This window comes from Bacillus cereus group sp. N31 (assembly GCF_016483245.1).
Lineage (GTDB): Bacteria > Bacillota > Bacilli > Bacillales > Bacillaceae_G > Bacillus_A > Bacillus_A toyonensis.
The window spans coordinates 57672-173014 of the sequence record NZ_JAEHCH010000005.1 but is presented as its reverse complement, the minus strand read 5'-3'; the positions used below and the strand labels follow the sequence as shown (position 1 = coordinate 173014).

Sequence of the window (115343 nt, the reverse complement as noted above, 5' to 3'; positions counted from 1 at the left end):
AGTGCTAACACATTTTAGTATAATTGTGTTAGCACTTTTTTTTAGGAGTCATACATGAAAAAAATTATAGGTATTACCGGTATAATTTTGTTTGTATATTATGCTTTGCACAGTACACCATCTATGGCTGTACGAACTGCATTATTTTTTGAAGGGCATCCAAGTGTTGCGTTTTCTGGCGGGGTGACGAAAGAAAAAGATGTGAAAAAAGAAGCGATTCCAGATGAGTACCAAACTTTATATGGTAATGAAGAAGAAAAATCAGAGCACTATTTCTTTCCGCATGTAAGGGCGCACGGATCAGGAATTGATATGTTAAGTGCGTGTGTGAAAAAAGAGTGGTTTTTCTATAAAGTGAAACTTTAATCAGTGGGGGTTTTGTTCATCCCCCACTGATTATTAGTTGAACCAATCGGGCGTTTACGGGCAGTTGATCTCCCACCTAACTTCTTTTCCCCGTCTGAATTTTGAGGTGGGAGTTTTACTGCCCGTTAATGCGGGATAAAGCAGAGCTCGGGTGTTATTGAACATAGGAGGATGAATGATGTCAACTTATAACAAGTTAGTAAGAGACCGTGTTCCAGAGAAAATATTAATGTCTGGAAAAACATATACAGCACAAAAATTAACAGGCCAAGCATACATACAAGCTTTAGCGAAAATTGGAACGGAAGAAGTTCGTGAATTTGCTTCTATGAAAGAGCGTGAACATGCGTTAGATTCTCTTGCGGATGCACTGGAAGTGATTATGTCATTAGCGCGTGCAGAAGGAGCAACAATTGAAGATGTAGAACGCCTTCGTAAGCAAAAAAAAGAAGAGCACGGTGGATTTGAAAGAGGGATTTATTTATTAGATGTTTCAGAAGAATAGTTTTATAGGAAAAGCATAGCGTTACTCACTAACGCTATGCTTTTTTGCTGCAATGAAGCTAATAATGAAGAAGATAGCCGTTAATCCCCAGCCGATTGTAATAGAAGTAGTAGTATGAACGGCATAAGAAACTTGTAAACAAAGTAATGATGCTAAAAACCAAATGAGTGCAATGTGTATATATTTTTTTGATATATTCATATTTTGTAGCTCCTTTTTACATACTAAAGAGAATTTTACTATAATTTAGAAAATTAGACTATATAAGTAGAGGTTTCATAGCAAATTTTGTATACTGAATAATAGAGAAAATGAGGAGGAAACGACAATGGCACATCATAAGAAAGAAACGATGGAACTCATTAAGGAGCTTGTCTCTATTCCGAGTCCATCGGGAAATACGGCGAAAATTATTAATTTCATTGAAAACTATGTGAGTGAGTGGAACGTAGAGACGAAGCGTAATAATAAAGGCGCTCTTATTTTAACGGTAAAAGGGAAAAATGATGATCAACATCGTTTATTAACTGCTCATGTTGATACGTTAGGTGCGATGGTAAAAGAAATTAAATCTGACGGTCGTCTTCGTTTATCTATGATTGGCGGATTTCGCTGGAACTCTGTAGAAGGGGAATATTGCGAAATTGAAACGTCAAGCGGTAAGGCGTATACAGGAACGATTTTAATGCATCAAACATCTGTACACGTATATAAAAATGCAGGTGAAGCGAAACGTGATGAGCAAAACATTGAAGTGCGTATTGATGAGCGTGTTTCTTCTGCGAATGAAGTACGCGAATTAGGAATTGAAGTAGGAGACTTCGTTTCATTTGATCCACGCGTTCAAATTACAGAGAGTGGATACATAAAATCACGTCATTTAGATGATAAAGTAAGCGTAGCAATTCTATTAAAATTAATTAAAAGATTGCAAGATGAAAATGTAACATTACCATATACGACGCATTTCTTAATTTCTAATAATGAAGAGATTGGATACGGTGGAAACTCTAACATTCCAGAAGAAACTGTAGAATATTTAGCAGTTGATATGGGAGCGTTAGGTGATGGACAAACATCTGATGAATATACAGTATCTATTTGCGCAAAAGATTCTAGTGGTCCATACCATTATGCATTGCGTAAACATTTAGTTGAACTTGCGAAAGCGAACAATATTGAATATAAAGTAGATATTTACCCGTACTACGGATCTGACGCATCAGCTGCGATTCACGCTGGATTTGATGTGAAACATGCATTAATTGGAGCCGGTATTGATTCTTCTCACGCTTTTGAACGTACGCATGAGAGTTCCATTGCACATACAGAATCATTAGTATATGCGTATGTAATGTCTAATTTAATTGAAGACTAATTTCATAGAAAATAAAGCGGGCTGATTAAAAATAATATTTTTAATCAGCTTTTCATTTAGGGGGGACAAGATGAAGAAATTATTGATGGGTAGTATCGTTGTAAGTTTAGCGTTAAGTGGATGTGCTCAAGAAGGTTCAGATGAAAAAGTAGTGACGAAGGTAGAGGATACCCAGGGGAATAAAAAAGAGAGTAGAAAAATACAAGGTTCACAAATAAATCCACAAGTGCAAAGTCGCTACACTGTTTTAATGAATTCTACTGAGGGAGAAGCGTATACTTTGCATGTTTTTTCGAATAATGAACAACATGAAACGCAAAAAGAACCTTGGGTTGGTGCACAAGAAGGGGATCAAATATATAAAGGTGAATATCAGCTTGCCTTACAATCTACAAGCGCGACATTATATTTGCAAGAGGCGAAAATTGGAGAGTTTGTATTTAATACGTCTAGAAAAAATGGATTTGTAAGTAAAGGTACACCAGATTTTTTCATAGCACTGCAACGTGAGTCTTCTAATTTTTCAACAGTGAAAGCTTTTTACATTCATAAAGGGAAAGTGCTCGAAGTGAAAATTGATGAAGATGATTTTGGTATTACAGGAACTTGTTTTAAAGCTTTAGATAAAGGGAAGTTTCTTATTGGGAATTATGATAATGGAGAAGGAATGTGGTATTTTTCAACTTTCCAAACCGATCTTGAAACGGGAAAAGCGAAACGGGTTGATCAGAAAAAGCTTCCTTTGGAGGAAGGGAATGTATATGTTAAGGACAATTTCAAATGATACATTAGGAGAAGCAATTTATGGTGGTATGCTAGATTACTAGGAAGAACAAGCTCAGAATGTATCTTCTTTCTGTTAATAAAAATAAAGAGATTGCCAATAGGCAGTCTCTTTTATTTGCGAAAGGATTTAGAAAGGTTTCTCTTTATTTCCGGCATATGATATCATTTAATTTTATATACAAAAATATTCGAGTAATTGTGATCATAACAATTTTAAACGATAAAGGATGATAATAGATTGAGTAATCATAGTAAAACACCTGCATGTATATATACGTATGCGTTTCGCGAAGAGGAGCGTGCTTTATGTTACTTGGAAATGCGCTCGTTCTTTGGGATGGAGTCTCACGTTAATATTTTGAAAAGTGAAGTCAAGATTGCTCCGAGTAGAAGTCCGTTTATTAAAGAGCGCGTTGAGGTTATGTATGAAGGGGACGACTTAGAAAGCATTTTAGAACAAGTGGAACAAATTGATTTAGCGGGAGCGACATTCAAAGTTATCTTCGTTAAAATCAATGATCTTGGTAAAGAAAATAAAATTGAATATGGGGAAAGACGCCTTATTGAACGAGACCTCGGTATGCATATTGAAGGAGAAGCAGACGTTCGTAATCCAGAGCGCGTATTCGGGATTGTTCCTCTTGGAGGACGTTGGTACTTCGGGCACTATGTAGAAAGTGATCCAGTTTGGTATCATCACATAAAAAAACCGCATAGCTATTCGACATCACTGAGCACACGTGTTGCTAGAGCTGTCGCAAATATCGCTGTACCAAACCCAGATGGAGTACGAGCAATTGACCCGTGCTGTGGCATTGGAACAGTAGTAGTAGAAGCACTTTCTATGGGGATTAACATCGTTGGTAGAGATATAAATCCACTTGTAGTTCTTGGAACGAGAAAAAACATCGCACATTTCGGGTTTGAAGGAACAGTAACAAAAGGCCCAATTGAAGAAATTACTGAGAACTACGACGTCGCAATTATCGATATGCCATACGACCTATTTACGCACGCAACACCAGAAGATCAACTCTCGATTCTTTCAAGTGCGCGCCGTATCGCAAAAAAGGTAGTCGTTGTCACGATGGAAACAATGGACGACATGATTCATGAAGCGGGATTTGAAATTACAGACCGCTGTATCACAAGAAAAGGATCATTTTCTAGACAAATTCTTGTTTGTGAATAAAAAAGGTCACCCGTTAGGGTGGCCTTTTTGGTTTGTATGAATGTGTGATTGGTTGGTGGAATGGGGAGATGATTTGTCGATAAGTCGATATTCCATGTTGAACCGCTAATATATTTCGAGAATCAATCGATATTAGATTCCTCTTCTTTCGTTTTCTCTTGTTGTGCGATTAATAAATTGCGTAACACGTGTCCGCGGTAACTTTCTAGTTTTCGTCCTTCATGATAGCGGACACCTAATTTTTTAAGTTCAGCTACGTACCAGCCTTTTGTTCCGTAATACATGAGACCACTTCCTTTTTTCTTTTGAACAGTATATGTGCCTGGGCGAGAGAATTTTCTTTATTTATTCATGAAATTCACGAAAGTGAACATTGAATATTCAGTTTATTTACATTATGATTAATTTATTATCGGATAACAGTGAGTAGCCTCGCTGTAAGCCCGGATTTATGTTTGAAAATGAAGAGAGTAGCTTTTTTCCACTTGAGCTTCTTTAGCAGGAGAGGGATAAGGGGAGTAAATAAAATTCAATGCAGCTGTATACAATGCTTTTCTGGCTTTTAACATAGTAACGGAGGGTGAAATATGCGCAAAGGAACTTTTTTCATGGCTGGACATTCGAGACTTCCGAAAGGGATGGCGGTTCGCAGTATGTACGAAACGTTAACAATTACAATTGAAGCAGATCATAAATATCACGTTATTATTGAAGCGTCATGTACGCTTGCAACAGAGCACGGGAGAGGCTTCGTCGCCCAAATTTTAAGAGGACATAGTTTACGAGATGGTATTGAAGAAATTGTGCAAGATATTACAGATCATTATCAAGGAAAAGCGCAAAATGCTATCGTCAGTGCGGTCAAAGATTTGCATCGCCAATATGTAAGTTATTTAAATGATGAAAAGCCCGTGGAAGAGTACGAGGAAACAAATTTATAATCAATGTCTAGTTTATAACGATAAATGAGAGCCAGTTGTATTTCCTTTAAAGAGATACGACTGGCTTATTTTATTTGGGAGTAAGTAAGATGAATAAGTGAAAAGCAATTCAAGTTGTAAAACAAGAAGCGAAAAAAGGGGATTTGTAAAATGTGTAAAGTATGTCGAGGAAATAATAAAAAATGAATTGACAGTTAGAATATTTAGAATTATTATTTAATTAATAAGATCCATTCGAGAAATTAGCCTTCTCTAAATTCGATCTTATTTTCCTGTTTTACACATATTTTCATATGAACTGTCTATTATTATTGTACTTTAAGAGATTAAAGACACTCGTAATGATAAGCCAGTTGTACGTTTCTACGATTTTCTATCGTGGTGCGTATGACTGGCTTTTTGCTGTTAGGGCAGTAAGACCGAATCTCGGCATAAGAAGATAAGGATAACTGTCTGTAAAAAGCGTCAATACGTTCTTCATATTTCGTTTAGGGAGGAATTGAAATGTCGATTATTACAGAACAAAGTACGAAGATGAAGTTTGCAAAAAAATATGAGGGTTATGAAATTATTCCTCATCCGGAGCATAAACGTTTATATCATATTATGTTAAATCAGCAATTGCTTAAGCAGTTTTTTGAAGAGGTAAAAGAGCATTCAGAGCAGTCATTACAATACATTCCGTATTCACGGTTTAATCTTGCCGATGGAATGAGAAAGATTTTTGGGCAATCATTTATGGATAATATTCGCGGCATTATTCATGACCGTGAAACGGGCGGATTTACAATTGGGGTGCAAGGTGAAACGGCAGATCCAGCAGATTACGTGAAATTTGCAACAGCATTAACACATTTAATTGGGGCACCAAACTTCGATGCAATGACAGGAACGTATTATGCAAGATTTAATGTGACAGATACGGATAGTAGTGATTCTTACCTTCGTCAAGCGTACCGATTGTTTACACTTCATACGGACGGTACATTCGTTGATGAACCGACAGATTGGCTTCTTATGATGAAAATGGAAGAGCAAAATGCAGTAGGAGGAGAATCTCGTTTACTACATTTAGACGATTGGGAAGATCTTCAAAAATTTAGAAACCATTCACTCGCATCTGTTAAAATTACGTATAAAGCACCACCAAGTAAAAATGCGCAAGAAATCGTCTATCGTGAAACGTTTTTTGATATAAATAACGCACCATGTATTTGCTTTATTGATCAGTTCGCTTATCCAGATAATATTGAACAAGCAAACTATCTGAAAGACTTATCATACTCAGTTGAAAACTCACGGGCAACACATGCATTAAAATTACCAGTTGGTGACTTAGTTCTTTTAAACAATTTATTTTGGATGCACGGAAGAGCTGCATTTGAGAAAAATAAAGATTTATATAGAGAACTTATGCGTCAGCGCGGTTGTTTTTCTAAATAATATGTGCGGCGGGTCTTTCGAATAGACCTGCCTTTTATCCCGCTATTTGCCGGGCAGTAAAACTCCCACCTTAAAATTCGGCTGAAGCAAAGAAGTTAGGTGGAAGATTAACTGCCCGTAAACGCCCGATTGGTGAAGACTAATAATCAGTGGGGATGGACGAAACCCCACTGATTAAAGTTTCACTTTATACGATTAAGGGGGAATTAGAGTGTATGACTTTATAATTATTGGCGGAGGAATTGTTGGTCTATCAACTGGAATGGCTTTAACAAAAAAATTCCCTCGTGCGAAAGTCGCGATCATTGAAAAAGAAAAGGAACTTGCACACCATCAAACTGGACATAATAGCGGAGTAATTCATTCGGGCATTTATTATAAACCAGGGAGTTATAAAGCAAAGTTTGCCAAAGAAGGAAATGCAGCTATGGTTCAATTTTGTAAAGAAAATGACATCGCTTATGACATGTGCGGAAAAGTAATTGTCGCTACAGAAAGAGAAGAACTTCCTCTTTTACATAACTTATATGAAAGAGGCTTACAAAACGATTTACACATTTCAAAAATAGATAAGGAAGAATTAGCTGAAATTGAACCTCATGTAAAGGGACTAGGCGCAATTCGTGTGCCTTCTTGCGGGATTGCTGAGTATAAAGGAGTAAGCTATGCATTTGCCCGTTTAATTCAGGAAAGCGGCGGAGAAATACATTTAGGAACAGCCGCAGAGCGTATTACTGAGAAAAAAGATGCTGTAACAATTGAGACGAATAAAGGCACATTTAAAACGAAATTTCTCATTAACTGCGCTGGCTTACATAGTGATCGTATTGCGAAAAAGACAGGTATACTAACTGATATGAAAATTGTTCCGTTTCGTGGTGAATATTACGAACTTGTCCCAGATAAACGCCATCTCGTCAAACATTTAATTTATCCAGTTCCAAACCCAGAATTCCCGTTTTTAGGCGTTCATTTCACAAGAATGATAAACGGAGAAGTACATGCAGGACCAAACGCAGTAGTAAGCTTCAAGCGCGAAGGTTATACGAAAACGGACTTTGATATGAAAGACTTCATGGAAACAATGACATACACAGGCTTTTGGAAAATGGCGATGCCAAATATGAAAGAAGGCATAAAAGAGATGGTGCGCTCATTTAGTAAACAATCATTTTTAAAAAGCTTACAGCGCCTCATACCAGAACTAACAGAGAAAGATATCGTGCCAACACATGCAGGGGTAAGGGCGCAAGCTATTTTATCAAACGGAAATATGGTTGATGACTTCTGCATTATCCCAGGCATTAATTCTCTACATATTTGTAACGCACCATCTCCAGCTGCAACGGCAAGTATAAAGATTGGTGAGGAAATTGCTAAGCAAGTGCCGGATGTGGTGGCGGTGAGGGTTTGATGGGTCCCACTGTGGGGGTGAAATACATTTACGCTATTTCACTACTAAAAAAACAATTGGGTTTAATTTGATTTTTAACAATAAAAAATTAAATCTATTAGATAAGAAGTCATTGTGATAATACTTTGTCAAAATGGCTTCCTTCTTTATGTCGTCACATATGAGTTTGTTAATTATTTTTATGGAAATTCATTTCAAAAATCAATATCTATTTAACGATTTTTTTGCTTAATATTTTGAAAATTTGGTATAAAACCGACGCTAAATAACCTTTTTATGTTAAAATAAGGAATAAAATTGAAATCAAGGAGGTGCTATGTTCAAAATGATACAATTTATCGGGAAAATGTTTCATGGGGTGGATACTCAATATTTGGTGAAATCATATATTATTTCAATAGCTGTATCTGGGTTTTTACTATATATAAATGAGCTTTCATCTGCACAGACAATATATGTTTTATTGGCTGGATTTTTATTTCCTTTTGCAACAATTATTTGGGATGACTTGATAAATACACTTATGGGTGGTCATTTTATAATTTTACCATTACTATTTATGTTGATGTGGAAGGCGTTTAAGATTTTAATACTTTATATGCTTAGTCCGCTTATTGCTCCTTTCGGAATGCTATATGTATATATTGCAAATGGGTACTATCGTAAAGGGGAATAGCTAAATAGTAGAAAGTAATCAAATTTTTTAAGGCAATTGTATAATACTTTATAAATTGAGAGTCCGTTTTGATCAAATTTTTTCAAGATGGACTCTTTTTATTTCGAACAAAATGTGAGTCTATGAAATGTTTTAATTAAACTGTATTTAAAATATACACCCCCAACGTTTTTTTTTCGGGTTTTTGTTTTGGTACGTGTGCTTGAACCTTAATAATAACCCACTGTCTACTGTATAAAAAAGTAGACAGTAGTGTATGTTTTTTTGAAAAATGTATACAGATTTATACTCTATCCGTTGGCATGATACTTGCATTAAAAATGGTATCAACATATAGGGGAGAGATAGAAATGAAGGTTAGCAAAATATACACAACTATTGATGCGCACGTAGCTGGGGAACCGCTTCGAATTATTACGGGCGGCGTGCCAGAGATAAAGGGAGAAACGCAACTAGAAAGACGCGCATACTGTATGGAACATTTGGATCACCTTCGTGAAATTCTTATGTATGAACCGAGAGGGCATCACGGGATGTATGGTTGTATCGTTACACCGCCTGCAAGTGCTCACGCTGATTTTGGTGTTTTATTTATGCACAATGAAGGCTGGAGTACGATGTGCGGCCACGGCATTATTGCTGTTATTACAGTAGGAATTGAAACAGGTATGTTTGAAGTGACTGGTGAAAAGCAAAAATTCATTATTGATAGCCCTGCCGGGGAAGTTATTGCGTACGCAAAGTTTAACGGGAGTGAAGTAGAGTCAGTATCATTTGAAAATGTTCCTTCGTTTGTATATAAAAAAGACGTTCCTATCAAAATAGATAACTATGAATTTCAAGTAGATATCGCGTTTGGTGGAGCCTTTTATGCTGTAGTGGATAGTAAAGAATTTGGTTTGAAAGTCGATTTCAAAGACTTACCTGCTATTCAAACGTGGGGCAGAAAAATTAAACATGATATTGAAAGTCAAATGGAAGTAAAACATCCATTGGAAGAAGGTTTAAAAGGAATATACGGTGTTATTTTCTCAGATGAACCGAAAGAAAAAGATGCTACTTTACGAAATGTAACAATCTTTGCTGACGGGCAAGTAGATCGTTCTCCTTGCGGCACAGGAACTTCTGCGAGACTCGCAACTCTTTTTGAAAAAGGTGCCTTACAAAAGGGAGAAACTTTTATCCACGAATGTATCACAGATGGTCATTTTGTGGGAGAAGTATTATCTGTAACAGAGGTAGCTCAATATGAAGCAATCGTTCCGAAAGTAACCGGGCAGGCGTTTATTACAGGATTTCATCAGTTTGTATTAGATCCGAGAGATGATTTGAATCGGGGATTTTTGTTAGGATAGAAGGAGGAGGTGGAAAGATATGCTAGTCATAAGCGCAAACGAACAAAGAAACTTAGTAAATATGAACGAAGTCATTGCATACGCGGCGCTTGCTTTACAAGAATTTTCCGCAGAAAGAACAATCACACCAATACGTACTTCATTACCATTTGCAAGCGAACAAAATACGGCATTAATTATGCCTTCAGTAGCGGAAGGACTTGAGGCACTCGGCTTAAAAGTAGTAACAGTCGCCCCGCAGAACAAAAAGATAGGAAAGAAAACGATAAACGGGATTGTAATGCTATCAGACTTTCAAACGGGAGAACCACTCGCACTTTTAGAAGGATCGTACTTAACGATGATCCGAACAGGTGCCTTATCCGGAGTAGCAACAAAACATTTAGCTCGTCATAACGCAAAAACTTTATGTATTATTGGAACTGGTGAACAGGCGAAAGGAATTGCAGAAGCAGTATTAGCGGTTAGAAATATCGAAAAGGTCATTTTATACAATCGAACGGAAGAAAAAGCGTATGCATTCGCGCAACATATACAAACGACATTCGGCAAACCTGCTTACGTTTATAGAAATCCAAATGAAGCGATAAGCGAAGTAGACATCATCGTCACAACAACAAATGCATCCACACCAGTCTTCTCAGAAAAACTACAAAAAGGTGTCCACATAAACGCCGTCGGTTCATTCAGACTGAGCATGCAAGAACTACCATCTCACGCCATCGCGAACGCAAACAAAGTAGTAGTCGAATCAAAAGAAGCAGCATTAGAAGAAACGGGCGATCTTCAAGTGCCAATAAAAGAAGGTTTATTTAAAGCTAGCGACATACACGCCGAACTTGGTCAAATTATAAGCGGTGAAAAAGCTGGTAGAGAGAATGAGGAAGAGATTACTATTTTCAAATCAGTTGGCTTGGCCGTAGTAGATATTATCGTTGCGAAGTATTTGTATGAGAAAGCGGTGGAGCGTGGGATAGGGAATAGGATTGAGTTTTGAGGCTGCCTTTTGGTGGTCTTTTTTTGTTTATAATGCGTGTACACGTATCAAATGCAAAAGCTAGGGTTAAAGGACGTTCACAAGCAGTTGTCGAGCTTCTTTGCATGGGAGAGCTCGAATTATAAGAAAGCAGCCGACTTTTATACAAAGAGTCGGCTGTTTTTTGTTTCATGCTCTATATGAACGATAGTAATGTCTCGTACATAAATAGGTAGTGAGGAAGGGATATGTTTAAAGTGTTTCAAAGTTCAATTGAAGAAATTATTGTTCATCCTGAGGGGGAAGATTGATATAACATACACAGAAGTGATGGTTGAATGTCTTTGTATGGTTTATATAAAAAGTCATCAAGCTTGACTATTATTTGTTATAGTTAATATAAAAAGAGGTTAAGGATATGAAGTGGATAATTTCAGCAAACCCGAAAAAATATGACGTAGTAAGTGCTTTTAATCAATATGATTATATTGATTGGAGCCAAAGTGCAAATCACGAAGTTGGGGATGTTATTTACATTTACTGTTCGGCTTTTATAGGGAAAATAAAATTTAAGTGTATTGTGGAAGATGTGAATATACCATGGGGGAAAATTAACGGTGATGATGGGTTTTGGATAGATAAAGAAGATTATCAAAAGGCAAAAACAAAAAAATTTATGCGCTTGTATTTACAACAACAGATTGAGTCTGATGACTTAGCTTTTGAAAAGTTAAGGGAAAACGGATTGTTAGGTAATATTCAAGGTCCAATGAAATTAGAGTCAAAAGTCGATTTACTAAGCTATATTGAACGGTGCTTTAATGAAGATTGTTCAAAATCAGTTTATCCAGATGAAGTGCCAGAACAATTATCTATTATGGAAGGACATCGAAAAACAGTAATCGTTAATCAGTACGAGCGTAGTGCTGTAGCAAGAAGGAAATGTATTGAACACCATGGTTGTTATTGTCATGTTTGTCATATAGATTTTGAAAAACAATACGGTTCTTTAGGCAAGGGATTCATTCATGTTCATCATAAAATACCACTTAGTGAAATAGGGAATGAGTATGAGGTGGATTATGTGAATGATTTGATACCAGTTTGTCCTAATTGCCATGCTATGCTTCATAGAAAAAGTATGAATGGTTCCTTTTTAACGCCTGAAGAATTGAAAGTGTTAATTAATAAGTAATTTAAGCTGGGGGAATTGTAGATGTTATTTGAAGGGGAAGTAATTGAGTTTGTATGTAATTATTTAGCTGAGCATGATTTTGAAATCATCCAAAAATTAAGTACGAAAGAACAAGGTGATGATATCGTTGCGTTGAAATCAGGGATGAAGTTAATAATTGAAGCGAAGGGTGAATCAAGTTCTAACAAGAATTCGAATCGTTATGGGCAACCATTTAATTATAGTCAAGTAAAGACGCATGTTGGGGTAGCCGTGTATAAAATATTGGAGATTTTAACAAGGGAGATGAATGATGGTAATGCTGTGGTTGTTGGGATAGCATTACCAAATAATGAAAATCATAGAAAATGTGTTACTAAAATCTCGTTAGCCATTAAACCGTTAAATATAGTTTTGTTTTGGGTTAATGAAGATGGAAGTGTTGATATTGAAGGGAATTTAATTTGATATTAGAGAACGACTAGATTAGATACTGAATAATTTTTTTGTATAAGAAAGCAGCCGATTTTTATGCAAAGAGTTGGCTGTTTTTTATTTATTTAATACTCTAAAGAGATACATCTTAAAGAATATAAGATATTTATGTTCAAAACGCTTTGGTAATCAGGATTTCCTGGTTGTATATGTAAAAAACATACTAGTATCTAATTAGAGAAATGAATTTGGAAAATAGATTAATTTTAATTAGACAGGGATAATTATGGGATATTCAATACAATAAAGAAGTTATTTTCTATGCTCAGATCAGTTTATTATGGGTTAAATTAATAAATTTAAAACTTTCTACATATACGAAAAAGTTTGACAATACATACTGGTAGTGGTAATTTAAAACTTATAAGAAAACTCGGGATTAATTCCGAGTTTTCTTATGGGTATAAACAGTTCGAGGGGGCCGAAAGATGAAACGGAAGTTATTTGCATTACCATTTGTCCTAATACTACTTATTGCATTAGCGGCTTGTTCTGGGGAAAAAGATTCTTTGAAGCAAGCGGGCACTAGTAAGTCAGGGAATCCGAAAGATGGAGGGACGTTAACGATTGGTGTTAGCGATAATCCAGATACGATGAATCCGCTTTATGCGAACGATCGTGTGTCATTAACTGTGCAGCAAGCTTTATATGCGCCGCTATATCACATGGAAGACGGTAAGAAAAAGTTTGTTCTTGCTGAGAGCTTTACGCCTTCAGAAGATCAATTAACGTGGACGTTGAAATTAAAAGATAATTTAAAATGGCATGATGGTAAGAAAATTACATCAGACGATATAGCATTTACATTCCAATCTATTTTAGATGAGAAGCAAAATAGCTCAAGTCGTGAAAATTTTATTTTTAAAGGAAAACCGCTTGAGGTGAAAAAAGTAGATGAGTTAACGACTCAATTTGTTTTACCGCAAGTAAGTGCATCTTTCGAAGGTGTAATGAATGATTTCTTCCCAATTCCGAAACATGTATTTGAAGGGGAAGCAGATTTAGCGAAGAGTACGAAAAACTTACAGCCTGTTGGATCAGGTCCGTTTAAGTTTAAAGAGTATAAATCAGATGAGTACGTTGCATTAGATCGATTCGATGATTATGTAGGTGGTAAAGCTAAATTAGACTCTATCGTATACCGCGTTGTAAAAGACCGTAATACAGCAAATGTTTCACTGCAAAATGGTCAAATCAACATGAAGATGATTGAGCCGCAAGACTTTAAGAAATTAGATAGCACTGGGAACTTCTCAATGGTGACATTCCCTGAAGGTAGATTATTCTACTTATCTTATAACATGAATACAGATTTGATGAAGAAAAAAGAAGTGCGCCAAGCAATTGCGCATGCGTTAGATAAGAAAGAAATGATTAACTCAGCGTTCGTTTCAGGTGAATTTGCAGAACCAGCAAATTCAATCTTAACGCCAGACGCTATGTATTATGCGAAAGATATTAAAGACTATAAGTATGATAAAAAAGAAGCGAAAGATTTATTAGCAAAAGCTGGCGTGAAAGATAAAGAAAAAGTACGAGTTATGTATGTAACGAATAATAAAATTATGGAAAGCTTAGCGTTATATACACAACAAAAATTACAAGAAGTTGGCTTACAAGTTGAACTAAATGCATTAGATGCTAGTGCGGCAAGTGAAAAAGGCTTAGATAAAGAGAATAAAGAATATGACATTACATTTGGTGGTTACATTATGGGACCTGAGCCAGATTCATATAAGAGTTTATTCTTAAGTAATGCAGAATACAATTATGCACGTTATAAAAATGCTGACTTCGATAAGTTATGGGAAGAAGCTGCAGTTGAAACTGATAAAACAAAACGCGCAGAACTATACCATAAAATTCAAGAGACAGCTAGAGAAGACGTACCTTATCTACCAATCGCTTATCCGAAAGCAGTTATTGCAGTAGATAAAAAGTTTGATGGATTGAAAGAAGCGAAAGCAATTCCTGTCACAATGTTTGAAGATCTATCTAAGATTTATGAAGTGAAATAAGAAACAGTAAAGAAGCTGGTGGAAATCAGCTTCTTTATCCCGCTTTAACGGGCAGTAAGACTCCCGCCTCAAAACTCGATGAATGCGAGGAAGTAGGGCGGGAGTCGTCGGATTGTCCGTTAAAGCCTAATTGGTGCAGGCTGATTAAAGTTTCGCTTTATCCTGAGGGGGGAAGTTTGTGTATAAAGTAATTGCAAAGAGGCTTTTAAATGCAATTCCACTTTTATTTGTTATTTCTATTATTTCTTTTCTATTAATAAAATTAGCGCCAGGGGATCCGGTTCGAAACTTTGTCACGCCGAATATGAGTCCAATTGACGTGGAGCGTATTCGCAAAAGTTTAGGACTAGATCAACCCATTTACGTGCAGTATTTTTTATGGTTGAAAAACATTTTAACAGGAAACTTTGGTTACTCACTTCAAAATCATCGTCCTGTTTTGGAACTTATCACAGAAAGATTACCTGCAACAATTGGGTTAATGGGATCATCTTTACTCGTCTCATTCGTAATCGCAATACCACTTGGATTATTTACAGGTGTGAAAAAGAATTCATACTTTGACCGCATTATAAACTTTATTTCATACGTTGGTATTTCTATGCCGGTTTTCTGGTTTGCACTACTATTAGTCTACTTATTCTCTTTAAAATTGAACCTACTTCCGAGTATGGGTATGCGCACCGTAGGTAAAGATTCTGTCTGGGATATTGTGCAACACGGCGTTTTACCTTGCATGGTGCTAGCGTTCCAAAACGTATCTGTTTATATGAGATATATTCGTTCAAGTACGATTCAGCAATTAGAAGAAGAATATGTACAAATTCAATATGCGTACGGCGCTTCAAAGAAAACAGTGTTATTTAATCACGTGCTTCGAAATGTATTAATACCGATCATTACAATTTTCGGATTATCGATTCCAAGTTTAGTAGGCGGAGCGTTTATTACGGAGACAGTATTCTCATGGCCAGGACTTGGTTCACTTGGGGTAAATGCTATTTTTAGATTTGATTATCCGATTATCATGGCAATTACATTACTATCATCATTCATGTTAATTCTCGGTAACTTAATTGCTGATATTTTATATGGCGTAGTAGATCCGCGCATTCGCATGAGGGGGTGATTTGGAATGAATAATAGGAGATTTCAAACGATAAAAAGTAGTTTTACAAAAAATAAGTTTGTAGTAATGGGAGTTATTATACTTTCGGTTTTAACGATCGCATCAATTTTTGCATTCGTATCGCCATACGATCCTAGTAAAATGTCGATTCCAGATCGTTTACAAGAACCGAGTTTAAGTCATCCTTTCGGAACGGATGATTATGGAAGGGATTACTTAACGAGGGCGTTATATGGCGGACGCGTTTCACTTGCGGTCGGTTTCCTTGCGATGGTTGTTTCTATTACAATCGGCACTGCAGTTGGAACAATTAGCGGATATTTTGGCGGAAAGTTAGACAACTTTTTAATGCGAGTTGTTGAAGTACTTATGTCAATTCCATCATTCTTTTTAATGCTACTATTAAATGCGTATTTAAAACCAGGAATTACGACGTTAGTTCTTATTATTGGATTACTAACGTGGATGGACACTGCGCGTATCGTAAGGGCAGAAACGTTATCTGTAAAAGAGCGAGAGTACGTTTTATACGCAAAAGTATCAGGACAAAAATCACTCATGATAATTGTAAGACATATCATTCCTAACATTTTATCAACCATTATAATCGCCGCGACATTAACTATTGCGACATCGATTTTAATGGAATCATCACTTAGCTTCTTAGGTTTAGGTATTAGAGAACCAGATTCTTCTTGGGGCAGCATGCTAAACAATGCGCAAGGATATATTGGTGAAGCTTGGTATTTAACACTCTTCCCAGGATTTCTTATCCTTTTAACGGTACTTAGTTTTAACGTAATTGGTGAAGCGCTTAAGAAAGCTTTCGCGCCAAAAGGAGCTGGACATGAAAACTAACGTGTTAAGTGAAAGGAGTGAGAAACGTGTCTGAAAAACTACTAGAAGTGAAAAATTTAAAGACTTCTTTTTTCATAGAAAGTGGCGAAGTTGAAGCAGTTCGCGGCGTTACATTCCGCTTAAATAAAGGAGAAGTAGTCGGTATCGTTGGGGAGTCTGGAAGCGGAAAGAGTGTAATGGCGAAGTCCGTTATGTCTCTCGTTACGTCGCCAGGGAAAGTGAAAGAAGGAGAGATTCTTTTTCATAATGAAAACATCCTTTCTAAATCTGAAAAAGAATTGCGTTCTATTCGAGGAAATCAAATTTCACTTATCTCTCAAGATCCAATGTCGGCGCTAAATCCAGTCGTGAAAATTGGGAAGCAAATGACGGAAGTAATTATACGACATCAAAAAGTGAAAAAGAAAGAAGCAGAGCAGATCGCGATCAACTTGTTAAAACAAGTCGGTCTTTCTTCACCAGAAGAAAGGGTAAAACAATATCCGCATGAACTAAGCGGCGGAATGAAACAGCGGGTGATGATCGCAATGGCGATGTCTTGTAACCCAGGCCTTCTCATTGCGGACGAACCGACGACAGCGCTTGATGTAACGATACAAGCACAAATACTAGATTTAATGAAAAACTTAAAAAACGAAACGAATATGGCGTTACTTCTTATTACGCATGACTTAGGAATAGTAGCACAAAACTGTGCACGCGTTATCGTTATGTATGGCGGACTTATTATGGAAGAAGGACCTGTACTTGATATTTTCCAATCGCCGAATCATCCATATACGAAAGGGCTATTAAACTCCTTGCCGAAAATATCGAACGGCGTAAAAGAGAGGCTCGCGCCAATTCAAGGTGTAACGCCAAACTTACTACATCCGCCGAAAGGTTGCCCATTCGCAGAGCGTTGTCCGCATAAGATGGACATTTGTGAAACAGAACGTCCGCCATATTTTGAAATCGGGAACGAAAGACGCTCTATGTGCTGGTTAAACGATGAAAAAGTAGGTGTTTCCCATGCGTGAAGAAAACTTAATTGAAGTACGGAACTTAAAAAAGTATTTTCCTATTAAAAAAGGACTATTCGGCAGAAAAACAGAGCAATTAAAAGCAGTCAATGACCTTAGCTTCACAATTAAAAAGGGTGAAACATTCGGATTAGTAGGAGAATCTGGCTGCGGAAAATCAACGACAGGAAGAAGTATCATTCGTTTACACGATGTTACTTCAGGCAACGTTTTATTCGATGGAAAAGATATCGCAAGCTTAAAGGAAAGTGAACTAAAAGAATATCGAAAACGAATGCAAATCATTTTCCAAGATCCATACGCGTCATTAAACCCGGCAATGAACGTGTTCCAAATTATTAGCGAACCGATGAACATTCACGGCTCTTACACAGCCGAAGAAAGAAAAGAAATCATTCTAGACCTACTCAAAAAAGTTGGCCTAAAAGAAGAACACCTATATCGCTACCCGCACGAATTTAGCGGAGGCCAAAGACAGCGAATTAGCATCGCGCGCGCACTATCTGTAAAACCGGACTTCATCCTATGTGACGAACCAATCTCAGCACTCGACGTCTCAGTTCAAGCACAAGTCGTAAACATGCTGCAAGACATCCAAGAAGAAACAGGCGTCACATACTTATTCATCGCACATGACCTATCTATGGTAAGACACATATCAGACCGAATCGGAGTCATGTACTTAGGAAACATAGTAGAAATTGCCGACAGCGAAGACCTATACACAAAACCGGCACATCCATACACACAAGCACTACTCTCATCCATGCCAGAACCAGACCCAACAAACGCAGGAAAAGAACGAATCATCCTAGAGGGTGAAGTTCCAAGCCCGCTCAATTCACCATCCGGCTGCAAATTCAGAACGCGCTGCAAATTCGCCACTGAAAAATGCGCGCAGGAAGTACCGAAGATGGTCGAGATTGCGAAGGGGCATGAGGTGGCTTGTCATTTGTTTTAGAGGGAGAGCACTAGGGGGGACCTGGTGCTTTTTTCTTTTGTGGTGGGGTGTGGGATTGGTTGTAGACTAATGGTCAGTGATTGTTTATAGTTGCATTTCCTGTTATATAATTTTCCTTATTTTTCAACTATAATTGTAATGATATGTTAGATTGTATATTTTATCCTTAATATATTTAATGGAAGGGGGACTCTCTATGAAATTGCTTCGTTCATTTCTCATTTTGACTCTTGTTGTATTGTTAAGCGCATGTAATACAGCAACAAAAGTCACAAAGGTTCAAAAAAATGGCGAAATGACTTTAACAATTGGTTCTTTGCAGGGGTATTACGATGTACAAACGCTTAAAGCTGAAAAAGGAAATGTGGAAATTCCTTATGAGGTAGCAGTTGAAGAAGGTACGATTTTATTGCAAGTCACAAAAGATGATAAGGTCATTTATGAAGAAGAAGTCACTTCTCAAAAAGAAGGTTTGCTTTCTTTTGAAGCGCCAAAACCCGGGTCATATGATTTAATTGTACGCGTGAAGGGTGAAGAAGAGAAAGCGAAAGGGATTCAAATACATACGAAGCTATGAAAAAACGGCAAGCGGAGTATACTCGCTTGCCGTTTCCATTTCCAGTTGGTTCTGGCATAACAAATGCTCATCAATTTTAAAAAGTAAACGTAAAGTAATTCTAAAATATACAATATTTCACTTTCGGCGATGTAATCTCTAATAAAAGATTCAATAAATTTCATAATATAAATAATTAATTCTAATCATTAAAAATCCTACTTTTTCTTACTTTAATTGTTTCTAAAATATAAAGAAGAATACCTAAACCAAATATTTTTTCAGCATTAGAAATATTATTACCTAATTTAATAATCGGTACATTTAAGCCAAATCTTTCACTCCATTCTAAAGGCATATATCCCCTCTTGCAGTTTATTAATATACGATCATCCATTGTATGAAAAGACGTTTCGAAAAAATCAAATTCCACTTCTATCTCAGAAATTTTTATCTCTTTTTCATTCATCAAAGAACCACGTACCATTCCAAATCCTTGTATCATATTTTCTTTAAACATACCTACACAATTATAATTCGAATCATAAATAGCCCAATCATAATTTTCAACTTCACTTTGAAAATATGCAAGAATTTCTCCATCACTTGCTTCCAATCCAAAAACTTCTTTATTTTTTAAAATAGGTAATGTTGAAGAAATCATCTTTGTTCCTGCTACATATCTTCCATCAGGAGTATATAAACCTAAATGTTTATTATTGCCGGGTAATTCTAACAAAACATAAGTATCAATATCCCAAAATGTTAAATCATTTTTAACTATATTTTTTTCTAGTAAATTTCCTTTTCTTAATTGCCAAAATCCAATACTAAAAAATACAAGAGAAGCTATAATAATTAAGATTACTGGTCCCCAATTAATATTACCCCAAGTATTATACATACCAATTAATCCATAAAGAAAAAGCCCAGTTCCAATTAAACACTTAAACTTCCCCTTTTTTTTATAATACTCAAATAATTCCACGCAAACACCTCTATCAGTTGGTCTTAATATTTCAATTATCCTTCAAATAGGGGTCACATTACCGAAAGTTAAAAATTGTATGCTAAGGGTGTAAAAACCTATTATAGCAGGTTTTATAGAGCATATAAGTCTATGTTGATGCTACCCCAATATAGACGTTATATTTGCCTTTATAATAAAAGAGGACGTGGAGTAACTTGATTATTCTTAATCATTCGACAAGATGCAACAATTTAAGATAGTATTTTTTGCTATGATAAGTAAGGAATTTACATATCGTGTTATTGGGGGATAAAAAGAGATGTTGAAAAAATTTACTACATGTATTTTAGGTGGCGCTTTAGTATTCAATTTATCTGGTTGCGGCAATACATCCGACAAAACTTCTTCAGAATCTAAAGAAACCAATTCTAAACAAGAAGAAAAGAAAGTGCAAACAACTGATGAGGCGAAAACGAAAGAGAATACAAAGCAGAAAAATACAGAACAAACAAAAGAGAAATCAAAAATAAAAGAAAAAGAGTATGCTGTAAACAAGGATTTTCATACGCCTAAATTTGATGTAACTGTAAAAAGAGTTGTAGAAAGAGATAAGGTTGGTAAAGAAAGTATAGGATTCCAAAAACCTGAAGATGGACATGTCTTTATTGTTGTAGAAGCAGAAGGGGAAAATATCACAAACGAACCGATGAAATTAGCCGTTTTACCATCAGTGGATTTAGTGGATGAAAATGATAATGCTTACCAAAGTGATGTGTTGGCAGCTAGTAGTTATGCGGTTGAAAAAGGCGAGACCTCTACTATTACTAAGGGATTAAAACCAGGGGAGGTAATGAGAGAAAGTAAAGTTTACGTGATTAATAAAGAAAAATTTGATACAGGAAAATGGTATGTAGTTGTTAACAATGAGTATAAGGAGCAAATTAAATAGTGTTTATTTATGAAGAGGAGATGGCTCCTCTTTTTTTGTTATAAGTTAACACAGAATTTCGTTATGAGGGACTACCTTTTGGTGGTCTTTTTTGCATAAAATCTTGTAAAGCAAGAAAAAGTAGAATATTAATATTCTAATATTCAATAGAAAGATAAAATATTTAAAAGTTCAAAATAATACATTATAATATATTTAGTAAAATTAACCAAAATATATTTTGCTTATTATGTATTAAAGGGGAAATGAAAATGGCTGGACAAATTCGTATGTCACCAGAGGAGCTTAAATCGAAAGCGGCTCGATATGGACAAGGTGCAAATCAAATTGAGGACATTTTAAGTCAACTACAAAACTTACAAAATGAATTAAGAGGAGAATGGGAAGGTCGTGCTTTCGAAGGTTTTGATCAACAGTTCAATCAATTAAAGCCAAAAGTACAAAACTTCGCACAGCTATTACAAGAAATTAATACGCAGCTTAATAAAACTGCAGAGGCTGTTGCTTCTCATGATGAAGAATTATCACGTAATTTCGGTTTGAAATAAAAATTGTCATACTCTATATAACAAGCATTTCAAATGAGCCATACAGCTTATATTGTATGGCTCATTTGATTGCATGCCTAGCGAGTGATATTGATAGGGATATATATTTAATGAGATTTCTTTGATGCGTTTGGAAAACTTATAGAAAGGGTTTGAAAGAATGGGACAATTTCAAAGTAATTTACAAACAGCAACGCAAATTGCTACGAAAATGGGATCAGCCTCTGATAGGATTCAAAGTGCAACCAGTCGTTCTATAACAAAGGCGACGCGTACAACACTATCTGTTAATTCCAAAGCACAAGAAGCGAATCAACAAATGTTAGATTTTACGAAACAATTTTCCACTGCCTTTCAACAAGCGGTCGATAATATTCATTCAGTAGCCCAAGAATTTGAGAGAATGGATAACGAACTTCACAATACTTTTCGCTAATGTGACAACCTACGTAAAGTAAAATAGTAGGAGGAATATGATGAGTCAAGATATTGAAAAACAAATTAATCAAGTAAATCAAAAGTTACGAAGTGTATTTGAAGAACAGGACCGAAATCAATCTGCGATTCAAGCTCAAGAACAAGCGGAAGCAGATTTTTATGAATGTAGAAGTCGAAATCGTCGTTTGTTTGATCGAATTTTAGGAACTTGGCATGGTGATAGAGAAATGTCTCAGTTTTTTATGAATACGTATCAAGATGCACAACATATTGAACGAAAAGTCACATTTGAATTGGAAAACAAAAAAGAAACGTTGCTTAAAGAAAGACGAGACCTTAATGATTTAGAAAACGCCCTTTCCTATCAACAACAACAATTAGCAAGGGAGGTCAATGCATGAGTTTAAATATGTATTTGGGAGAAGTACGAAGCCAAACTCAAAGCATGAATGCTGTATGTACCGCTACCATTCAAGGTATGGAACAAGCCATTCAGTCGATTGACGCTTTTGCAATTGATACTGTTCTACAAGGACAAACTTATAGCAGTGCAAAAGCATTTTTTGTACAAACCTTTCGTCCTTTAGCGCAAGGAATTATTTACTTATGTGAAGAGCTAATCCGTCAGAATAATGCCTTTCCAAGTCAATTTCAATCACAAGTAGCTCAGGCAGATGTTATTGAACAAGAAGTGTTAGAACAAATTCGAGAAATTGACCGAATGAAAACAAGTATGGAAGCTGTCAATCAAGCTATGCCAATGCCGGGTATGGATGCTATGGTAAATCTTTTTATTGTTATGAGGCAAAAACTACAAGAAAAGCTGGATCATTTGTATCAATTCAATCAGACCTCTAGTAATAATTATAGTACAGCACTTCAATTAGCAGCTAGTATTGCTGCAGGTCTTGCGGAAGTTCAAAGTGGGAAAGGGTTTAGTGTTGTCAGCGGTACATTTAGTACACAAGGATTGAATATGGATTGGACGGGGCCTATTCAAACAATTACAGAAGATAAAGCTCGTAAAGTTGATAATTTGATTAAAGAAAGAACAAAGCATGAAAGGTTAAAAAAGGATTCTGAAAAAGTGGATAATAATAAATTTTCTACTAAATTAAATAGTATTGTCAATAAAACTAGTAGTTCGGATAATCATAGTGTGTTTAAAAATTCTGGTGGATTAGGTGTAGAACCAGATAAAAAAAGTGGTGCTTTTGCGCAAGCTTTTAAATATGAAACGGATATACAGCTTCCTAAAGATATGGATACTTTTTCTAATGATTTAACATCTTTTAATAAAATTGGTGGAGAGGTTAAAGGAGCTGTTGTAGATGCTGGATTTAAAGTTGAAGATTTTACTATACATGAGCAATTGCTTAGAGCTGAAGTTAAAGCACAGTTTGGTGGGGGAATTGGTGGAGAAGCCAAGGCTGGGGTAACTTTTAATGATCTTGGTGTAGATCATGATTTTGGAAAGGCTCATATAAAAGTAGGAAATGCTGAAGCTGGTTTTGAGGCTAAAGATGGTCATATTGGTATTGGTGCGAAAGCAGATTTAGTTAAAGGTGAAGCAGAACTTAAAGTTCCTATTCCTTTTATTGATTGGAAAGTAGTTGTTGGTGGAGAGGCAGCTTATGGTAGTATTGGTGGAGAGGCTAAATTTGGATTAATGAATGAAATTGATGTTGGTCTTGGAATAGGTCTAGGAGTAAAGTTTGGAGTAGAAAAGGATTAAATAGTTTTATTTAATTAATGTTAGGAGGATAAAGTTTGTTTTCTTTAGATGTATTTAAGAAGATTTTATTGATTTTTTGTGCTATTGCTGTTCCATCTAGTTTGTTAGCTATATGGTTTGGAGCAGATGCTACGTTTAATGAAAAAATTGTTTTATCTGTTGTATTTTGTTTAGTAATGCCATTATCTATTTTTATATTTTATAAGATTGTTTCATTTTTTTTTAAGAAATCTCATTCTTCAAAGAAATATTAATTTTTTACAATTTAGTTAGGAGGAACTTTTAATTATGGAAGATAGATATATGCCAAATTTATTTATTGGAGAAGATTTATTGCCAATTGGTTCTGTGGTTCTTGTTGAAGGAATTAATCAACCTCTTATGATTTACGGTAGAAAACAGGGACAAGTGAATGAAAATAAAATGTGGGATTACGTGTCTTGTCCATATCCTCATGGGAATTTGTCTAAAGAATACAATGTATTTTTTAATCATAATCAAATTGCTAGTTTATTTTTTAAAGGTTTTGAAACAGTCGAAGAGTTAGAGTTAAGAAATAAACTATCAAAATTTTAGTGAAAAGGTAGATTAATTATATGTTTTCAGGATTTCAATGGTTTCCTAAAAAATGGGGGAAAAGAAAAGTTTCAGAACAGTTTCATCAATCAAAGTTTGCTGATGAAGGTAAAGGTATTTTGATTACTATTTATGCTATAGATTTGTATTTTATATCTATTCCTTTAAAGATAAAAAAATATAATTAGTTTTAATCATAAATATATTCTTTATTTGAAGGTTGGGGGGGAGTACCCCTAAAATTTCAATATATTTTAGGTTCATGAGTACTTACTGGGGATATTATTAGAAATGTGTATTGAATTAAATACAAAGTGTATCTAGTATATTGTCTTTTTCTTCCTTGTTGATACCAATATATTTCAGTGTAATTTATAGAGTGCTATGATTGAGTATTTCTTGTAACATAGCGACATCTTTTGTTTATAGAACCAATAGCCGAAGCTTTTGCGCATGGTGTGAGTCCCAATAGATTCGATACCAGCAAAATCTCCGGCTTTTTGAAATTTTTGATAAGTCTAGATCTTATTAATGGGTTGATCTTCTTTTCGAGAAGGGAATAATATTTCACAGAAGGTGTAAAATGGGATGTTGATTTAGATGGTGATGGTGAAGATGATAGTATTAAGGATATGGTGAAAACGGGTGCGAAAAAAACTTGGTCAACAGTAACGGGGTGGTTTAATTAACATGAAAAAAAATACAGATTTTAATAAAAAAGTTTTTGAATATTATATGGCTCTTTATGCTGTAAATGATATAAGATCAACTATAATTACTCTTGTCATTGGGATAGCAGATATATTTGTGCTTTTACCTGCTTTTGCGAATCCTGTTCAACCGATATATATGTATATAATAGTTCCACCAGTTGCTTTTTTAAATGTATGGGCAATATGGATTGTTATAAATCCTAGGAAGCGGCAATTACAATACACTCTATTTCGTGGGGTATTTGGCATCGTATGTTCAGTAGGATTATTAGTTATAACCCAAAAGTTTGCATATGGAATGTTAGGATTACAAACTCCCATCTATTTTGTTTTTTCGGTTGGTTTGTATATTTTTGCTTTGAATTATTATTATAAAAATCATATTAAAAAACTTCAGGAACCAATCAAAAAATCAAAATCATCGAAAAAAAACTCTGGTTTTGGAGTAGTGGCTTTTGTAGGATTGGGTCAACTCATTGCTAATATCAGTCTTGGTTTTGCAACACAAAAGATGGTAGCAATTGTATTAATGTGTGTATACTCCATGCTTTCGTTTATGTTGTTTCATTTCATTATGGAACTCCATAGGTATTATTATTTAAGGAAGCATATAGAAGGTGGAGGTAGAACACATGAAGCCTTTTAAAGAGGTTTATTGAATGTTAAGTATTGTGATTTATGGAAGGAAACAAAAACTTATGCTTAAAGAACCTGTGATGTATGACTATATTGGCTGTTTTTATCCAGAAGGAGGAAAGCTGATATGCAAGCATTTAAAGTTGGAAAACTAGTCACATTCGTTGCAATTATAATACTTCTTGTAGTTGCTATTTTATCTCCTTACAACTTATTTAAAAAGATTTATTTTATTATTGGTGTTCTTATTATTGGCGCAATTTCACTTGGTGCAAATAAATTCTTTGAACTGGTACACAGTAAATTTAATAAGAAATGATATTACTTATGTGATAGAGGAATTCAAAATATGAATAAATCATTAAGGATTTAGAGGGGAATTTCCACAATATGATTTTACCGGATTACGTGGAACTAAATTAGTCCATCACCATATTGGTGGTGGTCAAGCTGTTGGTGTTCCGCTGCCACTACATCCTGGTTTTGGAGGGATTCATAACGCAGAAAAAGCGATTGGAGCATGGGGGAAAAGATGCAGGATATGTAGAAATGCTTCAGAAATTTATTGAACATCATACATTAGGCGGTAAATAAAAAAATGAAAAATTGTTTTGCTAAAATAATTAGAGAGTGGCAAGATTGTAATAATTCATTGCCAAAATCTTCATGGATAGAAGAAGCAGAGGCTTTTATCTATGAAGGAGAACCAGATATAGAGGGGGACGTATTCTGGAAACCTTTAGAAAAAAATATAATTCATGATTTTTCTAATATAGAAAAAGATTTTGGGATACAATTACATAATTCAATTAAAGAATATTATAATTCTTATTGGTTTTTAAACCTAGGAGGTAATTATTTAGGTTATGATTTTGAATTAAATCCTGTTATACCAGGAATTGAACTGCATGATTTCTAGGTATCTTTACAAAGATACCAAGGCGCACATGATAATCAACTGAATAATATTCCTATTGGTATGGAATTTAATGGTCTCTTGGTAGTTGTAGATAATGAAAATGGACAAGTAAAATTAGAAGATTATGAAAGCGGAAGCTTCGAAGTAATCTGTGATAGTTTAGCAGAATTAATTTTAAATCTTTCATAATCAGGAACCTGGTCGAATACAACTTGTAGATTATCAGATACATCACGATACTGGTCATACAGGTGGATATAAAATTTTGGGAAAAGATAGGGAGTTTTATAATTATGAACAACACTACATGGATTAATGTAAGTGAGAAAAAAGTTACAGATGAACAAATTGAACAATTAGAAGAGTACTTTGGTATTAAATTTCCTAATGATTTTATTGAGTGTGTAAAGAAATATGATGGTGGCTATCCTACTCCAGATACATTCAATATTCCTAATCAGGATGAAGATTCACTTAATAATCTTTTAACCTTAGACTCTGAGAGAAAAATTTCTATGCTGCAAACATATAATAGTATAAAAGATAGATTGGTAGATAAAGTATATCCTTTTGCTAGAGACCCGTTTGGTAACCTTCTATGCTTTGATTACCGAAATAATCCTCAGTCACCAACAGTCGTATTTTGGGACCATGAGGAAGAAGAAATGGAAGAATCAATCTATCCTGTTTGTTCATCTTTTGCAGAATTACTTGATAGCTTATATGAGTTTGAAGACGAGGACGAATAATTAATTATGAGTAACAAAAGTAAGACTTATGTGAATTACGCATAAGTCTTTTTAATATTATCCCCAAGTTAAGAAGATTGAGGGGGAAAATTCTCATGAATCTAGGGGAGCTAGTTTAAAAGAAATTAAAAGACAATTAAATATATCTAGATTTCAACACCCGATTAGTCAAAAAATGGTACCATTAACAGATAGTAATGGTAAAAGGATATTAAATGATAATAAACAGCCTATTATGACTCGAGAATTTACATATGAAGTAAAAGGTCAATCAAGATCATTCAGAGGGTCATAAGTTTGGAGAAGGTGGAGTTGGAGATCAGCCACCGCATCATAATGTAAGACCTGAATACAATACACGAACAGGACAGGTAGATCGTATGGAGGATCATTATTATTTTGAGAAGAGAAATAAAAAATAGGAAGTATAAAAATGATTGATCAATTTAAATTTTTAAATCCACAAGCGTTAATTAGTATTTTTGGGAAAATACCAAAGTTTGAAGAATCAGAGTTATTAGATGTGCGTCTTAAAAGAGATGGTCCTACTTTAGTTATTCAATTGATGACAAAGGAAAATGTTGAAAACAAGCCAAAACGATGGGATAAGTGGGATGTAATTTATGTAGAGATATCTTTCTTTACTATTCATAATTTAACAATAAAAGGTTTAGGGACAGAAAATATAATTGATTATTTTGAAATAAATACGATAGAAGAAGGTTTATTAAGAATTAAGTGTAAGAATCAAATGTTAGTTGAGTGCTCGTTTGAATGGGCGAAGGTAGAAGGAGTAACCCCAGGCTTAATAGGATTACCGTAATTTTGATGGGAAGTAGATAGTTAATTTTTATAATATTCATATTTTAATGTTTTGGGGTTAAATAAGGAATGTATAAAGGACATTTGAAACGTTGATAGTGTTGCAAACATATGAAGCGGAAATTACTAAAATTAAGATACCTAATTATATACCTGTATTAGGTGATTATGATATAAGTTCCAAAGGTGAGATTGTAATAGGTGGGTATGGTTATAGATTCCGCAGGAGTTTCATTTAAATTTGAGAAGGAATCGAGATAATAGAATGCGAAAATTTTCAAAAATATTTATATGTGTTAGTGCGTTAATAATGATTATACTGGGCATGATTGCACATGATACATGGAAGGATAGGATTTATTTTTCTTTAGCTGTACTTTTTGTTACCGTACTTTCTTTACTATGGAATATAGTTGCTCATAATATTATGGATAAATTTAGAAAAAAGGAGAATAAATAGCTATGAAACTTTTACCGATTGGAACAGTAGCAGGGTGGTTTAATTAACATGAAAAAAAATATGGATTTTAATAAGAAAGCTTTTGCACATTATATGGCTCTTTATCCTGTAAATGAAATAAGGGTCCACGTAATTGGTCTTGTCCTTTTGGGGGCAGATGTGTTTGTTCTTTTGCCTGCTTTTGCGAATCCTTTTCGATTACTCTATGTATATATAGTAACTCCTCCAGTTATTTTTTTAAATTTGTGGGCGATATGGATTGCTATCAATCCTCGGAAACGACAATTACAATACACTCTATTTCGAGGAGTATATGGCACCATATGTTCAGTCGGATTATTGGTTATAACTCAAAAATATGCTTATGAAGTGTTACAATTACAAACTCCCATCTATTTTATTCTTTCATTTGGTTTGTATGGTTTTGCTTTGTATCTTTTTTATAAAAATCATATTGAAAAACTTCAGGAACCAAGAAAAGAATCAAAGTCGTCGAAAGGAACTGGTGGTGTAAAAGTAGCAGCTATTGCAGCGGGATCGGGGCAGTTAATTGCTAATATAATTCTTAGCATTGCAACACAACAGATGGGGGCAATTGTATTTATGTGTGCATGCACAGTGATTTCGTTTGTTTTGTTTTATATGATTATAGAACTCCATAAGTATTATTATTTACGGAAGCATATAGAAGATGGAGGGAAAATACGTATAGGATTTTAAAGAGAATTTGTTGAATTTCAAGTATATAATTGCATTCTTCTTATGGAAGCCATTCACGAGACTTATAGCAATAAAAGATGTATAAGTGGAAGATTATATTCTAGTAAAACATCTGAAGGAATGGAAATTAGGTTTGTTCTTATTAATGATAAGATTATAACTGTTTATCCAATGTATTAAAGAATATGAGGTACTCAAAAATGAAAGTAACTACTCAGCCCACAGTTAAAAATGCAAGACAATATAGAGGTAATTGCTAAGAAGCACTCCCCTAAGTTTCAGATGAAATTAAATGATTGAATATTTATATTTAAATAATCGACTATTTATGCTTTAATATTTCTATGTACATAACTGGGATAATTAGGGATTTATATTTAATATGTTTTAAGAAAGGGGAATGTTTTTTTATATGGAAACTCCAGAAAATCAATTTAAACGTGCACTTAATCCTTGGTTCTCCATTTGGACAAAACCACGTGATACAATGAAAGAAATTTTTATATCCAAACCTAAGAATGTGTTTTTACTCATTTTATTAGGCTCATTCGTACAGACTTTAGATCGAGCATCTTCTAAAAATGTGGCGGATTCAATAAGTAGTCCATTTTCAATAATCTCAATAGTTATATTCGGTACCTTCGTTGTTTTCTTAACTTATTATTTTTTGCTACCAGCGTTATTTAATTGGGTGGCAAAAAAACTTGGTGGACAAGGTACCTTTGAAAAAACACGTTACTCAGTTGCCTATTCTTATATCCCTTATGTTTATTCTCTTATACTAGTTTGGGTGCCTTCATTTTTCTTGTTTGGGATAGAAAACTTTACGAGTGAGACACCGAAAATGGATAGTAGCATAACTTTAACGATTTTGTTTATTATTTTTGCCATAATTGATGTAGTTATTGGGATTTGGACTATCATTATTTCCTTAAAATGTTTAGGAGAAGCACACCAATTTTCAGCATGGAAAGCATTATTAACAATAATAGTGTCCTTTATGATTATCATTCTTCCTTTGGTAATAATAGTATTTCTTATAGTAGGGGTTACAATCCTTTAATAATTTATTTGCTTCTTATGAACTTAGAAATTTAATTGAGGTTTGGGGACAAGCACAAAATAAGAGGAAAGAAATATATGCTATTAAAAAAAATCCAGAAGATCCGGTTTATCAGTTCTTAGCAGCAACATTTCATCAAGATACATTTTACGAAGAAGCACTCCAAGAGTTACTTGAAGAAGAAAGTACGGAATATTTACAAGACGCTATTATTTTTCTAACTGAATTTATTCAAAGTGATTATAGTGATAAAGAAAAAAATGAGTACATACAGTTTTCTACAGATGGGATATATTTTGAAGGATTAGAAATAACACCATTAGAATGGCTTGAACAAACAGTTAAAACGCTAAAACAAGCATTAAAAAACACTTAATAAAAAAATTGACCGCCCGTAATAGGCGGTCTTTATGTTGGTTCTGGGCAAGTTATCGGAGGGATTGTAGAAGGATTCAATTCACTAGATGATACAGTAACAAAAGAAAATATTAAGTATGCTATAGGTCATCCCTTAGAGACAGCATATACCATGTATAATACTTTTTCTGATTCATTTGTGAATGATTTTTGGCATGGTGATGCAGAAAGTCGTGCAAAATGGGGAACAAGTACTTTTATGGAAGTTGGGATAGGATGGATTGGGGATAAAGGGATAGGCAGAGTAGGGAAAATAACTACACTCGGTGAAGGCGCGAATCTAGCAAAATTCTCAGAAGGTATCTCTTCCGTTTCGAATCAAATACCATTGAAAGACCAATTTGCTTTTGCTGGTGGAACTACTTTAAAATCCAATATTACAGGTAATACTTTTACACAAGCTAAAGATACTTTTTTATTCTTCGATAAATTCAAAGCACACCCTAATTCTGTTTTCTTGAATAATAAAGCTGTTGAACATCTTTTTCATGGAAACTTTAATAGAAATAGAGAACCTGGTGGGTACCATCATGAGAGTATGATGGGAGGCGGAAAAATAAAACCTGGAACTGAGTCACCACCTAATCGTTTTGGTGTATATACTGCTGAAATCGAAGTTAATGGGGTTCTAAAGGAATCACCATCGACCTTTTTCCAAAAACATTGGGATAGAACTAAAGTAATGGAAGCCATTCATGAGGCTTTTAATAATAAAAGACATCGACATGGCAATGTATATTCTGGTAAGACTTCTGAGGGAATGGAAATTAGATTTGTTCTTATTAATGATAAAATTATAACTGTTTATCCAAAGTACTAAAGATGGTGAGGTACCAAAAATGAAATATGATTATAAAATAACAAAATATGAAGATGTAGATTCTTTAAAAATAGAATTGCCTAAAGAAATAGAAATTGTAGCCACATTTTTAGAAGATGATATCCAAGGGATTCCCATTAAATGGTGGTTACAACAAATCGATGAAGTATTAAACAATATAAAAGAATATAATGAATTTCAAGGTAATCTATGTGCAGTTCAAGTGAAAAAAGAAGAAACTCAGCTAGTCGATTTATATTCTAATCATAATCCTAATATATGTAAAATAGAAACAACTGAACTTAGAGATTTAATTGAGATATGGGGACAAGCACAAAAAAAATGTATAAAAATAACAATTTAAAAAATAATTTTTATAAAAACATTTAAATTAAGACTCTTCTTAAGTGTGGGCTAGATAGCTCACGCTTTTTATTTCGGGTGACTATAACATTTATTTTTAAAATTTATAATCATACTATTTGTTGCGAACAAACTTTCAAAGAATCTATTGGTGCTACAGCTAATTGAAGGCGTATTAACAATTTGAGAGTAGTTATTGATAAGAATGGAAATGTAATAGCTGTGTTCCTAAAGAATAAGAAAAGTTTAACATGAGTTTATTTTTTTTATTCGGGGAATATGGGCGTAATTGGTTATCGAAAAAAAATTCAGGAGAATAAAATTATGAAAAAAATAAACCATGAATTATTTGGTGAAATTGTTCACGATTTATATTGGAGCGGACAACAAAAGATAACTATTTTTGGGCAGGAAAAAATAGTTTCTTTAACTATTGATGGAGAAGAAGATGATTTAATTCCTAAAATTCAAGAAGAAGCATATAGGAAGTTCATTACTGATATAAACAAACTTACAAAAGAAGCTGAACAAGCAATATTTGAGTATTATAAAGAAGAATATATGGAATATAGAGATATGGTAGGTGATGAATCTGCTGAATCTGCTGATAAAATAGCGCCGATTATAACAACTATTCAAAAACTAGGAAAATTGGTGGAACCTGTTGGGTTAATTATATTACCAGATTTTGAAGATGGAATTAGAAGAGTTGGATTAATATTCAATTGTACCTGGGAAGAGGACGGTGTCGGGGTAAAATTTGAAAATGAACAAGTTGTAGAAGTTGGTTATCAAGATATCGTTATTTAAACTTCAAATTAATGTAATACTAAGAATCCTATTAGATAAAGGGGATTCTTAGTATTACTTCACACGTACATAAGCTTTATTTGCTGTTACATAGTATGTTTTTCTGTTGCTATTTTGTACTTAAATATAATCCCAGTTCCAACCTTTACCATCTAACCAGCCAGTAAAGTCATCTGAAAAAGAAAGAAAAGATTGTCCATCTTTTTAATTAGGGGTACAGCCAATGTACTAACATAAAATCCATGCTAAGGATTATTTGTAAAGTAACAATACTGTACATTTTTGTTACTTTGTAATCTGATAATGGAAAAAAATACAGACTTTAATCTAAAATTACATGTATTTCAGCTGAAGCCTAATGAGATGTTTTTTTGATTATTTACCTTCTATTTCCTTGTTTACAACGCGTTGAATGTATACTTTTCTTGCTAACTTTGAGGATATCAGGGGAATTGGGATGAAGTCAATATTTTTACAGATTCGAATGTAAACTAATAATAAAAAGTTTGCTTTCAAATTAGAAAAGGTTAGTCCCTCACTTCACTCCAGCTAAAAACCTCACACCCAAAAACAAAGGGGAACTCAATTGTTCAAACTCATATAAAGTTTCAATCTTGTCTAAGCATCCATTAGGATATACAATTGATCCTCTATTTTTCTTTACATAATCTCCAGATACAGTCCATATCAACTATAGATTCTTGTCTTATGCTAAATGTAATCAAAAAGCAAGTAGATAAAGATAATGACTAAAACATTAACTCTAGATACTTTTTTGATGAATATTAAAAATAAACAGGAGGTAATGAAAAATGATTAAAACGTTATTAGCAGGGGCACTTTTAAGTACAGGATTGGTAGCGGGAGGTGCAGTAGGTGCAGATGATGCGAAAATGGACAATTTAAAGTCAAATGAAAATAGTTCAAATCAAGTGATTACACAGAGTGCAGATGGAACAACGTCTTTCTCACAAAACTTTGATTTACCTAAAGATGCAGTGCCAGCAACTCCTAAAGGAGACGCAAAAACTGTTGAAAGAACAGAAGGTACAGGTTCTCAAGAAGGAAAAATGGTACCAACAAAAGAAGGTACAGATTCTCAACCTGGATTTGAAATGGGAGCCCCTGAAAAACTAGAACATGCAAAAACTGTTGAAAGAACAGAGGGTACAGACTCTCAAGAAGGAAAAATGGTACCAGCAAAAGAAGGAAATTAAATAATATATAGTTATAACGAAGAGCATCCAAAAAGTGATGCTCTTTTTATATTATAGGAATTAACTGGTTTTACTCAATATAGAACTGTAGCGGGAATTCAAGCTAGAATATGGGTTACTGTCTCTTCAAATCATGGTGTTGGAAGCACTAATTTTGGTAGTAACGTTACAACATAAACATTTTATTAGAGATTTTTTAAATTTACATACACTCTAGGTAAACTACATATCAACTTCAGATACTTGTTTTATGATACAAGTAATCAAACAAAAGGAGGGCAATACAAAATGATTACAACAGTATTAACAGGGCACTCTTTTAAGTACAGGAAATTATTAACAGGTGGAGAAAATGTTGAAGATGTACAGACAGATCAACATATTCCATATGAACAAAATGAATTGCAGCAAACTCTAGAAAAGTACGATGCGAAGAAGTTTGAGTTATAAAAAGAAAATAGATAAATATAGTGAAAATAGATAAATTAACAAGAGAAAAGTATTTTGTGTATATAACAGGTGATTTTCATTTGGATATAGGACTTGAATCAAACTTTTATACTAAAATATATATAGCAAAAAGGAGGGAGTACATTGCACAAAATTATTTATGGAATATTAATTTTAATGTATACTTTGTATTCATTTTTTGTAAGTGATGGAAGTGAAGTAAGATTTATTATGGTGTTAACTATAGCACTTATCTTTTCTGTGGTTTTAGAAAAAGGAAATGCAAACAAAACGACTGATTAAGGGTCTTTTTGTTTGCATTTTTTAGTTGGCTATTAAAGTCCAGATGTTTTAGGGATAGCACCAAATCGCCATCACCTTAAGAAAATAGAACCACCCCAGAACGTAAAAATGAGCTTTTTATTACAAGTTAGCACTACATTTCGTTTTTGGGACACTATTAAATTTCTAGTTGATAAAAACACCAGCCTAAAATAGAAAACTTTTAACCTATTATCCTTTATTCCGTAGCTTTTAAGGTATTTAATACGACTTTGGTTGCGTCTGCAATAAGTTTATCATCGTATTTAGCATCCTCTTTATCATGATTAGAAAGTATAGCAAGAACAATCGGTTTTTTATTTGGTGGCCAAATAATTGCGATATCATTTCTTGTTCCGTAAGATCCCGCGCCTGTTTTATCAGCTACTTCCCATCCTTTTGGTACGCCAGCACGAATCAAATTATCTCCAGTTGTATTTCTCTTCATCCAATCTACTAATAGCTCACGTTTTTCTATTGGAAGTGCAGTTCCTAATGTAAATGATTGGAGTGTCTTAGCTATCGCTTCTGGTGTACTGGTATCATGTGTTTCTCCTGGATGCACTTCATTTAATTCAGGTTCAAATCGTTCTGAAGTAGTAACAGTATCTCCCATTTCTCTCAAGATTTTTTCAAATTCAGAGGGACCTCCTAACTGTTTAAGAATTAAATTATGTGCTGTGCTGTCACTATATCGAACTGAAGCATCTGCAAGTTCTTTTAACGTCATTCCTGTATCAACATGCTTTTCAGTAATTGGGTTATAATTAGAAAGATCTTCATGAGTATACGTAATTCTTTGATCAAGAGCTTCTAATGAGTTCTTGCGTAAAAGAGCGCCCGCAGCTAATGATTTAGATGTAGATGCAAACGCAAAACGATCATCTGAATGATAAGCAATCGTTTGATTCGTACCTGTGTCCAGTGCATAAATACCAAGCTTAGCATCATATTCTTTTTCAAGTTTAGCAAAAGATTGATTTCCTGTATTTTCTTGTTTAATTTGATTAGCTTGATTCGTTTGTTTAGGTGGTTCAGATTGAGCATTACTATTGGAACAGCCTATAAGTGATACACATGAAAGTAATACTACAGGTACAATCTTTTTGTAATGTAAAATGTTATGGAACTTGTTTAAAACGAACATAAATTTTCAACCTCTTTCAAGAATATATGGATTTTGTCTAGGTATTCTAAATACCGATGCAATTAAAGATGACATAAGGTAACAATACTACTGCAGCTGAAATTTCACAGGTTAAATGACATCCAAAACGTTTATCCCGCTATTTGCCGGGCAGTAAGACCCCCGCTGATTAAAGTTTCACTTTATATGATTGATAAGTCACAGTTTGCGTTATTTCTTTTTTGTTTCCACTTGTAATGGTTCACCTGTGAAAGTATTACAATACATGTTTTTTACTTTTGGGAATAATAAGTCCTTTCATTTTTTTGTAATACATAAAAATAGATGTCAAACGGGATATGTTGTATCCAATCTGGACAACTCATATTAGAAATACACTTATTAGACACTCTAAGTAATAAATTTGTTCCACTTTAAGATGAGGAAGAATTTGGGGTTTTTAAAATAACAATGGAACTACGTGTTTTTTCGTCATACAAAAACCTCTACATATAAGTAGAGGTTTTTAAATTGCATATTAGTGAATTATGCTTTTTTAGATAAACGAAGATAATAGAATACATAATTTTAACTAGACTTATTATTAACTAATGTATCCCCACCAAGCTCCGCCTCAATCTGCGAAGTCTTCGATGACTCATCCATACGCCAATACGTGATAAAGCTGATTGCGATACATCCGGCTACGTAGAAGTAGAATAGTGATTCCATTCCGATACTCTTTAGCCATAATGCGATGAATTCTGCTGTTCCACCGAATATCGCAACTGTTAACGCATACGGTAAACCTACGCCAAGTGCGCGAATTTCAGTTGGGAAGAGTTCTGCTTTTACAATTGCGTTAATCGATGTGTAACCAGTAACGATAATGAGGCCGACCATCATGAGTAAGAATGCTACCATTGGTTCTGTCGTTTTTTCCATGAAGAAGAAGATTGGTGCTGTTAGTAATGTTCCGAGAATACCGAAAGCCATTAATAGTGGGCGGCGTCCAATTTTATCGGATAGTAGCCCCGCAATTGGCTGAAGTACAACGAAAATAAGTAGTGCGGCAAAGTTAATCCAGCTTACAACTTCTTTCGGAAGACCGACTGTGTTTACCATGAACTTTTGTAAATATGTTGTGTACGTGTAGAATGCGACAGTGCCTCCTAATGTTAGGCCGACTACTGTTAATACTGCTTTCGGGTGTTTCATAAGCGCGCGAACGGTTCCTGCGCTTTCGCGTTTTTGTGATTTTATGTTTGCAAATTGCTCCGATTCATCCATCGTGCGGCGAAGCCATAATACAGCTACTGCGCCCATCGCTCCAATAATGAATGGAATGCGCCAGCCCCAAGCTTTCATATCTGGTTCGCTTAGTAATTGCTGAAGAACAATTTGAACGCCTAACGCAACCATCTGCCCAGCAACGAGCGTGACATACTGGAAACTTGAATAAAAGCCGCGGCGACCACTACTAGCCATTTCAGATAAATATGTGGCAGAAGTTCCGTACTCTCCGCCGAGTGATAATCCTTGTAGTAAACGGGCAAGAACTAAAATAATTGGCGCCATAATACCGATGCTTTCGTAACTAGGGGTACAGGCGATAATTAAAGAACCACCGGCCATAACCGTAATGGAAAGCGTTAATGCTGCCCGGCGTCCGTGCCGATCTGCATAGCGGCCCATTAATAAACTTCCGATAGGGCGCATTAAAAATCCAACTGCGAAAATAGCCGCTGTGTTCAGTAACTGACTCGTTGGATCGCCTTTAGGAAAGAACTCTGCTGAAAAGTAAACAGCGAAAGCAGAGTAAACGTACCAGTCATACCATTCAATTAAATTGCCGACTGAACCTTTGAAAATATTGCCCGCGACTCGTTTTGAGTTTGCTTGAGCCATAATCATTCCTCCTCTTGCTTATAAATAAAAGGTATATATGAAAGCGCGTTCATTGTAGTTGAATTGTACTATCTGTAGAATAAAATCTCAATATTATGACAATTTTATTCTTTTTGTACTTTATGTACATGGAGAGTTTTAATAGTTGCTTCATTATTCGTTTTGTCATAATAATAGAAAAAGGAGATTGATAGTTTAGAATATTTTATCAAAGGATATGAAGCATGAAGAAATCACGCAAAGTGTCATTACAAACGAAAATAGTAAGCCTAATTATCGCGTTAATTTTATTTGTCGTTCTCCTGTTAGCGGGAATATTTGTTTACATTCAGTCCGTTGATACGAAGCGTCAAGTGGAGCAGTTAGCACTGCAAACTGCGAAGTCGCTCTCTTTTATGCCAGCTATAAAAGATGCTTTTCAAAATAATGAGCATAAAAGTACGATCCAATCTATTGCGGAACAAGTTCGTGAGCAAGCTGGTGCAGATTATGTCATTATAGAAGATCGCTTTGGGGTGATGTATTCCCATTCTAATTCGGAGTTAATTGGCACAAAGAGTAACAATCCATATAACTATGAAGTACTCACTTTTGGTGGCTATTATACGCTTGAAGGAAATGGCGAAAGTGGTCCTGCTTTAATGGCGAAAGCACCCATTATTGTTCATAACGGAGACTATGATCAAGTAGTTGGTGTTGTGACAGTAGAGTTTTTAATAAAAGGTATTCAATCTAACATACTGAGCAGAACGAAAGAAATTATACTCTTTTCCTTAGCTGTATTGCTAGCCGGCATTGTTGGTGGCATTCTTTTAGCACGTAGCATTCGGAAAGATACACTCGGTTTAGAGCCGAATGAAATCGCAGCGCTATACCGGGAACGCAGCGCGATATTACTATCTATAAAAGAAGGAATTATTGCTATCGATCAAAACGGTTTTATTACGATGATGAACACGTCGGCAGAAGAAATGTTACATGTAAATGGTGATTATATGCAGCAACAAATTTCGAAGATTTTACCAGAATTTAATATGGAACGAGTGTTAGAAAACGATCAAGAAATCGCGTTTCAAGATAAGGTGTTTATTTTAAATAGGACACCGATACTTGAAAATAATAATACGGTAGGCGTTGTATGTAGTTTTAGAGATAAAACAGAACTGCAAAACTTAGTGAATACAATATCTGAGGTAAGAAAGTATTCCGAGGACTTACGTGCTCAAACGCATGAATTTACAAATAAACTTTTCGTCTTATCAGGATTACTTCAGTTAGGGCACTACAAAGAAGCGATTGAATTTATTCAGCAAGAATCTAATATTCATCAAAGCCAAAATCATATTTTATTCCATCAAATTCACGATGCGAAAGTACAAGCTATTTTATTAGGAAAAATCGGAACAGCGTCTGAGAAGAAAATTGATTTTCATATTGAAGGAGATAGTGCGCTTCATCCGTTACCAGATCATATAAAAGTTTCGCACCTTATTACGATACTTGGAAACATAATCGACAATGCGTTTGATGCGGTGAGTGAGCAAGAGGAAAAGAATGTTTCCTTCTTTGTTACGGATATTGGGCACGACATTGTGTTTGAAGTAATAGATAGTGGAGCAGGGATACCGGCAGAAAAAATTACGACCATTTTTCAAAAAGGATTTTCAACGAAAGGAAATAATCGTGGTTACGGGCTAGCAAATGTAAAAGAAATGGTAGATCTACTAGGGGGAACAATTGAAATTCAAAACGAGAAAAATGGGGGAGCTATTTTTACAATTTACCTTCCGAAAACATTGAGAGAAAGTACATGACAAACAGGGGGATGGGCATATGTTGAAGGTTGCAATTGCAGAAGATGATTTCCGCGTCGCGCAAATTCAGGAAGAGTTTTTATTAAAAATAAAGGACGTAAAAGTGATTGGGAAAGCATTGAACGCGAAAGAAACGATGGAACTACTACAAATGGAAGAAATCGATTTGCTTCTATTAGATAATTATTTACCAGACGGAATCGGAACAGACTTATTACCGAAAATTCATGCTGACTTTCCAAACGTTGACGTCATTATGGTTACTGCGGCAAATGAAAACCATATGTTAGAAAAAGCAATTCGAAACGGCGTAAGCAACTATCTTATAAAACCGGTCACGTTAGAAAAATTCGTTCGCACAATTGAAGACTATAAAAGAAAGAAGCAACTATTACATAGTAACAATGAAGTGAATCAAGCACTTATCGATAACTTCTTCGGCATTTCGCAAACACAAGACATAAAAAACTTACCGACAGGTGTGGATCCGTTAACACTGCAAAAAGTGAAAGGGATTATAAAAGGATTCGAAGAGGGCATTACAATAGAAGAAATGGGCGAACAAATGGGAGCCTCCCGAACAACCGCAAGAAGATACTTAGAATACTTAGTAGCGACAAACGAATGCACAGTAGAGTACACATACGGCATTATCGGACGACCAGAGCGAAAATATCGCATAGGACGAGGGCTATGAAAAAGCGATTATTACTATGTATATGGATCATGACAGGAGTAATAGCTGGTTGCTCTTCGGAAAAATCCCATACGAATAAAGTGAACATCGACAAAGTTGAAATCGTTGCGCCAAACGTTCAAGGAGCAGGATGGGACTTAACAGCACGAGCGATGCAAAAAACACTAACAGAAGAAAAAATCTTCACAAAACCAATTACTGTCACAAACAAAGTAGGCGGCAGCGGTGACGTCGGATGGAAATATACGAAACAAAAAGGCGGTCACGTACTGGCGATTAACTCAAGCTTACTCATAACAAACAACCTACTAGGCCACAGTAAACTAACATATAAAGACTTCACACCGCTCGCGACACTAGCATCGGACTGGGAAGTCGTTGTCGTATCAAAAGAATCAAACATAGAAACTGCAAAACAACTAATGGAACAACTAAAACAAGACAAGAAAAACTTCAAAATCGGCGTTGCACCAGGCCTAGGAAACGACGATCACCTATCCTTCGTACAAGTAAGCAAAGCATTCGGCATAAACCCTGCCGAACTACAATTCTTCGTCTACGAAAACAAAGGAAAAATCATAAACGCCCTAACGAACAAACAAATCAGCGCCGCAACCATGACCCTATCCGAAGCCGAAAAACAATACAAATCCGGCAAAATAAAAATATTAGCCGTATCCGCACCAAAACGCCTAGACCGACTACCAGAAATCCCAACATGGAAAGAACAAGGAATCAACGTCATCTTCCAGCACTGGAAAGGAATTATGGGCCCGAAAGATATGACGGAGGAAGAGGTTGCTTATTGGGATGGTGTTATTAAGAGGATGGTGGAGAGTGAGAGTTGGAAGGGGATTTTGAGGGAGAGGGGTTGGGAGAGTTTTTATAAGGGGAGTGGGGAGAGTAGGTTGTTGTTGGAGCAATGTGATTTTAGGTATGAGGAAATGCTGAAAAAAGAGACTTAAGAGGGAAGTATTCAATCGGGCTTTATTTTTGTAGTTACTTCTATATAATATAAAAGAGATGAGAGTGTTAGGCTAATGACATTAAAAGGGCTGGATAGGGTTAGATAAAATCTAGCTTACTGATTAAAAATATATTAGTCGTTAAAAGATATACAAGGCATTTTTCAGTCTATAAAGTGTGGAAACATAAAGTATAGAGTTTCTGTGAGATTTAAGGAGGACATAATGAAAAAAAATATTTATGTTGTTGGAGCAGTAATTGTCCAAGATGAGAAAATTTTATGTGCACAAAGAGGACCATCTAAATCGCTACCTCTTATGTGGGAATTTCCAGGTGGGAAAATAGAAGAGGGAGAAACACCTCAAGAGGCGTTAAAGCGTGAAATTGATGAAGAAATGCATTGTAGCGTGCAGATTGGTGAGCAAATTGATTATACAGCCTATGAGTATGATTTTGGTATTGTTCATTTGAAGACTTTTTATTGTAAGCTTGTTGAAGGAAGTCCGGTTCTAACTGAGCACGTAGCAATTAAATGGTTATATCCGAATGAACTATCAGCTTTAGAGTGGGCACCTGCGGATATTCCAACTATTGAGAAATTATCAAAAGAATCGATTGTAAAGTAATTTGATAAAAAACTATTCGTTTTATACGGATAGTTTTTTATATTGTAATAAATTTGCACTTTAAATCAGTGAGTAATACAATTAGTATAAAAATTTGTCATAAATGGTGATCATATGGAGAATTTCATTCAAAAGTTAGAAGGGTCTTTATATAAAGGATTTATTAATCAAAAACATAATCATCCTGGAATATATAAACCTAAATTATTAGTAAACAATACGAAGAAAAATGAAAATGTTTTAAGCTCGTTGTTGGAAGAACTTGAAAATAGCACAGCTTTTATTTTCTCGGTGGCTTTTATTACGGAAAGTGGGCTAGCGACTTTAAAATCACATTTCCTTGATCTTAAGCAAAAAGGGGTTAAAGGACGTATATTAACATCTACATTCTTAAATTTTAATACACCAAAAGTGTTTAGAGAGTTAATGAAACTTGAAAATGTAGAAGTGAGATTAACAAACTTATCTGGTTTTCATTCAAAGGGATACATATTTGATAACAAAACACATTGTTCATTAATTGTCGGTAGTTCAAATCTGACTGCACATGCTTTGAAGGTAAACTATGAATGGAACGTCAAGTTAACATCGCATGAAGATGGAGAGATTGTTCAACATTTTAAAAATCAATTTGAAGAAGTCTGGGAGCATTCTCAAGTATTAACTGAAGAGTTGATTGCAAATTACGAAACAATATATGAACAAGTTGCAGAAAATAAATTGCTAGATCGAGTTATAGAATTACCGGGTCAATATCATAATGCAATTGAAGAAGCGTTGAAAATTACTCCAAATAAAATGCAACAAGCTGCGTTAAAAGAAATACAAGCTATTCGAGACGCTGGAAAAGAAAAAGGATTAGTTATCTCTGCAACAGGAACGGGTAAGACATATCTTTCAGCATTTGATGTTAGAAATTTTGCACCTAAACGGATGCTGTTTATTGTTCACCGAGAGCAAATATTAAATAAAGCAAAATCAGATTTTCAAAAGGTTCTTGGCGGAGCCCATGAGGATTTTGGGATTTTATCAGGATCAAATAAGCAAGTGCATGCTAAATATTTATTTGCGACGATCCAAACTATTTCAAAAGAGGCCACTTTACACCAATTTGATCCTGAGCTATTCGATTATATTTTAATAGATGAAGTTCATAAAGCTGGTGCTAGTTCTTATCATAGGGTTATTGATTATTTTAAACCGAAATTTTTAATGGGAATGACTGCTACACCTGAACGTACAGACAACTTTAATATTTATGAGCTATTTGACTACAATATTGCTTATGAAATTCGTTTGCAAGAAGCACTTGAAGAAGATATGCTTTGTCCTTTTCATTATTTTGGAGTTACTGATTTTGAATATAATGGTGAAAAGATAGATGACACAACTGCTTTATCTAAACTTGTTACGGAAGAGCGAGTGGATCATGTAGTTGAAAAAGTAAAATACTATGGTTATTCTGGTGAGAAAGTAACAGGATTAATGTTTTGCAGCCGAAAAGATGAGGCAGAACAATTATCATATGCCTTAAATAATAGAGGTTTTCGCACATTTGCATTAACCGGCGATCATTCCCAAGAGGAAAGAGAACTGCGGGTGAATCAATTAGAAAATGGCATACTGGATTATATTTTAACAGTAGATATTTTTAATGAAGGAATTGATATTCCAAGTGTTAATCAAGTTGTCATGTTAAGACAAACTCAATCAAGTATTATCTTTATACAGCAGCTGGGGCGTGGACTTCGAAAACACGATTCGAAAGATTTTGTTACGATTATTGATTTTATTGGAAACTATAAAAATAACTATTTAATTCCAATCGCTCTTTCAGGAGATAGATCACAAAATAAAGATAATATACGTAGATATACAAATGATACGAGTTATATTAAAGGTATTTCAACAGTTAACTTTGAAGAGATAGCGAAAAAGCAAATTTTTAAAGCGATTAATAATAGTAATTTAACAGCAATGAAAGTATTGAAGGAAGCCTTTGCTGAGTTGAAAAATAGAATAGGAAGAACTCCATATCTATATGACTTTATAGTAAACCATTCTATTGATCCAGTTGTACTTGCAGAAGGATATTCGAACTATTATCAGTTCTTATTGAAAATGAAAGAAGATGTCCCTGCATTAACAGAGTACGAAAATAAAGTTTTAACAATGTTTTCATTGGAAGTATTGAATGGAAAACGTAAAAACGAAATTGTTTTATTAGAATTGTTACTAAAGCAAGAAAAAGTTGATAAAGATGAGTATATAAAACAACTTGAAAAATCTAATTGCTTAACAGATGATGACACTATTACTTCTGTGCAACGAATTTTTGAATTAGAATTTTTCTTGCAAAACAGCCAAAAGAAATATGGAGAAAAGCCAATTCTCTCTTTACAGGCCGATAAGACGTATATGTTTAATGATTCTATCCGAAAAAGCTTAGAACAAAATGAATACTTTAAGCGTATGGTTATGGACATTATTAAAAGTGCAAGGGAAAAGAGCAAAAACTATGAGTGTGATAGTAACCTTACTGTATATAAAAAATACTCAAGAAAAGATGTTTGTAAACTTTTAAATTGGCATAATGATGAGAGCTCAACTATGTATGGTTATAAGACAAAGTACTATACTTGTCCAATATTTATCACATACCATAAAAATGATGAGGTAGAATCCAGTGTGGACTACGGTGATGAATTCCTTAATCAAGATGTTCTTAAATGGTATACAAGAAGTAATAGAACATTAAAATCAAAGGAAGTTCAAACAATTATTGATGCTAAAGAAAATAATATTGATGTCCATATTTTTGTGAAAAAAGATGATGACGAGGGAAGTGACTTTTACTATTTAGGAAAAGCGAGACCTGATAAAGCAAGTGTAGAACAAACTGAAATGCAAGATAAAAATGGAAAAGAACTACCTGTTGTTACGATGAATATGATTATGGAGAAATCGATGGATAATAAGCTTTATGATTATTTAAAGGATGGTAATGTTTTGTAGGTGGATTAAGTATTTAATGCCAGCATGTCCTTACAATGATTAAGAAGTAGTATTGGTAGAAAAGATGAGGCTGTATCAAAATGACATTGGAGTATGCTTTTGATATGGCCTTCTTTATTGGGGGGTAATGTGTTTTTTGCTGGTTTTCATGCGTCCATTTCAGTGGTGTGAGCAGAATGTAGTGAATCTTCTCCTGTTAAGAGGTAGTGTGTGCAGGATGTTTAGATTTGGATTGATTATGAGAGTCGGCTTGTTAGTATTCGGAGAGATAGACGGGGAAAGAAGTTTCTTTAAAGTTGGTCGTTATGGATTTTTTAATGTTTTTATAACCTTGGAAATTGATAAAATAGAAGATAACGATATTTGTATTATGAAAGAGGAGAGAGAATAATGAAAAACGTTTATGAAAAAATTATGGAATTCCGCGATCAAAGGAATTGGAAACAATATCATGATGAAAAAGACTTGGCAATTTCGATTTCATTAGAAGCAAATGAGCTTTTGGAAAACTTTCAATGGAAAAGTAGTGAAGAAGCATTAGCTACCTCTCGTCAAAATATAAAAGAGGAGATGGCTGATGTATTTATATATTTAATTCAAATGGCAGATAAAATGGATGTGAATTTAGAAGAAGAGGTTATTCGAAAGCTAGAGAAAAACGCAAAGAAATACCCTGTATCACAAGAAAGAGAAGGGGATATTAAATGATTATATATAACGAGACATCCAAAGATTTTTTGGAGCATATTCGTGATAAACAGATTGGATATGTCTTGAAAAATAATTTGTTAAATAAAATGAATAAAGTTGTTTCGGATAGTGAAATAAGATCCTGGGAGAGGTCTTTGCCGCAAATGGCAAAATTACTCCGTGATGTGGAATTAAAGGATGATACACATGTACTGTTAGAGTATAAACTGCCTTCTACAGAGAAAAGAATCGATTTTCTTATTACTGGTCAGGATGAAACAGGAACAGATAATGCATTGATTGTTGAACTGAAACAGTGGGAAAAAGCAATAACTGCTGAGGGCGATGGAATTGTAAAAACGTTCTTAGGAGGGCGTGAGCGCGAAACAGTTCACCCTTCATATCAAGCGTCATCGTATAAAAGATTTCTCCAAAATTTTAATGAATCTTTATACGATGAGTCAGCTATTAGTTTGCATTCCTGTGCATACTTACACAATTATATTATGGATCGAGATGAGGAACCTTTATTAGATAATAGATACGAAAGGTATCTTCAGGAGTCCCCAATATATTTTCAATTTGACGATAGGGTTTTAGCTGAAAACATAAGCAAACTAGTCTCTAATGGGAATGGTGGGGAAATTGCTGCAGCCATTGAAACAGGGAGAATTCATCCTTCAAAAAAGCTTGTAGAAAGAGCTAAGTCTTTAATTGAAGGGAATGAGGAATTTATCTTATTAGATGAGCAAAAGGTTGCTTATGAAAAAATTGTTAATATGTATGATCAAATGAAAACAAAAAAAGATCAAAAGCAAGTGATTTTGATAAAAGGTGGTCCAGGTACCGGAAAATCAGTGATTGGATTACATGTGATGAGTCACATGCTAAAGGAAGAGGCTTATGTAGAATATATTACGCCGAATCAGGCCTTTAGGGAAGTTTTACGAAAAAAAATGATTGGTACATCAGGATTTGTAGAATTAAGGGATTTATTTAAAGGATCTGCTTCTTATGTTGATACGCCAGAAAATTATTTTGATGTATTGATTTGTGATGAAGCACATCGTTTAAAAGAACATGGACATATGAAAAAGAAAATCGTGGGGGAAAATCAAGCTACACAAATCATGCGATCTTCTAAAATAAGTGTTTTCTTTATCGATGACTCCCAAAAGATATCGAAAAAAGATATTGGAAGTGTAGCTCTATTGACAGAAGAAGCAGCAAAATTTGAAGCTGAAGTTCATGTTGTAGAATTGGATTCACAATACCGTTGTTCGGGATCAGGTAATTATATTGAATGGCTAGACAGTATTTTTGGTGATGAAAATAATAATGTAGTACTTGAAGGAGATTTTGATTTTAAAGTTATATCTGATCCCCATATATTAAGAGAAGAGATTGTTAAAAAAAGAGGTGGGAGGTTATTAGCAGGTTACGCTTGGGAATGGACTAAAAATACTAAGGGAAAAGAATTGGCACATGATGTTGTAATTAAAGAACATAACTTCACTCTACCATGGAATGATCTGAATCGAATTGATTGGGCTATACATCCAGATTGTGCAGATCAAATTGGATGCATACATACAGTACAAGGCTTAGAAATGGACTATGTTGGTGTCATAATTGGTAATGATTTGGGATATGACAAAGAAAATGGCACTCTAATTATTAGAAGAGATGAATTTAAAGATAAAGGGGCAAAACCAGCTAAACCGAAGAAAGGCCGAATAGATCCGTTAATTACTCTTGTTAAAAATACATATAAGACTCTTATGACACGTGGAATGAAAGGTTGTTATGTGTATTGTTGTGATAGAGAGCTAGAAAAGTTTTTAGTAGATTGTATTAGTAGATATAGCAATGAGAAATAACCTATATTAGTGAATGAGGGACATCTACCAATCAGTATTAAAGTGAAAAACTGTTTAACTTACCATTAATATTAAGTCGTTAGTTGCTACTGGATATGTGAGTGATGAAAAAGTAAGTTAGAATCATTTTTGCTCCTTTTTGAGATGGATGATCTATTTGAAAAGTTATAGTACGATCTTAATGAAAAATGACTGAACATACTGTGCATGGATAGCATAACAAGTATCGGTTATTAGTAAAGGAAAAGAATAAGCGAGATATTTTCCAATTAAAACTGGATATTTTTGTTGATAATGGGTCTAGCCCAATCATAATAGATACGAAATGGAAGTCATTAATGAATGGAAATCGTTCAGAGGTTAGACAGGAAGATTTGTTTCAAATATACATATGCTTAACAGGATATAATCGTATACAAACAGCGGTTTTATTATATACACAATGGGCTATAATAAACAAATTGAATTTGGGTATATTACATGCAGAGGAAGAGAAGAAACTGAAAGTATATGCGGTTCCATTAAGGAGTAAGAGTCAAGTAGTTGAAGATCTCTCTCAAATTCTTCAGGTCAATGGATTTGAGAATAAATATTTAATACTTACGAGAGTGTATGAGTTGGTAAGACAAAAGGAGGTTTCCATTATTGGAAACCTCCTTGATGACTGTTAGGGGATTTGTAATGTTTTGATTACCTCCTTTAAGCATATTACGTATACCTTATCTTGTCCTTCTGTCAATAGGTGTGTCACGCCATAATAATCCCTCTGATTTATTTGAGCTGGAACTGTTATATCAATTAATCCTATACCTTCACTTTTATGCTTTTCTCCGATTTTCCAACAAATCAACCACTTTATATCTTGTAGCCTTTTGTATCCACTTCTTATGTCTCTCACAAGACCATCTGTTGTATATTTAAACTCAAAAAAACAACGGGTTGGAGATTTAACAATGCCATTCTTGAATTTATCAGCTGAAACACCTAAGATATTCCTAGTAGAATAATAATTCTCTTCTTGTTCTTTGATAAAGAATCTCCCCACTCCGTCGTATGTTCTAGAAATATGTGTCGAATATATTTGGTATCCTTTAATAATATTAAGGCCCATTAAGTTGAAAAATAAAGCAATAACATCTTGTTCTTCTTGTGGCTCTTTAATAAAGGATAAGTTTTTAATGTCCAAGCTCTTTGAGCCTAAAGCTCGATCCTTGATCTCTTCAAGCTCAGATTCTTGGTTTTCGTCGAAAGGTCCGGGGCTAGGTCGCAATGAATCAATATTATTGGTAAAAGTACCATGCACACCATTAGCGAAGAAATTTGCAAAAGCCTCAATATCTTCATTAAGGCTTTTTCTTCCAATATCACCCTTAAGGTTCTTCATATTTAATAGTATGAAGAAGCGGTTAAAGTCTCCAGTTCTAAAGGTAAAGTCAATTCTTTTGTTTTCACCAATTTTTTGGCTTTTTGTTGAAAAAGTTATGCCATGTTTTAAATAGCCATCTAATTCTTCGCCCCAAATCTCGTGATTCCTCTCTTCCCAAAAGTCAGATCCATAAGTGAATGCTACGTATATCTCAGGTTTATGTTTATTAAGAATGTTTGATAACTTAGTTTTCTTATTCTGTCTCATATACCTAGAGTTTTCCATGCGTGAAGAGACTATGTAACTAACTTCATCATAGCTAAAATGTTTCCATGAAATATTCATATCTCTTTGTGAATCTTTCAATTTTCCTGCTGTCCTAACTAGGGTATCGAGATTGATTGCCGATTCTGTGGTTAAATGAGGATAGAGATACCCAGTTTCGATTAATTTTTTATCGATTCCCTCTTCGGTAATTACAGTTAGTTCGGCTCTTAAAGATTTAAAAAAGGAATCTTCAGTATTATCGATGTAACCTAAAGCAGTATGTAGCCGTAAGATTGCTTCCCATTGATTGCAATTATTTCCATGATCCTTTAATTTGCTAATATTAGTGTTGTCAGAGAACTTGATTCTTATAACGGTACCATGTTCAACATTGTATATTTCTTGGTGTGGTTCATGAGGTTTAACAACTGGCATTGGTAATAATTCAATCTCTTTATTACACCAATCTAAAGCATTTTCTAGTATACCAGATGTGATTTCCCCAGTTTCTCGTGATTTACTGGTTACATGAATCATATTACATCCATATGATAAGAAAGTAGCACCCACTCCTTTTTCCCCTCTTTGACGAATACTTTCATCGTTATCAATAATAGACTTGATTGTCGCATAAGGGGTAAAGAAGTATTTTTGGATGACTTCTTTAGACATTCCTAAGCCATTATCAATAACTGTTAAAGAATTGTCCTTAAGGTTTATAATTATCCGTACGGTTGGTACATAATCAATGCTGCTTTCGTGTTGTATTAAAGAATAAAAAAGTTTTTCACAGATATCAACTGCATTTTGTATACATTCATATGGGTGATCGAACTGATGATGATAGCTACCTATTATTTCCTTCACAGTATTGCGCATAACTTCAGCGTTATATTGTTTTGTTAGAGAAAACTCGTCAGTTAAATTCAAAGGATTAAATGGTTTAGTAATCGAGTTCATTTTAAGCCTCCTGGCTATTTTTTATAGGTATTTTGGCTTTTATTACAAATGTTGTCTATGTTAAATAACAAGCACTTAAATTCACTACTTATAAATTTAATCAATAAAAAGAGCATGTTTATTCAAATGAAAAAAGTGCTATTAACTAAACCGACTGAATATTGGAATCTCTTTAAACAAGTTTGTTCAAAAAATTATTATTTCAAACTATCTTGTTAGTAAATAAAAATTATTAGCTATAAGAGAGGTATTATTTAAATCGTGGTTGTTGTAAAGTAAGCTGTTTAATACATATGCCGTATAAATGATACCAAAGGGGATAAACATCAATACATTAATGTTTGATTGGCAGAGGTTGGGGCGATGGTGCTCTCCATGTCCCTCAAAACTGTAAATTAAAGCGTACATAACTAAAGGAAACGTTTATTAGCATATTTTAGAGCATTAAATTCCGGTTACATAAACGATCATAAACGCCAATTAAACACAATTTTTATAACAATGTCCCTGAAAAGATCGAACTTATGCCTCTCTATTAAGGTGGAAATCTGATTTTATCTATATTAGTGATACTAATTTATTTCTATATATATTTCTTGCACCTCCCCCAACGTCACCCCCTAACCTAAAGAAGACAAATCAAAAGGAGGGACAAAACCATTCATGAAAACCACTACAAAAGAAAAAAGAAACACCATCATCATGCTACTACTCTCAGCCGCAATAGGAATCTTTTCACCACTACTCATGTACATCACACTGGCACGTAAAAATGAAATATACAAATACCATTGCCGAAAAGCATTCAATTTTCATTTGTTAATCTTTCTTCTATTTAATATTAGTTCGCGTATTAGTGATGTTTTGTTTTGGATTGTGTTTGCCTTTGAGGTCATTCAAGTAATCGTTATTGCGTGGAAAGTAATACGCGATGAACCATATCGTTATTTCATTCGAATTCCTTTATTTAAAGAAGATAAGTATGTAGTGGAAGGAGAATAGATGATGAAACAAGAAGTGGAGATAAGGGGAAAGCGAATTTTTATTATGATTGCCGTGTTGTTTATTGCGATTTATATTGTTTTACGAAAAAGAAAGTATGAGTACTTTTATGATGGTATTAGTGAGTATGAAAATCGTTATAGAGGGAATGTTCCTTTTGTATTGCTTGCTGTAGGTTTGTTTCAATATTGTAGGCAGAATGAGATGAGTTTTTCTCATATGTTTCAATATGTGCAAGAGAAGTTATCGGAGTAGGTGATGGTATGGCGTGGATGATTAGTGAGTTTGCAGGTGTTGGGGATGTTACGGTGCGGACGCTTCGTTATTATGACAAGATTAATTTATTAAAGCCGAGCGATTATACTGAGGGCGGGCATCGGTTATATACGAAAGATGATTTGTATGTGCTGCAGCAAATTCAATCGTTTAAACATCTCGGTTTTTCGCTTGGGGAAATTCAAAATATTATATTGCAGCGTGATATTGAGACTGAAGAATTTTTAAGACAAATAGATTTTCAAAGAGAATTGCTTTTGGCGGAGCAAGAAAGAATTGCGAAGGTGCTTTCGCATATGGATGAGATGACGAAGAAGTTTCAAAAGGAAGAACGAGTGGATGTCGCGTTATTTTCTTCATTTCTTCAAACTTTTATATGGGAGAAAGAAAATAAAGAATGGTTAGAGGAACATTTTTTAAAAGAGAGTGTTCAGGCTTTTTATAACAATAAGGAATTAAAAGAAGAGCTTGATCAGCGTTTTATGGATGTGATAGGGAAGTTGAAAAAGTATAAGGAAGAAGAGAAGGATCCGAGTCATCAAGATGTTCAAGTTACCTTGAATGAATTTTTCAATGTAATAGAAGAAGTAACGAACTATCTTGATATACCTCAAAGTGATATAGAGGATATAATCCAAAAAATAAATCTTCCACTGTCCGAATTCCCAGCCCTCTTCACAACCGAAGAAGAAAACTATATAAAAGAAGCAATGAAGCAGTTTAACGCCTAGTTAAACTGCTTTTCCATTATAATAGAAGAAAAACCAAACGGAGGGAAAATCCCATGCCAACCTACAACAAACTAATCCGAAATAAAATCCCGCAAATAATAAAATCCAACGGAAACACACCCACAACAAGAATCCTACCTGAAGACGAATACATAAAAGAACTCTGCAAGAAAACACAAGAAGAACTAACCGAATATCTAGAAGCAGACACAAAAGAACATAAACTCGAAGAACTATCCGACCTACTAGAACTCATAAACGCCCTAGCCGAACACGAAGGCACAACACTAGAAGAAATCAACAATATCCGTAAAAAGAAAGCAGAAGAACGAGGTGGCTTTTCAGATCGAGTGTTTCTAATCGAAGTAACCGATAACTAGCCCCTCCTAAGCCCCTTACAAGCCCCTACCAAGTAATAAATCACTAAGAAAAAACATAACAAAACAAAAACACCAACAAACACCGTAGTAGGAGTCGAAAAAAATTTTGAAATAACACGCCAAAAACCCGGCCCTCCTTCCTATATATAGTACAAAGAGGAAATCTTCATTTTTGAATTAGGACGGGAGGAATTGGGATGGCGGTGTATCGTACTGTGCAGGTGAATTTTTGGCAGGATGATTTTGTTTTGGATTTGACGCCGGAGGAGCGGTATTTTTATGTGTATTTGTTAACTTGTTCGAAGACGACGCAGTGTGGGATTTTTCCTTTTCCGAAGCGGTTAGCGGAGATGGAGACGGGTTATAATCGGGAGACTGTTGATAAACTTGTGCAGCGCTTCATTGATTATGGGAAGATTCTTTATGATGCGGATACCCGAGAGTTATTCGTTTTAAATTGGCTTCGTTATAATCCGGTGACGAATACGAATGTGGAGAAGTGCGTGCTTCGTGAGCTGAAGGGTGTGAAGAATAAGGAGTTTGTACATATGTTTCTTCAGAAGTGTGTAGAGGAGGAGCTGAATGTTCCGATGCTTTTAGCGCATTTCGGTATGCCGAGTGATTTGGCTGTGGATGATGTTGAGCCAGTTTGTGAGGAGACAGAGGCGGAAGAAGAGGTTATAGAGGAAGAAACGGGAAGTCGTGTGTTTTCCTTTTATGAGCAGCATTTCGGTAGTTTGTCTCCTCATACTGTAGAGGAACTGAGTGCGTGGATGGAAGATTTGTCAGAGGAGCTTGTGCTAAAGGCCCTTCAAATTGCGTTTGAGAATAATAAGCGGACGGTTGCTTATGTGAAGGGAATTTTGAGAGGGTGGCACGGGAAGGGATTTACGAAAGTATGTGAGGTTGAAGCGGATACGGCGAGCTTTCGGAAGAAGGATTCGTCTGTTAGTACGGGGGAGACGGAGGAGTTTTTGGCGAGGTGTGAGGAGTGGGAGAAGAATGCGCCGTCTGAGGAAGAGTTGCAGCGCTTTTTAGCGGAGCGCGGGTGGCGTCCATGAGTATTCAAAATGTGGAGGCGGAAAAGACGGTGTTAGGTTCTCTATTACTTGATGGAGAGCTTATTAAGGAGTGCCGTTTGACGGAGCAGTATTTTTCTCTGTCAGTGCACAAGTCTATATTTCAGTTAATGCGGAAAATGGAAGAAGAGGGGCAACCGATTGATCTTGTGACGTTCATTTCTAGGGTGGATCCGAAGTTTTTAGAGGGGATCGGGGGAATGGAGTATTTTGTAGGGTTAATGGATGGTGTGCCTACAACTGCCAACTTCTCTTATTATGAGGGGCTTGTTCGAGGTGCCTGGAAAATGTATCAGGCGGGTGTTCTCGGGCACAAGATGGGAGAGCGTCTTATTGCGGAGAAGAACGAAAAAATTATTGGTGAGACGATTACAGCACTTTGTGAGTTAGAGGAAAAGGACTGTGTATGTGAGTTTGATTTGAAGGATGCGTTAGTTGATTTATATGAAGAGCTTCATCAAGATGCGAAAGAGATTACTGGTATTGAGACTGGTTATACATCGCTAAATAAAATGACGTGCGGATTGCAGGAAGGTGATTTTGTCGTCCTTGGTGCGCGTCCTTCTATGGGGAAAACTGCGTTTGCGCTAAATGTTGGACTGCATGCGGCGAAGTCTGGAGTGGCGGTCGGATTGTTTTCATTAGAGATGGGTAGTAAGCAATTGTTAAAAAGGATGGCGTCTTGCGTAGCTGAAGTGTCAGGAGGTAGGCTGAAAAATCCGAAGCATCGTTTTGCGATAGAGGACTGGGAAAAGGTGAGTAAGGCATTTGCGGAGATTGGTGAATTACCATTTGAGATTTACGATAACGCGGGCATTTCGGTGCAAGATATTTGGATGCAAACGCGTAAGCTAAAGAGGAAGCACGGTGATAAGAAGGCTTTAGTTATTGTAGATTACTTGCAGCTTATTACGGGTGATCCGAAGCATAAGGGCAATCGATTTCAAGAGATTAGTGAAATTTCTCGTAAGCTTAAGGTATTAGCACGTGAATTAAATGTTTGTGTAGTAGCATTATCGCAATTGTCTCGTTCGGTAGAAGCACGTCAAGATAAGCGACCTCTTTTATCTGATTTAAGAGAGACAGGACAAATTGAGCAAGATGCAGATGTCATTATGCTTATGTATCGTGAAGATTATTATGATAAGGAAACGACACAGAAAGAGATGACGGAGATTCATGTGGCGAAGCACCGGAATGGGCCTGTGGGGAGTTTTAAGCTGCGGTTTTTGAAGGAGTTTGGAAGGTTTGTGGAGGGAGAATAGTTGAAAGACTTGGGTATGAATTTGCAAATAAAGCATAAGTTTTTCATTCCATTAACTTATGCTTTATTCTTTGATTCTTTTAATATATTTCTTATTTTCCCATAAAGAAGGATTTTCTCTCTGCCGTGATCCATTGCTGCAAATCATCTTGGCTACGTCGGACAAGTCGATTCACTAAAACGTCATGCCATACATAATCCTCTAATAAGTATATATGAACGGGGTCATCTGTATAAAAAGCAATATTACGCTCTTCAATTGATGGTCCATAAATCATCTCTTTAGAATCTATCGATAAAATAAACCAATGTTCTGTAGACAGAGTTTCTGTATAAGGTGTGATACGATGAGCTTCTAGATTTTTAATTGGATTTTCAACATGTAGGGTAATACCTTGTACTGAAACTTTATCGGCTACCTCAGATAGTTCCTCTTTTAACGCTTCATACATCTCATCCCACATTGAAATGACAATACGTTGTTCTGCTTTTTTTATTAATGTCTGACAATAGCTAATGATTGTTTTTTTGTCTTTTAAAGTAATTACTCGATTATCCGTTTTTTCCTCGGAAGTTTCGAGTTTTTTTAATGAGTCACTGATTCCTTCATAAGTAGACTGCCATTCAGATTGAGCTTTCTGTAAAAAGATTTCAACAGGTAGAGGTGAATAGCGAGTGGTGTCATTTATTTCTTCCTTCATGACAATTCCTTTTTCTACAAGGTTACTTAAAATCTCATAAATTCGTGCTCTTGGGACACCTGAATCTTTACTCACTTGGTAGGCTGTGACAGGCCCCTGTTTAACAAGAGATACATAAGATTTAGCTTCATATTCATTAAAACCCATTTTTTTAAGCTGTTGCACTATGTAGTCCACTTTTTTCGTCCTCCGATGTTTGCTGTTATATTTTAACGTTACAATAACTCTTTACATTTAGCAAATCGGTAGTTGCTATTACAATAGTGACTAAAGGGGAGGCTACTAGTATGGATTTGTATTTAGACCCATCTATATTAATTATTTTGATTGTTTTTGGGTTTGTGGCTGCATTTATTGATTCAGTTGTAGGTGGTGGTGGATTGATTGCCTTACCAGCTTTATTATTTACAGGGCTGAATCCAGCAAGTGCAGTAGCCACGAATAAATTAGCATCAACAATGGGGAGTGCAACTAGTAATATTGTGTTTTATCGTTCTGGTAATCTTGATTTGAAATCGGCATTAAAATTATTTCCAATCACTTTCATAGGCTCTATAGTAGGTGCATGGACTGTTCATTTAATGAACCCAGAAGTACTGAAGCCATTGATGCTGGTAATGCTTGGTGCAGTCGCTATTTATACAATATTTAAAAAGGATTGGGGTAGTATTTCTACTCATAAGAAATTATCTGGTCGACACGTCATTATTTTTACCTTTTTTATTTTTGCTATTGGTTTTTATGATGGATTTCTAGGGCCTGGCACAGGTTCGTTTTTAATGTTCGCTCTTTTATTTATTGGGTATGATTTTTTAAAAGCAGCAGGTAATGCGAAGTTTCTTAATTTAGGAAGTAATGTTGGTGCATTGTTAATATTTATGTATGTAGGGCAAGTAAACTATGCGTATGGTTTTATAATGGGGATTGCTCAAATTGCTGGAGGAGTCGTTGGCTCCAAGTTTGCTATAAAAAAAGGAAGCGGGTATGTTCGTGCTCTTTTCATTACAGTAACTTGTTTATTGTTAGCGAAAAATCTGTATGACTATGTGCAGTAAGTAATGTAGAAAAGGTTAACTATGCAGGCTACATAAATATAATAATTCCTTGTAACATTTTTTAGATGCTACCTTATTCGAAGGTAGCATCTAAAAAAATAAGGTAAGAGGGTGAAAATAATACAAACGAATATTTTCGGGGGTATGTGTATGTACTTTAGCGAAATAACTATTCCATATTTTTCTTATAATTAGGCCGCAACAATCCCTTAAAATCCACCTCAGCAATCAACACACTCACTAATATAAGTGTCGCGCCTAAGTATCCTTTCCCAGTAAGTGTTTCACCGGTGAAAACGAAAGCGAAGCCTGCGGAAAAGACAGGTTCTAATGAGAAGATAAGTCCGGTATGTGTAGGCGTCGTGTATTGCTGGGCGATAACTTGCACGATGAAAGCGACTGCGGTGCAAAAGATGCTTAAGGCTAGGATGATTAGCCATGAGTTGGTTGTGCTAGGCAGTTTTGGCGTTTCGATAATGAATGAAAAAATAAGACTAAATAGGCCGACGAAGCCGAGTTGTATGACTCCAAGTGCAATGGAGTTCACATGTTTTGTTACGCTGCCAGTGATGATGACGTGAATCGCATAAAATAAGGCAGACAGTATGCAAAATATATCGCCGTTACCGATCTTGAATTCGCTCGTTAATGTTAATAAGCCGATTCCTATTATCGTTAAAATGATTCCTACTATCACTTTCTTTTCTGGAATGTGTTTTAAAAATATAGCTGATAGTATCGGAATGAAAATGACTGTGAGACATAGTAAGAAACCAGCATTAGAAACGCTCGTATACTTTGTGCCGAAAGTCGCGAAAATGTAAACGATAAATAAGACTGAAGCGAGTATGAATGCATATTTTACAGTTTTAAAATCGATTTTGAATAAATGTTTGTAAAATATTAAACCTGATAAAAGAAAGGCAATAATAAATCGTAATGCGATTAAATTGTATTCTTCTATGCCTTCGAGTCCAACCTTTGTAAGTAAGATGGATGCACCCCAGAAGAATGTAACTAGTAGTAGCCCTAAATCCGCTTTTAATTGTAGTTTCATTTCTATTCCCTCGTTATGTATAAAATTTAAAATCCCATACCCCTATCCCCATTCTTCATTTTAATATTAATTCTGAATATTTGTAACTTAAATTTATCGACGTTTTATTCCATCAAAAAAAAGGCTGTTTATAAAACAGCCTCTATGTATCTGAAAATCCGAACCTTGACTAAAGATTACGTACAATCTCCAAACCTTTTCTTGTTAGATTGATTCCTGCTCTACCTCTTTTTATTTGCAAATATCCTTTCATTTTCAGGAAGTTCAATCGGTGTCTAACCTGTGCCTCAGTTAATTTCATTTCGACTTCTTGGCTCTTTTCAGAAATAATTCTTCTTCCGATTGTTTTTCCTTTTTCTTCATAATTCATGATGAGGGTAAGGATGAAAAGTGATTCTTGATCAAGAGCGTTTGGACTTGTAGAAAAGGGTGTTATACTCTCGCCCTGGTCACTATCTGTTTTCTGATGTGGAGGCTTTTGAAAATAATGTTGATTAGGCAAATCATTTTTTGTTATTTGGTTTCCGGTACGGACAGCAAGCATATAATCTATCGTATTTTTAAGTTCTCGTACATTTCCGTACCATGGATATCCTTGAAGTTCTTCAATTAATTCTTGTTCAATTTTGACTTTAGGGCCCGATAGTGCAACAAAATGTTTAGCCAATAATTCAATGTCATTTCGGCGCGCCCTTAATTCAGGAAGGTGTATAAAGAGTACTTTAAGCCTATGGTATAAGTCCTCTCTAAACACATTTTCTTGAATCATTTTTAGTAGATCCTTATTGGTTGCTGCAATAATCCTTACGTCTATCGGGATAATTTGGCTTCCGCCAACGCGCATAATCTCTTTTTCTTGCAATACTCGAAGGAGTCGTGCTTGGAGTTTCAGGCTAATATCTCCAATCTCATCTAAAAAAATAGTGCCGCCATTTGCTTGTTCAAATAGTCCCATTTTTCCGCCCTTTTTTGCTCCGGTAAACGCTCCGTCTTCATAACCAAATAATTCACTCTCGACTAAATCGTCCGATAAAGCACTGAAGTTAACAGCAAGGAAAGGACCGCTATTTCGCTGGGAAGCGTTATGAATAGCACTTGCAAACAACTCTTTTCCGGTACCACTTTCACCCTCAATTAATACAGTTAAATCCGTCTTAGCTAACCTTTTGGCAATTTGTTTCGTGTCTTGGATAGTAGAGCTAATGCCAACAATATTATGAAAATTGTATTTTGCTACATAACCTTTTTTGACAAATTCTTTTCTCAATTTACGTTCAAATCCGATGGTCTTAAGGGCATTTCTAAAAGTAACAATAATCGATTGATCATTTATATGTAGACGTTCCACTATTACATCCAAGCCGTTTACAACAAATATCCCGCTTTCTTGTTGCTTATTTGAAAGGATGAAGTTTACTAAATCAATATTATCAATAATGGCATCAATCGGATGACCAATAGCGTTTTTACTTTTTATTTTCAGCATGCTTTCCAGAAATTCATTAAAGACAACAATTCTTCCTTCATAATCAATAGCTAGTATGCCATCACCAACACCATCAATAACTTGATGAAGTTGTCGATGAGCTTTAGCTAAATTCTTTGTTAAATCTACTATTTTTCGATAGTATCTCTCAGAAACGTGGTTACCTGATTCCTCCATTAAATGAAATCGATCTAGGATGGACATGATTGTAGTAATATCTATTAATCTATGGCCAATATTAATTACTTTTTCTACAAAGTCAGGGATAATTTCAAGTTCGCCAGGTGTGATTGCAAGCTTGATCATTTGTATATTCGTTTTTCCAGGATAGTATGGAAAATATTCAATGTGGTTTAGCCCTAATTGACGCATCGTTTCAATTGATTCGTATACTGTTTCATGATTATCATTCACATATAGAGCTTGTGTTCCTTCTGGTAAAAATAAAAGCTGATCCACGTTTTCGTAATTTAATGTTCGTTTTGCTATTATTACTTCGCAGTTTTCCCCAATAAATTCTTTCACCGTTTCTATCGTAAATGTATTCGGTAACACAATTAATGTAGAATGAAATACTTTTGGAATACTTTCTTCTACAGAAAAACTTTCGATATCTATGAGGTCACCTACCATCTCCGTTAGTTGTTGATGTAGGGCTTTTCGTGTTTCTTTTAGAACGGTGATCAATACAATGTGGTTGTTTTCAAATTTGTTCATAGAACACCTCTTTAGTTGAATGTAATTGGTCTAAAGTTGGTTATTAATTGGCTGTTATGTAACCAATTAATAACCAATTATAATACATTTCAACAAAGTAAACACCGATTAAACGACAAAATATTTAAAAATATGTAAATAATCACTTAAATTTCAATGTTGGCACGATATTTGCTTATATCAATGGTGTGTAAAGAAATAATGAAATGAGTAGAGTCATAATTTACATATTTAATTCTTTACCACTTGTTAGAAAAGGGAGGTTAAGAGGATACAATTTCAACAGAGAAAGACAACGAAACCATTTAAATTATGAGGTGAGAGAAAATGAAACCACTAATTGGTGTTACTGGGTATTATGTTGATCATAGTGAAATAGGGAAGGAGGGCTTGCGAGGGCTACCAGGTCAAGATATGGCTCTCTTTTCTTATGACTACATCCGTTCCCTTCAAAGGGCAGGTGCAACGGTTGTTCTACTTCCAATTGAGGAAGTTGATCAAATTGAGTCCACACTTAATCAATTAGATGGATTGTTATTGGCTGGTGGCGCGGACATCAATCCAATTTATTACGGTGATACTCCAAAATCGTATATAGGTACTGTAGAGGAAGAACGAGATAATTTTGAATTAAATCTGGCAAAGCAAGCTTTAGAAAAAGATATTCCTATTCTAGGAATTTGCCGAGGATTACAGGTGTTAAATGTTGCAGCTGGTGGATCTCTTTATCAAGACTTAGAGCACGAGATGGGGCCAGAATATTTCCATGTTCGAGAACAGTTCCGTAAATGGCAAGGCTCTCATTCCGTAGATCTTTTGGAAGAGGGAAAAATTTATGAGGCTATTGGCCAAAAATCTTTAATGGTTAATTCTTTTCACCATCAAGCAGTGAAAACATTAGGGAAAGATTTTGAGGCGAGCGCATGGTCCTTTGATGGTGTAATAGAGGCTATTGAATCGAAGGCTCATCGTTATGTAGCAGCGGTTCAATGGCATCCAGAAATGATGTCGGAAAAGGATGCTCTACAGCAGCGTTTATTTAACCAATTTGTAAATGAAATTAGTAAAAAGGTAGTTAAATCCTAGCGTGTTATAAATAAAAGAATTGATGGATAGCTTGGTACGTCATGGTAGTGGGGAAACCAGACTGCCGGCTGCTTGTAAAAGTAATAATCATTGGGGGATGAACGAATCCCCAATGATTAAAGTTTCACTTTATCCCGCATTAACGGGCAGTAAGACCCCCACCTCAAAATTCAGCGGAAGCAAAGAAGTTAGGTAGGGGATCAACTGCCCGTAAAAGCCCGATTGGTTCAACTAATAATCATTGGGGGGGAAGATACAACCCCAATGATTAAAGTTTCACTTTATTGCAAAGGGGATTGGTATATGAGTCAAGTATCAGAAAAGGCAGTTTCATTCGAGCCAGAAGAAAAAAAGGAAAAAAAAGAATGGAAAATAAACGTATTTGCAATGCTACTTGTCTTGTTAGTAATTGCGGCTGTGATTACACATATATTGCCGGCCGGAAAATATGAACAGATTGAAAAAAATGGGTATACAACAGTAGATCCAAATTCATTTAAATGGATTGAATCAACGCCACTTGGATTTTTTGATACAGTAAAATCTATTCCTACAGGGATGGTAGAAGCTGCTAATATTATCTTTTTTATTCTTATTATCGGAGGGTTTTTTGGTGTATTAAAGGCATCTGGTACGGTTGAGGCTCTTGTTTCAACGATGGCAAAAAAACTTGCTAACCGTGAAAAGTTAATGATTCCTATTATCATGCTGTTCTTTGCACTTGGCGGGTCATTAATGGGAATGGCTGAGGAAGCTTTAGTGTATGTACCTCTATTCATCCCGCTAGCTCTTGCGGTTGGATTTGATACGATAACAGGAACCGCGATGGTACTAGTAGGAGCGTCCGTTGGATTTACAACGGCAATTATGAATCCGTTTACAGTTGGGCTTGCGCAAGGGATAGCGGGTCTTCCTATGTATTCGGGGATGGGATTTCGCCTCATTTTATTCGTAGTCATATATGTAATTGCTGTTACATTCGTCTATCGTCATGCTATGAAAGTAAAGAGGGATCCTGCAAGCGGAATTTACGGAAAATTCGATACAAATGAGCAAGACAGCCTATTAACAGCGAAAGTAGAGTTAACAAAAAGACATAAATGGATATTAACGGCCTTTTTAATCAATTATATTATTCTTGTATTTGGTGTTATTAAGTACGAGTGGTATATAAAAGAAATTGCAGCCTTATTTATTATTTTAACTATAATCATTGCAATCCTCGGCAAGATATCTCTTGATGATACTGTAGAATCTTTTACACAAGGATCGGCATCTTTAATCGGGGGAGCTTTAATCATTGGTGTATCACGCGCTATTTTAGTTGTATTGAATCAAGGGCATATTATAGACCCGCTACTGTATCAAGTATCGGAAGGAATGGAACATATTTCTCCTTTTTTAAGTGTTGTTGGAATGTACAACTTCCAAGTAGCGATTCATTTTATTTTAGCATCAGGTAGTGGCCATGCGATGTTGACAATGCCTATCATGGCACCACTTGCAGATTTATTGGACATTACACGCCAAACAGCAGTATTATCTTTCTCATTCGCCGATGGTATTGGAAATATTATTTTTCCAACAGGTGGTACGCTAATGGCTGGATTAGCAATTGCAGGAATTTCATGGACAAGGTGGGCAAGGTGGATTCTTCCTTTAATTCTAATTGAATACTCAATCGGTTTAATAGCAGTTATAATTGCTCATCTTATTGGTTATGGTCCATCTTAATAAAGACTATAAATATAAAATTGAAGAGACTCGGTATGTAGTATGTACAAAAAAACACCTATTTCATATAGGCGTTTTTTATATGGTGAAGTTATTCTTTTTCAAACTGAAAAATATCTCGGTTAATAAGTTGGTGGAGATACCTATCCATCTCAGCAGCAGAAACGCTTCTTTCATTTTTAAACCACCATGCGCTTAATGAGGTGATTGCCCCTGAATAAAATTCAATGATTAAATCATTTGGCATCGTATGATTTTTGCAAAGTTGATTTAACGCTTCTATTTCTTGTTTTCTCGTTTCGTGACTTAAATACTGTGTCCGGCTAATAAATTGTGCATCAGACATTTGCGTCTCTAATATTTTACCGATTTCTTCATGATGTAGAAATTGTTCCATTACTTGAAATGGTTTACTTAATCGATCTGAAACCGGTATTCCCGCAATCATCTTGCTGTATCGTTTAAATCCAAAGGCTAATAAAGCATCTTTATCTTCAAAGTGTTTATAAAAGGTTGTTCGGTGTACCATCGCGCGGTCACATATTTGGTTAATCGTGATGGTACTATATTTCTGTTTTGATTGCGTCATTAATTCAAATAAGGAATCCCACAGTAATTTATGTGTACGTCTAATACGTAAATCAAGTTGTTTTTCATTATCATTCATCTACAATTCTCCTTTTTTGTAGATTAAATATACAGTGGCTGAAAATTGATTCTCCCTTTTTAATCTACATATGTATATTATATTACATGTGTTCGTGTTTATATAAAGCTTTTTAAGTAAGAAACAGGAGGAGAATTTGTAAATGAATATGACAACTAAGAGCCCTGCAAGTGGCAAAGTTGATACTTCTAATATAAAACATACCCCCATTTTAATTGCATTACTTCTAGGGGCAATGGTTGCATTATTAAACGAAACGTTACTTGGTAATGCATTAACGGTATTAATGAAAGAATTTGACGTAACAGCTTCAACGATTCAATGGCTTTCTACAGCTTACATGTTGGTGGTTGGGGTTTTAGTCCCAATTACAGCATTACTTCAGCAATGGCTTACAACGAGAAAAATGTTCTTAATCGCTATGGTAACATTTTTAGTAGGTACATTAATTGCGGGATTCGCACCGACATTTTCTGTTTTATTAGTAGGCCGTATCGTCCAAGCTGTAGCGACCGGGTTAATTTCACCGTTACTAATGAATACGATTTTAATTATTTGTCCACCTGAAAAACGTGGTGCCACAATGGGATTAATCGCACTTGTGATGATGTCTGCTCCGGCAATTGGTCCTACATTATCTGGAGTAATCGTTGACTCACTGAATTGGCGCTGGTTATTCTATATCGTTATTCCTATCGTAATCATCTCAATTATGATTGGGATGAAGTACATTCAAAATGTTTCAGAGATAACAAGGCCAAAAGTAGATTATCCATCTATCCTTTTATCAACATTAGGATTTGGTGGGCTTGTGTATAGCTTTAGTGCATCGGGTGATTTAGGATGGTCCGATGCGAAAGTGTATGGCACTTTAATTGTTGGGCTTATCTCATTATGTATTTTTGTCGTTCGACAATTGAAAATTGAGAATCCAATTTTAGAATTACGAGCATTTAAAGTCCCGATGTTTACATTATCAGTTGGATTAATCGTCATTGTGATGATGTCGTTATTTTCAACGATGACTTTATTACCGATGTTCCTGCAAACAGTTTTACTCGTTACAGCCTTTAAATCAGGAATCATCATGCTTCCAGGAAGTATTATTAGCGCCATAATGGGACCAATCGCAGGTAAACTATTTGATAAATTTAGTCCGAAAGTTATTATCGTTCCTGGCATTGTGTTAGTAGGGATTGCAATGTTCTTATTTAAAGGTATTACTCCTGATACATCAATGCCACAAATTATTATTATGCATAGCGTATTAATGGTTGGACTCATGTTTGTCATGACAGCACAAACATACGGCTTAAATCAATTAACACCAGATCTATATCCGCACGGAACAGCGTTGTTTAATACGTTACAGCAAGTAGCTGGCGCAATTGGTACAGCTATATTTATATCGAAAATGTCTTCAGGAACAACTAAGTATATGGAAAGCTCTGCAAACCCAATGGACCCAGTGGAGAAGTTAAACGGTTTAACGTCAGGGTTCCAAGGTGCATTTGCACTTGGATTAATCTTTATTGTTGTTGCTTTTATCGTATCGCTATTCTTAAAAGAAGAGAAAAAGGGAGTAGAAGTAAAGGGGGTTTTACAGAACGAAAATTAAGTTTTATATAAAAAGACATCTTTACGATTAAAGATGTCTTTTTATATTTCTTTCGTAATAATAGTTCAAACAGCCGAGGGAAATGTGGTGTATGTATTGTCTGTTTTTTAGTAAGAAGAACTATTGAGAATAACGATGTAAAGCTTTACTAATAACTAAAAGTCCAATAATGAGGGAAAGTGTTCTTATAATAAGCTCTGCAACTAATAAGTCACCCATCGTTTTAGTGACATCATACATAGTCCCTGTAATGAGAATAGGTGCGATCATAATGGTAATTCCAATTACTATTTGAAGAAGTAAATTCACATTTTTACTCAAGATAATCACCTCTAAAAATATTATAAAACAAAATATTTAATTTTCTGTATTATATATTTATTATACTGTGTCGAATTAAGATTATGGTAATGTTTCTAAAGTAAAAAAGAGGTGTCACATAGTTATAAGGTGACACCTCTTTGTAGCTAGTAGAAATTAAAGATGCTTCAATAATATAGCGATCTGGGGCATCACCGATGTAGTTAAAGGGGTAACAAGTTGTTAATGTTAGTTTCTCTTTTTTTACAATGACAGTTCGATCTTCTGCATCTGTTATCCAATGGGTGTTAACCTTACATTTCCTCCGTAACATCATACCGCAACAATTGCCCCTGATCATAAAACTTCTCAAAAATAAGGCCCATTACATAGAAGAATACTAAACCGAAGCAAATGTGAATAAGTGTGAAAGTAGCTCCAAATGAAGAAAATTCATATACGATAATTGGTAATTTTGCAGTTGTCCAAACGCCTAAGAAAAATACGATGTATTTAATGCTAGCCCCTTTTTTCAAAAGTAATGCGGCGATTGGAAAGGCGACGTAGAGGGGGCCAGCTGCAATTCCGCCTAATAATAGAGAGAATAAGATACCATATATGCCCGATTTTTCGCCCATATATTTCATTAACGTTTCTTTCTTCACCCATTGATCAAGTAATCCTACAAATAGTAGGACAGGAGGAAGGAGAAACAGCATATCTAAAATGCTATTCCCTGTTAATTGTAATGCGCTCCATCCTAAAGATTGATTTATAAAAGTTAATACAAAGAGCCCCAGTAGTAAGATGAAAAAGAAGCGATATCTTTTTAGTTCTTTCATACCATCACCACCCAAATGATATAGGAGAATAGGAGGGACATGAGTAATGCAGATGCATTACGTGCGTAAGCAAAGCTTCGTCCGAATATCTTTTGTTCCATCGGTAATGTTGTAAGCCCTACTGACATGAGTGTAGACATAAGTGCCGCAACTTGAGGAAGACCTGCACCATGTTGAACTAATGTATTTCCAAGAGGGAATACGACAAAGCTTGGGATGAGTGCCACAGAACCGAGGATTGCAGAATAAATAATACCTAACAATCCAGACTGCTCTCCAATGATGGAAGAGGTGAAGGACGGCGTTAATACGGAAAGTGATAAGCCAACGAAAAGCATGATGGAGAGCATGGCAGGTAGAAGATTGCGAAACATTTTCCATGACTTCATTAGAGCTTCTTTCGTTTTATTACGATCTTTCATAAAAGAAATTCCCGTAAGGACAATGGCTAAAGTGTAAAGGATCATACCGTTAATCATGATCGGATTCCTTTAAGTCTTTATATTTGTCTAGGAAAAAGGATAAGTTCTGCATTTTTTCTTCAATATCCATTTGAAAATCTGCTAATTGTTCCTTTCCAGCAGGCGTAATTTTGTACATCTTTCTCGGTTTATCTTGATGAGCTGTACTTACATAAGATTCAATTGCACCTTCGTTTTCTAATTTCTTTAGTGTGCGGTATAGGATGGCACTATCGATTGGATTGACCGGAAGTTCTTCTTCACACTTTTGCAATAGTTGCCCGCCATAGTGATCCCTCTCGGCTAGAAATAATAAAAGGAATGCCCCTGTATGTCTTCCTGTATGTTTCATAAATAGACCTCCTAAAATAGATTATGTTACTGTTAATAACAGTATACTGTTGTTAACAGTATATGGTGAATGAAATGCTATGTCAATTTTAAAATGTGCAATTTTTGAGAGGGAAAATAACAATAAATATGAAACAAACAATACAATGGGGGTGCACTTCATTGTGAAAGTAGCCTTTAGTGCTGGGAAATTACTATATGAAGTAATATGTATGTAGAACATAAAAAAAGACACTCTCAAGAGTGCCTCTCCTTAGCAGCCGAATCCGCCGCCCCAACAGCTAGCTCCAACGATGATTAATAAAATAAAGAGTACAACAAGTAGGGCGAATCCGCCGCCGAAACCACAGCCACCACCACAACTACCGCCATAACCCATATTAACTCCTCCTTCCGTAATGGATTTAATTCACTTTATGTTTTTACGGATAAACTTGAGCAGGTCCTTTTGAAAAATAAAAGTACTTGGGATTTTATCCCGCATTAACGTGCAATAAAACTCCCGCCCGAAAATCCGGCTGGAGCAAAGGAGTTAGGTGGGATTCGGGCTGATTAAAGTTTCACTGTATAAGAGTTGACGAATTTATTTTTGTCACCGGTATTTCGTCGTTTACATATTGTATTTTATTCTGTGTATTGGGAGAAGGAGGATCTTTATGGCTAATTCTGAGATGATTTTACGCTTACTTACAGATTTAAAGATTGAACAGCAAGCTTTAAGAGAACAGCTGGAGAAAATGCAAACAGCTTTGACTATTCTTGAAGAAAAACCAAATACTCCTGAAGAAAAATCAACTATTCTTGAAGAAAAACCAGCTGTTACAAAGCAAAGAGCGTATTCTGGACGCCCAACATCTTTTCGTGATTGGAGAGCATCGACTCAAAAGAATTCATAAAAATATAAGAAAAGAAGACACCCATTAAGGTGTCTTCTTTTCCTTGTACAATCCAAATGCGATTAGAAGGTATATCCATATTGCTTTAAAACTAAGAAGAAAATAACAATTATCGACTCCAGTTTTAGTATAGCATGTAATAATAAATAATTTTATGTAATATTACATATATATAGATTAAAGAATGTTTATTCGTATATATTTTAGTTGTCTGTTATTTCTTTTAATTCATTTACTTATATTATTTTTTGAGCGCTCCAGTAATGGGGCCTTTTTTTTAGTTATTATTCATGCAGTTCGATTGCTTTACATTGAAATTTTTATGGTAGTTTTATTAAGAAATAGATTCATATCTTTTAGGGCAGAAATGAGAACTACTCAAATGCGGAATGATATACTTGAGTGGTTTTGTGTATGTAATATTATTTATAAAAGTTTACAACAATATAAATATATGACCTTTTACTTTTCTCCTATATCATATATGATATAGTCTGGGACGCCACTGCACTTATGTATATTTAGGAGAACTAGAATGAATAGGAATGATTACACTCAAAGGTTACTATTTAACGAACCTATTGTTTGAATATAAATCTAGTGTATTGAATATTTGGAAGATAGAATGTATAAAACAAGAGAGAAGTTAATTTTACTAATGCATTGTAGTAAGTTTCCGAAAAATCTGTTCTTTAATTTTGGTGGTATCAGATGCATGAAATGAATGTTCTATTTCATAAATCTGGAAGTGAAAAAATCATGTATAGGGGAGGAAGGTATTACTACTAATCTAGTAAAATATACCGTAATAACTATGACAAGAAATCTAGGAAAATACGTAATTACTTTAACAACAGGACTAACTTTATTATCAACTGTGCCATTAACAACTTTAGCAGAAGAGAGTGTTAATCAACCGAATCAATTGTCAATTGCAGACGGAGAAAAAGACGCACATGTTCATGGTGATATAGAGACCGTTAAAGAAGCTAAGACAGGAAAAGTCACGGAAGCGGAAGCTTTAAAAAATATTGAAAATGCGTTTAAAGATGTAGATGGTAAAGGAGATGGAAGCTCTCGCTCTATGCAACCCAAAATGCGTAGTTCTAACCGTATAGGGTATTCAGCAGCAGATCCATCAGCAACGAAGAAAAGTGGAACAATTAGTGGAATTCCGTTTGTAGAGTGGATTATACCAGCTGGTAACACAGATATTCGACCTGCAAACCCAATGAAAGCAAAGTATATTACGATTCATGAAACAGCAAATACGGCACCGGGTGCGAATGCTGAGAGTCATGCAAAGTATTTATACAATCAAGCAACAAGCGGTACTGTTAGAACTGCTTCTTGGCATTTTACTGTAGATGATAAAGAAATTTATCAGCATCTACCAACAAATGAAAATGGCTGGCATGCAGGTGATGGTGGTACAGGTACAGGAAACAGAGAATCAATCGGTATTGAGATAGCGGTTAATCAAGATGGCGACTACAATAAAGCGGTAGAAAACGCGAAAAAATTAGTAGCGCATTTAATGAAACAAGAAGGAATCAGCGCGAGTAATTTACGACGCCATGAACAATGGAGTGGAAAGAAGTGCCCTGATATTATTATCACAAGGGGGACTTGGAATTCATTTGTAGAAGGCGCTAATGGATATCTGAATGGGGGTACTGGAACGAATCCTCCGTTAGTAGACGAAAAAGAAGATGTAGATGGTAACGAAACAAACCCAGCTGAGCCAAATATTGAGTTAGAAATCACTGGTACAAGCGTGAATGTTCGTAGTGGTGCAGGAGTGAATTATGGAGTTGTCCGCATTGCTAAGAAGGGTGAAAAATACAAAGTGTTATCTATTAAAGATGGCTGGTATGAAATCAAGAAAGGTGAGTGGGTGAAATACGATCCAAGCTGGAGTAAGCTCACTAACAATGCTCAAGATAAAGACCCTAATACAACAAAAGAAGGTTGGGTATTTAAAAATAACAATTGGTATTATACAAACAGTGATGGCAAAATGGCTACTGGTTGGAAAAATGTTGGTGGTGCATGGTATTACTTAAATAGTAGTGGTGCAATGGTAACGGGTTGGCAATCAATCGGTGGTAAATGGTACTACTTAAATAGTAGTGGTGCAATGTTAACGGGTTGGCAATCAATCGGTGGTAAATGGTACTACTTAAATGGTGAAGGTGCAATGTTAACGGGCTGGCAATCAATCGGTGGTAAATGGTACTACTTAAATGGTGAAGGTGCAATGTTAACAGGTTGGCAATCAATCGGCGGTAAATGGTACTACTTAAATGGTGAAGGTGCAATGTTAACAGGCTGGCAATCAATTGGTGGTAACAAATACTATTTTGACCAATCGGGTAGTTGGATTGAAGGAAAACTCTAAATAAGTATAGTTTGATATATTTTGTGTATAAAAGAGATAACTTCTATGAAAAAATAATGAATAGAATGTAAATAAAAAAGACACTGTAAAGTGTCTTTTTTATTTAAGTTATGCGCATTGCTTAATAAGACGCTAGTTCCTCAGTCTGACTATGAGTAACTATGTAGGGTGATTTAATTATAACATTTTAACCAGTAATGGGTCTATATGGAATTTTATCGATAATTTTGTTTGATTATTCAGAATGATACATGTGGTAAAATATATATATTACCTATAGTAATTGTAAAATATAATGATGTATATAACTAGCCTTGTAATGAATTTCTATTATATTTAAGATTGAAATATAATAGAAAAGTACAAAGAAGGGGCTGTGGAATATGGGCGCTTGGGGAGCTGGGTTATTTGATGATGATACAACTTGTGATGTGAAAGAACAGTTTATTGAGTACTTAGAAGAAGATAATAGTGTAGAAGAAGCAACTAAGCTCATTTTAGAAGAGTATTTAGATGAGTTTGATATAGATGAAGATTTAGAGGTTATGTCTTTAGTATATATTGGTCTTGCGGCAATACAATTGGAGAAAGGGTGTCTTCAGGATGAGGTTCGCAACAATGCGATTGCATTAATTGAGCGAGGGGCTGATCTTGAGCTTTGGGAAGAAGCTGATGCAGAAGATTATGAAGAGAGAAAGAAAGTTTTAAATACATTAAAACAACAGCTGATAAACTATTAGTATATCGAAAAAGGAAAAATACTTTTTGAAATGATTAGTCTTTGTTTTCTCTTGTAAAAAAATGTTCAATAATTTATCATTGCAAACGCTTACTTGTTGTGTATAATAAAAGTAAGTTAATAAGTAAAAGGATTGTTACTGTTCGGCAGGCAAAACCTAAATTGATCTAGAGGCTACGGGTGTAGTGTAGCTTTTGGAATCAGTTTAGGTTTTTTTATTACCTTTTGTGACTTTAAGAAGAAGAAGGCGGAACAATATGAGAATCCATAAAATCTTAAATAACAATGTTGTTTGTACGATGAAGGATAATGAGACAGAAGTTGTACTTATGGGCAGAGGTTTGGGGTTTCAGAAAAAAGTAGGCGATGCGATTGATGAATCTAAGATAGAAAAGACCTTTGTACTAGAAACAAGAGAATTATCAGAGAAATTCGCTAGGTTACTAACTGAAATTCCTGTAGAAAATTTAGAGATTACAGAGAGAATTATTCAGTTTGCTAAGACAGTTTTGCCGGGGACTTTAAGTGATTATATTTATCTTACATTAACGGATCACTTAAGTTTCGCCTTAACTAGGCATAAAGAAGGAATGGATCTGAAAAATACTTTGCTTTGGGAGATTAAGAGATTTTATCAGAAAGAGTTTGAAATTGGTCTACAAGCTTTGAACATAATTGAAGAGAAGACTGGCTTTAGACTTTCTGAAGATGAAGCAGGGTCAATTGCCTTGCATTTCGTGAATGCACAGCAAGGAGAGCCGGCAATGCAGCAAACGGTGGCGATGACAAAAATCGTCCAAGATATTTTAAATGTTGTAAAGTACCACTATAAGATGAACTTAGATGAAAATTCATTTAATTATAGTCGGTTCGTAACGCATTTACGATACTTTGCCCAGCGTTTAATGCAGAAGGAATTGCATTCGGCAGAGGATGATTTTTTATACGAGCAAGTGAAAAGTAAGTATGAAGAGGCATATTGTTGTACAGAAAAAATTGAAGCATACTTACAAAAAGCACATAATAGTCATCTTTCAAAAGATGAAAAAGTGTATGTAACGTTGCACATTCATCGTGTAACGAAACGCAATGAATTATGTAATTGAATAAACAGGATTGTTACTGTTTGGCAGGCAAAACCTAAATTGACTTGTAATGGAGTGATTCGTATGTATCACGTCGTTACGGTTAGTTTAGGTTTTTTCTTTTATCCCACCTCAAAATTCGGCTGAGGCCAAGAAGTTATGTGGGAGTCGGGCTGCCGTAAATGCCCGATTGGTGAAGGCTAGTAATCAGTGGGGGATGAATACCCCCACTGATTACAGTTTCACTTTATAAAAATGATAAATGGGATGATTGTAGGGAGGAGAAATAACTATGAAGTATGAAAAGTTAGCAAAGGACATACTGAAACATGTTGGCGGGAGAGAAAATATAAATAGCGTTGTACATTGTATAACTCGCTTACGATTTCAGTTAAAAGATGAGGGGAAAGCAAATACAGAAGTACTGAAAAGCATGGAAGATGTTGTGACTGTTATGAAAAGCGGCGGACAATATCAAGTTGTAATTGGTAACCATGTATCTGATGTGTATAAAGCGCTTATTGCTGCTGGAGGGTTTCAAGAAACAGAGGAAGAAAATGCGAGTGAGAAGAAAAAGAGTAGTCTTATAGATATTCTTTCTAGCATTTTCACCCCCATTTTAGGAGTACTAGCTGCAACTGGGATGATTAAAGGATTTAATGCACTATTTGTAGCGCTAGGCTGGTTAAGTACGCAGTCAGGAACGTATCAAATATTAAATGCAGTTGGCGATTCATTATTTTATTTCTTCCCAATCTTCTTAGGATATACAGCAAGTAAGAAATTTGGAGGATCACCATTCATTGGTATGGCAATTGGGGGAGCGTTAGTGTATCCGGCTCTATCCGGTTTAAAAGCAAGTGAGCCATTATATACGCTATTTGCAGGAACGATGTTTGAATCACCAATTCATATTACGTTTTTAGGAATTCCAGTTATTTTAATGAACTATGCATCATCTGTTATTCCAATTATTCTTGCTACTTATTTTGGAGCGAAAGTAGAAAAGTCTTTAAAGAAAGTCATTCCAGATGTTGTGAAAACATTTGTACTACCATTCTTAACGTTACTAATCGTTGTACCAGTTACATTTCTTGTTATTGGTCCGATTGCGACGTGGGCAGGTCAATTTTTAGGACAGGCTACACTTTGGGTTTATCATTTAAGTCCATTAGTAGCAGGGATAGTACTTGGTGCTTTCTGGCAAGTGCTCGTTATTTTCGGACTTCATTGGGGAATTGTCCCGATTGGCTATAACAATTTAGCAGTGCACGGTATTGATCCTATATTAGCGCTTATATTCGCTACTTCATTTGCTCAAATTGGGGCTGTTCTTGGAGTTTGGATGAAAACGAAAGATCGGAAATTAAAAACACTTAGTATTCCAGCTTTTATTTCGGGTATTTTCGGTGTTACAGAGCCGGCGATTTATGGTGTTACACTTCCTCTTAAAAAACCGTTTATTATGAGTTGTATTGCGGGAGGAATTGGCGGCGGAATACTTGGCGTATTCGGTACGCAAGCTTATATGACAGGTGGACTTGGTATATTTGCGCTTCCAACATTCATTAGTCCGAAAGAAGGGATTACAGCTGGATTTTGGGGCGCGATTATTGCGATGGTTGTCTCTTTAATAGTAGGTTTTGTTCTTACTTATTTATTTGGTTTTACTAAAAAGAAAGATTCTACAGAATCAGCTGAAACAATTGATAAAATTGCTGCATCAAACGATGATGAAGCAATTCTGAGTCCATTTCATGGCGCCGTTATGCCACTTCAAAATATTGACGATGCTGCATTTGCATCAGGTGCGTTAGGTGAAGGGGTTGCGATTGAGCCTTCAGAAGGAAAGTTGTTTTCACCAGTTTCAGGTACGATTTCTGCACTTTTCCCGACGAATCATGCAGTAGGAATTACGGCGGATTCAGGTGCTGAAATTTTAATCCATATTGGAATGGATACTGTGAAATTAAATGGCGAATTTTTCTCCTCTCATATTGAACAAGGAGCGAGAGTAGAAAAAGGGCAATTACTTATTGAGTTTAATATAGCTGAAATTCAAAAGGCGGGTTATGTTGTGACAACACCAGTTGTTGTTACAAATTATAATAAATATAGTATTAAAAAAACTGAAGTAGAAAAGATTCAAGCTGGAGATTCCTTACTAGAGTTAGGAGTTAAATAGTAGTTACATTTCATACAGGTTCACACGAAGAAAGGTATTCTTTAAAACTTACAATGCCTTTCCTCGTTAATTCTTATATAAAGGAGTTTTTCTATATGTCTAAAGTTATTTTTCCTAAAGGATTTTTATGGGGTGGAGCAATCGCAGCCAATCAAGTTGAAGGAGCATATTTAGAAGATGGAAAAGGATTGACGGTAGTTGATCTATTGCCAACTGGTGAAAAACGTTGGGATATTATGAAGGGGAATATTCATTCCTTTACACCGGCAGAAGGGGAGTTTTATCCATCACACGAAGCGATTGATTTTTATCATCGTTATAAAGAAGATATCGCGCTGTTTGCAGAAATGGGATTTAAAGCGCTACGTGTATCTATCGCTTGGACACGTATTTTCCCAAATGGTGAAGATGAAAAGCCGAATGAAGCAGGATTACAGTTTTATGATAATTTATTTGATGAACTGTTAAAGCAGGGCATTGAACCAGTCGTTACGATGGCTCATTTTGATGTTCCTATTCATTTAGTAGAAAAGTATGGAAGCTGGAGAAGTAGAAAACTTGTCACTTTCTTTGAGACGTATGCAAAAACGATTTTTAATAGATATAAAGATAAAGTGAAATATTGGATGACATTTAACGAAATTAATATGCTTTTACATTTACCTTTCATGGGTGCAGGGCTAGCATTTAAAGAAGGTGAGAACAAAAAACAAATTCAGTATCAAGCAGCGCATCACCAACTTGTCGCAAGCGCGTTAGCTGTAAAAGCGTGTCATGAAATGATTCCAGACGCAAAAATCGGTTGTATGCTTGCTGCTGGTGCAACGTATCCATACACATGTAATCCAGACGATGTTTTTCGTGCGATGGAACAAGACCGTGAATCATTCTTCTTCATTGATGTACAAGCAAGAGGACAATATCCTGGATACGCAAAGCGCTTCTTTAAAGATAACAATGTAACAATTGAAATGGAAAAAGAAGACGAGGAGATTTTAAAAGAGCATACAGTTGATTATATTGGATTTAGCTACTATTCAAGCCGAGCAACAAGTACAGATCCAGAAGTGTTAAAAAGCATAACGAGCGGGAATGTATTCGGTTCTGTTGAAAATCCATATTTGGAAAAATCAGAGTGGGGATGGACGATTGATCCGAAAGGCTTCCGTATTACAGCGAACCAACTTTACGATCGTTACCAAAAACCTTTATTTGTTGTTGAAAATGGTCTCGGTGCAATCGATCAATTAAATGGTGAAGACGAAGTGAATGATGAAGACCGTATTGATTACCTAGAGAAGCATATGATCGAAATGTCAGAAGCAATTCAAGATGGAGTAGATATTATCGGGTATACAAGCTGGGGCCCAATTGACCTTGTAAGTGCTTCTACTGGAGAAATGAAAAAACGTTACGGATATATATATGTTGATAAAGATAATGAAGGAAAAGGTTCATTAAAAAGATCGAAGAAGAAAAGCTTCGATTGGTATAAAGAAGTAATTGCGACGAATGGTAAGAGTTTGGAGTCTTAAGTATGGAAAGGAGACATCTTAAATGATGTCTTCTTTTTTCATTGTAAATAAAGGATAGAGCTATATTTCCCTTTACACGAACATAACGGTATACTATAGTTAAGTTAAGTGAACTTAACTATGTAACGGAACGAAATAACAGCATGGAGGAAGAATGCTATGACGAGAACGTATAAAGAAATAATTAATGAAATGAACCGAGCCTATAATGAATTCTACATTTTACTATTTCAGGAGCTAAAAGATGAGTACGGTCTTACAGGACAGCAAGAGAGCATGCTATTTCATATTAATTTAAATGAAAATACGACAGCGAATCACATTGCGACTACTTTTAATATATCGAAAAGTGCTGTGAGCCAAGTTTTATCGAAATTGGAAAAACAGAAGATGATTTCGAAACAAGTAAACCCTATTAATAAACGGGAGTATTTCCTTACACTTGGTCCAAACGGTAGTAAGTATATAGAGCGGTTGTCTGATTTAGATGATGTATTAATTGAGAAGTACTTTTCTAAAATCGATATACATGCTTTAGAGCAAATGACCGATACGTTAACGAAAATAAATAAAGTTATATTAGAAGAAAAACAGAAGGATCTTGATTCTAATGAGTAAGAACTTAGATGAAGCAATTAGTAGAAAGGAGGAGAAGCATGTTATGAGTTACATACCAAATATGATTACGATAGCAAATTTTGTATGTGGGCTTTTGGCTATTTACGCTGTTTTCGTTCACGATATTTATTTAGGAGCAGTTTTTATTATTACAGGTATGTTATTTGATTTTTTTGATGGTATGGTCGCTCGGAAACTTGATGCTGTTTCGGAAATTGGCGGAGAGTTGGACTCGTTTGCGGATTTAGTTACCTTTGGTGTGGCACCGTCTATTCTTGCATATAGTGTCGCATTGAAAGAATTACAGTCTATCGGGATGATATGTGCGCTTGCTTACAGTATTTGTGGCATGCTTCGGCTTGCGAGATTTAACACGCAGCAAAGCAAACTCCCGACATTTATCGGAATGCCAATACCATTCGCGGCAATGTGTCTCCTCATTTTATGCTTTTTGAATAATCCAGTTTCCGTGGCGTTTGGCACATGCGTACTCGCTTATTTAATGGTGAGCAAAATCAAATTCCCTCATTTTAAAAAAGATATATCGGAAAGCTTGAAGTCCGAAAGATGGGACTAATGAGAAAGGTAAGGAGCATTGCATGATTCGTATGGCATTAAGATCATTTAACATACAAATGTATTGTTTGCTAGGGGTGATGGTATTAGGATGGCTTATGACACCTTTTTCAGCCCAGTTTGTAGGGGGGGGCATTGGCCTTTTAGTGAGTATGTATTGCGCCTGGATTTTAGGAAGGCGTATTGAAAAGTTCGGAGACAGCATTGTGAAAAAAGAAAAAGCGCCGATGCTTGGAATGATAAATCGGTTTGCAGCCGCAATACTCGGCGCGATTATTATGTATGAAATTGAACATCATGATTTCATGTGGACATTTGCTGCTGGAATTATGGTTGGGTATTTCTTAATTATTATTAATTTAGGATATTACAGCATGAAAGATGTGAAGGAATAAAGAGTTGTGTGAATCACTAATTTGGATGACTTACATGTATAAACGTAAAAGCTTTCCTTTATGGAGAGCTTTTTTATTATAAAGAAAAGACACCCTGAGGTGCCTTTCTCCGACTTGAACCATTTTCATTTAATACGAATCTATCCGTATTACCCCTTTGTTATAAATGTAAACACACCCTATAAAACAGAATCGTTTATATACACCAGATTGTTAGTTCATAAAATAAAAGAGATTTGAGATCAGTATCGGAGTAACGCCACATCCCCTATAATGATTGATATGTTACGCCTGTCAAAAGAATCTGCTTTATAGAACATGTCCACAATTTATATTTTACTATATTTAATATTCATTAAGTGTATTTTTTCACTAATATGTATAATTACATAAAGTTTACGGGGAAAAGAGAGTATACTTTAATATTGTGTAATAAAGATAAAGGCCACCTACGGAAATAGGGGGCCTTTTAACGTAAAAAGAAAAGACACCCATATATGAGTGTCTTTTCCGATAGTTTTTTAGCAGAAGCAAGAAGCTCCAACGATGATTAATAAAATAAATAATACAACTAATAAAGCAAAGCCTCCAGAAAATCCACAGCCGCCACAACTACCACCAAATCCCATAATAGTTCCTCCTTTTAATAAGAGGGGAAAACAAAAGGTCACTCATGTATTTTAACGGATTCAAATTACTTTATGTTTTTTACGCAATAATTGAGCAGGTCCTTTTGAAAATAAAAAAAGACACTCTAAGGTAACTTTGTCCAACTTGAACTACTTTCATTTTAATAATATCGTTCTAAGTTTAAAAACTATAGAGATTTTTCCTGTGGGCTTTGTAAGTAGTTTTTACGAAATTATGAGTGTTTTTTATTTTGTATTTCAATCAATTCATCTTTAATCATTTGTATATAATGTTCTTTTTCTGTTAGTTCAAATATAAATAATGCTTTTTTCATGTTATTAACAACATCTTCTTCATCATGTTGTTTAATCTTTAATAAATACTGACCTTTTAAATAGAATAGTTCACCTAATAGGTATAAAGTGTTTAGATTAATAGCTAATTTGATGCCCTTATCAAGGTGTTTTATTGCTTCTTCATGTTGATAGGTGAAGTCTAAACATTTTGCTAAATTTAAAATAATTTTTAATTTAATTTCTTTATCTCTAGGAAAATCTAACTTATTAAAATTAGTTAAACATTTTTTTAACATATTAATACTTTTTTCGTATTCTTTGTTTTCCGCATACAATATAGCAGTTGATTGCATAATATCTATTTCTCTTTCTGATAAACAATCAACATTGGTTAAAGTTAGTTTTAATGCATTATTAAGAAGAGTTAAAGCCGCTTTTGTTGAGTTATTCACACGATATATAGCAATTGCTTCATACCATATTAGAAATTGTTTATCTTCTGTTGATTGGAAATTGTTTTCGTTTTTCTCTTTTTTTACTATTTCATAAAGTTCTTTATATTGTTTTTGCTTTACACAATCTCTCATTACATATTTTACATTTTTTACGTATTTTAATTTTTTGTTTTGAGTTAGTGCAAATATATTATTTGGATCAACACCAAGTCTTTCTGATAATTGATATAACAATATGCTAGATGGATAAATCATACCTTTTTCTATCTTGCTAATTTGACTTTGTGAACATATGCCATGACATAATTCGGATTGTGATATATTTTTTTTAATTCGAAGTTCTTTAATGGTAATACCCAAATCACAAAATTCCATTTTTCCCCCTACTATTTAGCGCTTTATTAGTATAATAATATTCTCCATCCTTAATGTAATGTAAAATTAATATAGTTGCAATTATTGTTTTTTAAGGCCTTTTTATAAAATTTCATTATAAAAGGCTCCTTCTTCCGAATCGAACCATCATGCATAAGTGTAAAATTACATAAAGCCCACCTACGGAAATAGATGGGCCTTACTATTAGGTGTTACTCCTTCATTGTACAAAAGGGAATTTGCTAGCATATCCTTAAAGTTCTTACATTGAGAAATAAAGAAAAGACACCCTAAGGTGCCTTTCTTCGACTTGAACCATCTTAATTTTAATAATATTGGGATTCTCATCCCAATATTATTTTACCATGTTAAGTTATTTTATTCATTGAGAAATATGTTTCAAATCTATATTTTATTGGAATTTTTTTGTATAAGAGGCTATATTTAAATTGTATGTAAGTTTTTAATAATAATATCTTATGAAATTCCGTTTCTCACCTTTAAATGTAACAATTTATGAGTATAAGAATATTTTTCAACTTTTAATATAATGTAAAATTAGTATGGAACTTATTTTATGAAAAAACGTTAACCGAAAGAGAGTTTGAATTGGCTATTTGAAGAAATTAATAATATCGTGTGTATTGGCTACATTCTTCCTAAATATGGTAGGATGTTCTAATAATATGGCTACACTAAGGGATAAGTCTAAAAATTCAACAACTGTGAAGTGTGAACGCATCAACAAAGCGTGGTACAAACATATGTAATAGTTTAAAGAAATTTGAAACGGTTGATGCTAAAGGTCATAAGGAAAAATTAATTAGGCCGATAGTAGATGCTGATAATTGGAATAATGATAGTACTTAGAAATCCAATGAAAGCTTTTCTATTCATATTGTTTATTCCTCTCTTTTGTTGATCTACATAGTAAAAGCACTCATCCGAGTGCTATCACTTACTTCACTACTTTGTTCATAATTCCCTTATAAAGATAATGTGAACTTTAAAAATGTTTATTGTTAATTTTTTGTTTTCATCTGTTCTTCATAAACAAACTTAGCTGTCATAAAATCGTTAGGAAAATCTTTTAATGCGTTTTTCATCATGTTCAATTCTTCTTGTGATTTTATTTCAATGCCATATAAGAAATCGTACGCTTTCGTTTGCTCACTAGCAACAAAGTTTTGAGTCATGTAATCATCTTTGAAGTCTTGCTTCGCTTTTTCCTTCACTGGATTTGCAAATGAACCTGTAGATTGTTGTTGTTGTTTAACTTCTTCTTTCTTTTCCGGTTGAGCAGCAGGTTGTTGCGTTTCTCGCTTTTATTCTTCTTTTTTAGGTTGTTCTTTCTTTGCTAATTCTTCTCTTAATCTTTTCACTTCAGCATCTAGCGTTTTATTTTGCGTTTCCAATAGTGATATATCCCCTTTTAATTTATCCCGCTATTTGTCGGGCTGCTCGTAAACGCCCGATTGGTGAAGGCTAATAATCAGTGGGGATGAACAAAACCCCTACTGATTAAAGTTTCACTTTATCAATCTCTTTAGATTTATCATTCGTTTCTTTATAAACGGTATTTAATTTTGGGAGTGAAGTAGTCTGTTGATCTTTCACATGAAAATTTAGAGCTAATACCCTTCCTATTATGATTAGTAAAATGAAAGATACAGCTGATACTCCAAATACAGCCAACGGTCGTAGAAATGGTCTTTTAACATATTAAAAAAACTCCTCAAGTATGGAACGATATACTTGAGGGGGATGGGTGATTACAATCATGCTATTAATAAGAACCCCATAAATGATAAACCATTCCACTAACAAAAAACACTAATCCTAAAACCAAAACAATTATAGCAACTATTCCATTTTGATTATGCTCCATAAAGTAGTAGCTCCTTTGAGATTTATTTTTATCCCGCATTTAACTGCCTGTAAAAGCCTGATTGGTGAAGACTAATAATCAGTGGGGGGGGATGAACAAAACCCCCGCTGATTAAAGTTTTACTTTATATACAAAAAAGCCTTTAGTCGTAATTATGGCTAAAGGCTTGGAGCATTATACTTTTTAGTTTGGAAAATCTTATAAGAAGAATAACCTGTATGTTATATAGAGAAGAATTTATAATATTTTTATCAAATTTGGAACTGTAATGTACTAGCTTGATAATGAAGCTGGACTATTGGAATTGAAAAATTTTAGTTTTATTATAACTAATAGAAAGGAAAGTAGTGTGAATAGAAATCCACTCCAAATAAGCTGGTGAATACCTAAGTTTGAAATGAACCAGCCTCCAATAGTTGTTCCTAAAGTAATTCCGAGATTTGAGAATGAAACGAATAGGCTATTACCAAATTCAGGTGCTTCTTTTGCTTCACTTATTAACCATGTTTGACCAACAATTAATCCGCCAGCATGTACGATTCCCCAAATGAATACGATAAAAATCATTGGAACAAGGTAGGAACCTAAATAATAAACTAATATGTAAACGATAGAATATAAAATAGGGAAGGATAGTACTGTATTTACTATACTTTTTTGCAGGAGACTACCAAATAAATGATTACCTAAAATCATAACTATACCAAATATGAATAGCATAATACTGATGAGAGATCCATTCATGGAAGTTACTGTTGCAAGGTATTCAGCGAAGTAGCTGTATACGGAAAACATGGCTGCAAAAAGGAATGTGACGGTTAAAATATTTAACCATAATCCTGGTTTGCCGAGTATACGAATTTGTTTGCCGAAAGACATTTTTTCTGTAACAGGCATAGAAGGAAGGTAGATTAATATTCCAATGAATGCAAGAGTGTTAACGAATGCTCCGAATAAGAAAGCAATTTCTAGTGAAAATTGGTCTGCAAGGTAAGAGGTTAATGGTACGCCTAGAGCAAAACCAACTGTAATTCCCATGAAAACTTTTGTAACGGCTTGACCACTTTTCTCAGGAGGGACAAGTTTAGCAGCTGTTACAAGAGCGATTGAAAAGAAGAGTGGATGAAGTGCAGCCGGTAAAATACGAAAAATAAGCATGATTTCAAATTGTGTTGTATAAGCGTAGATTATATTTGAAATAACAAATGTAAAAATTGCTGTTAATAAAATTATTTTGCGATTAATCCCAGAGACGAGCAAAATTAGAAACGGACCAGAAATAGCAACAACTAGTGCGAATATACTTACTAAAAATCCTGCTTGTGCAGTTGAAATGCCGAATTTCTGAGTGATTTGTGGTAATACACCGACAATACCCATTTCGGTAGTAATAATTCCGAACACACCTATTGCGAGTGTCAGAATAAGTAAAGGATTTACTTTTTTCATTTATAAAACTCTCCATTCGTACTAGTATTTTGAAAGTAAATTCATTAACAAAGAAGCATTATTGCAAGCATGATTGGATGTCAATATTATTAGGACTATGTAATTTGAAATACAATAACAGATATCTAAATAATTAGATATGATGTATTAAAAAAAATTCTCCTTTCCATGTTTCTTGCTTTTATAGGTAGTGCAATTTTATAAAAAAGCAGAATGTGTGAAGGCTAATAATCAATTGGTATGCTAATTGATTATTAGCTTTCACTTTATAATTCGTTTTGGACGTATTCAGAAAACTCTCGTATTATTTTTTCATTTCGACGATAGTAAGTCCATTTTCCAATTCGGTCAGAGTCTAGTAGTCCTGCCTTTTTCATAGTTAATAAATAACTAGAAATAACCGATTGGGCTAAACCAGTTTTAAGCTGGATATCTCCTACACATACTCCAACTTGAAAGTTAAGGCCTTGCTCTAGATAAGGTTTTTCATCGAAATAGTTTTCTGGATTTTTCAACCATGATAAAATTTGACATCTTGTTTCATTTGACAATGCTTTATAAATTAATAAAGGTTCCATAAGGATATTATATCTACTTTTATAGATTTGTAAATGGGTTTTGGTGATTTTAAGAGAAGAAGGTATAGTTGATCCCTTTGAATAGGCATAAGGTGTTCTTGATCTGTACTCTTTGTAAAGGACATTCTAAAAAAAGTTAGGTAACCTAAAAAAGATGATTTCTGTATGCAAACAGGAGTCATCTTCTTTAAATTCTATTGATAGCAAGAGTGATTATAGTACGTCATATATTTCTTAATTTCATGTTTTAACTGAACAAACGATTCACATGATTTTATATATGTTTCATCGATTAAAGTACTACGAGGATTACGTGCAAAAATGATAATCTTGTTACGTTCAAGCATGTTATTGCCTAGCTATCAATGGCGGATTCCTAAGAAGAGTAATAATAAAACCCAACTGAAGATTTAAGAAAAATTTTATGTTTCCCCCACTTTTTATTTTAAAAGTTTTTCCTATCCTATAAATGAGTTACATCAAGAAGGATACTAAAAACGACAAATTCATAGATGAAAATGTAAAGTTAGGGGATTCTGCATGCATACAGAAGTTTTGATGAGTTATTTGTATACTTATTTCTTTACTATTATTTTTTGTATTGTATTTCAAATTGGATTTTATTTTAAAACGAAAAGAACTATATCTATTTGGCATTTTCTATGGGTGTATGTTTTTCTGTTTTACCTTTCGCTAGTGTATGGGGTGACGCAGATCGCGACTGTATGGGATATAAGTAGAAATGAAACGTGGATTCGTGTAAGTCAAATTAACTTGACTTTATTTGATACTGCAGGTAGTACTGCATACCTTTTGAACATTGTACTGTTTATGCCGTTAGGTTTTTTATTACCGACTATTTGGCCGCAGTTTAGAAAAATGAAAAATACTATATATGCGGGATTCTTTTTTTCACTTGCAATTGAGTTAAGTCAATTACTAAATAGTAGAATTACAGATATTGATGATGTATTTACGAATACTCTCGGGGCGATTATTGGGTATGTATTATATAGAGTTTTATTTAAAATGATATTTACAAGAGAAGAAAAAAAGTTTGATACCAACTCTTCTTTAGTCATAAAATACGAGGCTGTTTTTTGTTTAGTGTGTTCATTTGTAGGTATGATGTTCATTTATTATCCTGGGGACCTGTAACCCTTCAATGAGATACGATCTCGTTTATCCCGCTATTTGCCGGGCAGTAAGACCCCCCACCTCAAAATTCAGCGGAAGCAAAGAAGTTAGGGCGGGGGTCAACTGCCCGTAAAATCCCCACTGATTAAAGTTTCACTTTATAAAAACAATGTGTTGAATAAATCAGTAAAGAAGGCTTTTCTATTTTTCCCTAGAATGAACAGTAATGTATAATCTAATTCCTTAATGTAATAAGGAGGCAGTAAAATTTGAACAGGAAAATTTGGTTTGTATTTACCTTTTTTGCTCTTTTAGTAGCTGGCTATGTTGTTGTCCAATATTTTATTATGGATGGATTTCAAACAGGGCTTGTAAAAGTGAAGCTTATGTTTGGATCTAAATTAAGTGCGTTCTGGTATATGATGCTATTTATACATATTACAACTAGTATAGTAGCATTAGTAATTGGTCCTTTTACATTATCCACTAGATTTAGAGAAAGGAATATCAACCGTCATCGAATAGTTGGGAGAATCTATCTGGTTGGTATATTATTAGGAGGCGTTTCTGGACTATATCTATCCTTTTATGCTACGGGAGGATTGGTAGCGAAGCTAGGTTTTGGTTTGTTATCTGTATTCTGGCTAACATCAGCATATCAAGCGTTACATAGAGTTAAGAATAAAAAAATTAAAGAGCATCGGAACTGGATGATTAGGAATTATTCTTTAACCTTTGGAGCAGTTACATTAAGAATTTGGCTACCGTTGTTTATAGTTCTATTTGGAATAGAACGGTTTGAACTTAGTTACGCTATTATTGCTTGGTTAGCATGGGTACCCAATTTACTTGTTGCAGAATTGTTCATAAGAAAAAGATTTAATAAAGGAAAATACGAGGGAAATGAGGATTTACATTTTTAATGTAAATTTGCTGTCATATTGAGGGCAGGATTTTTTTAATAGCTGAATTTCGTACAAAAATAGGATGGCCAATTGAAGCCATCCTATTTGTATTACCAACTAGCAGTTTCCGTATTTTCCTTCAACCACTTCACCCAATCCAAATCCTCTACCTTAAGCAAACTGAGCGAAACACCTTTCATATCTAAAGAAGTTAGCAGTGTACCAACTTTTACGAATGTAATCTGTAATCCTTCCAGCTCACATAAACGGCGAATATCATTTGCGAAAATGTATTGTTCCATTAGTGGAGTTGCGCCGAGTCCATTAATGAGAATAGCGAAATTGTCACCTTTTCTCCAGCGGTAAATGCTTTTTAGTTTGTTCATCAGTTCGATCGCTAATATTTCAGAAGAGGATAGTGCTTCTTTACGGTAACCTTTTTCACCGTGGATGCCGACGCCGTAAAAGACTTCATCGTCGTTTAATGTGAATGAAGCTTTTCCTTTCAATGGATCGTTTGCAGGTGAAAGGGCGACTCCTAATGTGTGTAAGTTTTCGGTGATAGAGCGGCCAAGTGTTGTTAGTTCTTCTAAAGAGTGACCTTCAAGAGCGGCCGCACCAAGTATTTTTTGAACGAAAACAGTACCAGCGACGCCACGTCTTCTTTTATTAAAAGAAGCATCATCTTCAATTGAAACGTCGTCATTTACGATGATGTGGTCAATTTGTCTTCCTTCTTCTTTGGCAATTTGCTTCGCCGCTAGAAAATTTGCTACGTCATCTTTAAAGTTTTTGATGATGAATAAAATACTTTTATCCTTTGGCATAAGGCGAGTCGCCATTACGATTTGTTCTACTGTAGGCGGAGTGAAGATGCTTCCGTTTACTGCAACTGTAAGCATTCCTCTTCCTACATAGCCAATATCAGCAGGTTCATGTCCGCTACCACCGCCGCTTATAATAGCGACGTCTTGCTTTAGTTCTTCGATATCTTTTACATAAATGATGTTGTTTGTTTCGTCGTAATTTACTTTGTCGTTATGTTCAAAATAAAAGCCATGCAGCATATCTTGAACGATATTTTGTACATCATTCATAATCTTTTTCATTGCTTTTGCCACCCTTTAATTACTTTGCTGACTGCTCCAGTAATAGTAGTAATTGATTGTTTATCATATTTTTCATGAGAGAAGACATAATGGAAGGATCTACTTGGCACTTACTTTCAATCCAATCTTTAATCGTTCCAACGAAGCCGTGACTATAAAAGGAGGCAATCGTATTTTTTGTCTCATCAGAAAGGCTGAATCCGCAGCTCACGGATAGTTCATCAATAATCTTCATATATAAGTTTTTCGTATGCTCAAATAAATAGTGATTAAACGAGTTTTGTTCAATGACTTTAAAAGCATTTCGGTAAAATTTTTGATTTTCATAAAAGTAATCAAATAATAAATCGAAAATGTTTTCCCACGTTTCATAGTCGAGAAAGTCGATAATGTTTTCTTTCGTTTCTTCTCTATAAATCCAGCTTAATAGTTCAAATTTATCTTTAAAATGATAATAAAAAGTTTGCCTACGCATTTGACAGTGTAACATAATATCGCTTACTGATATTTTATGAAACGACTCTGTTTCCATTAAATATTTCAATGAGTTTGCGATTATTTTTTTAGAAATTATAGAAGAGGTCATCTGAATCATCCCTAGAATGTTAGTAATATAAAAATCCTATTCAAAAATGAGAGCGGTGTCTTTAGACAGATTGTCCATTTTGTCCGTTTACTATAAAACGCTTTCATTTTAACATGGTTAGTAAGAAGAAGATTTCAAATATATCACAATATATTAAAGGAATTGAGGGAGAATCACAATGAAAAAGATTATAAACAAACCAGAAACATTAGTTATGGAAATGTGTAACGGAATGGTTATGGCTCACCCAGAGCTTGAACTTTTGAAAAAATATAAAGTAATTAAGAAGAAAGAAATGAACGAAAATAAAGTAACGTTAATTAGTGGCGGCGGTAGTGGTCATGAGCCAGCGCACGCAGGACTAGTCGGAAAAGGAATGTTAGATGCGGCAGTGTGCGGAGATGTGTTTGCTTCTCCTTCGCAAATTCAGGTATATCAAGCGATTAAAGAGACAGCTAGTAAAAAAGGTACGTTATTAATTATTAAAAATTACAGCGGCGATATTATGAATTTCAAAAACGGTGCGCATTTAGCGACGGAAGATGGAATTGAAGTAGACTACGTAAAAGTGGACGATGATATTGCGGTAGAAGATAGTTTGTATACAGTAGGACGCCGCGGCGTTGCGGGCGTTATTCTCGTTCATAAAATTGCCGGCGCAGCAGCGGAAGCGGGTATGGATTTAGGAGCGGTGAAAGCAGTCGCAGAAAAAGCAGCGGCAAACGTGCGCACAATCGGTTTAGCGTTAACGTCTTGTACAGTTCCAGCGAGCGGATCACCTACTTTCACACTTGCGGAAGATGAAATGGAATATGGCGTTGGTATTCACGGTGAACCAGGAATTAAACGTGAAAAAACGATGTCAGCTGATGAGTTAGCTAACCGTATGACAAATGATTTAATAAAAGATTTAGGAGTAAAAGATGGCGAGGAAATCGCACTTCTAGTTAACGGCTTTGGCGGAACACCACTGCAAGAACTTTACCTATTTAACAACGCAGTTACGAGAGAATTAGCTGCTAGAAACATTAAAATTAATAGAGTGTTCGTTGGCAATTATATGACGAGTATTGATATGGCTGGTATGTCTTTAACTGTAATGAAATTAGATGATGAGTTAAAAACATTACTATCGAAAGAATGTAACACACCTGCGTTTAAAGTAGATGGACCAGTTGAAAGTGTAGAGTACGTGAATGTACTTGAAGATGTAGAAGAGAAGGAAGTTTCCTTCGAAATAGAAACAGCGGAAGAGCACGCTGTTATTAAAAATAATGTTATTACATTAAACAATATGATTTATCTCGTTGATAAAATGAGCGATATTATTATTAAAAATGAAGTACTGTTCTGTGAGTTAGATACGCATGCTGGTGACGGCGATTTCGGAATGAGTGTGGCAAAAGGATTTAAGCAATTAAAACGTGAGTGGCACTCTATTGTAGAACAAGAAAACGTAACGATCGGATCATTCCTTGACGGTTGCTCCATGATTATTATGGAACATTGCGGCGGCGCATCTGGTCCAATTTGGGGCGGAGCATTCCGCGCAGCTAGTAAAGCAGCCGGCGAAAAACGTGAGCTAACAGTGAAAGAATTCGCTGAAATGCTACAAGTCGCACTGCAAGGCATCCAATCTATCGGTGAAAGATCGTTCGGTAGAGGAGCAGTAGTTGGTGACAAAACACTTGTTGACGCACTTGCTCCATGTGTAGACTCTTGGTTAGATAGCGCTTCAAACGAAGTAGACGTGAAAACTGCCTTTGAAAAAGGAGCAGAAGCAGCGGTTAAAGGAGCAGAGTATACGAAAGAAATCGTTGCTCGCATGGGCCGCGCCGGTACAGTTGGCGAAAGAAGCTTAGGATATCCAGATGCAGGTGCGCATGCACTTGGGGTTATCTTTACGGAGATTGCGGGTAGTTTGAAATAGAAATAAGAAGATCCCCTCTGCCTTAAGGTGGAGGGGATCTTTATTTATAATCATCATTCTTCCAGTGAAAGATTTTATTTGTTAGCCAATCTAGAAGCTGCTTCTTCAACTTCTTTATACGCATTTTGTAATACTTCATTTGGATCTAGTACTGCTGTTCCTTGTGCACGAACGATTTGATAATCTTCAATGCCAAGGAAATTAAACATTGCTTTTAAATATTTATGAGAGTATTCCACTTCTGTATACCAATCATCATTTGTATAGATTCCTCCACTTGCTTGTATAACAAGCATTCTCCTTCCATCTTTAAGTAGTCCTACTGATCCAGTTTCAGTATATTTAAATGTTTCACGTGCAATCATGATATTGTCCATGTAATCTTTTAACTTTGATGGAATATTAAAATTGTGCAAAGGTAATACGATAACATACGTATTTGCACTTTTAAATTGTTGTAAAATTTCGGACATACGCTCTGTTACTTTTTGTTCTTCATCAGTTAACTTTTGTCCATTTCCTTGCTGTTCCCATGCGCTTAAAACAGTTTTATCTATCATTGGTACTACATCATCGTATAAATTAATTTGTTCAATCGGTTCATTATTAGGAATTAATTCTTTATAAGATACTAAAAAGTGGTTAAGAACTTTAATGCTGATTGATGATGTATCATCCACTTTTGGATGTGCGTTTATGATAAGTGTTTTGTTCATTTGTATTTCCCCTTTTTAAAAGTTTTTACGTTTTAATTGTCGATTCGTTCAATCGTCGATTAATTTTGTCTTTAATATAAACTCTGAAATTATTTTTGTCAAACGAAATACATACTATTCGAAAAGAGCCTTTTTTTATTTGACTAAAATTCTAAATGGTCCTAAGATACAATTTGGTAAACCTTAAAATAAAAAGCAGGTGATTTGTATATGCAATATAGTGTTGGGGTTGAATATGCCTTGCATTGCCTAGTTTATTTAATTAATACTCCTTCCAAGGAAAGTGTTGGAATAAAAAATTTGGCAGAGTTTCAAGGACTTTCTGAAACATTCCTTTCAAAAGTTTTCGGTAAATTATCTAAAGCTGACATTGTGAATTCTGTCCCAGGTGTAAAGGGAGGGTACAGATTAGCTAAGTCTCCAGAAGATATCTCTTTTTGGGATGTAATAGAAGCTGTCGAAGGTCCAAAGCCTATTTTTCAATGTAAAAATATTGTACAAAATGGTCTATTATATCGAGACGAGGCTTGTAATTCTTGTGAACCCAGTAATTCTTCTTGTACAATTAACTTAGTAATGCTTGAAGCAGAAGAACACATGCGTGAGTTTCTCCGTAAAAAGACTCTTGCATGGTTAGATAAAGAACTTGACATTGTTTTACCTGAAAAGACAAGGGTAGATACTCGTGAATATTTCAAACAAAAAAACTCTAACTAAATCGCTATGACGAATTAGTTAGAGTTTTTTTGTTTTTTAACATGAATGCCATCATGTGAGTTCCTAAAAATATGGAATTCACGTTGCTTAATTATATTTTTTAATCTTCGTGATCGATTTCTATTGTGCCTGTTCTAGCACTAACTTTTAAAACATTCAATAGATTGTCAGGTGTCTTGATTTCCACTTTATATTCGAATTGAGATTGTGTTAAGTTGTCATCTTTTAATTCAAATTCTTTTTTTACATGAATAATTTCTCCATTTGTTTGTGCTAAAGCAATTTCACGAACTTGTTTTTCTGTGTAGTTGTCATTCTTTTTTGCATAATTGTAACCCATACCAAAATATCCACCAACAATAGCGATACCAATTACTAAAGTAGCAATTACACTTATCATTATTTTCTTTTTATGTTTTAACATTTTCATCCACTCCTTAATGATTAATCATCTATTCCAAATCTTGCTTCAAGTGCATTTTCTGCTTGCTCTAATTGATCTTCCAGTATATCTTGTTCTCTTTCTTGTGTTTGATATTGTTCAACAGTTATCGTTCCAGCGCGATAATCTGCTTCTAGCTGATTATCAGATAAATCTATTTTGTCATCTAATTGGTCAATTTCTTTTTTTGCTGCTAAGTACGTATTTAAGTCCTCTTCTTTTGCTCCAACTGGTTTCGTGTTATTTGCCTTTTCTACAATAGATGAGACTTCATTTTTGAAATCTTGTATTTGCTTCGTATCATTCGTAGCAGGCTCTGTTTTGTTTGGTTCTTTTTGTAGTTGAGCAACTTCTTTTTGTAATTTATCATTTTCAGCTTTCAGTTGTTGTACTTCTGTATTGTTATCAGATTGAGTAGAACAAGCTGTTAAGAATAAACAAGACATTGCTCCAATTATCATCCAGTTTCTCATTATGTTTTCCTCCCTTTAATTGAGCACCTTATCCTTGCCTTTATATTACTGAACAAACATTAAAGGAAGATTAATGTGCCAAAAAATAAAATGATATAATTAAATCGTTTCTAATCTTTCTTTAATGTTTTGGAACTATAGTGATATATATAATAAGAAAAAAGGAGGATGCTAATGCGAGTTCTTATTGTCGAAGATGAACAAGACTTACAAAATATATTAGTAAAACGATTAAATGCAGAATATTATAGTGTCGATGGATGTGGGAATGGAGCAGATGCCTTGGATTATATAAGCATTGCTACCTACGATTTGATTGTGCTTGATATTATGATTCCCGGAATAGATGGGTTACAAGTGTTACAAAGATTACGCGCAGACAATAATACAACTCCTGTCTTGCTTCTTACAGCTAAAGATACAATTGATGATCGCGTAAAAGGACTCGACTTAGGTGCGGATGATTATTTAGTAAAGCCATTTGCTTTTGATGAACTATTAGCAAGAATTCGAGTGTTGATGCGAAGAAAAACAGGGAATACCTCTAATGTGTTTGAAATTGCTGATCTAGTGGTGGATTGCAATATGCATAAAGTAACAAGGGGAGACCAGGTTATTAATCTTTCCAGTAAAGAATTTGCTATTTTAGAATATATGATTCGCAATAAAGAAGTTGTGTTGACACGAGATAAAATTGAGCAACATGTGTGGAATTACGACTATGAAGGTGGTTCGAATATTATTGATGTTTACGTCCGATACCTTCGTAAAAAAATTGATAGCCAGTTTGAAACGAAGTTAATTCATACGGTGCGAGGCACTGGTTACGTATTGCGAGTAGAATCATGAAAAGACTATCAATAAAAATGAGAGTAACCCTATGGTATACGGGGTTAGTTGTAATTATTATGGCACTCGTGTTAGCTTTTATTTTAGCTTCTTCAGATAAAGTTGTGCTTTTTAATATGAAAAATCAATTAAAGAGCACAGTAAAAGAAAGCATGGAAGATATCAAATATAAGCATGGGCAGTTAAAGATTGACGATGAGTTTGAAACTTTAGAAGATGGAGTAAATCTCCTCATTTATAGTAAGCAAGGTGAGCTACTGGCAGGAAATAGTCCAACAAGCTTTAATAAAAAGATATCGCTTAAATCCGATGAAATACAAACCATTAAAAATGGTAATAAAGAATGGATCGTATATGATTTTCTCCATAACGTAGGCGGCGATGAGCAAGTCTGGGTTCGTGGAATAATGACGATGAACCAATTATCATCAACGATGAATACGCTTATCGTGGTAACACTCATCTCTTTCCCATTACTTATTCTCATTGCGGCAGTGGGAGGATATTTTATTACGCAAAGAGCGTTTCGACCTGTGAAACAAATGAGTGATTCAGCTAGTGAAATTGGTGATGGTAAAGACCTTTCGAAGAGGATTAATTTACAAGGTTCATCGAAAGACGAAATGTATCATTTAGCACAAACCTTTGACAACATGTTTGAGCGATTGGAGACATCATTTGAAAGTGAAAAACAATTTACATCTGATGCATCTCATGAATTAAGAACGCCAACATCTGTGATTATTTCGCAATGCGAATACGCCTTATCGCAGAGGAATAATCCGAAAGAAATGGAAGAATCTTTAGAAGTAATTTTAAGGCAATCACGTAAAATGTCCTCGTTAATCTCGCAACTTTTATTATTAGCACGAGTTGACCAAGGAAAGCATGATACTTTTCAATTTGAATGTATCAATATGAGTGAATTAACGGAAATCGTTGTAGAAGAGCTTTCATTAATGGTTCAAGAAGCCTCGATTGATATAACAACAAATATAGAGGAAGACCTGTTTATTAAAGCAGATCAAACATTGATGATGCGTTTATTAATGAATTTATTAACGAATGCGATTGCTTATGGTAAAGAGAATGGTAGTGTGAATATACAACTGTGCCGTGATGGAACGAACATAATAGGTAAAGTCTCCGATAATGGCATAGGCATCAGCGAGCAACATATTACGAAAATATGGGAACGCTTCTATCGAGTTGATGCAGCACGAACATCTTCAAACATGGGAAACACAGGTTTAGGATTGTCGATGGTAAAATGGATTGTCGAACTACATGGAGGAGAAATTACCGTTGAAAGTAAATTAGGGGAAGGCAGTACTTTTACATTTAAACTACCAATTGAAAAACGAGCATAATGTATGCTCGTTTGTAGCTTTAGAATAAAGATGGATTTAAAAGCTCTCTTTAATCTTTATTTAAAAGTAAATGAAAGTAAATCGATTTAGTTATAAATTATGTTTTCAACATGATACAATACATTCCTTTTTAGTATGGAATTGAAACAACAAGAACAGATGATTAGTCTGTTTCTAACATCATAGATTTATATTTTCGAACGTGTTGCGCAAATGATTTCGGTGCGGAGTTCAAGGTTAAATGGGCTGAAGTTAATAAGTAGTCTGCTATATGTTGTCTATTAATTAGGAAAAGGGCACTCCATTGAGGGAGTGCCCTTTTCCTAATTAATGATGGTAACAGATAAAAAACTCTTTGTATTACCAGGAGTCACCGTGGCTGGATTGCATGTACATAATTGTACTAGATTTAGTCGAATCAACTTGTTTCTTAGAATCTGATTGTGAAGGGAATGCTAATCCAATAGATAATGCAACTGAAAGTGATAAACCTAAAATCGTTCCAAAAAGTTTTTTCATTATTTTAACGCTCCTTTTTCAAAAGTTTTTTCTTTAGCTTGATGACTAATATAAAAGTATTTACTAGCTTTTACAGTGTCGCTTTCTTCGTAAAACTTGATTGCTAATTTTTCAGTGTATTCTTGTGTGTAAGAATAGAGTTGTTGTGTGTCGAAAAATGAGATAGCTTCCAAATATAATTCTTCGAGAATAGCAGCCGAAACACCTTTATTTATACAATCTAAAAGTTTGAAATGATATAGGTATTCTTTATTGTCTAGCTTCTCACAAATTGCTAATCCTCGTTCGATTAACTCGGCCGACTGTTCAAGTTCCCCAATCTTTAAATGTTCTCTAGCTTTAAGGAAGATGGCCCTAAAATGCTCTGGATTTTTAGTTGTTACTTCTGATAAGTGTCGAATTGCTAAAGCGGATAAGTTTTGGCTACTATATAAAAACCCTAAATTATTGCGGACTCTTAATATTAGGGAATCCTCATTATTTTTACGTAAAATATCTATTGCAGAATTAAATTTTTCTTCTGCTACAGGGAATTGTTTTATATCAATACATGCTAAACCGTATAAGTTCTCACAAGCGGCAACATTATTTTCATAGCCATTATGTTTAGAAAAGATTTCTTTAGCTTTAGTCACATGTTGAATTCCTAATAGAGGTTGATAGGTATGAAGATAGAAGTTAGCAAAACGATAGCTAAACTCGGCTATTTCAAGATCGTCATGAATATGTTGTAATAGTGTTTCGGCTTTTTCGTAGTATTTCCAGGCTTCATTGTTGTTGGAAATTAGTGTGGCATGAATCCCTTTGAAAAAGTGATAATAATAAGACAACGATTCATTTTTTGGTATATCCAGTGAATCAATTGCCTGGAAGCTTGTGGGTGTGATGCTTAAATGATCGAGCAAAACTTTAAAGCGAAAAGTAAGAAGTGAGTAATGGAATAGTAAATTTGGATCTTCATTAATACTTTTTATGTGTGTATCAATCTCTGTTTTTAAATGTTTTGCTTCTTTTAGGTGCTGGGCACGTATCTCTTGATACCAATTATTTAAAAGTTGTGTGATTATATCTTTTGTTTTTAGATGACTTACCATAATTCTCCCCGCTTTCTACTATATTTATTTGTATATTGATATGTATATACTAGCAAGAAATTAAGTGTGATAGAGTGATAGATAGTAAGAAAAAACTTTTTCAATAATTTTCTGATAATTCAAAAGGTAATTAGAATATAAATAAGATTCCTTAGATGGTGATCATTTATTTATTGCCAAAAAATAAGTGCATCGAGCAAGTATGACTATTGTACTTAAAACAAATAACAGCCTGTTTGTATGTTATTTTCTTAGTACTGTAAATAAGCATTTTACTCCATCGCTATCAATTTGAAAGAACAAGTGATCCCACTTTATGGTTATATGCAAAATTTAAAAAACATAAACAAGCAGAACCTTTTTATTTTGCTATCTTACGTATTTCATCCTGCACAAAAAAATATTTCTCAACATTTTGGCTGTTGAAAAAGATTGAATATTCGTATTATAACGAATATTATGTTGTTATCGACAAAAAAACGATAATTTGCAGACACTGGGGAGGAAATGCATTGAAAAAGGATAAGAAGTTAAAACCATTATCAGTTTTAGCAACAGCGGCAGTACTAAGTAGTAGTTTTGCTTTTGGAAGTCATGCGGCGTATGCTGATGCGCCATCATCTCTACCGATAGATGAGCATTTAATACCGGAGGAGCGTTTGGCAGAAGCGCTAAAACAACGGGGCGTAATTGATCAATCTGCATCACAAGCTGAGACGTCAAAGGCTGTTGAAAAATATGTTGAGAACAAGAAAGGGGAAAACCCTGGGAAAGAAGTCTTGACAGGAGATAGTCTTACGCAAGAAGCTTCTGATTTTATGAAAAAAGTAAAAGATTCAAAAATGAAGGAAAATGAACAGGCGCAGCAGCCAGAAGTAGGACCAGTAGCTGGACAAGGTGCAGGATTAAATCCAGGGAAATTAAATGGAAAAGTACCTACTACATCAGCGAAGCAAGCTGAGTACAATGGAGCTGTCCGAAAAGATAAAGTACTTGTTTTACTCGTAGAATTTAGCGATTTTAAGCATAACAATATTGATCAAGAGCCAGGATACATGTATTCTAAGGACTTCAATCGTGAACATTATCAAAAAATGTTATTTGGTGATGAACCGTTTACATTATTTGATGGATCGAAGATTAACACATTTAAACAATATTATGAAGAACAATCTGGTGGTAGCTACACAGTTGATGGAACTGTAACGGAATGGCTTACTGTTCCAGGAAAAGCTTCAGACTATGGTGCGGATGCTGGAACTGGTCATGATAACAAAGGTCCTTTAGGGCCACGTGATTTTGTGAAAGAAGCATTAAAAGCAGCGGTAGCAAAAGGGATCAATTTAGCAGACTATGATCAATTTGATCAATACGATCAAGATGGTGATGGAAATAAAAACGAGCCAGATGGCATTATTGATCATTTAATGGTTGTACATGCTGGTGTTGGTCAAGAAGCTGGCGGCGGTAAATTGAAAGATGATGCAATTTGGTCTCATCGTTCAAAACTTGGGTCAAAACCATATGCGATTGATGGTACAAAATCTTCTGTTTCAAATTGGGGCGGAAAGATGGCTGCATACGATTATACAATCGAGCCTGAAGATGGAGCGGTTGGTGTGTTTGCGCATGAGTATGGTCATGATTTAGGATTACCAGATGAGTACGATACGAAGTACTCAGGACAAGGTGAGCCTGTTGAGTCTTGGTCTATTATGAGTGGCGGTAGCTGGGCTGGAAAAATTGCGGGAACAGAGCCAACAAGTTTCTCACCACAAAATAAAGAGTTTTTCCAAAAGAATATGAAGGGCAATTGGGCGAATATCGTTGAGGTAGATTACGATAAACTTCGCACGGGAGTCGGTGTTGCAACATATTTAGATCAAAGTGTTACAAAATCAAAACGACCAGGAATCGTTCGTGTTAACTTACCGGACAAAGATATTAAAAATATCGAATCGGCATTTGGTAAGAAGTTTTACTACAGTACAAAAGGAAATGACATTCATACAACACTTGAGACACCAGTATTTGACTTAACAAATGCAACGGATGCTAAGTTTGATTATAAGGCATTCTACGAACTGGAAGCGAAGTATGATTTCCTTGACGTATATGCGATTGCAGAAGATGGAACGAAGACACGCATTGATAGAATGGGCGAAAAAGATGTAAAAGGCGGCGTGGATACAACTGATGGTAAGTGGGTTGATAAATCATACGATTTAAGCCAATTCAAAGGGAAAAAAGTAAAACTGCAATTTGAGTATTTAACAGATATTGCAGTAGCTTATAAAGGATTTGCATTAGATAATGCTGCATTAACTGTAAATGGAAAAGTTGTTTTCTCAGATGATGCAGAAGGCCAACCAGCAATGACACTAAAAGGATTTACGGTGTCTAACGGATTTGAACAGAAGAAAAATAACTACTATGTAGAGTGGAGAAATTACGCTGGTTCTGACACGGCTTTACAACATGCGCGTGGTCCAGTATTTAATACAGGAATGGTTGTATGGTATGCGGATCAAAGCTTTACAGATAACTGGGTAGGGGTTCATCCAGGTGAAGGATTCTTAGGAGTAGTAGATTCTCATCCAGAGGCAATCGTAGGGACATTAAATGGACAACCGACTGTGAAGAGCAGTACGCGTTATCAAATTGCTGATGCTGCATTCTCATTCGATCAAACGCCAGCATGGAGAGTAGATTCTCCAACTCGCGGTATCTTTGACTATAAAGGATTACCAGGTGTTGCGAAATTTGATGATTCTAAGCAGTATATCAACAGCGTGATTCCAGATGCAGGACGTAAGTTGCCGAAACTAGGATTAAAATTTGAAGTAGTAGGCCAAGCAGAAGACAAGTCTGCAGGTGCAGTTTGGATTCATCGATAAAATAAGGTGAAGTGAAGAGGAGCTGTCTCATAAGTTGGTGAAACCGACTTATGGACAGCTCTTTTTTTATTGTAGAAAAGGGACCGTTTAGGAACTAGTTCATGGACAAGAATGATATAAAATTTATCTCGCTATTTGCCGGGCAGTAAGACCCCCACCTCAAAATTCAGTGGAAGCAAAGAAGTTAGGTGGGGCTCGGGCTGCCCGTAAACGCCCGATTGGTGAAGGCTAATAATCAGTGGGGGATGAACAAAACCCCCACTGATTAAAGTTTCACTTTATTTTCAATACGAGTGAACAAACATAAACTTAAATATTAGAAAATATAGATGAAATTCCGCTATTATACCTTTCAATAAAATAATAATAGCATTATATATTATAAGGAATGCTTGTCCTTAATTGTAAATGAAAGGGGGAAATTGATATGAGTTATGGCTATGGTTATTCTTCTAAAAAATGTTGTAAAAATTACAATGAAACGTTATCAACGGGTGTATTACGTAGAAATTCTGCTACTTTATTTCTTACTGTTGATGCTATGAATGTTGATCCAGATGATACTCATAGAGTAACTGTTGAAATGTTTGATTGGTCATCTGGTTCTCCTGTATTGTTACCATTAGTAGATCCTTCTACACGAACATTAGCACCTAATCAATATGTTACTTTTCGTTCGACAGCTCTTCCTCCAGGACTTTTTGCTTACGAAGTAAGAATAATTCATCCAAATGATAGAGATGTTGTTACGAATGTTTTTGGTCTTAGTGCAATCGTATTTAATCCACAAGAAGGAAATAATGTTTTACAACATGATTTAGCAAAATTAGATCTTAAATAGATTTTATAAAAGTCTAAATATGGAAATGGCTAAGCAAAGGAAGTAGGATGTAAAGCTACTTCCTTTACTTAACATCAACTATATAAAAAAATTTAGTGTCATCATCGGTACATAGGACAGCACGATTTAGCAAATCAATATTAACGATAGTCATATAACTAAAGAGTAAATAACCGTCTTCATAATATATAATTAATATTTCTTCTTCGGATGATAAGGAGTATAACAATAGTATGTATTTCGTTTGCTTGTATAAAGAAAATTGTATAGAGAGAAGAAGGATCTCCTTAAAGGAGATCCTTCTTACGTTTTGTCATTTTTAAAGAAATCTTTCATCATTTTAGAGTTTTTCATGTTTAATGTCACACCTTCAACCTTATCTTTCTTCTCATCTTTAGCAATCGTAATTTGTTCCTTATTATCAAACCACACAAGAAACTCTTCTTTTGAGTCATCTTTATATGTAACGGTTATAGTAGAATGTACCGATTGTTTCTTTTTTTGATCTAATGTAATTGTTTTCGAGGTTCCATTTTGAACTGCCGAAACGATAGGTTTTATCATTTCTTCATTGTCTGTTTGAGATTTGGAAATAGTATTATTTGTTGTTTTCAGTATTTCAATGTCTGTAATATTAGCGGAATTTAATTGAAATGTATTTTGTGTATGTTCTTGCTTAGCCTGCGAAGTTTTATCTGTAGCAGAGGTGTTTGTACAGCCAATTAAAGTGAAAGATAGAGCGGTTAGAGCGCATATAGATATGATTTTTCTCATAGTATCCCTCCTTATGTTTAATTATAACAATTTTCTGTTAATTTATATAGTTATTGTAAGGAGAAGATGTTTTAAAGTGGTAAATGATGTTGTTCATTTTCTATTAAAATCAAAATTCACATAACTTTTTTCATATTTTATGTTTAACATTGGGAAAATGGGTGTACTACATATAATATAACAAATAATTCATTTTAAAGGAGGAAGGTAAAGATGGAAACGAAGTATAGTAAACCTTTTGTATATGAATTTATTACGGAAAAAGAGGTCATGAATGCGGCGAATGATCTAGTGAAGAAAGGAATAGACCAAAAAGATATTTACGTATTAACACATGAGAAAGAAAGGACAGATAGAATCGCAGACAATGCAGATGTGAATACAATTGGAATAAAAGAGGAGGGACTTGGGACAAGTATTATTAACGTCTTTCAAAAAACGGGAGATCAGTTAAGAAATAAGATGCAAGAGTTAGGGCTTAATGAGGAAGAAGCTAACTTTTATGAAGAAAAACTGGATGAAGGAAAAATCTTGTTATTCGTTAAGGATTTAGAAAGAGTCGGTGAATGGCTACAAGAAAGAAGATGCACATATTCTCTTTAAATTTGTATCCTTTAAATCTATAAATCTATTACGAAAAGGAGATTGGAAATATGAGTGAGAGCGGGCTAAAAGAACAAATTACGGGTAAAGTTGAAAAGAAAAAGGGACAAGTAAAAGAAGGAATTGGTGAAGTTACAGAAGATAGAGAGTTGAAAAATGAAGGAAAGTGGGAGAAGACGAAGGGAACGATAAAAGAAAAAGTCGGAAAAGTGAAACAAAAGATAAGTGATGGATTGGATAATAAAGAATAATACATGTTTATCAAGCTTTGGTTACATACCAAAGCTTGATAAATCCAATATAAAACGAATATAGGAGGGTTAATAGTGGGACTTATTATTACGTGTATTGTAGGTGGACTTATTGGTGCGTTAGCTGGAATGATTACAGGAAAAGACTTTCCTTTAGGTATAGTTGGTAATGTGATTGCTGGTTTAATTGGATCTTGGGTAGGTAGTGCGTTATTTGGTCACTGGGGCCCTGAATGGGGAGGCATTTTTGTTCTTCCAGCGTTATTAGGTGCAATCGTCTTTATTTTAATCGTTACATTCTTCTCTAGAATGCTACGGAAAGCGTAAGTATGATAATGAATAGTAATCTTAAGTTTATTATATATAACTATAAAGTGAATGAACTGATAAATATACATAAAAAAGCATCCAATTAAACTAATTTGGATGCTTTTTTAATGTAATCTACATAGGAATGAGTGGGGGATGAAGGCCCCCACTCATTGAATTTACACTTTCCATTATGTATTAAACCATCGTTACTTTTTCACAATTATTTATTCTTACGACTTGCCTTGGTTCTATATGAGATAAGTTCTCGTTATTACCTATATCAACTACAATTGTATTCGTTAGTATGTTAATAATGGAACCAACTAATTTTGTAGCATGATCGTGTCGATAAGAAAATTGAACGAAATCTCCCTTTTTAAAGTTGTGCTCTTCCATAGATAGATCCCCCTAAAAATAATGTTTATACATTATACATACACAAATTTATAAGGTTTAAACATTCGGTAGTATTTTTTAAGTGTTAAGCCGAGAAAGGTGTGGGAAATTTATTTATAATGAAAATAAAAAAATATGTTTAAAATTAATTTTTATGGGTAATTAACATAGTAGTAGTTTGAGATAAGGGGGCGGAAATGATGAATTTGGCAATAAATATTTTACAAAATGATGTAGGTTATACGGTACAACTTAATGGTGAAATTGATGCATATACGGCATCAGATTTAAAAAATAAGATTATGCCTATTGCAAGCGAGAAAGAGGTTTATATCGTAGTAGATTTTAATAAGGTAGATTACATGGATAGTACAGGTTTAGGAGTTTTTATAGCGCTATTAAAAGCAGTTAAGAAAAATGATGGAAAACTAGAGTTTATCGGTGTATCTAAAAGACTAAAAAGATTATTCGATATTACAGGGTTAACAGAAATATTAAATTTGAATTCCGATTTTGAAAAAGTAGAAAGAAGGTGACTAGGGATGATGGAGAGATTTGAAAAGATAGAAATGAAAATTCCTGCAAAGGCAGAATATGTGGCTATTATTCGTTTAACGATGGCTGGTGTTGCGAACCGAATGGGCTTTGCTTATGACGATATAGAAGATATGAAAATTGCTATTAGTGAAGCATGTACAAACATTGTACAACATGCATACAAAGAAGATGTTGGAGAAATTACAATTGTCTTTGGTCTATATGAAGATCGATTAGAAATTATGGTTGCTGATAATGGGGTTAGCTTTGATTTTAGCAGTTTAAAAAGGAAAGTTGGTCCGTATGATATTAGTAAACCAGTAGAACATTTACCGGAAAATGGTTTAGGTTTATATTTAATCAATACGTTAATGGATGATATACAAATCATGCATGATGAGGGCATGACAGTTTTAATGACAAAATATATACAAAGAGAGCAGGTGGAGAATGATGGAAATCCAATCTCAACCTACAACTCTTACTAAAGAAGATGTTATTAAACTAATTGCAGAATTCCAACAAAACCAATGTGATGAAGCGCAAGAAAGATTAGTTAATCACTATAAAAATCTCGTATATTCCATTGCATATCGTTATTCAAAAGGCGGGCCTATGCATGAGGATATTATACAAGTAGGAATGTTAGGGCTCTTAGGCGCAATAAGAAGGTATGATTATTCGATAGGGAATGCTTTTGAGCCGTTTGCAATACCTACGATAGTAGGTGAAATAAAGAAGTATTTACGTGATAAAACTTGGGGTATTCATGTTCCAAGGCGAATTAAAGATTTAGGCGGGAAGATTAAACTTGCGATAGAGGAGCTAACAGATCACCTGCAACGTTCACCGAAGATTATAGAGATTGCGGATCATTTAGGACTATCCGAAGAGGAAGTGCTAGAAATTATGGATGCGAAAAATAATTATCGAGTATCTTCCTTAGATGATGTAGTTGAAAATTCATCTGATGGAAGTTCGGTAGCAAGAATTGAATCTGTAGGTGAAGTAGAGCAAGGATATGAACAGACAGAAAGGCGTCTCGTTTTAGAGGATATTTTTAACGTATTAAATGAGACAGAAAAGAGTGTTATTCATTATATATTTGGAGAAAATTTAAATCAAAAAGATACAGGGGAACGATTAGGTATTTCACAAATGCACGTTTCTCGTATTAAAAGACAAGCGATAAGTAAATTGAAGCAAGCCGCGTTTTTAGATACATAAAAATTTAAAATAATGATGTTTAAAATATGAGAAAAGGGGTAGTTATTAAGTATAGGAGGAGATATTAAAATGTCACACGATGTGAAAGAACTAATAGAAGGATTGAATGAAGATTTAGCAGGAGAATACTCGGCGATTATTATGTATAACCATAATGCAGCTACAGTTTCTGGTATATATAGACAAGTGTTAAAACCTTTCTTTGAATCTGAAATTAGTGATGAACAAGGACATGCCCTATATTTAGCGGAGAAAATTAAGACGCTAGGTGGTACACCTACTACGATCCCTTTACCAGTGAAACAAGTGGAAGATGTTAGAGAAATGTTAGAATCCGCTAGACAATCAGAATATGAAACAATTAAGCGTTATGAAACGAGAAAAGAACAGGCAGCGAAATTAAATATGACAGAGTTAGTTGTAAAACTAGAAGATATGATTGCAGATGAAACAAATCATATGGAAGAATTAGATCGTCTTTTAAATGATAAAGCAATGGTGTTAAATTAAAAGTGGAAATTTATAGAGTGAAAGAACAAATTCCTATTTCTAGGGGTTTGTTCTTTTGTTGTATAAATATGTTTGAGTACGAAATTTTCATTTTGTAACTGAGTATGTAATACTAGAAAAATAGAAAATTATAATAGATTTACATTTTAAATAAGAAAAGGGGAAATAACTTGTGTCCATTTTAATTGTTGATGATAATCCGGTTAACATATTTGTAATTGAGAAAATTTTAAAACAAGCCGGATATCATGATCTTGTATCGCTCAATTCTGCACAAGAGCTCTTCGAATACATACAGTTTGGAAAAGATTCTTCCAGGCATAATGAAATTGACTTAATACTATTAGATATTATGATGCCTGAAATTGATGGACTTGAAGTTTGTAGGCGATTACAAAAAGAGGAGAAGTTTAAAGATATCCCTATTATTTTTGTTACAGCTTTAGAGGATGCAAATAAATTAGCCGAAGCTCTTGATATGGGGGCAATGGATTATATTACGAAACCTATAAATAAAGTTGAACTATTAGCGCGTATGCGTGTAGCATTACGCTTGAAATCGGAATTAAATTGGCATAAAGAACAAGAAGAAAATCTTCGGAATGAACTAGATTTAGCTACACAAGTACAAAGAAACTTATTAAGTAGCCCATTAAGAGAAGATCATATAAAAATTGAAGCAAGTTACTTACCGTCATTCAAACTAGCTGGAGATATGTATTATTGGTACAAAATCGATGAAAATCGCTACGGTATTATATTATTAGATGTGATGGGACATGGTATATCTGCTTCATTAGTTTGTATGTTTATTTCTTCTGTATTACGCGAAACGATTAAATGTTTAATTGATCCAGAACTCGTCATTAAAGAATTAAATAAATATATGACCCTTTTACATAATGACAATGATAATATTCCCTATTATTTTACAGCGATATACTTAGTAGTTGATACAGAAAAGAGAACAATTGAATATGTAAATGCAGGACATCCTTCTGGATACGTGCTAGTTGATGAAGCGAATGTAGTGGAACTAAATCGCGGGAGTTGTGCGGTAGGATTTTTTGATGAAATAAAAGTTGAAAAGACAGTTATACCTTTTGAGAAGAACGCTCAAATAGTATTATTTACAGATGGTGTTCTTGAAGCAATTGCAAATGATGAATTTGAGTCTGAAGAGAAATTACGTGCTTTTACAGAAAGAAAATGGGGAGATTTAGAAGAAGAGATAGAAGGGTTTTATAAGGAAGAACAGAAGAAAACACAATCAGATGATATGTGTCTCATTATGATAAAAACGAATGCGAAATAAAAAGCGTATGAAATCCAAACAGAGGATTTCATACGCTTTTTTATTGTATTTTTTGATAAATTTGTTCACTAGGATTAAATTGGGTATAATGCGGCATTATATTTGAAAAACGAAGAGTTTCTTTATTCCCCAAACATAGGAATCCATTGTGGCCTAAACTTTCATAAAATAGTTGCTGTACTTGATTTTGAAGTTTACTTGTAAAGTAAATTAAAACGTTACGACAAAGTATAATATGAAATTCGTTAAAAGATTGATCAGTTACTAAATTATGCTGTGCGAAAATAATGTTTTGTAAAAGTGATGGATTAAAATAAGCAAAACGATTATCTGTTGAATAATAGTTAGAAAATGCTTGTGTACCGCCAGCTTGTAAATAGTTTTTCGTATAAGTTTGCATTTTATTTAAGGGGAGGATGCCTTGTTTTGCTTTTTCTAACACATTTGTATTCATATCTGTTGCGTAAATAACCGATTTTTCACTTAATCCTTCTTCGTGAAGTAAGATGGACATTGATAATACTTCTTCACCAGTTGCGCATCCAGCATGCCAAATTCTAATTTCAGGATTCTTTTTTAATTCAGGAATAACATGCTCTCTAAGCGCTTTAAAAAAGGCAGGGTTACGGAACATCTCAGTTACATTAATCGAGAAGTCATTTAATAACTGTTCTAAAACCCCTTCCTCGTGAATTACTTTTTCAATTAATTTTGAAATGGTTGGGATATTAGAGAGCTGCATTCGATTACAAATCCTTCTATAAATAGATGTGCGAGCATATTGGCGAAAATCAAATCCTGATAGTTTAAATACCGCTTCCAATAGTAATTCAATTTCTAAGTTCGTGCGCTCATCCGTATCTACTGATGGATCAAAATTATAATACTTATTTTCCACTCCAACTAAACCTCACTTATTTTATTAACCATACACTCATTACCGAATAGAGTTGATGTAGATTTAATGGTTTACTTATATAATCTGAAGCGCCAGCAGATAAACATTTTTCCTTATCATTTGGCATTGCTTTAGCAGTTAATGCGATAATAGGTATTTCATGTAACCTTAAGTTCATTCGGATATTTTCCATCGTTTCATAACCGTCCATATTCGGCATCATAATATCCATTAAAATAAGGTCAATATTTGTATTGCTTTTTAGTATTTCTAAACACTCTATGCCGTTTTGGGCAGTAATAATGTTGGCATTTTGTTTTTTTAATGCATTTTGTAACGCGAATATATTTCGATGATCATCATCGACAATTAAAATGGTTTTCTCTTGGAAGACGTTATTTGTTTCGGTAGTAATGATAGTTTCCTCAACAACTTCAGCAGGGATAACATCTTCTATCGTTGCTGCGACTTCTAAATTGGATACTTGGATTTCATTTAATCCATTTGGAAGGTTAGGAATATATACTGTGAAAGTACTGCCTTCTCCTACATTACTCTCTAACGTAATCCAACCACCTAATAATCTAGCAAACTCCTTACAAATAGATAAACCTAATCCTGTACCACCATATTTCCGAATCGTTGCGCCGTCTGCCTGTTGAAAGGCTTCGAAAATAAGTTGATGCTGTTCTTTAGCGATACCAATACCAGTATCTTTTACTGCAATTGTAATCCAGTCTTTACTTATAGACTGCATATCATGACTTAAATTGCTTGTTTCTATCGAATCGAAATGTAAAGAGACAGATCCTTTTTCTGTGAATTTAAATGCATTGGATAATAAGTTTTTAATAATTTGTTCAATCCGTTTTGCATCTGTATAAAACAGGTGAGGAATGGTGTCACTGTCTTCAATAGTAAATTCGACATTTTTTTGTGCAGCGATATGTAAAAAGTTTTGATGCATATTGGCTGCCATGTCACTTATGTTCGTTGCTTCAAAAATGATGTCTAGTTTGCCTGCTTCTACTTTAGATAAATCTAGTATGTCATTAATTAAAGTAAGTAAGTCTTTCCCTGATGAATGAATGACAGTTGCTAGTTCAATTTCATCATCCGATAAATGATTATCATGATTTTCTCTTAACATTTCAGATAATAGTAAAATACTATTTAACGGTGTGCGTAATTCATGTGACATATTTGCTAGGAACTCAGATTTGTATTTTGAGCTGCGTAACAACTCGCTTGCTTTTTCTTCTAATTCTGATTTGGTAATTTGTAAGTCAGCTGTCTTTTGTTCAGCTTCTTCAGTTCTAGACTCTAATTGTTCATTCGTTGTTCGTAATTCTTCAGCTTGCATTTGTAGTTCTTCAGCTTGCGTTTGTAATTCTTCTGATTGAACTTGTAACTCTTCTGTCATTACTTGTGATTCATGTAAAAGAGTTTGAATTCGCATACGTCCTATAATGCTATGGATTGTTAAACCTAGATTATCAATAGTTTGTTGAATTAAATCTTGATGTAAGTCTGAAATCTCAGTTACACTTACTAACTCCATTACTGCAATCACTTCATCCTCAAATAAGATAGGGATGACTAGTAGATTTTTAGGATGTATTTCTAATACTCCGCTAGTGACATAACGAAACTCTTCGGGTATGTCCCTGAGAATAAAACTTTTCTTTTCTAAGGCAGACTGTCCAATGAAACCTTCACCCATTTTAATAGATTGTTTTCCAATATCAGCACCTTGATCGGCGAAAGAAGCTTTTTTCACATAGTAGACAGTTTCTTCATATTCTTCACGTACATAAAATGCACCGCAAGAAGTTTGCGTTTTTTGTATAATTCCACTCAAAATTTTGTTGCCTAACATCTCGATAGAAGATACACCTTGATACATTAAAATTAATTCTGCAAGCTCTGTTTGTAACCACTCTCTTTTTGATATTTCGTCTAGTAGGTGATTTGTTGTATGAGCAAGATCTTTTATTTCATCATGTGTGTTTACATGAATTCTTTCCGTAATTTTTTCTTTGGAAGAAATTGATTTAATAGCTTGAATTACATTTTTAATCGTTTTTGTAATGGAATTCGAAATATAGAGTGAAACGATAATGGAAATAAAAGAAAGTAAGAACAATAAACTGTATAACCAAATCTCTAATTTATTATTTTCAATATCTAATTGTGCAGCTCTTTTTTTCGTTAGTTGCTCCTCAGTGCTCCGGAAGTTAGTTAGCTGCGACTGTAATGACTGAATTTGAGTCGTGTCGATTGTTTGTACATTATTACTATTATTATTTGTAATAAGTGGGTGAATCTCTTTATTAATCCAACTAGTAATGTTTTCGTTAATCTGTTTTAATTTTTCTTGCTGAGAGGGGTTATCCTCTAATAGAGCAAAAAGATCTTGATAATGTTTTTCGTAATCTTTTTCCGCGGAGTTAAGGGATTGCACGTAATTTGGGTTATTAGAAATGATAAACCCTTTCGCCTTATTTTCAATTGTTAGCAATTCTTTCTCCACTTGATTCGTTAAATTAAGAACTTTAAAATCGTGATCAATAATAAAATTACGAGATTTTTGTAAGCTAGAAATCTCATTGTTTAACATAATGAAAGAAACAAGTAAGAACAAAATGATAACTAAATAACCAGCCATAATTTTGTAGCGAATACTAAATTTTGCTTTCGAGTTCATTAAAAATTCCTACCTTCAAGAGTATTAAAAGTTTCCTATTGTAAAGAATGAAAAACGTAATATATATTATATCAGTTTTCATAAGGCCAAACTAGAAATCCCCCTATTGTATTAGGGGGTTCTTTTTTAATAGAGGAAATCATTTTGAAATAAAAATATATATGAAAGGTAGTAAACGAGGGAATAGAGGATAACAAAAATTCTAAGAAGGAAAGAGTGTTCTTAAAGCTCTTTTTGCATCTATTCCTTCAAAAATAAATAATACAAGCTCTCTCTTTTTTACCGTAAGGAAAAAGGATACTAATGTGCTTAAGTTTTTAATAGAAGTAAGTGTTCCGTGTTTACTTATAAACAAGTTCGTTTGAAATGTTGTCATTAAAGCGTAAAAATGATGAATCTGAGTTATTGTAGGCGTTTCATTATAAGAAATAGTAGTAGAGTGAATGGCGTTCATCGTAATATTCCTTTCCATATAGTAAGCATAACAATATAAACATACCCGTTTTAAAAAATGTTAAACATATAAATAAGAAAAAATATAAGTATAGTTTTTTACGTTTAGAAAAGGTTAGGAAGGGTATACATATACTACAAAGAGATTGACAGAAGATGAATTGTAAGATGTCTATGTTTAGTAGATTAGTCTATCAAAATATACTTTTATTTTTAAATAAAAAGGAGCCTGATATACATGAATGAAATGATGGTTGATATTACATTTGATTTAATTTACTTGTTAAGTAGTTCACTTGTAGTGCTTTTACTATTCGCTTTTTTCGTAAATGGTTATGTTAATAAGAAGGTTAGTGTATACAGAAATGAAGAAAAATAAAGATACATTATATAAAACTTTAGGAGGTTAATAGTTATGAATGTAGATAGAAAAATAGTAGGTGTTTTTAGAACAATTGATGATGCGGCACTCGTTATTAATGAATTAAATGATAAAGGATACTCAGCAGATAACATTTCAGCTATTGCAAAAGATCAAAAGGAAATTGAACACCTTGAAGAAAAATCAGGTGAAAAAGTAAATCATGAAACTGCACATAAAGCGGATATCTTTTCAGCGACAGGGCTTGTAGCAGGAGGTGTAGCAGGCGGACTCGGTGGTTTATTAACAGGTCTTGGTATACTTGCCGTTTCTGGAATGGGTCCAATCGTAGCAGTAGGACCGATCGCAGCAGCTATTGGAGGAGCCGGTATTGGCGGTGGAGCTGGAAGTTTAATAGGAGCATTTATAGGATTAGGAATTCCAGAAGAACATGCTAAAAAGTATGAAGAATATATTTACGATGGCAATATATTAATTTTAGTAGATGCAAAATTAGATGATAAGTTAGAAATCTATAAAATATTTGATAAGCATAATGCTTATAACTCTGATTTCTTTAAATAAAATGATGAAAAATGTAAACAAAGTGAATATCGTTTTTTGATCTTACAACTTTGGCGCGGCCGAGGAGTCGTATGACTATAAGAGAGGAAGGGCTTATAGTAAAAGATCAAGTTCTATTCTGTTATTTAAAAGGGAAGGGTGTCGTTTCGTGATTGTAAAAATATTAAAGGATAGCAGTAATTGTTTCCTTTGTACAGTTCAAAATAAAAATGGAGACCAGTATGTGAAGAAATGGTTTCGTAAACATGAGAACAATGAAGAATTAGGACGACCAACTTTCAAAGAAGTAGAAAAGGACTGGAAAGAAAATAAAGAATCGTTTATGTATCCTAATGTTAAAGCGCTTTATTGAACATAATAGTCACTTTATTCTTACAAAACTGTCACATTCCTGTAAGGTAATTCAATAGATTAGTTGTTTGTTCCATGTCATAATAAAGACATAAGAAAGCCAATTAAAACTACAATTTATTAGGAGAGTGTCAGTCATGATTGTAACAACAACGTCTGGAATTCAAGGTAAAGAAATTATTGAGTATATCGATATTGTAAATGGTGAAGCTATTATGGGTGCAAATATTGTCCGCGACTTATTCGCTTCTGTTCGTGATGTTGTCGGTGGTCGTGCTGGTTCTTACGAAAGCAAGCTAAAAGAAGCTCGTGATATCGCAATGGATGAAATGAAAGAACTTGCAAAACAAAAAGGTGCGAACGCTATCGTTGGTATTGACGTAGATTATGAAGTTGTTCGTGATGGAATGTTAATGGTTGCTGTCAGTGGTACAGCTGTACGTATATAAGTAAATAAAAAACAGGCTCCCCCTCGAAGCTTATGCTTTGAGGGGATTTTTTTGTTTTCAATTTGTAGAAGTAAAGGAATGAGCTGGATCCTTTAGGAAAAAGCCCATTCTTTTCATTTAAGCTATTTTCGCTTCTATCTTTCTTTTGTTCATGACTAAAGTTAAAATGAACAAAACTAAGCTTAGAAGTGCCATTATAATAAAAATTTGCGTATAACTATTAAAATAGTCACGAGCGATTCCTGCTAAGACAGGAATGAATCCGCCCATAATGTATCCTCCTGACTGCATCATAGCAGTCCATGCACTCGCATCTTCGGAAGTTTTTGTTTCGTATAGTGGTAGCATGAGAGCGAGTGGAAATACGCCGCCGAGCCCGATACCTAATAAAATAGAAGGGATCCATGGTGTAGTTAGTGGGTAAATCATAAGCGATAAACCTGCGAGTACAAAGCATATACTCCCTAATAACCAAAGTGGTCTGTTTTTATAAATATCGGCTAATGTTGGAATTAAAAAGCTGCATATCATTTGAATAACTGTAAATACAGTTATTAGAGTACCAGCCTGTCCGCTACTGACACCCATACTTTGATTTGCTGGTGCTAGCCAAGTCGTAATGGAATAAAAGATTCCTGATTGTAGGCCGAAAAAGATTGTGAACAACCATGCTTTTTTATTTCTTAAAGGTAAATTATTATTCTTTTTATTTTGTATGCTCGTATTCTTTTTTCGTTTCATAACCGGATACCAAAATATAATAGCGATAATAGTAAGTACACCCCAAAAAGCGAGTGCCATATTCCAAGATCCTTTTAATACATGTTGTAAAGGAAGCGTTAATCCTGCGCTTAAAGAAGCGCCAGTTCCCATACCTACTGAATATATTCCAATCATTAAGCCGATTTTCGTAGGGAATTTTTCCTTAATAAAACCTGATAGTAACGGCCCTGCAAGTGCAATTCCAATGCCGATAAATAAAGCGCTTGTGAATAAGGTGAGAATGGAAGAAGTAAAAGCTCTCATACATGTTGCAAAGCCAATTAAAATAAGACAAGCCATAATTGCTTTTTCTGCCCCATATTTTTTAATTACCTTCCCGGTTAGTAAGGCGAATGTCCCCATACAAAAAACAGGAATGGCTGTTAAAAAACTAACGGAAAAATTGCTTATATTTAAGTCTTGTCGGATTGTTTCTAATAAAGGTGAAATAGATGTAATTCCGATACGTAAATTAATAGAAGTAAAAAATAGTGCTAGTATATACAAATAAGTTCGTTCTTGATGTTTCAATTTCATTTTCTCCTCTCTTAAACATCAGATGTTATTGAGTATATCATCTGATGTTTAAGTGTAATATATAAGGAGCTTATTTCAGCTCCAAATTTTGAACAACGTATGTTCGAGCCTCTTCGGCATTTTGTTTTAATATAGCTTGGAATAATTTTTCATGAATTTCAGAGTTATCTTCATAGTCAGCTGTATTTAATATTAATTGGCTTAAAATATGACGAAGGGCAGGCACGAAAGATTGATATAAATCAAGTAGAACTTCGTTTTTGCTCGCCGTTGCAATTGCTAAATGAAACTGAATGTCTGCATCTATGTAAGCTACATAATTTCCTTCTCGAAGGGCATTTCTTCTTTTATCCAAATGTCCTTTTAAGTATAAAAGATCCTCTTCGCTTCGGCGCTGTGCCGCTAACATAGCTACTTCTTTATCTAACATATTTCGTGCTTCATACACATGATTAATATTTGCTGCCTGCAATCGTTTTTCAAATGAATCTTGCGTAGTATTTAGTGAGACAATACGAGTACCTTGTCCTTGTCGAACTTCTAAGATACCAGCATGTACTAATATCTTTATGCTTTCTCGCAGCGTCGAACGCCCTACACCTAACTTTTCCATTAATTGGGGCTCTGTAGGGAGGCGATCACCAACTTCGTACTCGCCAGAAAAGATTTTTTCTTGTAGACGTTCCAACACTTCATCGACTAATTTTCGTCGAGAAACTTTTGAAAAAGATTTCTTTTCATTTATATTCATCTGCTCATCTCCTGTTATATTCGCTTTTATAATAACCAATTTAAGTTCTGTTGACAATGTTATTTTTTAGGTGGTTGAAGCGGAATACTAAAATCAGATTTATAAGGCATAAAAAAATCCATTTTGAAAAAAATCAATCAAAATGAATTCTTCAACCGCATTTAATAACTCGTCAAAAATACTTTTCCTTTTGCTTTCTCAGCAGACTGCACAACATCAACCGCAGTTTTCACATCCGCTAAGTCATACGTAGAATGTACTGTCATAAAACGTAATTTTTTATCCTCAACTAAACGAATTAAGTGACGAAACGTTTCTTGCCATTTATACGGTGACACGTCTGTATTCCAATGTCGTAAATGAAATATGTTAGCATGCACCTTTGCTTTCGTAACAATTTCGGCCCAGTTTACTTGTACGCCGGATAGAAGACCGATAGTTAAAAAGTGTCCATTTGGACGTACACAAAATGCTAATTCATTTCCATCGAATCCTCCAATAGAATCAATCGCAGCATCTGCGCCTATCCCGTTCGTTAACTCCATAACGGTTTCATAAAGCGGAACAGTGGAAGTATCTATTACATATTCAGCACCGAGCTGAAGTAATTTCTCTGTATGTTTACTATTTCTAGTCACTGCAATGAGTCGAAAGTTTAAAATTTGTGATAACTGTGCAAAAAGATGACCTATAGCGGATCCACAAGCGTTTACTAATAAAACGTTATCTCGTTTTAAGTTTAGCGTTTCTGTACACGTAACCCAAGCTGTTAATGGGTTGATGTACATTTGTGCAGCTGTAAAATCATCAATTGAATCGGGAATAAGGACTACAAAATCAGCTGATGTCTTCACATATTCTTGCCAAGTACCTTCCCCGCGTAAAGGTAGCACGCGTTTACCGATAAGGTCTCTAGAAACACTCGCACCAACATCTTCAACAATACCAACACCTTCATAACCAGGTATGTTAGGTAAAGGAATTCTATGGGCATACGCTCCAGTTACAGGAATTAAGTCAGATGGATTAATCGGTCTAACTAATATACGAACTAGCACTTCATTATCTTTTAATGGTTCTATATTTTTATATTCAACTTGTAATACATCTTTTGGGTTACCAAACTTATGAAATTGAATGCATGTTCCGCGCAAAATAATGGTTCCTCCTTAATGTAGTCAAATGTATTATAGCATTTTTAGCTTGGCTACTTATTTTGTTACATATATAAAAGGGAATAGAAATTTTAAAGAGGGAGTAAACATGAAGAATTAGCCCAATAAAAACTAAAGTTAAAGGCACCCGAACGAGTGCTTTTATTTTGTTTTTACCAATATAATTTAAAGATTATATATAAATGGGGGAGTCAGCATGAATAAAAAGATAATCTGGGGAATTTTAGGGATTGTTGTGATCATGATAGCCCTTGTGAGTATGAATGTATTACAAAAAAATGCCAAAGAAGCAGAGGAAAAGAAGAAACGTGAAGCTAGCTATGTTCAAGCCGCAGCGGAATTTTATAATAATATTGAATTAATGGGATTTGTTGCTGATTTTGTTTTACCGCAATATTCAGAGTCCTGGTCTAAAGCTATTGATGACCGCCGAAATTTTAACATAGCTTTAAATGCTAAGAAAAAATCTCTAAATTCAATGGTGGCTCAATCTTCTGTAATATATAGTGATATGGAAGGGCAATTAAAAAAGGTATCTGAAGCTGCGAAAGAAAATCCAAATAAGTACAAAGAACTTTATGATGAATACAAGAAGATGTATGGAATTGTTACATCTTTAAAGGAACAAACAGAATCTCCTAGTGGAACTCTGATAACGTTTAATCAAAATGCAAACATGTTATTCCAAGAATACAAGAAATATAAAGGGAATATTGATGTGGCTATATCAGAGGATATAAAAAATGAAGTAGAGAAGATTCAAGAAAAAAACAAAAAATAATCGCAAAATAAAATATATGGCCTAAAAAGAACAATTTTAAATTCTATTATATAATGAGAGCTTTAAAAGTTTGTAATGGGGGAATTATAGATGGAGCTATTTAAAGGTAAAGTTGTTTGTCCAAGATGTGATGGGAATGGTCTCGTTTGTAAAGTTGAAATAAAAGACATTGATAAAGTTGTATATGTTTGTGATGAATGTGACGCAACGTGGTTACATAAGGATAGGTTTGGGATGAATAATTTTGTGAACTACGAGACGTTTCCTAGAGAAAATTCATTGTCTTATATGGAGGCTAATGTTGTTCGTTTAGGCTATGATTGGTACAAAGGATAAGCGATTTTTCAAATAGAAGAAGCTACTTTTAAAGTAGCTTCTTCTATTTGTCTATTAAGCCGAAGCCTTCTTCATTCTCTCAAGTAAACTAGATAAAATATGCGTACGATAAGATTCTAGTTTTTTACCTTCATAAGTACGGATACCTAATTTTTTAAGTTCTTTTACATACCAACCTTTGCTTCCGAAATACATGTGATCGCTCCCCTTCAACTTTGTTTTATTTGTTCTGATTGTACTTGGAGGTACAGGTAATATAATGAAGGAAATGAATTTCGTGCGAAAATGGTTAACTTTGTTGCAAAAGACATATATACTAAAGGTAGTATATAACGAGGTGGGCAAGACGTGATTATAGAGAAGCACGAAATTCAAATTGACCAAATTACGAGCGGTAAAGTGAATATCTTTACTTTCTATAGAAATAGAAAGCAAATTGATGATCATTTTTTACGTTTACAAGAACCATCGCTTACAGCAAACTACTTCTTCCATTTTCATTTTGATGCAGAGAGCTTACACC

The 115343-nt window shown here is 34.6% G+C and carries 124 protein-coding genes and 13 pseudogenes (1 of these 137 only partly in view); 97 read left to right on the top strand and 40 right to left on the bottom strand.

The genetic code is table 11. The features are described from left to right. Positions 1–54 precede the first annotated feature (54 nt). Together JDS81_RS10180 and JDS81_RS10175 are read left to right on the top strand one after the other, a co-directional pair. Positions 55–366: a hypothetical protein gene (locus tag JDS81_RS10180; protein ID WP_000720137.1), complete on the top strand. Its 312-nt coding sequence runs from the start codon at positions 55–57 to the stop codon at positions 364–366. A 178-nt stretch (positions 367–544) separates the two neighbouring features. After that, complete coding sequence (locus tag JDS81_RS10175) at positions 545–871, top strand: nucleoside triphosphate pyrophosphohydrolase (RefSeq protein ID WP_000109210.1); 327 nt, start codon at positions 545–547, stop codon at positions 869–871. Between the two features lie 21 nt (positions 872–892). Here JDS81_RS10175 and JDS81_RS10170 read toward each other — a convergent pair whose 3' ends face one another. Beyond that, the gene (locus JDS81_RS10170; RefSeq protein WP_001027088.1) at positions 893–1072 is read right to left on the bottom strand and encodes a hypothetical protein; all 180 of its coding nucleotides are present in this window, start codon (positions 1070–1072) and stop codon (positions 893–895) included. A 127-nt stretch (positions 1073–1199) separates the two neighbouring features. Between JDS81_RS10170 and JDS81_RS10165 the strand changes: the two genes are divergently transcribed. From JDS81_RS10165 to JDS81_RS10155, 3 genes are all read left to right on the top strand, one after another. Further along, a complete protein-coding gene (locus JDS81_RS10165; RefSeq protein ID WP_097953077.1) occupies positions 1200–2249 on the top strand; it encodes a M42 family metallopeptidase in 1050 nt (349 codons plus the stop codon). Positions 2250–2319: 70 nt separating this feature from the next. Continuing rightward, entirely contained in the window at positions 2320–3033 is a 714-nt protein-coding gene (locus JDS81_RS10160) for a hypothetical protein (protein WP_000735155.1), read from the top strand. A 240-nt stretch (positions 3034–3273) separates the two neighbouring features. Beyond that, positions 3274–4227 (top strand): TRM11 family SAM-dependent methyltransferase, encoded by a 954-nt coding sequence (locus JDS81_RS10155; RefSeq protein ID WP_000064982.1) that lies wholly within the window; start codon positions 3274–3276, stop codon positions 4225–4227. A gap of 122 nt (positions 4228–4349) precedes the next feature. Here JDS81_RS10155 and JDS81_RS10150 read toward each other — a convergent pair whose 3' ends face one another. Further along, positions 4350–4511: a YflJ family protein gene (locus JDS81_RS10150; protein ID WP_000291373.1), complete on the bottom strand. Its 162-nt coding sequence runs from the start codon at positions 4509–4511 to the stop codon at positions 4350–4352. A gap of 303 nt (positions 4512–4814) precedes the next feature. Between JDS81_RS10150 and JDS81_RS10145 the strand changes: the two genes are divergently transcribed. The 15 genes and pseudogenes from JDS81_RS10145 (at position 4815) to JDS81_RS10075 (ending at position 19266) form a co-directional block, all read left to right on the top strand. After that, positions 4815–5168, top strand: a complete 354-nt coding sequence (locus tag JDS81_RS10145; RefSeq protein ID WP_001225458.1) for a DUF3870 domain-containing protein — start codon at positions 4815–4817, stop codon at positions 5166–5168. 504 nt (positions 5169–5672) lie between these two features. Next, complete coding sequence (gene glaH / locus JDS81_RS10140; RefSeq protein WP_097953078.1) at positions 5673–6611, top strand: glutarate dioxygenase GlaH; 939 nt, start codon at positions 5673–5675, stop codon at positions 6609–6611. 211 nt (positions 6612–6822) lie between these two features. Continuing rightward, positions 6823–8025 (top strand): L-2-hydroxyglutarate oxidase, encoded by a 1203-nt coding sequence (gene lhgO / locus JDS81_RS10135; protein WP_097953079.1) that lies wholly within the window; start codon positions 6823–6825, stop codon positions 8023–8025. 316 nt (positions 8026–8341) lie between these two features. Beyond that, positions 8342–8701 carry a hypothetical protein gene (locus tag JDS81_RS10130; RefSeq protein WP_000475634.1) on the top strand — a complete coding sequence of 120 codons (360 nt, stop codon included), beginning with the start codon at positions 8342–8344 and terminating at the stop codon, positions 8699–8701. A gap of 302 nt (positions 8702–9003) precedes the next feature. Beyond that, positions 9004–10056, top strand: a complete 1053-nt coding sequence (locus JDS81_RS10125; RefSeq protein WP_142312906.1) for a proline racemase family protein — start codon at positions 9004–9006, stop codon at positions 10054–10056. 19 nt (positions 10057–10075) lie between these two features. Continuing rightward, positions 10076–11053, top strand: coding sequence for an ornithine cyclodeaminase family protein (locus tag JDS81_RS10120; RefSeq protein WP_097953081.1), 978 nt, complete (start codon positions 10076–10078; stop codon positions 11051–11053). A 32-nt stretch (positions 11054–11085) separates the two neighbouring features. After that, positions 11086–11178: pseudogene (locus tag JDS81_RS10115) on the top strand (hypothetical protein); the annotation flags it as partial. Between the two features lie 272 nt (positions 11179–11450). Further along, positions 11451–12227, top strand: a complete 777-nt coding sequence (locus tag JDS81_RS10110; RefSeq protein ID WP_000871141.1) for an HNH endonuclease — start codon at positions 11451–11453, stop codon at positions 12225–12227. A gap of 21 nt (positions 12228–12248) precedes the next feature. Next, positions 12249–12674, top strand: a complete 426-nt coding sequence (locus tag JDS81_RS10105; RefSeq protein ID WP_097855049.1) for a hypothetical protein — start codon at positions 12249–12251, stop codon at positions 12672–12674. Positions 12675–13129: 455 nt separating this feature from the next. After that, a complete protein-coding gene (locus JDS81_RS10100) occupies positions 13130–14719 on the top strand; it encodes an ABC transporter substrate-binding protein (RefSeq protein WP_097953082.1) in 1590 nt (529 codons plus the stop codon). Positions 14720–14897: 178 nt separating this feature from the next. Continuing rightward, entirely contained in the window at positions 14898–15848 is a 951-nt protein-coding gene (locus JDS81_RS10095; RefSeq protein ID WP_097953083.1) for an ABC transporter permease, read from the top strand. Between the two features lie 6 nt (positions 15849–15854). Then, positions 15855–16706: an ABC transporter permease gene (locus JDS81_RS10090; protein ID WP_001065314.1), complete on the top strand. Its 852-nt coding sequence runs from the start codon at positions 15855–15857 to the stop codon at positions 16704–16706. 26 nt (positions 16707–16732) lie between these two features. After that, positions 16733–17725 (top strand): ABC transporter ATP-binding protein, encoded by a 993-nt coding sequence (locus JDS81_RS10085; RefSeq protein WP_097953084.1) that lies wholly within the window; start codon positions 16733–16735, stop codon positions 17723–17725. Further along, a complete protein-coding gene (locus tag JDS81_RS10080) occupies positions 17718–18689 on the top strand; it encodes an ABC transporter ATP-binding protein (protein ID WP_142312908.1) in 972 nt (323 codons plus the stop codon). Before JDS81_RS10085 ends, JDS81_RS10080 begins: the two co-directional genes overlap by 8 nt. A gap of 196 nt (positions 18690–18885) precedes the next feature. After that, on the top strand, positions 18886–19266 hold the full coding sequence (locus tag JDS81_RS10075) for a BA_1872 family lipoprotein (RefSeq protein ID WP_097953086.1): 381 nt from the start codon (positions 18886–18888) through the stop codon (positions 19264–19266). A 181-nt stretch (positions 19267–19447) separates the two neighbouring features. On the opposite strand, the gene JDS81_RS10070 is transcribed toward JDS81_RS10075, so the two are convergent. Continuing rightward, positions 19448–20233, bottom strand: a complete 786-nt coding sequence (locus tag JDS81_RS10070; protein ID WP_097953087.1) for an ABC transporter ATP-binding protein — start codon at positions 20231–20233, stop codon at positions 19448–19450. 301 nt (positions 20234–20534) lie between these two features. Here JDS81_RS10070 and JDS81_RS10065 point away from each other — a divergent pair, with 301 nt between their 5' ends. The 8 genes from JDS81_RS10065 (at position 20535) to JDS81_RS10030 (ending at position 24649) form a co-directional block, all read left to right on the top strand. After that, positions 20535–21164 carry a hypothetical protein gene (locus JDS81_RS10065; protein ID WP_097953088.1) on the top strand — a complete coding sequence of 210 codons (630 nt, stop codon included), beginning with the start codon at positions 20535–20537 and terminating at the stop codon, positions 21162–21164. A gap of 251 nt (positions 21165–21415) precedes the next feature. Beyond that, positions 21416–21712: a WXG100 family type VII secretion target gene (locus JDS81_RS10060; RefSeq protein WP_000918593.1), complete on the top strand. Its 297-nt coding sequence runs from the start codon at positions 21416–21418 to the stop codon at positions 21710–21712. Between the two features lie 160 nt (positions 21713–21872). After that, the gene (locus JDS81_RS10055; RefSeq protein ID WP_097953089.1) at positions 21873–22148 is read left to right on the top strand and encodes a TIGR04197 family type VII secretion effector; all 276 of its coding nucleotides are present in this window, start codon (positions 21873–21875) and stop codon (positions 22146–22148) included. A 40-nt stretch (positions 22149–22188) separates the two neighbouring features. Then, a complete protein-coding gene (locus tag JDS81_RS10050) occupies positions 22189–22551 on the top strand; it encodes a DUF3958 family protein (protein WP_000076126.1) in 363 nt (120 codons plus the stop codon). After that, complete coding sequence (locus JDS81_RS10045; RefSeq protein WP_097953090.1) at positions 22548–23885, top strand: T7SS effector LXG polymorphic toxin; 1338 nt, start codon at positions 22548–22550, stop codon at positions 23883–23885. Before JDS81_RS10050 ends, JDS81_RS10045 begins: the two co-directional genes overlap by 4 nt. Positions 23886–23920: 35 nt before the next feature. Then, on the top strand, positions 23921–24139 hold the full coding sequence (locus tag JDS81_RS10040) for a hypothetical protein (protein ID WP_076876522.1): 219 nt from the start codon (positions 23921–23923) through the stop codon (positions 24137–24139). A gap of 34 nt (positions 24140–24173) precedes the next feature. Beyond that, positions 24174–24461: a DUF4176 domain-containing protein gene (locus JDS81_RS10035; protein ID WP_097953091.1), complete on the top strand. Its 288-nt coding sequence runs from the start codon at positions 24174–24176 to the stop codon at positions 24459–24461. Positions 24462–24481: 20 nt separating this feature from the next. Next, positions 24482–24649 (top strand): hypothetical protein, encoded by a 168-nt coding sequence (locus JDS81_RS10030; protein ID WP_176549960.1) that lies wholly within the window; start codon positions 24482–24484, stop codon positions 24647–24649. Positions 24650–24764: 115 nt separating this feature from the next. Here JDS81_RS10030 and JDS81_RS30355 read toward each other — a convergent pair. Further along, positions 24765–25024, bottom strand: a pseudogene (locus tag JDS81_RS30355) (tyrosine-type recombinase/integrase); the annotation flags it as partial. Between the two features lie 127 nt (positions 25025–25151). Here JDS81_RS30355 and JDS81_RS10025 point away from each other — a divergent pair. The 18 genes and pseudogenes from JDS81_RS10025 to JDS81_RS09945 all read left to right on the top strand — a co-directional run bounded on the left by JDS81_RS10025 (position 25152) and on the right by JDS81_RS09945 (position 34923). Beyond that, positions 25152–25820 carry a hypothetical protein gene (locus JDS81_RS10025; RefSeq protein ID WP_199688509.1) on the top strand — a complete coding sequence of 223 codons (669 nt, stop codon included), beginning with the start codon at positions 25152–25154 and terminating at the stop codon, positions 25818–25820. 22 nt (positions 25821–25842) lie between these two features. Then, a pseudogene (locus JDS81_RS10020) lies at positions 25843–25926 on the top strand (DUF4176 domain-containing protein); the annotation flags it as partial. An 11-nt stretch (positions 25927–25937) separates the two neighbouring features. Beyond that, the gene (locus JDS81_RS10015; protein WP_001147553.1) at positions 25938–26129 is read left to right on the top strand and encodes a hypothetical protein; all 192 of its coding nucleotides are present in this window, start codon (positions 25938–25940) and stop codon (positions 26127–26129) included. A gap of 109 nt (positions 26130–26238) precedes the next feature. After that, a pseudogene (locus tag JDS81_RS30350) lies at positions 26239–26379 on the top strand (hypothetical protein); the annotation flags it as partial. Between the two features lie 29 nt (positions 26380–26408). Beyond that, positions 26409–26918: pseudogene (locus JDS81_RS10005) on the top strand (SecY-interacting protein Syd). Then, positions 26914–27045, top strand: a pseudogene (locus tag JDS81_RS10000) (HNH endonuclease); the annotation flags it as partial. The pseudogenes JDS81_RS10005 and JDS81_RS10000, both read left to right, overlap by 5 nt. Continuing rightward, positions 27023–27478 carry an SMI1/KNR4 family protein gene (locus JDS81_RS09995; RefSeq protein WP_097953092.1) on the top strand — a complete coding sequence of 152 codons (456 nt, stop codon included), beginning with the start codon at positions 27023–27025 and terminating at the stop codon, positions 27476–27478. The pseudogene JDS81_RS10000 and the gene JDS81_RS09995, both read left to right, overlap by 23 nt. A 332-nt stretch (positions 27479–27810) precedes the next feature. Further along, positions 27811–27900, top strand: a pseudogene (locus JDS81_RS30345) (HNH/endonuclease VII fold putative polymorphic toxin); the annotation flags it as partial. Between the two features lie 11 nt (positions 27901–27911). After that, entirely contained in the window at positions 27912–28301 is a 390-nt protein-coding gene (locus JDS81_RS09985) for an immunity 50 family protein (RefSeq protein WP_000566917.1), read from the top strand. A 507-nt stretch (positions 28302–28808) separates the two neighbouring features. Further along, positions 28809–29480 carry a hypothetical protein gene (locus JDS81_RS09980; protein WP_097953094.1) on the top strand — a complete coding sequence of 224 codons (672 nt, stop codon included), beginning with the start codon at positions 28809–28811 and terminating at the stop codon, positions 29478–29480. 412 nt (positions 29481–29892) lie between these two features. After that, on the top strand, positions 29893–30543 hold the full coding sequence (locus JDS81_RS09975) for a Yip1 family protein (protein ID WP_097953095.1): 651 nt from the start codon (positions 29893–29895) through the stop codon (positions 30541–30543). Between the two features lie 82 nt (positions 30544–30625). Further along, positions 30626–30919, top strand: a complete 294-nt coding sequence (locus JDS81_RS30340; RefSeq protein WP_071710791.1) for a contact-dependent growth inhibition system immunity protein — start codon at positions 30626–30628, stop codon at positions 30917–30919. A 27-nt stretch (positions 30920–30946) separates the two neighbouring features. Beyond that, a pseudogene (locus tag JDS81_RS09970) lies at positions 30947–31780 on the top strand (EndoU domain-containing protein); the annotation flags it as partial. 19 nt (positions 31781–31799) lie between these two features. Continuing rightward, positions 31800–32144, top strand: coding sequence for a hypothetical protein (locus tag JDS81_RS09965; protein WP_097953097.1), 345 nt, complete (start codon positions 31800–31802; stop codon positions 32142–32144). A 323-nt stretch (positions 32145–32467) separates the two neighbouring features. After that, positions 32468–32953 (top strand): DUF6985 domain-containing protein, encoded by a 486-nt coding sequence (locus tag JDS81_RS09960; protein ID WP_097953098.1) that lies wholly within the window; start codon positions 32468–32470, stop codon positions 32951–32953. Positions 32954–33765: 812 nt separating this feature from the next. Next, the gene (locus tag JDS81_RS09955; protein ID WP_000598095.1) at positions 33766–34170 is read left to right on the top strand and encodes a hypothetical protein; all 405 of its coding nucleotides are present in this window, start codon (positions 33766–33768) and stop codon (positions 34168–34170) included. Between the two features lie 288 nt (positions 34171–34458). Beyond that, on the top strand, positions 34459–34620 hold the full coding sequence (locus tag JDS81_RS09950; protein ID WP_176548845.1) for a hypothetical protein: 162 nt from the start codon (positions 34459–34461) through the stop codon (positions 34618–34620). Positions 34621–34764: 144 nt separating this feature from the next. Further along, complete coding sequence (locus JDS81_RS09945; RefSeq protein ID WP_176548846.1) at positions 34765–34923, top strand: hypothetical protein; 159 nt, start codon at positions 34765–34767, stop codon at positions 34921–34923. A 217-nt stretch (positions 34924–35140) separates the two neighbouring features. Here JDS81_RS09945 and blaIII read toward each other — a convergent pair whose 3' ends face one another. Then, the gene (gene blaIII / locus JDS81_RS09940; RefSeq protein ID WP_097953099.1) at positions 35141–36088 is read right to left on the bottom strand and encodes a class A beta-lactamase BlaIII; all 948 of its coding nucleotides are present in this window, start codon (positions 36086–36088) and stop codon (positions 35141–35143) included. 567 nt (positions 36089–36655) lie between these two features. Further along, positions 36656–37975 carry an MFS transporter gene (locus JDS81_RS09935; RefSeq protein WP_097953100.1) on the bottom strand — a complete coding sequence of 440 codons (1320 nt, stop codon included), beginning with the start codon at positions 37973–37975 and terminating at the stop codon, positions 36656–36658. Positions 37976–38199: 224 nt separating this feature from the next. On the opposite strand from JDS81_RS09935, the gene JDS81_RS09930 reads away from it, so the two are divergent. The 9 genes and pseudogenes from JDS81_RS09930 to JDS81_RS09890 form a co-directional block, all read left to right on the top strand. Then, positions 38200–39789: an ATP-binding protein gene (locus JDS81_RS09930; protein WP_097953101.1), complete on the top strand. Its 1590-nt coding sequence runs from the start codon at positions 38200–38202 to the stop codon at positions 39787–39789. 19 nt (positions 39790–39808) lie between these two features. Then, positions 39809–40486 (top strand): response regulator, encoded by a 678-nt coding sequence (locus JDS81_RS09925; RefSeq protein ID WP_097953102.1) that lies wholly within the window; start codon positions 39809–39811, stop codon positions 40484–40486. Next, positions 40483–41451, top strand: coding sequence for a tripartite tricarboxylate transporter substrate binding protein (locus JDS81_RS09920; RefSeq protein ID WP_097953103.1), 969 nt, complete (start codon positions 40483–40485; stop codon positions 41449–41451). Before JDS81_RS09925 ends, JDS81_RS09920 begins: the two co-directional genes overlap by 4 nt. 225 nt (positions 41452–41676) lie before the next feature. Then, positions 41677–42078 carry a (deoxy)nucleoside triphosphate pyrophosphohydrolase gene (locus tag JDS81_RS09915; RefSeq protein ID WP_097953104.1) on the top strand — a complete coding sequence of 134 codons (402 nt, stop codon included), beginning with the start codon at positions 41677–41679 and terminating at the stop codon, positions 42076–42078. A 114-nt stretch (positions 42079–42192) separates the two neighbouring features. Beyond that, a complete protein-coding gene (locus JDS81_RS09910; RefSeq protein WP_097953105.1) occupies positions 42193–45093 on the top strand; it encodes a DEAD/DEAH box helicase in 2901 nt (966 codons plus the stop codon). A gap of 136 nt (positions 45094–45229) precedes the next feature. Beyond that, on the top strand, positions 45230–45484 hold the full coding sequence (locus tag JDS81_RS09905) for a hypothetical protein (RefSeq protein ID WP_097953106.1): 255 nt from the start codon (positions 45230–45232) through the stop codon (positions 45482–45484). Next, positions 45484–45801, top strand: coding sequence for a nucleotide pyrophosphohydrolase (locus JDS81_RS09900; protein WP_044306416.1), 318 nt, complete (start codon positions 45484–45486; stop codon positions 45799–45801). The genes JDS81_RS09905 and JDS81_RS09900 overlap by 1 nt, the downstream gene beginning before the upstream one ends. Next, on the top strand, positions 45798–47663 hold the full coding sequence (locus tag JDS81_RS09895; protein ID WP_097953107.1) for a DUF2075 domain-containing protein: 1866 nt from the start codon (positions 45798–45800) through the stop codon (positions 47661–47663). The genes JDS81_RS09900 and JDS81_RS09895 overlap by 4 nt, the downstream gene beginning before the upstream one ends. A gap of 239 nt (positions 47664–47902) precedes the next feature. Further along, positions 47903–48334, top strand: a pseudogene (locus tag JDS81_RS09890) (5-methylcytosine restriction system specificity protein McrC); the annotation flags it as partial. Here JDS81_RS09890 and JDS81_RS09885 read toward each other — a convergent pair. Next, positions 48331–50256 carry an ATP-binding protein gene (locus tag JDS81_RS09885; protein ID WP_097953109.1) on the bottom strand — a complete coding sequence of 642 codons (1926 nt, stop codon included), beginning with the start codon at positions 50254–50256 and terminating at the stop codon, positions 48331–48333. The pseudogene JDS81_RS09890 and the gene JDS81_RS09885 overlap by 4 nt on opposite strands. A 663-nt stretch (positions 50257–50919) precedes the next feature. Here JDS81_RS09885 and JDS81_RS09880 point away from each other — a divergent pair. From JDS81_RS09880 to dnaB, 6 genes are all read left to right on the top strand, one after another. Then, entirely contained in the window at positions 50920–51258 is a 339-nt protein-coding gene (locus tag JDS81_RS09880) for a magnetosome magnetite crystal formation protein family (protein WP_097953110.1), read from the top strand. Positions 51259–51261: 3 nt separating this feature from the next. Next, a complete protein-coding gene (locus tag JDS81_RS09875) occupies positions 51262–51513 on the top strand; it encodes a hypothetical protein (protein ID WP_142312913.1) in 252 nt (83 codons plus the stop codon). A gap of 8 nt (positions 51514–51521) precedes the next feature. Then, complete coding sequence (locus JDS81_RS09870) at positions 51522–52265, top strand: MerR family transcriptional regulator (protein WP_097953112.1); 744 nt, start codon at positions 51522–51524, stop codon at positions 52263–52265. A gap of 53 nt (positions 52266–52318) precedes the next feature. Further along, a complete protein-coding gene (locus JDS81_RS09865) occupies positions 52319–52645 on the top strand; it encodes a nucleoside triphosphate pyrophosphohydrolase (protein ID WP_097953113.1) in 327 nt (108 codons plus the stop codon). Between the two features lie 197 nt (positions 52646–52842). Continuing rightward, positions 52843–53706: a DnaD domain-containing protein gene (locus JDS81_RS09860; RefSeq protein WP_097912685.1), complete on the top strand. Its 864-nt coding sequence runs from the start codon at positions 52843–52845 to the stop codon at positions 53704–53706. Next, on the top strand, positions 53703–54989 hold the full coding sequence (gene dnaB / locus JDS81_RS09855) for a replicative DNA helicase (protein WP_142316306.1): 1287 nt from the start codon (positions 53703–53705) through the stop codon (positions 54987–54989). Before JDS81_RS09860 ends, dnaB begins: the two co-directional genes overlap by 4 nt. A 91-nt stretch (positions 54990–55080) precedes the next feature. Here the strand turns inward: dnaB and JDS81_RS09850 are convergent, their stop codons facing one another. Next, positions 55081–55866: a TrmB family transcriptional regulator gene (locus JDS81_RS09850; RefSeq protein ID WP_097953115.1), complete on the bottom strand. Its 786-nt coding sequence runs from the start codon at positions 55864–55866 to the stop codon at positions 55081–55083. A 110-nt stretch (positions 55867–55976) separates the two neighbouring features. Between JDS81_RS09850 and JDS81_RS09845 the strand changes: the two genes are divergently transcribed. After that, a complete protein-coding gene (locus JDS81_RS09845; protein WP_025966954.1) occupies positions 55977–56744 on the top strand; it encodes a TSUP family transporter in 768 nt (255 codons plus the stop codon). A 169-nt stretch (positions 56745–56913) separates the two neighbouring features. On the opposite strand, the gene JDS81_RS09840 is transcribed toward JDS81_RS09845, so the two are convergent. Both JDS81_RS09840 and JDS81_RS09835 read right to left on the bottom strand, forming a co-directional pair. Continuing rightward, complete coding sequence (locus JDS81_RS09840; protein WP_084065318.1) at positions 56914–57801, bottom strand: DMT family transporter; 888 nt, start codon at positions 57799–57801, stop codon at positions 56914–56916. A gap of 169 nt (positions 57802–57970) precedes the next feature. After that, the gene (locus tag JDS81_RS09835) at positions 57971–60004 is read right to left on the bottom strand and encodes a sigma 54-interacting transcriptional regulator (RefSeq protein WP_097953116.1); all 2034 of its coding nucleotides are present in this window, start codon (positions 60002–60004) and stop codon (positions 57971–57973) included. A gap of 327 nt (positions 60005–60331) precedes the next feature. Between JDS81_RS09835 and JDS81_RS09830 the strand changes: the two genes are divergently transcribed. Both JDS81_RS09830 and JDS81_RS09825 read left to right on the top strand, forming a co-directional pair. After that, complete coding sequence (locus JDS81_RS09830; protein ID WP_097953117.1) at positions 60332–61090, top strand: gamma-glutamyl-gamma-aminobutyrate hydrolase family protein; 759 nt, start codon at positions 60332–60334, stop codon at positions 61088–61090. Between the two features lie 303 nt (positions 61091–61393). Further along, complete coding sequence (locus JDS81_RS09825) at positions 61394–62824, top strand: YfcC family protein (protein ID WP_000084611.1); 1431 nt, start codon at positions 61394–61396, stop codon at positions 62822–62824. 91 nt (positions 62825–62915) lie between these two features. On the opposite strand, the gene JDS81_RS09820 is transcribed toward JDS81_RS09825, so the two are convergent. Further along, positions 62916–63491, bottom strand: a complete 576-nt coding sequence (locus JDS81_RS09820; protein WP_097953118.1) for a TetR/AcrR family transcriptional regulator — start codon at positions 63489–63491, stop codon at positions 62916–62918. A gap of 142 nt (positions 63492–63633) precedes the next feature. Between JDS81_RS09820 and JDS81_RS09815 the strand changes: the two genes are divergently transcribed. Beyond that, positions 63634–65109 (top strand): MDR family MFS transporter, encoded by a 1476-nt coding sequence (locus JDS81_RS09815; protein WP_097953119.1) that lies wholly within the window; start codon positions 63634–63636, stop codon positions 65107–65109. A 120-nt stretch (positions 65110–65229) separates the two neighbouring features. Here the strand turns inward: JDS81_RS09815 and JDS81_RS09810 are convergent, their stop codons facing one another. The 6 genes and pseudogenes from JDS81_RS09810 to JDS81_RS09785 all read right to left on the bottom strand — a co-directional run bounded on the left by JDS81_RS09810 (position 65230) and on the right by JDS81_RS09785 (position 67442). Continuing rightward, positions 65230–65430 (bottom strand): hypothetical protein, encoded by a 201-nt coding sequence (locus JDS81_RS09810; protein WP_000042281.1) that lies wholly within the window; start codon positions 65428–65430, stop codon positions 65230–65232. A 151-nt stretch (positions 65431–65581) separates the two neighbouring features. Continuing rightward, positions 65582–65725 (bottom strand): annotated as a pseudogene (locus JDS81_RS09805) (sortase domain-containing protein); the annotation flags it as partial. Then, positions 65724–66251, bottom strand: a complete 528-nt coding sequence (locus JDS81_RS09800; protein WP_142312910.1) for a permease — start codon at positions 66249–66251, stop codon at positions 65724–65726. The pseudogene JDS81_RS09805 and the gene JDS81_RS09800, both read right to left, overlap by 2 nt. Continuing rightward, positions 66248–66730, bottom strand: coding sequence for a hypothetical protein (locus JDS81_RS09795; protein WP_097953121.1), 483 nt, complete (start codon positions 66728–66730; stop codon positions 66248–66250). Before JDS81_RS09795 ends, JDS81_RS09800 begins: the two co-directional genes overlap by 4 nt. After that, positions 66723–67064 carry a PadR family transcriptional regulator gene (locus JDS81_RS09790; RefSeq protein ID WP_097953122.1) on the bottom strand — a complete coding sequence of 114 codons (342 nt, stop codon included), beginning with the start codon at positions 67062–67064 and terminating at the stop codon, positions 66723–66725. The genes JDS81_RS09795 and JDS81_RS09790 overlap by 8 nt, the downstream gene beginning before the upstream one ends. 252 nt (positions 67065–67316) lie before the next feature. After that, complete coding sequence (locus JDS81_RS09785; RefSeq protein ID WP_000540377.1) at positions 67317–67442, bottom strand: YjcZ family sporulation protein; 126 nt, start codon at positions 67440–67442, stop codon at positions 67317–67319. A 277-nt stretch (positions 67443–67719) separates the two neighbouring features. Here JDS81_RS09785 and JDS81_RS09780 point away from each other — a divergent pair, with 277 nt between their 5' ends. The 9 genes from JDS81_RS09780 to JDS81_RS09740 all read left to right on the top strand — a co-directional run bounded on the left by JDS81_RS09780 (position 67720) and on the right by JDS81_RS09740 (position 77493). After that, entirely contained in the window at positions 67720–67959 is a 240-nt protein-coding gene (locus JDS81_RS09780; RefSeq protein ID WP_142311386.1) for a preprotein translocase, read from the top strand. Positions 67960–68773: 814 nt separating this feature from the next. After that, positions 68774–70360 (top strand): N-acetylmuramoyl-L-alanine amidase, encoded by a 1587-nt coding sequence (locus JDS81_RS09775; protein ID WP_098839382.1) that lies wholly within the window; start codon positions 68774–68776, stop codon positions 70358–70360. A 383-nt stretch (positions 70361–70743) separates the two neighbouring features. After that, positions 70744–71100, top strand: a complete 357-nt coding sequence (locus JDS81_RS09770) for a DUF4259 domain-containing protein (RefSeq protein WP_097953124.1) — start codon at positions 70744–70746, stop codon at positions 71098–71100. A gap of 256 nt (positions 71101–71356) precedes the next feature. Next, a complete protein-coding gene (licT, locus tag JDS81_RS09765) occupies positions 71357–72205 on the top strand; it encodes a BglG family transcription antiterminator LicT (RefSeq protein WP_097953125.1) in 849 nt (282 codons plus the stop codon). Between the two features lie 271 nt (positions 72206–72476). Beyond that, entirely contained in the window at positions 72477–74369 is a 1893-nt protein-coding gene (locus JDS81_RS09760) for a beta-glucoside-specific PTS transporter subunit IIABC (RefSeq protein ID WP_097953126.1), read from the top strand. A 95-nt stretch (positions 74370–74464) separates the two neighbouring features. Further along, positions 74465–75904, top strand: coding sequence for a 6-phospho-beta-glucosidase (locus JDS81_RS09755; protein WP_097953127.1), 1440 nt, complete (start codon positions 74465–74467; stop codon positions 75902–75904). Between the two features lie 159 nt (positions 75905–76063). Next, complete coding sequence (locus JDS81_RS09750) at positions 76064–76522, top strand: MarR family winged helix-turn-helix transcriptional regulator (RefSeq protein WP_097953128.1); 459 nt, start codon at positions 76064–76066, stop codon at positions 76520–76522. Next, complete coding sequence (pssA, locus tag JDS81_RS09745) at positions 76515–77099, top strand: CDP-diacylglycerol--serine O-phosphatidyltransferase (RefSeq protein ID WP_140158601.1); 585 nt, start codon at positions 76515–76517, stop codon at positions 77097–77099. Before JDS81_RS09750 ends, pssA begins: the two co-directional genes overlap by 8 nt. Positions 77100–77121: 22 nt before the next feature. Beyond that, positions 77122–77493 carry an ATP synthase subunit I gene (locus tag JDS81_RS09740; RefSeq protein ID WP_000620621.1) on the top strand — a complete coding sequence of 124 codons (372 nt, stop codon included), beginning with the start codon at positions 77122–77124 and terminating at the stop codon, positions 77491–77493. Positions 77494–78014: 521 nt separating this feature from the next. Here the strand turns inward: JDS81_RS09740 and JDS81_RS09735 are convergent. The 6 genes and pseudogenes from JDS81_RS09735 to JDS81_RS30335 all read right to left on the bottom strand — a co-directional run. Next, positions 78015–78122: a YjcZ family sporulation protein gene (locus tag JDS81_RS09735; protein WP_000505673.1), complete on the bottom strand. Its 108-nt coding sequence runs from the start codon at positions 78120–78122 to the stop codon at positions 78015–78017. 233 nt (positions 78123–78355) lie between these two features. Further along, positions 78356–79249, bottom strand: a complete 894-nt coding sequence (locus tag JDS81_RS09730) for a helix-turn-helix domain-containing protein (RefSeq protein WP_000393592.1) — start codon at positions 79247–79249, stop codon at positions 78356–78358. 1022 nt (positions 79250–80271) lie between these two features. After that, a pseudogene (locus JDS81_RS09725) lies at positions 80272–80688 on the bottom strand (Branched-chain amino acid permease); the annotation flags it as partial. A gap of 722 nt (positions 80689–81410) precedes the next feature. Then, on the bottom strand, positions 81411–82586 hold the full coding sequence (locus JDS81_RS09720) for an MFS transporter (RefSeq protein ID WP_000757557.1): 1176 nt from the start codon (positions 82584–82586) through the stop codon (positions 81411–81413). 266 nt (positions 82587–82852) lie between these two features. Then, positions 82853–83164: an ArsR/SmtB family transcription factor gene (locus tag JDS81_RS09715; RefSeq protein ID WP_097953130.1), complete on the bottom strand. Its 312-nt coding sequence runs from the start codon at positions 83162–83164 to the stop codon at positions 82853–82855. A 194-nt stretch (positions 83165–83358) separates the two neighbouring features. Continuing rightward, positions 83359–83460 (bottom strand): annotated as a pseudogene (locus JDS81_RS30335) (TetR family transcriptional regulator); the annotation flags it as partial. A 244-nt stretch (positions 83461–83704) separates the two neighbouring features. On the opposite strand from JDS81_RS30335, the gene JDS81_RS09710 reads away from it, so the two are divergent. Together JDS81_RS09710 and JDS81_RS09705 are read left to right on the top strand one after the other, a co-directional pair. Next, positions 83705–84322, top strand: coding sequence for a VanZ family protein (locus JDS81_RS09710; RefSeq protein WP_097953131.1), 618 nt, complete (start codon positions 83705–83707; stop codon positions 84320–84322). A 248-nt stretch (positions 84323–84570) separates the two neighbouring features. Continuing rightward, the gene (locus tag JDS81_RS09705) at positions 84571–85224 is read left to right on the top strand and encodes a DUF2306 domain-containing protein (protein ID WP_097953132.1); all 654 of its coding nucleotides are present in this window, start codon (positions 84571–84573) and stop codon (positions 85222–85224) included. A 92-nt stretch (positions 85225–85316) separates the two neighbouring features. Here JDS81_RS09705 and dhaQ read toward each other — a convergent pair whose 3' ends face one another. Beyond that, positions 85317–86315 (bottom strand): DhaKLM operon coactivator DhaQ, encoded by a 999-nt coding sequence (dhaQ, locus tag JDS81_RS09700; RefSeq protein ID WP_097953133.1) that lies wholly within the window; start codon positions 86313–86315, stop codon positions 85317–85319. Positions 86316–86334: 19 nt separating this feature from the next. Next, a complete protein-coding gene (gene dhaS / locus JDS81_RS09695; protein WP_000204224.1) occupies positions 86335–86901 on the bottom strand; it encodes a dihydroxyacetone kinase transcriptional activator DhaS in 567 nt (188 codons plus the stop codon). Between the two features lie 178 nt (positions 86902–87079). Between dhaS and dhaK the strand changes: the two genes are divergently transcribed. Continuing rightward, entirely contained in the window at positions 87080–88831 is a 1752-nt protein-coding gene (gene dhaK, locus JDS81_RS09690) for a dihydroxyacetone kinase subunit DhaK (RefSeq protein WP_097953134.1), read from the top strand. Between the two features lie 74 nt (positions 88832–88905). On the opposite strand, the gene JDS81_RS09685 is transcribed toward dhaK, so the two are convergent. Continuing rightward, positions 88906–89547 carry an FMN-dependent NADH-azoreductase gene (locus JDS81_RS09685; RefSeq protein ID WP_097953135.1) on the bottom strand — a complete coding sequence of 214 codons (642 nt, stop codon included), beginning with the start codon at positions 89545–89547 and terminating at the stop codon, positions 88906–88908. A gap of 210 nt (positions 89548–89757) precedes the next feature. Between JDS81_RS09685 and JDS81_RS09680 the strand changes: the two genes are divergently transcribed. Beyond that, the gene (locus JDS81_RS09680) at positions 89758–90264 is read left to right on the top strand and encodes an RrF2 family transcriptional regulator (RefSeq protein WP_098158184.1); all 507 of its coding nucleotides are present in this window, start codon (positions 89758–89760) and stop codon (positions 90262–90264) included. A 100-nt stretch (positions 90265–90364) separates the two neighbouring features. Here JDS81_RS09680 and JDS81_RS09675 read toward each other — a convergent pair whose 3' ends face one another. Both JDS81_RS09675 and JDS81_RS09670 read right to left on the bottom strand, forming a co-directional pair. Then, positions 90365–90688, bottom strand: coding sequence for a PepSY domain-containing protein (locus tag JDS81_RS09675; protein WP_097953137.1), 324 nt, complete (start codon positions 90686–90688; stop codon positions 90365–90367). 20 nt (positions 90689–90708) lie between these two features. Then, positions 90709–91179 (bottom strand): SadB/YajI family lipoprotein, encoded by a 471-nt coding sequence (locus JDS81_RS09670; protein WP_097953138.1) that lies wholly within the window; start codon positions 91177–91179, stop codon positions 90709–90711. A 174-nt stretch (positions 91180–91353) separates the two neighbouring features. Here JDS81_RS09670 and JDS81_RS09665 point away from each other — a divergent pair, with 174 nt between their 5' ends. Together JDS81_RS09665 and JDS81_RS09660 are read left to right on the top strand one after the other, a co-directional pair. Next, positions 91354–92028 carry a response regulator transcription factor gene (locus tag JDS81_RS09665; RefSeq protein ID WP_097953139.1) on the top strand — a complete coding sequence of 225 codons (675 nt, stop codon included), beginning with the start codon at positions 91354–91356 and terminating at the stop codon, positions 92026–92028. Then, complete coding sequence (locus JDS81_RS09660; RefSeq protein WP_097953140.1) at positions 92025–93398, top strand: sensor histidine kinase; 1374 nt, start codon at positions 92025–92027, stop codon at positions 93396–93398. The genes JDS81_RS09665 and JDS81_RS09660 overlap by 4 nt, the downstream gene beginning before the upstream one ends. A gap of 360 nt (positions 93399–93758) precedes the next feature. Here JDS81_RS09660 and JDS81_RS09655 read toward each other — a convergent pair whose 3' ends face one another. Then, positions 93759–93917, bottom strand: coding sequence for a hypothetical protein (locus JDS81_RS09655; protein WP_000732343.1), 159 nt, complete (start codon positions 93915–93917; stop codon positions 93759–93761). Next, entirely contained in the window at positions 93917–95011 is a 1095-nt protein-coding gene (locus tag JDS81_RS09650; RefSeq protein ID WP_097953141.1) for a response regulator aspartate phosphatase, read from the bottom strand. The genes JDS81_RS09655 and JDS81_RS09650 overlap by 1 nt, the downstream gene beginning before the upstream one ends. 512 nt (positions 95012–95523) lie before the next feature. Here JDS81_RS09650 and JDS81_RS09645 point away from each other — a divergent pair. Beyond that, positions 95524–97908, top strand: coding sequence for an immune inhibitor A domain-containing protein (locus tag JDS81_RS09645; protein ID WP_097953142.1), 2385 nt, complete (start codon positions 95524–95526; stop codon positions 97906–97908). Between the two features lie 427 nt (positions 97909–98335). Next, positions 98336–98749 carry a hypothetical protein gene (locus tag JDS81_RS09640; protein WP_097953143.1) on the top strand — a complete coding sequence of 138 codons (414 nt, stop codon included), beginning with the start codon at positions 98336–98338 and terminating at the stop codon, positions 98747–98749. A gap of 64 nt (positions 98750–98813) precedes the next feature. Here JDS81_RS09640 and JDS81_RS09635 read toward each other — a convergent pair. Both JDS81_RS09635 and JDS81_RS09630 read right to left on the bottom strand, forming a co-directional pair. Then, a pseudogene (locus JDS81_RS09635) lies at positions 98814–98981 on the bottom strand (YolD-like family protein); the annotation flags it as partial. Positions 98982–99052: 71 nt separating this feature from the next. Further along, positions 99053–99523, bottom strand: a complete 471-nt coding sequence (locus JDS81_RS09630; protein WP_097953144.1) for a hypothetical protein — start codon at positions 99521–99523, stop codon at positions 99053–99055. Positions 99524–99736: 213 nt separating this feature from the next. Between JDS81_RS09630 and JDS81_RS09625 the strand changes: the two genes are divergently transcribed. The 3 genes from JDS81_RS09625 to JDS81_RS09615 all read left to right on the top strand — a co-directional run bounded on the left by JDS81_RS09625 (position 99737) and on the right by JDS81_RS09615 (position 100704). Continuing rightward, positions 99737–100126, top strand: a complete 390-nt coding sequence (locus tag JDS81_RS09625; RefSeq protein WP_000448810.1) for a YflT domain-containing protein — start codon at positions 99737–99739, stop codon at positions 100124–100126. Between the two features lie 50 nt (positions 100127–100176). Then, on the top strand, positions 100177–100377 hold the full coding sequence (locus JDS81_RS09620; protein ID WP_000004263.1) for a CsbD family protein: 201 nt from the start codon (positions 100177–100179) through the stop codon (positions 100375–100377). A 75-nt stretch (positions 100378–100452) separates the two neighbouring features. Continuing rightward, the gene (locus tag JDS81_RS09615; RefSeq protein ID WP_000522903.1) at positions 100453–100704 is read left to right on the top strand and encodes a GlsB/YeaQ/YmgE family stress response membrane protein; all 252 of its coding nucleotides are present in this window, start codon (positions 100453–100455) and stop codon (positions 100702–100704) included. A gap of 180 nt (positions 100705–100884) precedes the next feature. On the opposite strand, the gene JDS81_RS09610 is transcribed toward JDS81_RS09615, so the two are convergent. Next, on the bottom strand, positions 100885–101085 hold the full coding sequence (locus JDS81_RS09610) for a hypothetical protein (RefSeq protein WP_000391001.1): 201 nt from the start codon (positions 101083–101085) through the stop codon (positions 100885–100887). Positions 101086–101282: 197 nt separating this feature from the next. Between JDS81_RS09610 and rsbV the strand changes: the two genes are divergently transcribed. The 5 genes from rsbV to JDS81_RS09585 all read left to right on the top strand — a co-directional run bounded on the left by rsbV (position 101283) and on the right by JDS81_RS09585 (position 104674). Further along, on the top strand, positions 101283–101621 hold the full coding sequence (gene rsbV, locus JDS81_RS09605) for an anti sigma b factor antagonist RsbV (protein WP_002059297.1): 339 nt from the start codon (positions 101283–101285) through the stop codon (positions 101619–101621). A 6-nt stretch (positions 101622–101627) separates the two neighbouring features. After that, positions 101628–102110 (top strand): anti-sigma B factor RsbW, encoded by a 483-nt coding sequence (rsbW, locus tag JDS81_RS09600; protein WP_002059299.1) that lies wholly within the window; start codon positions 101628–101630, stop codon positions 102108–102110. After that, the gene (sigB, locus tag JDS81_RS09595; RefSeq protein WP_033662965.1) at positions 102073–102849 is read left to right on the top strand and encodes an RNA polymerase sigma factor SigB; all 777 of its coding nucleotides are present in this window, start codon (positions 102073–102075) and stop codon (positions 102847–102849) included. Before rsbW ends, sigB begins: the two co-directional genes overlap by 38 nt. 69 nt (positions 102850–102918) lie before the next feature. Further along, positions 102919–103359: a ferritin-like domain-containing protein gene (locus JDS81_RS09590; protein WP_000017755.1), complete on the top strand. Its 441-nt coding sequence runs from the start codon at positions 102919–102921 to the stop codon at positions 103357–103359. Between the two features lie 172 nt (positions 103360–103531). Further along, positions 103532–104674 (top strand): fused response regulator/phosphatase, encoded by a 1143-nt coding sequence (locus JDS81_RS09585; protein ID WP_000025507.1) that lies wholly within the window; start codon positions 103532–103534, stop codon positions 104672–104674. A 40-nt stretch (positions 104675–104714) separates the two neighbouring features. On the opposite strand, the gene JDS81_RS09580 is transcribed toward JDS81_RS09585, so the two are convergent. The 3 genes from JDS81_RS09580 to JDS81_RS09570 form a co-directional block, all read right to left on the bottom strand. Next, the gene (locus JDS81_RS09580) at positions 104715–105572 is read right to left on the bottom strand and encodes a CheR family methyltransferase (protein WP_000429038.1); all 858 of its coding nucleotides are present in this window, start codon (positions 105570–105572) and stop codon (positions 104715–104717) included. A 16-nt stretch (positions 105573–105588) separates the two neighbouring features. Next, complete coding sequence (locus JDS81_RS09575; RefSeq protein WP_097953145.1) at positions 105589–108279, bottom strand: ATP-binding protein; 2691 nt, start codon at positions 108277–108279, stop codon at positions 105589–105591. A gap of 202 nt (positions 108280–108481) precedes the next feature. Next, on the bottom strand, positions 108482–108733 hold the full coding sequence (locus tag JDS81_RS09570; RefSeq protein WP_000991353.1) for a hypothetical protein: 252 nt from the start codon (positions 108731–108733) through the stop codon (positions 108482–108484). A gap of 237 nt (positions 108734–108970) precedes the next feature. Between JDS81_RS09570 and JDS81_RS09565 the strand changes: the two genes are divergently transcribed. From JDS81_RS09565 to JDS81_RS09550, 4 genes are all read left to right on the top strand, one after another. Continuing rightward, entirely contained in the window at positions 108971–109111 is a 141-nt protein-coding gene (locus JDS81_RS09565) for a hypothetical protein (RefSeq protein ID WP_001004572.1), read from the top strand. Positions 109112–109147: 36 nt separating this feature from the next. Further along, positions 109148–109678 (top strand): general stress protein, encoded by a 531-nt coding sequence (locus JDS81_RS09560; RefSeq protein ID WP_097953146.1) that lies wholly within the window; start codon positions 109148–109150, stop codon positions 109676–109678. Positions 109679–109826: 148 nt separating this feature from the next. Next, positions 109827–110030 (top strand): DUF4028 family protein, encoded by a 204-nt coding sequence (locus tag JDS81_RS09555; RefSeq protein WP_097953147.1) that lies wholly within the window; start codon positions 109827–109829, stop codon positions 110028–110030. Between the two features lie 136 nt (positions 110031–110166). Next, on the top strand, positions 110167–110478 hold the full coding sequence (locus JDS81_RS09550; protein WP_000637510.1) for a YbjQ family protein: 312 nt from the start codon (positions 110167–110169) through the stop codon (positions 110476–110478). Positions 110479–110595: 117 nt separating this feature from the next. Here JDS81_RS09550 and JDS81_RS09545 read toward each other — a convergent pair whose 3' ends face one another. From JDS81_RS09545 to JDS81_RS09535, 3 genes are all read right to left on the bottom strand, one after another. Further along, positions 110596–111777 (bottom strand): MFS transporter, encoded by a 1182-nt coding sequence (locus JDS81_RS09545; RefSeq protein ID WP_000768276.1) that lies wholly within the window; start codon positions 111775–111777, stop codon positions 110596–110598. 70 nt (positions 111778–111847) lie between these two features. Next, a complete protein-coding gene (locus JDS81_RS09540) occupies positions 111848–112528 on the bottom strand; it encodes a FadR/GntR family transcriptional regulator (protein WP_097953148.1) in 681 nt (226 codons plus the stop codon). A 161-nt stretch (positions 112529–112689) separates the two neighbouring features. Then, positions 112690–113685, bottom strand: coding sequence for a zinc-dependent alcohol dehydrogenase family protein (locus JDS81_RS09535; protein WP_097953149.1), 996 nt, complete (start codon positions 113683–113685; stop codon positions 112690–112692). Between the two features lie 214 nt (positions 113686–113899). Between JDS81_RS09535 and JDS81_RS09530 the strand changes: the two genes are divergently transcribed. After that, positions 113900–114484 carry a hypothetical protein gene (locus tag JDS81_RS09530; protein WP_097953150.1) on the top strand — a complete coding sequence of 195 codons (585 nt, stop codon included), beginning with the start codon at positions 113900–113902 and terminating at the stop codon, positions 114482–114484. A gap of 90 nt (positions 114485–114574) precedes the next feature. Continuing rightward, a complete protein-coding gene (locus JDS81_RS09525) occupies positions 114575–114820 on the top strand; it encodes a 3'-5' exonuclease (RefSeq protein WP_097953151.1) in 246 nt (81 codons plus the stop codon). A 54-nt stretch (positions 114821–114874) separates the two neighbouring features. Here JDS81_RS09525 and JDS81_RS09520 read toward each other — a convergent pair whose 3' ends face one another. Continuing rightward, positions 114875–115015 carry a YflJ family protein gene (locus tag JDS81_RS09520; protein WP_000273535.1) on the bottom strand — a complete coding sequence of 47 codons (141 nt, stop codon included), beginning with the start codon at positions 115013–115015 and terminating at the stop codon, positions 114875–114877. A gap of 153 nt (positions 115016–115168) precedes the next feature. Here JDS81_RS09520 and JDS81_RS09515 point away from each other — a divergent pair, with 153 nt between their 5' ends. Beyond that, a protein-coding gene (locus JDS81_RS09515; RefSeq protein ID WP_000582774.1) for a hypothetical protein crosses the window boundary here: on the top strand, positions 115169–115343 show its 5' end (the start). 188 nt of this gene lie beyond the right edge of the window; the window shows 175 of its 363 coding nt (coding positions 1–175); its start codon is at positions 115169–115171; its stop codon lies off the right edge, out of view.

Bases quoted from the DNA above. Each gene is read 5' to 3' on its own strand.
- JDS81_RS10100 (WP_097953082.1), top strand. From the start codon at position 13,130: ATGAAACGGAAGTTATTTGCATTACCATTTGTCCTAATACTACTTATT.
- JDS81_RS09900 (WP_044306416.1), top strand. From the start codon at position 45,484: ATGAAAAACGTTTATGAAAAAATTATGGAATTCCGCGATCAAAGGAAT.
- JDS81_RS10050 (WP_000076126.1), top strand. From the start codon at position 22,189: ATGAGTCAAGATATTGAAAAACAAATTAATCAAGTAAATCAAAAGTTA.
- JDS81_RS09865 (WP_097953113.1), top strand. From the start codon at position 52,319: ATGCCAACCTACAACAAACTAATCCGAAATAAAATCCCGCAAATAATA.
- JDS81_RS10045 (WP_097953090.1), top strand. From the start codon at position 22,548: ATGAGTTTAAATATGTATTTGGGAGAAGTACGAAGCCAAACTCAAAGC.
- JDS81_RS09520 (WP_000273535.1), bottom strand. From the start codon at position 115,015: ATGTATTTCGGAAGCAAAGGTTGGTATGTAAAAGAACTTAAAAAATTA.
- JDS81_RS09540 (WP_097953148.1), bottom strand. From the start codon at position 112,528: ATGAATATAAATGAAAAGAAATCTTTTTCAAAAGTTTCTCGACGAAAA.
- JDS81_RS09895 (WP_097953107.1), top strand. From the start codon at position 45,798: ATGATTATATATAACGAGACATCCAAAGATTTTTTGGAGCATATTCGT.
- JDS81_RS09735 (WP_000505673.1), bottom strand. From the start codon at position 78,122: ATGGGATTTGGTGGTAGTTGTGGCGGCTGTGGATTTTCTGGAGGCTTT.
- JDS81_RS09785 (WP_000540377.1), bottom strand. From the start codon at position 67,442: ATGGGTTATGGCGGTAGTTGTGGTGGTGGCTGTGGTTTCGGCGGCGGA.
- JDS81_RS09980 (WP_097953094.1), top strand. From the start codon at position 28,809: ATGAAAAAAAATATGGATTTTAATAAGAAAGCTTTTGCACATTATATG.
- JDS81_RS09875 (WP_142312913.1), top strand. From the start codon at position 51,262: ATGAAACAAGAAGTGGAGATAAGGGGAAAGCGAATTTTTATTATGATT.
- JDS81_RS09525 (WP_097953151.1), top strand. From the start codon at position 114,575: ATGGAGCTATTTAAAGGTAAAGTTGTTTGTCCAAGATGTGATGGGAAT.
- JDS81_RS09815 (WP_097953119.1), top strand. From the start codon at position 63,634: ATGAATATGACAACTAAGAGCCCTGCAAGTGGCAAAGTTGATACTTCT.
- licT (WP_097953125.1), top strand. From the start codon at position 71,357: ATGAGAATCCATAAAATCTTAAATAACAATGTTGTTTGTACGATGAAG.
- JDS81_RS09590 (WP_000017755.1), top strand. From the start codon at position 102,919: ATGTCACACGATGTGAAAGAACTAATAGAAGGATTGAATGAAGATTTA.
- JDS81_RS09640 (WP_097953143.1), top strand. From the start codon at position 98,336: ATGAGTTATGGCTATGGTTATTCTTCTAAAAAATGTTGTAAAAATTAC.
- JDS81_RS10015 (WP_001147553.1), top strand. From the start codon at position 25,938: ATGCAAGCATTTAAAGTTGGAAAACTAGTCACATTCGTTGCAATTATA.
- JDS81_RS09830 (WP_097953117.1), top strand. From the start codon at position 60,332: ATGAAACCACTAATTGGTGTTACTGGGTATTATGTTGATCATAGTGAA.
- JDS81_RS09670 (WP_097953138.1), bottom strand. From the start codon at position 91,179: ATGAGAAACTGGATGATAATTGGAGCAATGTCTTGTTTATTCTTAACA.
- JDS81_RS09625 (WP_000448810.1), top strand. From the start codon at position 99,737: ATGGAAACGAAGTATAGTAAACCTTTTGTATATGAATTTATTACGGAA.
- JDS81_RS09860 (WP_097912685.1), top strand. From the start codon at position 52,843: ATGGCGGTGTATCGTACTGTGCAGGTGAATTTTTGGCAGGATGATTTT.
- JDS81_RS10130 (WP_000475634.1), top strand. From the start codon at position 8,342: ATGTTCAAAATGATACAATTTATCGGGAAAATGTTTCATGGGGTGGAT.
- JDS81_RS10025 (WP_199688509.1), top strand. From the start codon at position 25,152: ATGAAAAAAAATACAGATTTTAATAAAAAAGTTTTTGAATATTATATG.
- JDS81_RS09910 (WP_097953105.1), top strand. From the start codon at position 42,193: ATGGAGAATTTCATTCAAAAGTTAGAAGGGTCTTTATATAAAGGATTT.
- JDS81_RS09760 (WP_097953126.1), top strand. From the start codon at position 72,477: ATGAAGTATGAAAAGTTAGCAAAGGACATACTGAAACATGTTGGCGGG.
- JDS81_RS09655 (WP_000732343.1), bottom strand. From the start codon at position 93,917: ATGAAAAAACTTTTTGGAACGATTTTAGGTTTATCACTTTCAGTTGCA.
- JDS81_RS09530 (WP_097953150.1), top strand. From the start codon at position 113,900: ATGAATAAAAAGATAATCTGGGGAATTTTAGGGATTGTTGTGATCATG.
- sigB (WP_033662965.1), top strand. From the start codon at position 102,073: ATGATGGAAATCCAATCTCAACCTACAACTCTTACTAAAGAAGATGTT.
- JDS81_RS09660 (WP_097953140.1), top strand. From the start codon at position 92,025: ATGAAAAGACTATCAATAAAAATGAGAGTAACCCTATGGTATACGGGG.
- JDS81_RS09665 (WP_097953139.1), top strand. From the start codon at position 91,354: ATGCGAGTTCTTATTGTCGAAGATGAACAAGACTTACAAAATATATTA.
- glaH (WP_097953078.1), top strand. From the start codon at position 5,673: ATGTCGATTATTACAGAACAAAGTACGAAGATGAAGTTTGCAAAAAAA.
- JDS81_RS09715 (WP_097953130.1), bottom strand. From the start codon at position 83,164: ATGGAACCTTTATTAATTTATAAAGCATTGTCAAATGAAACAAGATGT.
- JDS81_RS09845 (WP_025966954.1), top strand. From the start codon at position 55,977: ATGGATTTGTATTTAGACCCATCTATATTAATTATTTTGATTGTTTTT.
- JDS81_RS10170 (WP_001027088.1), bottom strand. From the start codon at position 1,072: ATGAATATATCAAAAAAATATATACACATTGCACTCATTTGGTTTTTA.
- JDS81_RS09740 (WP_000620621.1), top strand. From the start codon at position 77,122: ATGATTCGTATGGCATTAAGATCATTTAACATACAAATGTATTGTTTG.
- JDS81_RS09985 (WP_000566917.1), top strand. From the start codon at position 27,912: ATGATTGATCAATTTAAATTTTTAAATCCACAAGCGTTAATTAGTATT.
- JDS81_RS09995 (WP_097953092.1), top strand. From the start codon at position 27,023: ATGAACAACACTACATGGATTAATGTAAGTGAGAAAAAAGTTACAGAT.
- JDS81_RS09780 (WP_142311386.1), top strand. From the start codon at position 67,720: ATGGCTAATTCTGAGATGATTTTACGCTTACTTACAGATTTAAAGATT.
- JDS81_RS09545 (WP_000768276.1), bottom strand. From the start codon at position 111,777: ATGAAATTGAAACATCAAGAACGAACTTATTTGTATATACTAGCACTA.
- JDS81_RS09920 (WP_097953103.1), top strand. From the start codon at position 40,483: ATGAAAAAGCGATTATTACTATGTATATGGATCATGACAGGAGTAATA.
- JDS81_RS10075 (WP_097953086.1), top strand. From the start codon at position 18,886: ATGAAATTGCTTCGTTCATTTCTCATTTTGACTCTTGTTGTATTGTTA.
- JDS81_RS09930 (WP_097953101.1), top strand. From the start codon at position 38,200: ATGAAGAAATCACGCAAAGTGTCATTACAAACGAAAATAGTAAGCCTA.
- dhaS (WP_000204224.1), bottom strand. From the start codon at position 86,901: ATGACCTCTTCTATAATTTCTAAAAAAATAATCGCAAACTCATTGAAA.
- JDS81_RS09955 (WP_000598095.1), top strand. From the start codon at position 33,766: ATGATTAAAACGTTATTAGCAGGGGCACTTTTAAGTACAGGATTGGTA.
- JDS81_RS09950 (WP_176548845.1), top strand. From the start codon at position 34,459: ATGATTACAACAGTATTAACAGGGCACTCTTTTAAGTACAGGAAATTA.
- JDS81_RS10175 (WP_000109210.1), top strand. From the start codon at position 545: ATGTCAACTTATAACAAGTTAGTAAGAGACCGTGTTCCAGAGAAAATA.
- dnaB (WP_142316306.1), top strand. From the start codon at position 53,703: ATGAGTATTCAAAATGTGGAGGCGGAAAAGACGGTGTTAGGTTCTCTA.
- JDS81_RS09935 (WP_097953100.1), bottom strand. From the start codon at position 37,975: ATGGCTCAAGCAAACTCAAAACGAGTCGCGGGCAATATTTTCAAAGGT.
- JDS81_RS10150 (WP_000291373.1), bottom strand. From the start codon at position 4,511: ATGTATTACGGAACAAAAGGCTGGTACGTAGCTGAACTTAAAAAATTA.
- JDS81_RS09620 (WP_000004263.1), top strand. From the start codon at position 100,177: ATGAGTGAGAGCGGGCTAAAAGAACAAATTACGGGTAAAGTTGAAAAG.
- JDS81_RS09610 (WP_000391001.1), bottom strand. From the start codon at position 101,085: ATGGAAGAGCACAACTTTAAAAAGGGAGATTTCGTTCAATTTTCTTAT.
- JDS81_RS09975 (WP_097953095.1), top strand. From the start codon at position 29,893: ATGGAAACTCCAGAAAATCAATTTAAACGTGCACTTAATCCTTGGTTC.
- JDS81_RS10160 (WP_000735155.1), top strand. From the start codon at position 2,320: ATGAAGAAATTATTGATGGGTAGTATCGTTGTAAGTTTAGCGTTAAGT.
- JDS81_RS09870 (WP_097953112.1), top strand. From the start codon at position 51,522: ATGGCGTGGATGATTAGTGAGTTTGCAGGTGTTGGGGATGTTACGGTG.
- JDS81_RS10030 (WP_176549960.1), top strand. From the start codon at position 24,482: ATGTTTTCAGGATTTCAATGGTTTCCTAAAAAATGGGGGAAAAGAAAA.
- dhaQ (WP_097953133.1), bottom strand. From the start codon at position 86,315: ATGAAAAAGATTATGAATGATGTACAAAATATCGTTCAAGATATGCTG.
- JDS81_RS09680 (WP_098158184.1), top strand. From the start codon at position 89,758: ATGCAATATAGTGTTGGGGTTGAATATGCCTTGCATTGCCTAGTTTAT.
- JDS81_RS10120 (WP_097953081.1), top strand. From the start codon at position 10,076: ATGCTAGTCATAAGCGCAAACGAACAAAGAAACTTAGTAAATATGAAC.
- JDS81_RS09840 (WP_084065318.1), bottom strand. From the start codon at position 57,801: ATGAAACTACAATTAAAAGCGGATTTAGGGCTACTACTAGTTACATTC.
- JDS81_RS09560 (WP_097953146.1), top strand. From the start codon at position 109,148: ATGAATGTAGATAGAAAAATAGTAGGTGTTTTTAGAACAATTGATGAT.
- JDS81_RS09770 (WP_097953124.1), top strand. From the start codon at position 70,744: ATGGGCGCTTGGGGAGCTGGGTTATTTGATGATGATACAACTTGTGAT.
- JDS81_RS09825 (WP_000084611.1), top strand. From the start codon at position 61,394: ATGAGTCAAGTATCAGAAAAGGCAGTTTCATTCGAGCCAGAAGAAAAA.
- JDS81_RS10125 (WP_142312906.1), top strand. From the start codon at position 9,004: ATGATACTTGCATTAAAAATGGTATCAACATATAGGGGAGAGATAGAA.
- JDS81_RS09630 (WP_097953144.1), bottom strand. From the start codon at position 99,523: ATGAGAAAAATCATATCTATATGCGCTCTAACCGCTCTATCTTTCACT.
- JDS81_RS09750 (WP_097953128.1), top strand. From the start codon at position 76,064: ATGACGAGAACGTATAAAGAAATAATTAATGAAATGAACCGAGCCTAT.
- JDS81_RS10110 (WP_000871141.1), top strand. From the start codon at position 11,451: ATGAAGTGGATAATTTCAGCAAACCCGAAAAAATATGACGTAGTAAGT.
- rsbV (WP_002059297.1), top strand. From the start codon at position 101,283: ATGATGAATTTGGCAATAAATATTTTACAAAATGATGTAGGTTATACG.
- JDS81_RS09710 (WP_097953131.1), top strand. From the start codon at position 83,705: ATGCATACAGAAGTTTTGATGAGTTATTTGTATACTTATTTCTTTACT.
- JDS81_RS09800 (WP_142312910.1), bottom strand. From the start codon at position 66,251: ATGAAAGAACTAAAAAGATATCGCTTCTTTTTCATCTTACTACTGGGG.
- JDS81_RS10055 (WP_097953089.1), top strand. From the start codon at position 21,873: ATGGGACAATTTCAAAGTAATTTACAAACAGCAACGCAAATTGCTACG.
- JDS81_RS09915 (WP_097953104.1), top strand. From the start codon at position 41,677: ATGAAAAAAAATATTTATGTTGTTGGAGCAGTAATTGTCCAAGATGAG.
- JDS81_RS10060 (WP_000918593.1), top strand. From the start codon at position 21,416: ATGGCTGGACAAATTCGTATGTCACCAGAGGAGCTTAAATCGAAAGCG.
- JDS81_RS09575 (WP_097953145.1), bottom strand. From the start codon at position 108,279: ATGAACTCGAAAGCAAAATTTAGTATTCGCTACAAAATTATGGCTGGT.
- JDS81_RS09790 (WP_097953122.1), bottom strand. From the start codon at position 67,064: ATGAAACATACAGGAAGACATACAGGGGCATTCCTTTTATTATTTCTA.
- JDS81_RS09820 (WP_097953118.1), bottom strand. From the start codon at position 63,491: ATGAATGATAATGAAAAACAACTTGATTTACGTATTAGACGTACACAT.
- JDS81_RS09965 (WP_097953097.1), top strand. From the start codon at position 31,800: ATGAAATATGATTATAAAATAACAAAATATGAAGATGTAGATTCTTTA.
- JDS81_RS10180 (WP_000720137.1), top strand. From the start codon at position 55: ATGAAAAAAATTATAGGTATTACCGGTATAATTTTGTTTGTATATTAT.
- JDS81_RS09570 (WP_000991353.1), bottom strand. From the start codon at position 108,733: ATGAACGCCATTCACTCTACTACTATTTCTTATAATGAAACGCCTACA.
- JDS81_RS09880 (WP_097953110.1), top strand. From the start codon at position 50,920: ATGAAAACCACTACAAAAGAAAAAAGAAACACCATCATCATGCTACTA.
- JDS81_RS10065 (WP_097953088.1), top strand. From the start codon at position 20,535: ATGTTGAAAAAATTTACTACATGTATTTTAGGTGGCGCTTTAGTATTC.
- JDS81_RS09960 (WP_097953098.1), top strand. From the start codon at position 32,468: ATGAAAAAAATAAACCATGAATTATTTGGTGAAATTGTTCACGATTTA.
- JDS81_RS09885 (WP_097953109.1), bottom strand. From the start codon at position 50,256: ATGAACTCGATTACTAAACCATTTAATCCTTTGAATTTAACTGACGAG.
- JDS81_RS10105 (WP_097855049.1), top strand. From the start codon at position 12,249: ATGTTATTTGAAGGGGAAGTAATTGAGTTTGTATGTAATTATTTAGCT.
- JDS81_RS10035 (WP_097953091.1), top strand. From the start codon at position 24,174: ATGGAAGATAGATATATGCCAAATTTATTTATTGGAGAAGATTTATTG.
- pssA (WP_140158601.1), top strand. From the start codon at position 76,515: ATGAGTAAGAACTTAGATGAAGCAATTAGTAGAAAGGAGGAGAAGCAT.
- JDS81_RS10145 (WP_001225458.1), top strand. From the start codon at position 4,815: ATGCGCAAAGGAACTTTTTTCATGGCTGGACATTCGAGACTTCCGAAA.
- JDS81_RS10080 (WP_142312908.1), top strand. From the start codon at position 17,718: ATGCGTGAAGAAAACTTAATTGAAGTACGGAACTTAAAAAAGTATTTT.
- JDS81_RS09650 (WP_097953141.1), bottom strand. From the start codon at position 95,011: ATGGTAAGTCATCTAAAAACAAAAGATATAATCACACAACTTTTAAAT.
- blaIII (WP_097953099.1), bottom strand. From the start codon at position 36,088: ATGTTCGTTTTAAACAAGTTCCATAACATTTTACATTACAAAAAGATT.
- JDS81_RS09720 (WP_000757557.1), bottom strand. From the start codon at position 82,586: ATGAAAAAAGTAAATCCTTTACTTATTCTGACACTCGCAATAGGTGTG.
- JDS81_RS09795 (WP_097953121.1), bottom strand. From the start codon at position 66,730: ATGATTAACGGTATGATCCTTTACACTTTAGCCATTGTCCTTACGGGA.
- rsbW (WP_002059299.1), top strand. From the start codon at position 101,628: ATGATGGAGAGATTTGAAAAGATAGAAATGAAAATTCCTGCAAAGGCA.
- JDS81_RS10090 (WP_001065314.1), top strand. From the start codon at position 15,855: ATGAATAATAGGAGATTTCAAACGATAAAAAGTAGTTTTACAAAAAAT.
- JDS81_RS09775 (WP_098839382.1), top strand. From the start codon at position 68,774: ATGACAAGAAATCTAGGAAAATACGTAATTACTTTAACAACAGGACTA.
- JDS81_RS09565 (WP_001004572.1), top strand. From the start codon at position 108,971: ATGAATGAAATGATGGTTGATATTACATTTGATTTAATTTACTTGTTA.
- JDS81_RS09730 (WP_000393592.1), bottom strand. From the start codon at position 79,249: ATGGAATTTTGTGATTTGGGTATTACCATTAAAGAACTTCGAATTAAA.
- JDS81_RS09550 (WP_000637510.1), top strand. From the start codon at position 110,167: ATGATTGTAACAACAACGTCTGGAATTCAAGGTAAAGAAATTATTGAG.
- JDS81_RS09685 (WP_097953135.1), bottom strand. From the start codon at position 89,547: ATGAACAAAACACTTATCATAAACGCACATCCAAAAGTGGATGATACA.
- JDS81_RS09675 (WP_097953137.1), bottom strand. From the start codon at position 90,688: ATGTTAAAACATAAAAAGAAAATAATGATAAGTGTAATTGCTACTTTA.
- JDS81_RS09925 (WP_097953102.1), top strand. From the start codon at position 39,809: ATGTTGAAGGTTGCAATTGCAGAAGATGATTTCCGCGTCGCGCAAATT.
- JDS81_RS10165 (WP_097953077.1), top strand. From the start codon at position 1,200: ATGGCACATCATAAGAAAGAAACGATGGAACTCATTAAGGAGCTTGTC.
- dhaK (WP_097953134.1), top strand. From the start codon at position 87,080: ATGAAAAAGATTATAAACAAACCAGAAACATTAGTTATGGAAATGTGT.
- JDS81_RS09835 (WP_097953116.1), bottom strand. From the start codon at position 60,004: ATGAACAAATTTGAAAACAACCACATTGTATTGATCACCGTTCTAAAA.
- JDS81_RS09755 (WP_097953127.1), top strand. From the start codon at position 74,465: ATGTCTAAAGTTATTTTTCCTAAAGGATTTTTATGGGGTGGAGCAATC.